The organism is Arthrobacter sp. EpRS71, from assembly GCF_001512285.1.
Taxonomy (GTDB): Bacteria; Actinomycetota; Actinomycetes; order Actinomycetales; family Micrococcaceae; genus Arthrobacter.
In genome coordinates this window covers 32,721-147,085 of sequence record NZ_LNUV01000006.1, presented here as the reverse complement: position 1 = coordinate 147,085, position 114,365 = coordinate 32,721, and the positions used below count along the sequence as shown (strand labels likewise).

105 protein-coding genes, 1 tRNA gene and 1 other RNA gene (1 of these 107 only partly in view) are annotated in these 114,365 nt (G+C 63.1%); 54 read left to right on the top strand and 53 right to left on the bottom strand.

Translation table 11 applies throughout. The annotated features are described in order from the left end of the window. The 7 genes in view from AR689_RS10835 to AR689_RS10805 are tightly spaced (at most 30 nt apart) and all read left to right on the top strand, a layout consistent with a single transcriptional unit that may run on beyond the window. Positions 1–735: the 3' portion of a sugar phosphate isomerase/epimerase family protein gene (locus AR689_RS10835; protein WP_062070047.1), read on the top strand. The gene continues 42 nt to the left of window position 1, outside the view; 735 of the gene's 777 nt are visible here — the last part of the coding sequence; its start codon lies beyond the left edge, outside the window; it ends in the stop codon at positions 733–735. Further along, complete coding sequence (locus tag AR689_RS10830) at positions 732–1,853, top strand: Gfo/Idh/MocA family protein (RefSeq protein WP_062070044.1); 1,122 nt, start codon at positions 732–734, stop codon at positions 1,851–1,853. The genes AR689_RS10835 and AR689_RS10830 overlap by 4 nt, the downstream gene beginning before the upstream one ends. Before the next feature lie 30 nt (positions 1,854–1,883). Beyond that, entirely contained in the window at positions 1,884–3,089 is a 1,206-nt protein-coding gene (locus tag AR689_RS10825; RefSeq protein ID WP_062070043.1) for a Gfo/Idh/MocA family protein, read from the top strand. Position 3,090: 1 nt separating this feature from the next. Then, positions 3,091–4,092, top strand: coding sequence for a sugar phosphate isomerase/epimerase family protein (locus AR689_RS10820; RefSeq protein ID WP_062070041.1), 1,002 nt, complete (start codon positions 3,091–3,093; stop codon positions 4,090–4,092). Between the two features lie 11 nt (positions 4,093–4,103). Continuing rightward, complete coding sequence (locus tag AR689_RS23305; RefSeq protein ID WP_062070039.1) at positions 4,104–4,991, top strand: TolB family protein; 888 nt, start codon at positions 4,104–4,106, stop codon at positions 4,989–4,991. A gap of 4 nt (positions 4,992–4,995) precedes the next feature. Beyond that, positions 4,996–6,018, top strand: coding sequence for a Gfo/Idh/MocA family protein (locus AR689_RS10810; protein WP_062070037.1), 1,023 nt, complete (start codon positions 4,996–4,998; stop codon positions 6,016–6,018). 3 nt (positions 6,019–6,021) lie between these two features. Continuing rightward, positions 6,022–6,498 (top strand): heme-degrading domain-containing protein, encoded by a 477-nt coding sequence (locus AR689_RS10805; protein ID WP_062070035.1) that lies wholly within the window; start codon positions 6,022–6,024, stop codon positions 6,496–6,498. A 7-nt stretch (positions 6,499–6,505) separates the two neighbouring features. On the opposite strand, the gene AR689_RS10800 is transcribed toward AR689_RS10805, so the two are convergent. Beyond that, a complete protein-coding gene (locus AR689_RS10800) occupies positions 6,506–7,813 on the bottom strand; it encodes a type II toxin-antitoxin system HipA family toxin (RefSeq protein WP_062070033.1) in 1,308 nt (435 codons plus the stop codon). After that, on the bottom strand, positions 7,813–8,097 hold the full coding sequence (locus AR689_RS10795; RefSeq protein ID WP_043805776.1) for a helix-turn-helix domain-containing protein: 285 nt from the start codon (positions 8,095–8,097) through the stop codon (positions 7,813–7,815). Before AR689_RS10795 ends, AR689_RS10800 begins: the two co-directional genes overlap by 1 nt. A 162-nt stretch (positions 8,098–8,259) precedes the next feature. Between AR689_RS10795 and AR689_RS10790 the strand changes: the two genes are divergently transcribed. From AR689_RS10790 to AR689_RS10780, 3 genes are all read left to right on the top strand, one after another. After that, complete coding sequence (locus tag AR689_RS10790; protein WP_062070031.1) at positions 8,260–9,291, top strand: LLM class flavin-dependent oxidoreductase; 1,032 nt, start codon at positions 8,260–8,262, stop codon at positions 9,289–9,291. Positions 9,292–9,446: 155 nt separating this feature from the next. Next, on the top strand, positions 9,447–9,971 hold the full coding sequence (locus AR689_RS10785; RefSeq protein WP_062070029.1) for a helix-turn-helix domain-containing protein: 525 nt from the start codon (positions 9,447–9,449) through the stop codon (positions 9,969–9,971). A gap of 13 nt (positions 9,972–9,984) precedes the next feature. Beyond that, the gene (locus tag AR689_RS10780) at positions 9,985–10,563 is read left to right on the top strand and encodes a PIN domain-containing protein (RefSeq protein ID WP_062070027.1); all 579 of its coding nucleotides are present in this window, start codon (positions 9,985–9,987) and stop codon (positions 10,561–10,563) included. 326 nt (positions 10,564–10,889) lie between these two features. On the opposite strand, the gene AR689_RS10775 is transcribed toward AR689_RS10780, so the two are convergent. Next, a complete protein-coding gene (locus AR689_RS10775; protein WP_062070025.1) occupies positions 10,890–11,558 on the bottom strand; it encodes a response regulator in 669 nt (222 codons plus the stop codon). Further along, on the bottom strand, positions 11,555–13,153 hold the full coding sequence (locus AR689_RS10770) for a sensor histidine kinase (RefSeq protein WP_062070023.1): 1,599 nt from the start codon (positions 13,151–13,153) through the stop codon (positions 11,555–11,557). Before AR689_RS10770 ends, AR689_RS10775 begins: the two co-directional genes overlap by 4 nt. A 282-nt stretch (positions 13,154–13,435) precedes the next feature. Here AR689_RS10770 and AR689_RS10765 point away from each other — a divergent pair, with 282 nt between their 5' ends. From AR689_RS10765 to AR689_RS10740, 6 genes are all read left to right on the top strand, one after another. After that, on the top strand, positions 13,436–14,443 hold the full coding sequence (locus AR689_RS10765) for a Bug family tripartite tricarboxylate transporter substrate binding protein (RefSeq protein WP_062070021.1): 1,008 nt from the start codon (positions 13,436–13,438) through the stop codon (positions 14,441–14,443). Then, entirely contained in the window at positions 14,440–14,943 is a 504-nt protein-coding gene (locus AR689_RS10760) for a tripartite tricarboxylate transporter TctB family protein (RefSeq protein ID WP_062070019.1), read from the top strand. The genes AR689_RS10765 and AR689_RS10760 overlap by 4 nt, the downstream gene beginning before the upstream one ends. Next, positions 14,943–16,481, top strand: a complete 1,539-nt coding sequence (locus AR689_RS10755) for a tripartite tricarboxylate transporter permease (protein ID WP_062070017.1) — start codon at positions 14,943–14,945, stop codon at positions 16,479–16,481. The genes AR689_RS10760 and AR689_RS10755 overlap by 1 nt, the downstream gene beginning before the upstream one ends. A 32-nt stretch (positions 16,482–16,513) precedes the next feature. Then, on the top strand, positions 16,514–16,906 hold the full coding sequence (locus tag AR689_RS10750) for a universal stress protein (protein WP_062070015.1): 393 nt from the start codon (positions 16,514–16,516) through the stop codon (positions 16,904–16,906). Between the two features lie 81 nt (positions 16,907–16,987). After that, positions 16,988–17,518, top strand: a complete 531-nt coding sequence (locus tag AR689_RS10745) for a GNAT family N-acetyltransferase (RefSeq protein ID WP_062070013.1) — start codon at positions 16,988–16,990, stop codon at positions 17,516–17,518. 70 nt (positions 17,519–17,588) lie between these two features. After that, the gene (locus AR689_RS10740; protein WP_062070011.1) at positions 17,589–18,287 is read left to right on the top strand and encodes a DsbA family oxidoreductase; all 699 of its coding nucleotides are present in this window, start codon (positions 17,589–17,591) and stop codon (positions 18,285–18,287) included. A gap of 98 nt (positions 18,288–18,385) precedes the next feature. Here AR689_RS10740 and arfA read toward each other — a convergent pair whose 3' ends face one another. The 5 genes from arfA to AR689_RS10715 all read right to left on the bottom strand — a co-directional run bounded on the left by arfA (position 18,386) and on the right by AR689_RS10715 (position 24,378). Further along, the gene (arfA, locus tag AR689_RS10735; protein ID WP_062070008.1) at positions 18,386–19,924 is read right to left on the bottom strand and encodes an arabinosylfuranosidase ArfA; all 1,539 of its coding nucleotides are present in this window, start codon (positions 19,922–19,924) and stop codon (positions 18,386–18,388) included. Positions 19,925–19,972: 48 nt separating this feature from the next. Continuing rightward, on the bottom strand, positions 19,973–20,875 hold the full coding sequence (locus AR689_RS10730; RefSeq protein WP_062070006.1) for a carbohydrate ABC transporter permease: 903 nt from the start codon (positions 20,873–20,875) through the stop codon (positions 19,973–19,975). 2 nt (positions 20,876–20,877) lie between these two features. Next, positions 20,878–21,798 carry a carbohydrate ABC transporter permease gene (locus AR689_RS10725; RefSeq protein WP_062070004.1) on the bottom strand — a complete coding sequence of 307 codons (921 nt, stop codon included), beginning with the start codon at positions 21,796–21,798 and terminating at the stop codon, positions 20,878–20,880. 36 nt (positions 21,799–21,834) lie between these two features. Continuing rightward, on the bottom strand, positions 21,835–23,169 hold the full coding sequence (locus AR689_RS10720; protein WP_062070002.1) for an extracellular solute-binding protein: 1,335 nt from the start codon (positions 23,167–23,169) through the stop codon (positions 21,835–21,837). A 207-nt stretch (positions 23,170–23,376) separates the two neighbouring features. Next, entirely contained in the window at positions 23,377–24,378 is a 1,002-nt protein-coding gene (locus AR689_RS10715) for a LacI family DNA-binding transcriptional regulator (protein ID WP_062070000.1), read from the bottom strand. 161 nt (positions 24,379–24,539) lie between these two features. Here AR689_RS10715 and AR689_RS10710 point away from each other — a divergent pair, with 161 nt between their 5' ends. Continuing rightward, positions 24,540–25,244 (top strand): TetR/AcrR family transcriptional regulator, encoded by a 705-nt coding sequence (locus tag AR689_RS10710; protein WP_062069998.1) that lies wholly within the window; start codon positions 24,540–24,542, stop codon positions 25,242–25,244. Here AR689_RS10710 and AR689_RS10705 read toward each other — a convergent pair whose 3' ends face one another. Next, the gene (locus AR689_RS10705; RefSeq protein ID WP_197412855.1) at positions 25,245–25,922 is read right to left on the bottom strand and encodes a LytR C-terminal domain-containing protein; all 678 of its coding nucleotides are present in this window, start codon (positions 25,920–25,922) and stop codon (positions 25,245–25,247) included. Beyond that, positions 25,915–26,214, bottom strand: a complete 300-nt coding sequence (locus AR689_RS10700) for a type II toxin-antitoxin system VapB family antitoxin (protein WP_062069994.1) — start codon at positions 26,212–26,214, stop codon at positions 25,915–25,917. Before AR689_RS10700 ends, AR689_RS10705 begins: the two co-directional genes overlap by 8 nt. 145 nt (positions 26,215–26,359) lie before the next feature. Here AR689_RS10700 and AR689_RS10695 point away from each other — a divergent pair, with 145 nt between their 5' ends. Further along, positions 26,360–27,280, top strand: coding sequence for a Cof-type HAD-IIB family hydrolase (locus AR689_RS10695; protein ID WP_062069992.1), 921 nt, complete (start codon positions 26,360–26,362; stop codon positions 27,278–27,280). Positions 27,281–27,539: 259 nt separating this feature from the next. After that, positions 27,540–28,955 carry a stealth family protein gene (locus AR689_RS10685; protein WP_062069990.1) on the top strand — a complete coding sequence of 472 codons (1,416 nt, stop codon included), beginning with the start codon at positions 27,540–27,542 and terminating at the stop codon, positions 28,953–28,955. On the opposite strand, the gene AR689_RS10680 is transcribed toward AR689_RS10685, so the two are convergent. The 4 genes from AR689_RS10680 to AR689_RS10665 form a co-directional block, all read right to left on the bottom strand. Beyond that, positions 28,933–29,916 (bottom strand): phosphodiesterase, encoded by a 984-nt coding sequence (locus tag AR689_RS10680; protein WP_062069989.1) that lies wholly within the window; start codon positions 29,914–29,916, stop codon positions 28,933–28,935. The genes AR689_RS10685 and AR689_RS10680 overlap by 23 nt on opposite strands. A gap of 141 nt (positions 29,917–30,057) precedes the next feature. Further along, positions 30,058–30,540, bottom strand: a complete 483-nt coding sequence (locus AR689_RS10675) for a glutathione peroxidase (protein WP_062069987.1) — start codon at positions 30,538–30,540, stop codon at positions 30,058–30,060. A 77-nt stretch (positions 30,541–30,617) separates the two neighbouring features. Beyond that, complete coding sequence (locus AR689_RS10670; protein ID WP_062069985.1) at positions 30,618–32,243, bottom strand: M23 family metallopeptidase; 1,626 nt, start codon at positions 32,241–32,243, stop codon at positions 30,618–30,620. A gap of 155 nt (positions 32,244–32,398) precedes the next feature. Continuing rightward, positions 32,399–32,794, bottom strand: a complete 396-nt coding sequence (locus AR689_RS10665; RefSeq protein ID WP_062069983.1) for a MarR family winged helix-turn-helix transcriptional regulator — start codon at positions 32,792–32,794, stop codon at positions 32,399–32,401. 97 nt (positions 32,795–32,891) lie between these two features. Here AR689_RS10665 and AR689_RS10660 point away from each other — a divergent pair, with 97 nt between their 5' ends. Together AR689_RS10660 and AR689_RS10655 are read left to right on the top strand one after the other, a co-directional pair. Beyond that, positions 32,892–34,334 carry an MFS transporter gene (locus AR689_RS10660; protein WP_082697907.1) on the top strand — a complete coding sequence of 481 codons (1,443 nt, stop codon included), beginning with the start codon at positions 32,892–32,894 and terminating at the stop codon, positions 34,332–34,334. Positions 34,335–34,379: 45 nt separating this feature from the next. After that, complete coding sequence (locus AR689_RS10655; protein ID WP_062069979.1) at positions 34,380–35,300, top strand: oxygenase MpaB family protein; 921 nt, start codon at positions 34,380–34,382, stop codon at positions 35,298–35,300. 47 nt (positions 35,301–35,347) lie between these two features. Here the strand turns inward: AR689_RS10655 and AR689_RS10650 are convergent, their stop codons facing one another. After that, positions 35,348–38,809 carry a bifunctional proline dehydrogenase/L-glutamate gamma-semialdehyde dehydrogenase gene (locus AR689_RS10650; protein ID WP_062069977.1) on the bottom strand — a complete coding sequence of 1,154 codons (3,462 nt, stop codon included), beginning with the start codon at positions 38,807–38,809 and terminating at the stop codon, positions 35,348–35,350. 122 nt (positions 38,810–38,931) lie between these two features. Here AR689_RS10650 and AR689_RS10645 point away from each other — a divergent pair, with 122 nt between their 5' ends. Beyond that, complete coding sequence (locus AR689_RS10645) at positions 38,932–39,858, top strand: LysR substrate-binding domain-containing protein (RefSeq protein ID WP_062069975.1); 927 nt, start codon at positions 38,932–38,934, stop codon at positions 39,856–39,858. On the opposite strand, the gene AR689_RS10640 is transcribed toward AR689_RS10645, so the two are convergent. Together AR689_RS10640 and AR689_RS10635 are read right to left on the bottom strand one after the other, a co-directional pair. Then, the gene (locus AR689_RS10640) at positions 39,855–40,850 is read right to left on the bottom strand and encodes an acyltransferase family protein (RefSeq protein WP_231745489.1); all 996 of its coding nucleotides are present in this window, start codon (positions 40,848–40,850) and stop codon (positions 39,855–39,857) included. The genes AR689_RS10645 and AR689_RS10640 overlap by 4 nt on opposite strands. Positions 40,851–41,041: 191 nt before the next feature. Then, positions 41,042–41,126 (bottom strand) — tRNA-Ser (locus AR689_RS10635). Positions 41,127–41,429: 303 nt separating this feature from the next. Here AR689_RS10635 and AR689_RS10630 point away from each other — a divergent pair. From AR689_RS10630 to AR689_RS10605, 6 genes are all read left to right on the top strand, one after another. After that, positions 41,430–41,753: a YqfO family protein gene (locus AR689_RS10630; RefSeq protein ID WP_062069971.1), complete on the top strand. Its 324-nt coding sequence runs from the start codon at positions 41,430–41,432 to the stop codon at positions 41,751–41,753. 84 nt (positions 41,754–41,837) lie between these two features. Continuing rightward, positions 41,838–42,446, top strand: coding sequence for an Abi family protein (locus AR689_RS23760; RefSeq protein ID WP_082697905.1), 609 nt, complete (start codon positions 41,838–41,840; stop codon positions 42,444–42,446). Positions 42,447–42,573: 127 nt separating this feature from the next. Next, positions 42,574–42,670: signal recognition particle sRNA small type (gene ffs / locus AR689_RS10620), an RNA gene on the top strand. Positions 42,671–42,704: 34 nt separating this feature from the next. Further along, complete coding sequence (locus tag AR689_RS10615; protein WP_082697902.1) at positions 42,705–45,761, top strand: DNA polymerase III subunit gamma and tau; 3,057 nt, start codon at positions 42,705–42,707, stop codon at positions 45,759–45,761. A gap of 34 nt (positions 45,762–45,795) precedes the next feature. Then, positions 45,796–46,395 (top strand): recombination mediator RecR, encoded by a 600-nt coding sequence (recR, locus tag AR689_RS10610; RefSeq protein WP_017198356.1) that lies wholly within the window; start codon positions 45,796–45,798, stop codon positions 46,393–46,395. 36 nt (positions 46,396–46,431) lie between these two features. After that, positions 46,432–47,037: a dihydrofolate reductase family protein gene (locus AR689_RS10605; protein WP_062069965.1), complete on the top strand. Its 606-nt coding sequence runs from the start codon at positions 46,432–46,434 to the stop codon at positions 47,035–47,037. Here AR689_RS10605 and AR689_RS10600 read toward each other — a convergent pair. Beyond that, positions 47,018–48,109 (bottom strand): hypothetical protein, encoded by a 1,092-nt coding sequence (locus AR689_RS10600; RefSeq protein WP_231745487.1) that lies wholly within the window; start codon positions 48,107–48,109, stop codon positions 47,018–47,020. The genes AR689_RS10605 and AR689_RS10600 overlap by 20 nt on opposite strands. 126 nt (positions 48,110–48,235) lie before the next feature. On the opposite strand from AR689_RS10600, the gene AR689_RS10595 reads away from it, so the two are divergent. After that, positions 48,236–48,763 (top strand): DUF427 domain-containing protein, encoded by a 528-nt coding sequence (locus AR689_RS10595; protein WP_062069963.1) that lies wholly within the window; start codon positions 48,236–48,238, stop codon positions 48,761–48,763. Positions 48,764–48,907: 144 nt separating this feature from the next. Further along, positions 48,908–50,254: an aspartate kinase gene (locus tag AR689_RS10590; protein ID WP_062069961.1), complete on the top strand. Its 1,347-nt coding sequence runs from the start codon at positions 48,908–48,910 to the stop codon at positions 50,252–50,254. A 75-nt stretch (positions 50,255–50,329) separates the two neighbouring features. Here the strand turns inward: AR689_RS10590 and AR689_RS10585 are convergent, their stop codons facing one another. Next, positions 50,330–50,923, bottom strand: coding sequence for a TetR/AcrR family transcriptional regulator (locus AR689_RS10585; protein WP_062069959.1), 594 nt, complete (start codon positions 50,921–50,923; stop codon positions 50,330–50,332). Positions 50,924–51,058: 135 nt separating this feature from the next. On the opposite strand from AR689_RS10585, the gene AR689_RS10580 reads away from it, so the two are divergent. The 3 genes from AR689_RS10580 (at position 51,059) to AR689_RS10570 (ending at position 55,290) form a co-directional block, all read left to right on the top strand. Then, positions 51,059–52,339, top strand: a complete 1,281-nt coding sequence (locus AR689_RS10580; protein ID WP_062069957.1) for an MFS transporter — start codon at positions 51,059–51,061, stop codon at positions 52,337–52,339. Continuing rightward, positions 52,340–54,835 (top strand): beta-glucosidase family protein, encoded by a 2,496-nt coding sequence (locus tag AR689_RS10575; RefSeq protein WP_062069955.1) that lies wholly within the window; start codon positions 52,340–52,342, stop codon positions 54,833–54,835. It begins immediately after the preceding gene. Between the two features lie 155 nt (positions 54,836–54,990). Next, positions 54,991–55,290 (top strand): DUF4193 domain-containing protein, encoded by a 300-nt coding sequence (locus AR689_RS10570; RefSeq protein ID WP_011773410.1) that lies wholly within the window; start codon positions 54,991–54,993, stop codon positions 55,288–55,290. A 99-nt stretch (positions 55,291–55,389) separates the two neighbouring features. Here AR689_RS10570 and AR689_RS10565 read toward each other — a convergent pair whose 3' ends face one another. The 3 genes from AR689_RS10565 to AR689_RS10555 form a co-directional block, all read right to left on the bottom strand. Next, complete coding sequence (locus AR689_RS10565; protein WP_062069953.1) at positions 55,390–55,773, bottom strand: LapA family protein; 384 nt, start codon at positions 55,771–55,773, stop codon at positions 55,390–55,392. A gap of 168 nt (positions 55,774–55,941) precedes the next feature. Continuing rightward, complete coding sequence (locus AR689_RS10560; protein ID WP_062073746.1) at positions 55,942–56,172, bottom strand: hypothetical protein; 231 nt, start codon at positions 56,170–56,172, stop codon at positions 55,942–55,944. Between the two features lie 101 nt (positions 56,173–56,273). Continuing rightward, positions 56,274–56,498 carry a hypothetical protein gene (locus AR689_RS10555; protein WP_024819442.1) on the bottom strand — a complete coding sequence of 75 codons (225 nt, stop codon included), beginning with the start codon at positions 56,496–56,498 and terminating at the stop codon, positions 56,274–56,276. Positions 56,499–56,614: 116 nt separating this feature from the next. On the opposite strand from AR689_RS10555, the gene AR689_RS10550 reads away from it, so the two are divergent. From AR689_RS10550 to AR689_RS10535, 4 genes are all read left to right on the top strand, one after another. Beyond that, complete coding sequence (locus tag AR689_RS10550; protein WP_062069951.1) at positions 56,615–57,082, top strand: MarR family winged helix-turn-helix transcriptional regulator; 468 nt, start codon at positions 56,615–56,617, stop codon at positions 57,080–57,082. A gap of 110 nt (positions 57,083–57,192) precedes the next feature. Then, positions 57,193–57,714 (top strand): SSI family serine proteinase inhibitor, encoded by a 522-nt coding sequence (locus AR689_RS10545; protein ID WP_062069949.1) that lies wholly within the window; start codon positions 57,193–57,195, stop codon positions 57,712–57,714. Continuing rightward, positions 57,701–58,639, top strand: a complete 939-nt coding sequence (locus tag AR689_RS10540) for a hypothetical protein (RefSeq protein WP_062069947.1) — start codon at positions 57,701–57,703, stop codon at positions 58,637–58,639. Before AR689_RS10545 ends, AR689_RS10540 begins: the two co-directional genes overlap by 14 nt. Positions 58,640–58,669: 30 nt before the next feature. Further along, positions 58,670–59,089 carry a hypothetical protein gene (locus AR689_RS10535; protein ID WP_062069946.1) on the top strand — a complete coding sequence of 140 codons (420 nt, stop codon included), beginning with the start codon at positions 58,670–58,672 and terminating at the stop codon, positions 59,087–59,089. A 17-nt stretch (positions 59,090–59,106) separates the two neighbouring features. Here AR689_RS10535 and AR689_RS10530 read toward each other — a convergent pair whose 3' ends face one another. Beyond that, positions 59,107–59,829 carry an alpha/beta hydrolase family protein gene (locus AR689_RS10530; RefSeq protein ID WP_082697898.1) on the bottom strand — a complete coding sequence of 241 codons (723 nt, stop codon included), beginning with the start codon at positions 59,827–59,829 and terminating at the stop codon, positions 59,107–59,109. Between the two features lie 88 nt (positions 59,830–59,917). On the opposite strand from AR689_RS10530, the gene AR689_RS10525 reads away from it, so the two are divergent. Continuing rightward, positions 59,918–60,385 (top strand): MarR family winged helix-turn-helix transcriptional regulator, encoded by a 468-nt coding sequence (locus AR689_RS10525; RefSeq protein WP_062069942.1) that lies wholly within the window; start codon positions 59,918–59,920, stop codon positions 60,383–60,385. Positions 60,386–60,414: 29 nt separating this feature from the next. Here AR689_RS10525 and AR689_RS10520 read toward each other — a convergent pair whose 3' ends face one another. Then, positions 60,415–61,575: an FAD-dependent oxidoreductase gene (locus AR689_RS10520; RefSeq protein WP_062069940.1), complete on the bottom strand. Its 1,161-nt coding sequence runs from the start codon at positions 61,573–61,575 to the stop codon at positions 60,415–60,417. A gap of 206 nt (positions 61,576–61,781) precedes the next feature. Between AR689_RS10520 and AR689_RS10515 the strand changes: the two genes are divergently transcribed. Both AR689_RS10515 and AR689_RS10510 read left to right on the top strand, forming a co-directional pair. Next, positions 61,782–62,579, top strand: coding sequence for an alpha/beta hydrolase (locus AR689_RS10515; protein WP_062073745.1), 798 nt, complete (start codon positions 61,782–61,784; stop codon positions 62,577–62,579). Positions 62,580–62,594: 15 nt separating this feature from the next. After that, positions 62,595–63,857, top strand: coding sequence for an MFS transporter (locus AR689_RS10510; protein WP_062069938.1), 1,263 nt, complete (start codon positions 62,595–62,597; stop codon positions 63,855–63,857). Between the two features lie 92 nt (positions 63,858–63,949). Here the strand turns inward: AR689_RS10510 and AR689_RS10505 are convergent, their stop codons facing one another. Together AR689_RS10505 and AR689_RS10500 are read right to left on the bottom strand one after the other, a co-directional pair. Further along, positions 63,950–67,126 (bottom strand): S8 family serine peptidase, encoded by a 3,177-nt coding sequence (locus AR689_RS10505; protein WP_502686014.1) that lies wholly within the window; start codon positions 67,124–67,126, stop codon positions 63,950–63,952. A 191-nt stretch (positions 67,127–67,317) separates the two neighbouring features. Then, the gene (locus tag AR689_RS10500; protein ID WP_156424570.1) at positions 67,318–69,909 is read right to left on the bottom strand and encodes an exo-alpha-sialidase; all 2,592 of its coding nucleotides are present in this window, start codon (positions 69,907–69,909) and stop codon (positions 67,318–67,320) included. Between the two features lie 182 nt (positions 69,910–70,091). Here AR689_RS10500 and AR689_RS10495 point away from each other — a divergent pair, with 182 nt between their 5' ends. Next, positions 70,092–71,030, top strand: coding sequence for a phosphoglycerate dehydrogenase (locus AR689_RS10495; protein ID WP_062069934.1), 939 nt, complete (start codon positions 70,092–70,094; stop codon positions 71,028–71,030). Between the two features lie 144 nt (positions 71,031–71,174). Next, entirely contained in the window at positions 71,175–72,158 is a 984-nt protein-coding gene (locus AR689_RS10490) for a manganese catalase family protein (protein WP_062069932.1), read from the top strand. Between the two features lie 60 nt (positions 72,159–72,218). On the opposite strand, the gene AR689_RS10485 is transcribed toward AR689_RS10490, so the two are convergent. After that, positions 72,219–72,509, bottom strand: coding sequence for a DUF1540 domain-containing protein (locus AR689_RS10485; RefSeq protein WP_062069930.1), 291 nt, complete (start codon positions 72,507–72,509; stop codon positions 72,219–72,221). A 161-nt stretch (positions 72,510–72,670) separates the two neighbouring features. Further along, positions 72,671–72,856, bottom strand: a complete 186-nt coding sequence (locus tag AR689_RS10480; RefSeq protein WP_062069928.1) for a hypothetical protein — start codon at positions 72,854–72,856, stop codon at positions 72,671–72,673. Between the two features lie 306 nt (positions 72,857–73,162). Here AR689_RS10480 and purS point away from each other — a divergent pair, with 306 nt between their 5' ends. The 3 genes from purS to purL are packed head-to-tail and all read left to right on the top strand — an operon-like array spanning position 73,163 to position 76,492. Continuing rightward, on the top strand, positions 73,163–73,414 hold the full coding sequence (purS, locus tag AR689_RS10475; protein ID WP_011773385.1) for a phosphoribosylformylglycinamidine synthase subunit PurS: 252 nt from the start codon (positions 73,163–73,165) through the stop codon (positions 73,412–73,414). Between the two features lies 1 nt (position 73,415). Then, positions 73,416–74,186 carry a phosphoribosylformylglycinamidine synthase subunit PurQ gene (gene purQ, locus AR689_RS10470; RefSeq protein WP_062069926.1) on the top strand — a complete coding sequence of 257 codons (771 nt, stop codon included), beginning with the start codon at positions 73,416–73,418 and terminating at the stop codon, positions 74,184–74,186. Then, entirely contained in the window at positions 74,183–76,492 is a 2,310-nt protein-coding gene (gene purL / locus AR689_RS10465) for a phosphoribosylformylglycinamidine synthase subunit PurL (RefSeq protein WP_062069924.1), read from the top strand. The genes purQ and purL overlap by 4 nt, the downstream gene beginning before the upstream one ends. 85 nt (positions 76,493–76,577) lie before the next feature. On the opposite strand, the gene AR689_RS10460 is transcribed toward purL, so the two are convergent. The 13 genes from AR689_RS10460 to AR689_RS10400 all read right to left on the bottom strand — a co-directional run bounded on the left by AR689_RS10460 (position 76,578) and on the right by AR689_RS10400 (position 91,806). Continuing rightward, on the bottom strand, positions 76,578–78,011 hold the full coding sequence (locus AR689_RS10460) for a putative bifunctional diguanylate cyclase/phosphodiesterase (protein WP_062069922.1): 1,434 nt from the start codon (positions 78,009–78,011) through the stop codon (positions 76,578–76,580). Beyond that, the gene (locus tag AR689_RS10455; RefSeq protein WP_062069920.1) at positions 78,008–78,511 is read right to left on the bottom strand and encodes a hypothetical protein; all 504 of its coding nucleotides are present in this window, start codon (positions 78,509–78,511) and stop codon (positions 78,008–78,010) included. Before AR689_RS10455 ends, AR689_RS10460 begins: the two co-directional genes overlap by 4 nt. After that, positions 78,508–79,686 carry a GGDEF domain-containing protein gene (locus AR689_RS10450; RefSeq protein ID WP_062069919.1) on the bottom strand — a complete coding sequence of 393 codons (1,179 nt, stop codon included), beginning with the start codon at positions 79,684–79,686 and terminating at the stop codon, positions 78,508–78,510. The genes AR689_RS10455 and AR689_RS10450 overlap by 4 nt, the downstream gene beginning before the upstream one ends. A 108-nt stretch (positions 79,687–79,794) precedes the next feature. Further along, complete coding sequence (locus tag AR689_RS10445; RefSeq protein WP_062069917.1) at positions 79,795–81,753, bottom strand: glycosyltransferase; 1,959 nt, start codon at positions 81,751–81,753, stop codon at positions 79,795–79,797. Next, on the bottom strand, positions 81,750–83,444 hold the full coding sequence (locus AR689_RS10440) for an ArnT family glycosyltransferase (RefSeq protein WP_062069915.1): 1,695 nt from the start codon (positions 83,442–83,444) through the stop codon (positions 81,750–81,752). The genes AR689_RS10445 and AR689_RS10440 overlap by 4 nt, the downstream gene beginning before the upstream one ends. Further along, positions 83,434–85,455, bottom strand: a complete 2,022-nt coding sequence (locus tag AR689_RS10435; protein WP_062069913.1) for a cellulose biosynthesis cyclic di-GMP-binding regulatory protein BcsB — start codon at positions 85,453–85,455, stop codon at positions 83,434–83,436. Before AR689_RS10435 ends, AR689_RS10440 begins: the two co-directional genes overlap by 11 nt. A 332-nt stretch (positions 85,456–85,787) precedes the next feature. Next, a complete protein-coding gene (locus AR689_RS10430) occupies positions 85,788–86,108 on the bottom strand; it encodes a putative quinol monooxygenase (protein ID WP_062069912.1) in 321 nt (106 codons plus the stop codon). A gap of 117 nt (positions 86,109–86,225) precedes the next feature. Continuing rightward, positions 86,226–87,119, bottom strand: coding sequence for a carbohydrate ABC transporter permease (locus AR689_RS10425; protein ID WP_062069910.1), 894 nt, complete (start codon positions 87,117–87,119; stop codon positions 86,226–86,228). Beyond that, positions 87,119–88,135: a carbohydrate ABC transporter permease gene (locus AR689_RS10420; RefSeq protein WP_062073743.1), complete on the bottom strand. Its 1,017-nt coding sequence runs from the start codon at positions 88,133–88,135 to the stop codon at positions 87,119–87,121. The genes AR689_RS10425 and AR689_RS10420 overlap by 1 nt, the downstream gene beginning before the upstream one ends. A gap of 5 nt (positions 88,136–88,140) precedes the next feature. After that, positions 88,141–89,550: an N-acetylglucosamine/diacetylchitobiose ABC transporter substrate-binding protein gene (ngcE, locus tag AR689_RS10415; RefSeq protein WP_062069907.1), complete on the bottom strand. Its 1,410-nt coding sequence runs from the start codon at positions 89,548–89,550 to the stop codon at positions 88,141–88,143. Between the two features lie 418 nt (positions 89,551–89,968). After that, positions 89,969–90,379 (bottom strand): MmcQ/YjbR family DNA-binding protein, encoded by a 411-nt coding sequence (locus tag AR689_RS10410; RefSeq protein WP_062069905.1) that lies wholly within the window; start codon positions 90,377–90,379, stop codon positions 89,969–89,971. Between the two features lie 55 nt (positions 90,380–90,434). Next, on the bottom strand, positions 90,435–91,316 hold the full coding sequence (locus AR689_RS10405; RefSeq protein ID WP_062069904.1) for a polysaccharide deacetylase family protein: 882 nt from the start codon (positions 91,314–91,316) through the stop codon (positions 90,435–90,437). 64 nt (positions 91,317–91,380) lie between these two features. Further along, positions 91,381–91,806, bottom strand: a complete 426-nt coding sequence (locus AR689_RS10400; protein ID WP_062069902.1) for a CoA-binding protein — start codon at positions 91,804–91,806, stop codon at positions 91,381–91,383. Positions 91,807–92,023: 217 nt separating this feature from the next. On the opposite strand from AR689_RS10400, the gene acs reads away from it, so the two are divergent. The 4 genes from acs to AR689_RS10380 are packed head-to-tail and all read left to right on the top strand — an operon-like array spanning position 92,024 to position 97,072. Continuing rightward, entirely contained in the window at positions 92,024–94,036 is a 2,013-nt protein-coding gene (gene acs / locus AR689_RS10395) for an acetate--CoA ligase (protein WP_082697896.1), read from the top strand. Continuing rightward, positions 94,033–95,223 (top strand): dimethylsulfone monooxygenase SfnG, encoded by a 1,191-nt coding sequence (gene sfnG / locus AR689_RS10390; RefSeq protein WP_062069900.1) that lies wholly within the window; start codon positions 94,033–94,035, stop codon positions 95,221–95,223. Before acs ends, sfnG begins: the two co-directional genes overlap by 4 nt. Beyond that, positions 95,223–96,581, top strand: coding sequence for an O-acetylhomoserine aminocarboxypropyltransferase/cysteine synthase family protein (locus AR689_RS10385; RefSeq protein ID WP_062069898.1), 1,359 nt, complete (start codon positions 95,223–95,225; stop codon positions 96,579–96,581). The genes sfnG and AR689_RS10385 overlap by 1 nt, the downstream gene beginning before the upstream one ends. Further along, positions 96,578–97,072, top strand: coding sequence for a CoA-binding protein (locus AR689_RS10380; RefSeq protein ID WP_062069896.1), 495 nt, complete (start codon positions 96,578–96,580; stop codon positions 97,070–97,072). Before AR689_RS10385 ends, AR689_RS10380 begins: the two co-directional genes overlap by 4 nt. Positions 97,073–97,091: 19 nt before the next feature. Here the strand turns inward: AR689_RS10380 and AR689_RS10375 are convergent, their stop codons facing one another. The 6 genes from AR689_RS10375 to AR689_RS10350 all read right to left on the bottom strand — a co-directional run bounded on the left by AR689_RS10375 (position 97,092) and on the right by AR689_RS10350 (position 103,152). After that, positions 97,092–97,925: a hypothetical protein gene (locus AR689_RS10375; protein ID WP_062069894.1), complete on the bottom strand. Its 834-nt coding sequence runs from the start codon at positions 97,923–97,925 to the stop codon at positions 97,092–97,094. Further along, a complete protein-coding gene (locus tag AR689_RS10370; protein ID WP_062073741.1) occupies positions 97,922–98,476 on the bottom strand; it encodes an RNA polymerase sigma factor in 555 nt (184 codons plus the stop codon). The genes AR689_RS10375 and AR689_RS10370 overlap by 4 nt, the downstream gene beginning before the upstream one ends. Before the next feature lie 317 nt (positions 98,477–98,793). Next, a complete protein-coding gene (locus AR689_RS10365; protein WP_062069892.1) occupies positions 98,794–100,146 on the bottom strand; it encodes an HNH endonuclease in 1,353 nt (450 codons plus the stop codon). Positions 100,147–100,244: 98 nt separating this feature from the next. Then, positions 100,245–101,498, bottom strand: a complete 1,254-nt coding sequence (locus AR689_RS10360; protein ID WP_231745485.1) for an alpha-L-fucosidase — start codon at positions 101,496–101,498, stop codon at positions 100,245–100,247. Next, positions 101,495–102,109 carry a TetR family transcriptional regulator gene (locus tag AR689_RS10355; RefSeq protein WP_062069888.1) on the bottom strand — a complete coding sequence of 205 codons (615 nt, stop codon included), beginning with the start codon at positions 102,107–102,109 and terminating at the stop codon, positions 101,495–101,497. The genes AR689_RS10360 and AR689_RS10355 overlap by 4 nt, the downstream gene beginning before the upstream one ends. Next, a complete protein-coding gene (locus AR689_RS10350) occupies positions 102,106–103,152 on the bottom strand; it encodes a saccharopine dehydrogenase family protein (RefSeq protein ID WP_062069886.1) in 1,047 nt (348 codons plus the stop codon). The genes AR689_RS10355 and AR689_RS10350 overlap by 4 nt, the downstream gene beginning before the upstream one ends. A 407-nt stretch (positions 103,153–103,559) precedes the next feature. Here AR689_RS10350 and AR689_RS10345 point away from each other — a divergent pair, with 407 nt between their 5' ends. After that, the gene (locus tag AR689_RS10345; RefSeq protein WP_062069884.1) at positions 103,560–104,696 is read left to right on the top strand and encodes an AI-2E family transporter; all 1,137 of its coding nucleotides are present in this window, start codon (positions 103,560–103,562) and stop codon (positions 104,694–104,696) included. 29 nt (positions 104,697–104,725) lie between these two features. Here the strand turns inward: AR689_RS10345 and AR689_RS10340 are convergent, their stop codons facing one another. Next, entirely contained in the window at positions 104,726–105,184 is a 459-nt protein-coding gene (locus AR689_RS10340; RefSeq protein WP_062069882.1) for an iron chaperone, read from the bottom strand. 267 nt (positions 105,185–105,451) lie between these two features. Between AR689_RS10340 and AR689_RS10335 the strand changes: the two genes are divergently transcribed. The 3 genes from AR689_RS10335 to AR689_RS10325 all read left to right on the top strand — a co-directional run bounded on the left by AR689_RS10335 (position 105,452) and on the right by AR689_RS10325 (position 108,467). Then, on the top strand, positions 105,452–106,060 hold the full coding sequence (locus AR689_RS10335; protein WP_062069880.1) for a TasA family protein: 609 nt from the start codon (positions 105,452–105,454) through the stop codon (positions 106,058–106,060). 118 nt (positions 106,061–106,178) lie between these two features. Continuing rightward, positions 106,179–106,613, top strand: coding sequence for a SipW-dependent-type signal peptide-containing protein (locus AR689_RS10330; RefSeq protein WP_062069878.1), 435 nt, complete (start codon positions 106,179–106,181; stop codon positions 106,611–106,613). Between the two features lie 129 nt (positions 106,614–106,742). Then, entirely contained in the window at positions 106,743–108,467 is a 1,725-nt protein-coding gene (locus AR689_RS10325) for a PHP domain-containing protein (protein ID WP_062069876.1), read from the top strand. A 3-nt stretch (positions 108,468–108,470) separates the two neighbouring features. On the opposite strand, the gene AR689_RS10320 is transcribed toward AR689_RS10325, so the two are convergent. The 3 genes from AR689_RS10320 to AR689_RS10310 form a co-directional block, all read right to left on the bottom strand. Continuing rightward, positions 108,471–109,613 carry an App1 family protein phosphatidate phosphatase gene (locus tag AR689_RS10320; protein WP_062069874.1) on the bottom strand — a complete coding sequence of 381 codons (1,143 nt, stop codon included), beginning with the start codon at positions 109,611–109,613 and terminating at the stop codon, positions 108,471–108,473. Between the two features lie 77 nt (positions 109,614–109,690). Beyond that, the gene (locus tag AR689_RS10315) at positions 109,691–110,992 is read right to left on the bottom strand and encodes a cation:proton antiporter (protein WP_062069872.1); all 1,302 of its coding nucleotides are present in this window, start codon (positions 110,990–110,992) and stop codon (positions 109,691–109,693) included. Positions 110,993–111,125: 133 nt separating this feature from the next. Next, positions 111,126–111,701 carry a TetR/AcrR family transcriptional regulator gene (locus AR689_RS10310; protein ID WP_062069869.1) on the bottom strand — a complete coding sequence of 192 codons (576 nt, stop codon included), beginning with the start codon at positions 111,699–111,701 and terminating at the stop codon, positions 111,126–111,128. A 93-nt stretch (positions 111,702–111,794) separates the two neighbouring features. On the opposite strand from AR689_RS10310, the gene AR689_RS10305 reads away from it, so the two are divergent. After that, complete coding sequence (locus AR689_RS10305) at positions 111,795–112,628, top strand: alpha/beta fold hydrolase (RefSeq protein ID WP_062069867.1); 834 nt, start codon at positions 111,795–111,797, stop codon at positions 112,626–112,628. A 134-nt stretch (positions 112,629–112,762) separates the two neighbouring features. Here the strand turns inward: AR689_RS10305 and AR689_RS10300 are convergent, their stop codons facing one another. Then, positions 112,763–114,271, bottom strand: a complete 1,509-nt coding sequence (locus AR689_RS10300; protein ID WP_062069865.1) for an APC family permease — start codon at positions 114,269–114,271, stop codon at positions 112,763–112,765. Between the last annotated feature and the right edge of the window lie 94 nt (positions 114,272–114,365).

The window sequence follows — 114,365 nt, the reverse complement described above, 5'->3', positions numbered from 1 at the left end:
CAGGAGGACCTGCCTGGAACCATCAAGAAGGTGGCCGAGATCGGCTTTACACAGGTTGAGCCGTACAACTTCGTGGCCACCGCTTCCGAGCTGGGCGCGGCGTTAAAGGAAAACGGACTGACCGCGCCTTCCGGCCACGCACCCCTGTTGACGCAGGATCAGGACGAGATCTTCGCGGCCGCCAAGGAACTGGGCATCACCACCGTGATCGATCCCTTCCTCCCGGCCGAGCATTGGCAGGACGCCGAAACCATCCATGCCACGGCAGCCAAGCTCAACGCCGCAGCCAAGAAAGGCGCTGAGTACGGCATCCGCGTGGGTTACCACAACCATGCCTGGGAGCTGGAGTCCACCATCGAGGGCAAGACCGCCCTGGAATACTTCGAAGGACTGCTGGATCCGGAACTCGTCCTCGAAGTGGACACGTACTGGGTGGCCGTTGGCGGCCAGGATCCCGTGGAACTCCTGGCCCGCCTCGGCGACCGCGTGAAACTCATCCACATCAAGGACGGCCCGGGGAACACCGATACCAAGGCCCAGCAGCCCGCCGGCCAAGGCACCATTCCTGTGCTGGATGTCATCGCAGCTGCCAAGTCCTTGGAGGTTGGCGTGGTGGAATTCGACGACTACTCCGGAGACATCTTCCAGGGCATCACCGAAAGCCTGAACTACCTGACCGCCGCGGCCAGCGCCGAAGCAGCAGAAAGCGCCGTTTCCCAGGAGGCCAAGGCATGAGCTTCGCTCCCTCCACCCGCAAAGGTCCCGTCGGTGTAGCCGTCATCGGCGCGGGCAACATCAGCAAGCAGTACCTGGACAACCTCACGGTTTTCCCCGACCTGAAGGTCCTGGTGATCGCGGACCTCTTCGTCGAGGCCGCCGAAGCACGGGCCAAGGAATACGGGATCCCGGAGTTCGGTGCGCCCGAGCTGGCACTGAATCATCCCGACGTCGAAATCATCGTGAACCTGACCATCCCGGCAGCGCACGTCGAGGTGGCCACCGCTGCGGTGAACGCGGGCAAGCACGTGTGGACTGAGAAGCCCTTCTCACTGGACCGCGAGTCCGGACTTGGCCTGCTCAAGGCAGCAGACGCCGCCGGTATCCGCCTGGGCACCGCCCCGGACACGTTCCTGGGTGCGGGCCTTCAGACGGCCCGCCGGATCATCGAACGTGGGGACATCGGCACCCCGTTGACCGGTATGACCACGTTCCAGACGCCCGGCCCCGAGTCCTGGCACCCGAACCCGGCGTTCCTGTTCCAGCACGGCGCCGGTCCGCTGTTCGACATGGGCCCGTACTACCTCACCGCACTGGTCCAGACCTTCGGCTCCATCCGCAAGGTGGCCGCCGTTGGCTCCTCTGCCAAGGCGACCCGCGTGATCGGTTCCGGGCCCAAGGCCGGCGAGGAATTCGCCGTCGAGGTCCCCACGCATGTGTCCGCGATGGCGCAGTTCGAGGGCGGCCAGTCCTCGCACAGCGTGTTCAGCTTCGAGTCGCCGCGCCTGCGGATGGGCTTCGTGGAGATCACGGGCTCGGAGGCTACGCTGTCATTGCCGGACCCGAACTACTTCGACGGCGAGTTGAAGCTGTGGCGTCCGGGCGCGGAAGAACCCGAGATCATCCCTGCCACCGGGCCGGCCAACGGCCGCGGCCTGGGGGTGTTGGACATGGCCCGCGCCTTGCGTGCCGGCACCGCACACCGGGCCACGGGCGATCTCGCCTACCACGTGCTGGACAGCATGGTCTCGATCGCTGAATCCGTGGAATCGGGCACGTTCGTGGATGTCATCAGCAACGCACCTGCTTCGGCGGCCGTCCCTGAGGACTGGGCACCGGAAACAGCAACACTCTAGTAACTGAAGCGAACTGCGAGGAACCACACCATGACCACCCCCGCCCACCCATCCGACCACACGCCTGCCCAGACGCGTCAACCACTCGGCGTGGCCGCCATTGGCTACGCCTTCATGGGTAAGGCCCATTCGAATGCGTGGCGGAACGTGGCCAGTTTCTTCGACGTCCCGGCCTTCGAGCAGAAAGTGCTCGTTGGCCGGGACGCCACCCAAGTGGCAGAGGCCGCAGCCAAGTACGGCTGGGCCGAGTCCGCCACTGACTGGCGTTCGGTGATTGAACGGGACGATATTCACATCGTCGATATCTGCGCGCCGGGCTGGATGCACGCCGAAATCGCCATCGCCGCCCTCGAGGCGGGCAAGCACGTACTCGTGGAGAAGCCGCTGGCCAACACCCTGGGTGAGGCCGAGTTGATGGCGGCCGCGGCCGCCACCGCCCGGGCCAACGGCGTGCAGTCCATGATCGGCTTCAACTATCGCCGCGTCCCCGCCCTGGCACTTGCCCGGGAACTCATCGCCGAAGGGCGGCTCGGCACGGTCCGGCACGTCCGCGCCGCCTACCTCCAGGACTGGCTCTCCGACGCCGAGTCCCCTATGACGTGGCGCCTCCGCAAGGAAACCGCCGGCTCCGGCGCACTCGGCGACATCGCCTCCCACGCCATCGACCAGGTCCTCTTCCTCTTGGACGATGCCGTCACCGAGGTGTCCGGCCGCCTGCACACGTTCGTGGACCGCCGCCCCGGCACTAATGGTTCCGCTAGCGGGCTCGAAGATGTAACGGTCGACGACGCCGCTTGGGCCACGCTGACCCTCGCCTCCGGAGCAATCGCCTCAGTAGAGGTTTCCCGCGTGGCGACGGGCCGGAAGAACTCCCTCAAGCTCGAAATCTACGGCGATAAAGGCACCATCCTCTTTGACCTTGAAGCCCTGAACGAGCTCGGCTTCCTGGACGCCACCGTGCCCGTCCGCGAACAGGGCTTCCGGCGGATCCTGGTCAACGAGCCCGAACACCCCTACCTCGAAGCATGGTGGCCGCAGGGTCACATCATTGGCTGGGAGCACACCTTTACGCACCAAATCCGGGACTTCCTCACCGCGATCGCCGCAGGTGAGGCGCCGTCGCCGTCGTTCGAGGACGGCCTGAACGTCCAGCACATCCTCGCAGCGGTTGAAGAGTCCGCCGCCGCCAAAAACTCACTGATCCAGCTCAACGCAACCACTATTGAAGGAGCCTGACATGCCCCGCCCGTACACCCTGTTCACCGGCCAGTGGGCCGACCTCCCGTTCGAGGAAGTCGCGCGCCTTGCCTCGGGCTGGGGCTACGACGGCCTGGAAATCGCCGTCTCCGGAGACCACCTGGACGCCTGGCGCTGGGACGAACCCGGCTACGTCGAGTCCAAACTCGCAGTGTTGGAAAAGTACAACCTGAAGGTCTGGGCCATCTCCAACCACCTCAAAGGCCAAGCCGTCTGCGATGACCCCATCGACTTCCGCCACGAAGCGATCGTCGGCTCCAAAGTCTGGGGCGACGGCGACCCCGAAGGCGTCCGCCAACGCGCCGCCGAAGAAATGAAACACACCGCACGCCTCGCCAAAGCGCTCGGCGTGGACACCGTGGTGGGGTTCACCGGATCCTCCATCTGGCAATACGTCGCCATGTTCCCGCCCGTCCCCGAGAAAGTCATCGACGCCGGATACCAGGACTTTGCCGACCGCTGGAACCCCATCCTGGACGTCTTCGACGAGTGCGGTGTCCGCTTCGCCCACGAAGTCCACCCCTCCGAAATCGCCTACGACTACTGGACCACCGTCCGCACCCTCGAAGCGATCGGCCACCGCGAGGCCTTCGGACTGAACTGGGACCCCTCCCACTTCATGTGGCAGGGCATCGATCCCGTGTCCTTCATCTGGGATTTCAAGGACCGGATCTACCACGTGGACTGCAAGGACACCAAGGTCCGACAGACCGGCCGCAACACCGTGATGGGCTCCCACCTGCCCTGGGGCGATCCCCGCCGCGGCTGGGACTTCGTCTCCGCCGGGCGCGGCGACGTGCCGTGGGAATCCTCCTTCCGGGCCCTCACCGCCATCGGCTACAACGGACCCATCAGCATCGAATGGGAAGACGCCGGCATGGACCGCCTCCACGGCGCCCCCGAGGCCCTGGCGGCGCTGAAGAAGTTCGACTTCCCCGCCTCGCAGACCTCCTTCGACGCCGCCTTCAGCAGCAAGGACTAGGACCAGCCGACGTGATCCGCACCCTTCAACCAGGTCAGCGCTGCGAGGTGCGGATCGCATCGGTCTCCGGTGAATCCACCTTGGTGTATTCCACCGACGACGTGCTGCTGGAAGCACCGAACTGGACCCTCGACGGGAGCTCACTGATCCTCAACGGGGACGGAAAGTTGTGGAGGCTGGACGTTTCCGGCGGTGAACCCGCGGAAGTTCTCCTCACGGGCGTCCCGGACCTGAACAACGACCACGTCCTGGCACCAGATGGCACCACCGTCTTCCTCTCCGCCAACGACGGCCACATCTACCGTGCCGCGCTTTCCGGTGGCCAAGCCACCAGGATCACGGACGAGGACGGCTCTTTCCACTTCCTCCACGGCGTCAGCCCGGACGGCAAGGAACTGGCCTATGTGGGCATCGAGGCGGGCGACTTTACGCAGCCGGGTCGTCTGATGACCATAGCGTCCGACGGCGGCGCTACCGCCCGCGTTGTTGATGTCGGTTCAGGCCACCGCGACGGGCCGGAGTACTCCCCCGATGGGAAGTGGCTTTACCTGAACACCGAGTCCTTCACGAAGGCTCCCGGCCACGCCCAGCTGGCCCGGGTACAGGTGGATGGCAGCGGGTTCGAGCGGCTCCTCGAGTCCGATACCGTCGACTGGTTCCCGCACCTTTCCCCCGATGGCCGCTACGCCACGTACATCCAGTTCCCCAGCGGTACGGAAGGCCACCCCGCGGACTTGCCTGTGGACGTCGTCCTTGTTTCGACCGAGGACTGGACCACTCCCCTCCATACATGGCCACTTTTCGGCGGCCAAGGTACCCTCAACGTCAACAGCTGGTCGCCGGATTCCGTGCGCTTTGCGTTTGTGGCGTACCCAATTTCTGGCTCAACAAAGGACTAAGCACGTGACGCTCAGTAATGGCACCTCCGATGGAACAATCCGCTGGGGAATCCTCGGCACCGGTTTTATCGCCGGGCTCCAAACGAAAGACCTGAAGGAGAACGGCTTTACGGTGCAGGCCGTGGGGTCCCGTTCGCTGGACTCGAGCAAGGGGTTCGCCGATCAGTACGGCATAGCCACAGCGCACGGCAGCTATGAGGATCTGGTAGCTGACCCGTTGATTGACGTGGTGTACATCGCCACGCCGCACCCCTTCCATCACGCCAACGCAGTGCTGGCGTTGAACGCCGGCAAGCACGTGCTGGTGGAGAAATCGTTCACCATGAACGCCAGCGAAGCGCAGGACATCGTGGATCTGGCCGAGTCCAAGGGCCTCGTCGCGCTGGAAGCGATGTGGACCCGGTTCCTCCCGCACATGATCCGCGTTCGCGACATCATCGCTGCCGGCACCATCGGAGAGGTCCGCAAGGTGGTGGCAAGCCACAACCAGAGCCTCCCCCAGGACCCTGCACACCGGCTTAACGATCCCGCGCTCGGCGGCGGAGCCCTGCTGGACCTCGGCATCTACCCCATCTCCTTCGCGTTCGATGTCCTCGGCACTCCGGCCTCAATCCGGGCCAGCTCCTCCACGTCTGCCACCGGAGTGGACCGGCAGACCGCTGCGATCTTCGAGTACGCCAACGGCGCCCAGGCGATTGTTGATTGTGAGCTTGACGCTGCCAGCGCCAACCGCGCCATGGTGATCGGAACCGAAGGGTGGATCGACATCGAGCACACCTGGTACAACCCGGTTCCTTTCACGGTTCATGCTGTTGATGGCAGTGTTGTTGAACGGTATGACCAGCCCGTAGGCAGCCGTGGAATGCAGTTCCAAGCTGCTGAGCTGGAACGCCTGATCCGCGCAGGAGAGACCGCCGGAACCATCCTGCCGCCGAGTGAGACCGTGGCCATCATGGCGGCGATGGATGAGATCCGACGCCAGATCGGGCTGAGCTACGAGGCTGACGCTGCAGTGGAAGGAAAATGAACCATGACTGAGTCACCGCGGCACGCTGAACTCCGCCAGCAGGAAGAGGAGCTGGTCTTCGCATCGTTCGACAACCACGACGCCTGGCGGCTTGGTTCGCTGATCGCCAACCACGCCATCGCGTCCGGGTTTGGAGTGGCAATCGATATCCGCCGCCACAACATCGTGCTCTTCCGCTGCGTTTTGCCGGGAGCCACCTCAGACCAAGAGGAGTGGATCCGCCGCAAGTCTGCTTCCGTGCTTCGCTTTGAGCACAGCACGGCGTTGTTGTCCGAGCAGTTTTCTGCCCGCGGTCATAGCCCTTTAGGTGGTGGCTGGCTTGCGCATGAGGACTACACCTTGGCTGGAGGATCGTTCCCCATCCGCGTCCGGGGAGCAGGCGTGATCGGCGCGATCACCGTATCCGGGCTGGCGTCCGATGAAGACCACCAGATGGTGGTGGACGGGATCCGGAACTATCTGAAGACGGTAGGGGTTTAGGGAGAGCTCACGGCGAGAGGAATCTGTGGATCGTGGATGATCCGCCCATGTCCAGCACGGCCGGGGCAGGAGCCAACGACGCCACCCGCTTGGCATTCTCACCTTCGAAGGCTTTGGTCATGCAGGCAAGGGAATCAGGTTCAGCTCCCAGGCTGAGGGCCTCGTCCCGCCAGTGAGACACGGCAGTGGCGACCTGCTGCAGCCGAGCAATGGCCGCGTCCCTGGTCAGCCGAAAAGCATCGGAGAAGTCCACCAGATCCCGAACGTCCCTATCGAAGAGCCCGCCCTGTGGGGTGAGCGGCGTATCTGATGTACCTGGCGGCACCGGGTTCACGTCGAACGACGGTGACAGGCGCCAGCCTCTCTTGGTTCGCAGGAGCCCGTGGTTTCTCATGTGGTCATCGGTGTTGTTGACCATAGCGATGAGAGCGGCTCTGCTGAACATCTCGTTGGCATCCTGAACAGGTTCTGCAGAGATATGTGCCACTTCCGAGGCGATTTTTACGTAATCAGGGTGTGAGTACGTGTCGAGTTGGAGAGCCGTGCGCACACTCATGTATGGGATGCGCCGGTCACCGTCGCGATCAAACCGCCGGGTGAGGAAGATATGGGAAAATTCCGAAAGTGGCATGAGCCGTGACTCGGCGACCCTGATGCCTGCCCGCTGCTGCAGCCTGATGGCCACCATTTCCCACAGTTGCACATTGCCGACGTCCGATGTCTTCGGGAACTTTGCCAGCAGCATGGATCCGTCGTCGTCCCGAACCCAGGCTTTTGGCTGAGCACCACCGGGAGAGGAGCCGGCACCCATCAGCAAGGAGTTCTCCTCCCTGACCTCGCCTGTGTCAGCGAAAAGTCTGGCCTCTTCGCTGAGCACCTTCAAGTCGCGGATTCCTGCACCCCGGCCCCACGACGACAGGAATTTTCCGTTCTCCCGAAAGCGAAGTGCCCCCTGCCTGGTCTCATCGTTGACCAACAACAGGTAGCCCGCTTCGCCCGTGGGCGGAATGCGGCCCGCACCCTCAATGAGAGCCTGTTGGCGCAGTTCTTCGTACAACAGCTTTCTGCCCCAGTCATCCGGGGAGGCATCCTGAAAGGACCCGAACAGCTCGCGGCCTTGGGTGGGACGCTGAGGGCCGCGCCGAAGGGGTAGCTCCGGAGAAACCTCGAACGCCTCTGCAGCGGACATCCAGCTGTCGGCGTAGGTGAACGCGACGCGCTCGCGAGGAGAAAGCCCGTCCGTTTCAATGTCCAGCACACCGGCCAAGGACTCGTTGACCAGCACCTCCACGCGCCTGATGATTCGGGCAGCCATTAGTTCCTCCTGGGGGCGCGCTGCCTGCTCAGCAGGTGCGCCCGCGCCCTACCAAGATCTGTATTCAGGGGGTCCAAAGCACTAATAAGGTCTTCAGCAACACCGAGCACAGACGCAACGGTCATCAAGTGTTCGATTTTTCCACCTTCGCCGGTTTCCATGCGCATGAGCGTCGGCCGTGAAAGGTCAGCACGTTCGGCGACAAGTTCCTGCGACAAGCCGAGGATGATTCGTCGGCTTCGCAGATTCTCCCCTAGACGACGCATGGCATCTCTGCTGTTCATGTATCTATCTTGTGCCATTACGTGGTTTAAAGCAATGAACTAGCTACCTTATGAAAGGGCGAAGCTTGCCCGCCCCCATCACAAAAGGTAACCTCCCGCCGTCGCCCCCGGTACCGCCGCCTATTCTGGGCAGTAACTGCCGACCCAACCCGAAGGACGTCCATGCCCCGCCCCGAACAGCCCCTCCACAAGCTCGGCTTTCTCACCATCGGCCTGTTCGACGCCGCTGATCCGGCTGCCGGCCACCGGTCCACGCTGGAGATCATCGAGCTCGGTGAGCAGCTGGGGTTCGATAGTGCCTGGCTCCGGCACCGTCATTTGCAGTTCGGAATCTCCTCCCCTGTAGCAGTCATGGCCGCTGCCAGCCAGCGCACGTCAAGGATTGAGCTCGGAACCGCGGTAACCCCGCTGGGTTGGGAAAACCCGTTGCGGCTGGCCGAAGACCTGGCCACCGTGGATCTGCTCGCAGGCGGACGGATCAATCCGGGGCTGAGCGTGGGAGAACCGATGCACTACGACACCGTGAAGCAGGAGCTGTACCCGGATTCCTCAGAAACAGAGGACTTCTCCTACGCCCGCGTGGAACGCTTTGCCCGTCTGGTCGCTGGCGACAAGGTCCGGGACTTCTCCGGCAAACAGGGCGTGGTGGAGGAATTCTCCAACCGGGTGGAGCCGCACTCCCCCGGACTGCGCGGCCGCCTCTGGTACGGGGCGGGCAGCATGAAATCGGCCGTCTGGGCCGGAGAAAACGGCTTCAACCTGCTCTCCAGCAGCGTGATCTTCCCGGACAAGGACCAGGAGCCGGACTTCGCCAAGGTCCAGCAATCACAGATCCGCGCGTACCGTGAAGCAGCCGCCGCAGCCGGCAACACCGCCCGCGCATCGCAAGGCTTGGTAGTCATCCCCACAGATTCTGCTTCCAGCGGCCAGCGTGCGAAGTACCAGCGCTACGTTGATGAACGCACTCCCCGCACACAGTCCCCGCAGGGACCGAAGGGCATGATGTTTGCCCGGGATCTCATAGGCACCAGCGACGAAATCGCCGAGCACCTATATTCGCACGCAGGATTCCAGGAAGTGGACGAGGTGGCGTTCGCACTGCCCTTCAGCTTCGACCACGAGGACTACGTGCAGATCCTCACTGACATCGCAGGGAAATTGGGGCCGGCCTTGGGGTGGAAGCCAGCCCAATGAGCGCTGGAACCCCGACGTACATCTAGCCAGGGACGCTCAGTCCCGCCGAAGCAGAGCTCGCTGGCCCGACGACTAGCTTCACTCAACCTCAGGGACTACCATGAGTCAAAACGAACAAAACGGTAATTTCGTAGAAAACGGATAGCGAGCAACCCATGGCTACGAGTGCAGCGACCAAGGAAACCTTCCTCGCACCAGAGGCGCCTCAAACTGGCAAGATCTACAGCTTCATGGAGGCCCATGCCGAGAAGAACGGCTCTCGACCTTCTCCACAGTTCTTTCTCTCCGGTGCTGAAGCCGGAGACCAAGTTGAGATCCCCCACGAAATCTATGAAGTACTCGTTAAAACCGTGGAAGCAATGCGTAAGGGCCTGGCCATTACCATCACCCCCAGTTCTATGACTCTGACTACTCAGCAGGCGGCGGAACTGTTGGGCGTCACGCGTCCGACACTTGTTCGCCTCCTCGATGCCGGAAAGATCCCCTTCGAAAAGCCTGGTACTCACCGGCGCATTAAGCTCGAAGACGTCCTGGCCTTCAAGGAAGTCCGAAAGGCGGAGCAATACGAAGCTCTGGATTCCTTGGGAGTAGATGACGATGAAAACCCTGAGGTAGCAACTAGCAGGATGAAGAGGGCTCGTGCTGTAGCGGCGGAGCGCCGCCGACAGCACAAGCAATGACACCATAGGAACCATGTTCACTGCCCTCCTTGACAGCTGTGTTCTCTGGCCCAGCACTCAACGCGACTTTCTGTTATCTCTGGCATTCGAGGGCGCTTACCGCTTCATTTTTAGCGAGGCCATCCTTATGGAGGTCGAGGCAAACGAAGAGATTAAGCGGGTAGAGCGAGGTGACAGTGAGGAAGGCGCGCGGGAAAAGGCCTCGCACTTGGTCGACCGCATGCGCTCCAGCTTCGGAGATTCCGTCGTAACGAATTGGGAAGGGCTCGAGGGGACCTATGGTTTGCCTGATCCCGATGACGAGCATGTGCTGGCTGCAGCAGTTGTGGGCGGCGCTGGCAGTATCGTGACAGAAAATTACCGCGACTTCCCTGAAGAAAAAATCCCTGCTGGCATTCAGGTGGTGAGTGCAAAGGAGTTCGCATTCGATACGGTGTCCATGAGGCCGGATTTGGGACTCCATGCCGTCCTGGCCATGTCTAGCCGGTCAGGGCGTATGGGTACAGAGTCGTCGCCAGAGGACATTCTGGATACCTTGAACAAGCTGTACGGCATGGATGCGGCCACAGCACTAATCCGGGATCTCTTCTAGCGAACTGGCACAAGCCCACGGGCATGACTCGAACTGTCCAAGGCATTTTGGACAATTGACCGCGGCCATTTTCCGTCCATTGACCGCGATCCCGTACCCGTCATGATCCCTAGCTTGCGCATTTCAAGCCAGCGAAGCGAAGGCAAACTGGAAGGTGAGCCTCGGTTGCGTTCTACCGCTCCAGGTCAGGGAATCGCTTTGAGCGGGGTCCGACGGCATCCGTGACTGCACTGTGGTTGGTGGCGTTCCTGATAACCGGGCGGTCCTTCGCAGGAACATGTGCGCCTTTGTGCCGGCCCGGTCTGGGTGGCCGCACGCCTGAGGGCTCACCGCCCCTTCAGCACATATCGCCTTTCAGGACGTCCGACGCCGTACTTGAGTCTGACCTCCAGCGCCCCCTCGTCGTGGAGGTACTCCAGGTAACGGCGGGCGCTGACACGGGACGTGCCGAGTTGCTCGGCCAGTTCCGCTGCGGAGAGATCCCCCGGCGCTGTTTTCAGGGCTGATTCAACCAGTCCGAGGGTTTCCACGCTGCATCCCTTGGGCAGGGTCCGCTCGGAAGCAGACAGCCCAAAGACCTTGTTCACATCGGACTGTTCGGCCTCCACCTTGGAAGCATCCAGCCCTTGGTAGGCGCTGAGGTAGTGCTCCAGGCGTTCCTGCAGATCTGCTTGGGAGAACGGCTTGATCAGGTAGTGCACGATCCCGCCGCGCAAGGCTTTTCGGACTGTCTCCACTTCCCGGGCGGCGCTGATCACCAGTACGTCCAGGTCGGGGGCCACGTCCCGGAGCTGGTGCATGAGGTCCAAGCCGTTGGCGTCCGGAAGGTGGATGTCCAGCAGCACAAGGTCAGGCTGCAGCCTCTCGGTTTCCACCAGGGCCTGCGCCCCTGTGTGTGCAGCGCCCACCACCTCAAAGCCGGGTGTCCTTTGGATGAATCCGGCGTGGACCTTGGCCACCATGAAGTCGTCGTCGACGATCAGTACCTTGATCACGGCTGCGCAGCCCCTTCGCTGGAATGTGAGATGTGTTTGCTGAACCGTGCAGTGAACACAGCCCCCTGGTCATTGGACACCATCAGGTCACCTCCGGACCGGCGGCAGATCACCCGCGACAACGCCAACCCAAATCCCCGGGCATCGCCCGGTCCCGGGTCTTTGGTGGAGAAGCCTTGGCGGAAGATGTCTTCAGTCGAGCCGTAAGGCACGCCTGGACCATTATCCTGGACGGTGACCATGACCCCGTCCGTCGAGTTGACCACCAGCACCCGCACCGATGCCCCGGCGGAGCCGGTAACGGCGTCGAACGCGTTATCCACCAGGTTGCCCACCACGGTGGTGAGGTCCCTGGAGAGTTCTTCGCCCACCCGAGGCAGCGCGGACTCTGGGTCCAGTTTCAGTTCCACGCCGCGCTCAGTGGCCAGGCTGGCTTTCGCGATGAGGAGGGCGGCGAGCGCGGGGTCCTGGATGCGGCTGGTGACGTCGTCGTTGAGCCGGGTGCGGTCCACGGTGGCGCCGTTGACGAACTGCACCACGGAGTCGTATTCGCCAATTTGGATGAGGCCGGAGATGACGTGGAGTTGGTTGGCGAACTCATGGGCTTGGGCCCGCAGGGTGTCGGTGACGGTGCGGGTGGCGCCGAGTTCGCTCTCAAGGGAGGACAGCTCGGTCCGGTCCCTCAGCGTTGTGACGGAACCGATGTCGCGGCCGTGCGAGCGCAGTGCCACACGGTTCATGACCACCAGCCGCTCCCCCACGAGCACCAGCTGGTCGGGGTCGGCTTGGTCGCGGGTGAGGACGATGTTCAGCGCGGGGTCCACGTGGAGGGATCGCAGCTTCTTCCCTACGCAATCCGCTGGCAGACCGAGGAGTTGCCGGGCGCTTTGGTTGGCCACTGTGATGCGTTCGTGGGGGTCCAGGGCGACCACTCCTTCCTTCAGGCCTTGCAGCATCGCTTCACGGTTTTCCACGAGGCCGGTGATTTCCCGCGGTTCCATGCCCAGGGTCTGCCGTTTGACGCGCCGGGACAACAGGAGGGAACCCGCGACGCCCAGGACACTGGCCACGCCCAGGTAGGTGAGCAGATTGGGAACGGCATCACCCAGGCGCTCGATGGTGGACGGATAGTTCCGGCTGATGGAGGCGATGCCGATCATTGTTCCGGAATCATCCAGGACCGGGACGTGTGCGGACAGCACCGCACCACCGCTGCCGGGTAACACCCCGGTCCACGCCCGGCCTTCCATGACCCTGCTGTCACCCCGCGGCAGTTGCTGGCCCAAGAAACTGGGATCGGACGAGGCCACCACTGTGCCGTCAAGCTTGGCGAGGGCCACGTGGGATGATCCGGAAACCGTGCGCACAGATTCGGCCACGGCGGGGAGAGCTGAACCAACGCGAGGCTCGGCGGAAGGGAGCAGGGCACGCACTGTGGGGTTGTTGCCCAGGGCCTCAGCTGCGGACAATGCCCGGCGCCCCTCTGTCCGTTCGAAGGCCGCGGCCGACTGGGCCAGCGAGATGGCAACCACAGCCACCAGGACGGCCAGGACAATGAGCAACTGCAGCACCAGGTACTGCCCTGCCAGGGACATGCCTCTTCTTTGAGACAGACGAGTCAGTGGTGTCACTGCTGGTTTCCTTTGGGTGGAGCCGGAGACGGGCGGGCTACCGGGGCCCGCTGCGTGGCGTATCGGAACTATACCCCAGAGGCACAGAAGACCAGCTCAGAGGGCCACATCCCGTGAACGCAATGAACTTAAAGATCACTGCGAACACAAGAGTGATCCCTGTCACGCACCCGCCTAGCATCAAATCAACGGGGCACAACGCTGATCGCCCTGCACCGATTTTTCAAAGATGAGAAGAGGAACACCATGCGCCAGATCCGCGCATTGCGAGTCGCCGCCGTCGCTGCCGGCATCGCCCTGATGGCCACCGGCTGCGGTGCCACAGGTAAGTCCACCGGTTCTGAAAGCTCCGGCGCAGCCGCAGGGCCCATCACCGGTCTCCAGATCATGGTTCCCAACACTCCCGGCGGCGGCTACGACACCACCGCACGGGCAGCCGCCAAGGTTCTGGACGACGAGAAGATTTCCACCAACACCGAGGTATTCAACCTTGCCGGCGCCGGGGGCACCGTGGGCCTGGCCCGCATCGTGAACGAAAAGGGCAATGGCGACCTCACCATGCTCATGGGCCTGGGCGTCGTTGGGGCGAGCTACACCAACAAGTCCGAGTCGAAGCTGACGGAGACCACTCCGCTGGCGAAGCTGATCGAGGAACCGGGCGCCATCATGGTCAGCAAGGATTCCCCGTACAAAACCATTGATGATCTGGTGAAGGCGTGGAAGGCCAACCCTGGCTCCATCGCGGTAGGCGGCGGTTCCTCGCCCGGCGGCCCGGACCACCTCCTGCCGATGCAGTTGGCTGGCGCTGTTGGCATCGACGCCACCAAGGTCAACTTTGTTTCTTACGACGGCGGTGGCGACCTTCTGCCCGCCATCCTCGGTAACAAGCTGGGCTTCGCCGCTTCCGGCGCCGGCGAGTACCTGCAGCAGATCAAGTCCGGTGAGATCAGGGTCCTGGCCACCAGTGGCGAGAACCGCTTGGACGGCGTGGATGCTCCCACGTTGAAGGAATCCAACATTGACCTGGTCTTCACCAACTGGCGCGGCGTTGTGGCCCCTCCGGGCATCAGCGAGGACGACAAGAAGTCCCTGATCGCAGCCCTTGAGAAAATGCACGCCTCGGCCGGTTGGAAGGAAGCCCTCAAGACCCACAGCTGGTCCGATGCTTTTGTCACCGGTGACGAGTTCAAGACGTTCCTGACTGACCAGGATAAGCGGGTGGCGGACGTCCTCACCAAGCTCGGGTTGGCGTGAGCTCCTTAGCCACAGGCCTTAAAGGCCGCGCCGAGCTGGGGGTAGCCCTCCTGCTCGGCGCGGTGGGCGTCCTGGTCTTCCTGGACGCGAACGGCCTGGTGACCCCGTACTCCCAGTCGGACCCGGTGGGTCCGAAGACTGTTCCGTTCATTGTTTCCGGACTCCTGATTATTTGCGCCATCCTCCTTGCCATCAACGTCCTCCGGGGCGGCAAGGGTGAAGCCGAAGGCGGAGAGGACGTTGACCTGGCACACCCCGCCGATTGGAAGACCGTCCTCCCCTTGGCCGGTGCCTTCATCCTGAACATCCTGCTCATTGACTGGGCCGGCTGGGTGATCTCCGGGACCCTCCTGTTCTGGGGCAGCGTCCTGGCCTTGGGCAGCCGCCGCTACCTTCGGGACGGCCTCATTTCAGTGGCTCTGGCCCTGGCGACCTTCTACGGCTTCTACCTCGGCCTGGGCATCGCACTGCCTGCCGGGCTCCTGGAAGGAATCCTCTAATGGACGTCTGGTCCTCCCTCATGGACGGTTTCGCCACCGCCCTGACTCCCATGAACCTCCTGTTCGCCGTGATCGGCGTCCTCCTGGGTACCGCCGTCGGCGTCCTTCCGGGCCTGGGCCCGGCCATGACAGTGGCTCTGCTGCTTCCGGTGACTGCCGCTTTGGAGCCCACCAGCGCGTTCATCATGTTCGCCGGTATCTACTACGGCGGCATGTTCGGCGGTTCCACCACGTCCATCCTGCTAAATACTCCGGGCGAATCGTCGTCGGTGGTGACGGCGATCGAAGGCAACAAGATGGCCAAGGCGGGCAGGGCCGCGCAGGCACTTGCCACCGCGGCCATCGGCTCCTTCATCGCCGGCACCATCGGCACCGCGCTTCTGGCCGTCTTCGCGCCCATTGTGGTCCAGTTCGCCGTGAGTCTGGGCGCTCCCAGCTACTTCGCCATCATGGTCCTTGCCCTGCTGGCCGTCACTGCCGTCCTCGGCTCGTCCAGGCTCCGCGGCTTCGCTTCACTTGCGCTTGGTTTGGCTATCGGCTTGGTGGGCATCGACTCGGTGACCGGCCAACGCCGCCTGACCTTCGGCCAGCCCCTGCTGGTGGACGGCCTGGACATCGTGGTGGTGGCGGTCGCGATCTTCGCCGTGGGTGAAGCCCTCTGGGTTGCCGCCCACCTGCGCCGCACACCGTTGCACGTCATTCCCGTTGGCCGTCCGTGGATGGGCAAGAAGGACTGGCAACGTTCCTGGAAGCCTTGGCTTCGCGGCACTGCCTTCGGCTTCCCGTTTGGCGCCTTGCCCGCCGGTGGCGCGGAGATTCCTACCTTCCTTTCCTATGTCACGGAGAAGCGGCTCAGCAAGCACCCGGAGGAATTCGGCAAGGGCGCTATTGAAGGTGTCGCCGGACCGGAAGCGGCCAACAACGCCGCCGCTGCCGGAACACTGACCCCTATGCTTGCCCTGGGCCTGCCCACCAACGCAACAGCCGCCGTCATGCTCGCAGCCTTCACGTCCTACGGCATCCAGCCCGGTCCGCAGCTGTTCTCCAGCCAAGGTCCCCTGGTGTGGGCACTGATCGCCAGCCTGTTCATCGGCAACTTCCTGCTCCTGCTCATCAACCTGCCCCTGGCACCGGTGTGGGCCAAACTGCTGCAGCTCCCCCGCCCTTACCTCTACGCAGGCATCCTGTTCTTTGCCACCTTGGGTGCCTACTCGGTCAACCTGCAGGCGTTCGACCTGGTGATCCTGCTGGTTCTCGGCGCACTCGGGTTCATGATGCGGCGCTTCGGGCTTCCGGTCCTGCCGCTGATCCTCGGCGTGATTCTGGGGCCGCGCATCGAAGGCCAGCTCCGCAAGACGCTGCAGTTGAGCGCGGGCGATCCCGCCGGCCTCTTCAGCGAACCCATCGCGATAGTGGTCTACATCATCGTGGCGATCATCCTGGCATGGCCGTTCATCTACAAGCTCATCCGCCGCAACCGACCGGACAAGAAGCCCCTGCTCCCCGCCAACTCGGGCGCTGCAGACTACAGCGACTGAACCATCCACTTCCAGTAAAAACAGGAGAAACCATGACCATCGTGGTGGGATACGTCCCCACACCTGAAGGCGAAGCGGCACTGACGCAAGCCATCGCCGAGGCCAAGAAAAGCAACGACACCCTGCTGGTCATCAACTCGTCCAAGGGCGACGCCCTGGTGGATAACCGGTACGCCCAGGAGCCGGATATTCAGAGCATCGAAGAGCGCCTCGCCGAGCACGGTATCCAGCACATCATCAAGCAACCGGTCCGCGGTCACGACGCAGCAGCCGAGGTCCTGGACGCCGCCGACGACAATGACGCCAGCCTGATTGTCATTGGCCTTCGCCGCCGCAGCCCGGTGGGCAAGCTCATCATGGGCAGCGTCTCCCAACGGATCCTGCTGGAGGCCGACTGCCCGGTGCTGGCGGTCAAAGCGGAGTAAGAGGAGTTTCCGTCCAGCTCATGCCCTTAAGATTCGTTCTTAGGGGCATTAGCTGTGCCAAAAACTCGCAAGGGGGACGTCATGACCGCAACCATCCGCACCGCAACAACGCACGACGCCGGAAAGCTCGCCGAGCTTGCCGCCGTCACCTTCCCGCTGGCCTGCCCGCCGGGCTCCTCGCCGGCCGATATCCAGGCGCACGTGGAGAAGACGTTGAGCGAAGCCAATTTCACGGAATACCTCGCCGACGCGAATATCAGCATCCTTGTCCTCGACGACGACGGGCAGTTGACCGGGTACACCCTCTTGGTTGCCAAGCCGGCCAGCGACCCCGACGTCGCTTCCGTGCTGTCCGCGCTCCCCTCCACGGAGCTGAGCAAGTGCTACGTCCACCCGGACCACCACGGCAAGGGCGCCGCATCCCGGCTGATGCAGGCCTCCGTCGCCCATGCGGCAGACAAGGGAGCGGCCGGCGTCTGGCTGGGCGTGAACAGCGAGAATGCCAAGGCCATCCGCTTCTATGAGAAGAGCGGTTTCCAGCGGGTTGGTACCAAGTCGTTCAAGCTCGGCAACACCGTGGAACACGACTTCGTCATGGAATACGAGCTGTAGCGCAGCGACGGGTGAGGAGAATAACAGCCGTGCAAGGAATGCCCTGCCGGCCCACAGAGTTGTCAACGGCATGAAGATTGAGATCTGGTCAGACGTCGCGTGTCCGTGGTGCTACATCGGCAAGCGCCGTTTTGAGACCGCCCTGGCACAGTTCCCGCACCGCGATTCCGTGGACATCGAGTGGAAGAGCTACCAGCTGGACCCTTCCGTCCCGGAGCACTATGACGGCACGGAGCTGGACTACCTGAGCAACCGCAAGGGCATGGCTCCGGAGCAGGTCAAGCAGATGTTCGTCCACGTCACGGAGACGGCAAAGGGCGAAGGCCTGGACTACCACTTCGACAAGGTGGTGGTGGCCAACAGCTTCACGGCGCACCGGCTGATCCACTTGGCGTCGCAGCACGGCAAGCAGGATGCCGCCAAGGAACAGCTCCTCAGCGATCACTTCGAGCATGGCAAGGACATCGGCAACAAGGAGTACCTCACGGAACTCGGTGCCTCCCTCGAATTGCCGGCGGATGAAGTGTCGGAGCTTTTCACTACGGACAAGTTCACCGATGACGTGAACATGGACATCAACGAGGCCCGCGCCATCGGTGTCACCGGCGTCCCGTTCTTCGTTATCGACCGCAAGTACGGCATCTCCGGCGCCCAGCCCGCAGAACTGTTCAGCGAGGCCCTCAACCAAGCGTGGCAGGAAGCCAACCCGCTGATCCCGGTGGGCGCCTCCGACGCCGAGGCCTGCGGCCCTGACGGCTGCGCCGTCTAAGTAGCCCCCGCCGTCGTGCGTCCACCCAACTGGGTAGCAGTTGAGGTCGTTCTGAGCGCTCAGAACGGCCTGATCTGCTACCCAGTTGGGTACGCGGGCTAGCCTTTCACCACGTCAAGCTCGACGACGGCCCACGACAACGCGGGCAGCGTCAGGCGGAGTTCGGAGCCAGTCGCCTTCACACCTTCCAGAGCAGTCAGGCCCACGCGGCCCGGCTGATCCTGGCTGTTGATGGTCAGGCGATCGCCACCCTCGGGGATCTCCAGGACTTCGGCGCGGAGCACTTGGCGGGCGTCGAAACCGCGCAAGGCAACCTCGACGTCGGCGGCTTCTTCCAGCCCGCGGTTGGCGAAGAACAGAGCCAGCCGGCCCGTTTCCTCGTTCCACGTAGCGCTGACGTCCACCACGTCGGTGTCTCCAAAGCGGCTGTTCGAGTACTTGTCTGAGTCCACCGAGAGTCGCAGGATCTGGCCCTTGGCGAGTTCGGCCATCCGCGCGAACGGGTGGAAAATGGTCTGCTTCCAGGCCGGGCCGTTCTCCTCGCTGAAGATCGGGGCGATCACGTTGACCAGCTGCGCCTGGTTGGCGATCTTGACGCGGTCACCGTGGCGGAGCAGCGAGTTGAGCAGAGTCCCCACCACCACCGCATCGGTCACGTTGTACTTGTCCTCGATCACGCGGGGGTGCTCGCGCCATCCGGCCTTGGCCACGTTGTGCGGCTGGTCCTCAGTATCCAGGCCACGCTGGTACCAAACGTTCCACTCGTCGAAGGACAGGTTGATGTGCTTCTTGTGCTTGCCTTTGGCCCGGACGGCATCCGCGGTGGCGATCACTGACTCAATGAAATAATCGGTGTCGACGGCGGAGGCCAGGAAGCTGCCGACGTCGCCGTCGTGCTCCTGGTAGTAGGCGTGGAGGGACACGTAGTCCACTTCGTCGTAGGTGTGGGTGAGGACGGTCTGCTCCCACGCGCCGAAGGTGGGCATCGAAGAGCTGGAACTGCCGCAGGCCACCAACTCCAGCGTGGGGTCAACAAACCGCATGGCCTTGGCGGCTTCCTGCGCCAGCCGGCCGTATTCGTCGGCGGTCTTGTGTCCGATCTGCCACGGCCCGTCCAGCTCGTTGCCCAGGCACCAGAGCTTGATGTTGAACGGGTCCTTATGGCCGTTCTTGGCGCGGAGATCTGACAGGTAGGTTCCGCCGGGGTGGTTGGCGTACTCCACGATCTCGCGGGCAGCGTCCACTCCCCTGGTGCCCAGGTTGATGGCTTCCATGATTTCCGTGCCGGCCTGCTTGGACCAGTCCACAAACTCGTGCAGGCCAAAGGCGTTGGTCTCCACGGTGTGCCAGGCCCCGTCCAGGCGGCGCGGCCGGTTTTCCACGGGGCCAATCCCGTCTTCCCAGTTGTAGCCGGAAACGAAGTTGCCGCCGGGGTACCGGATCACGGTGGCGCCGAGTTCCTTCACGAGCTTCATGACGTCCTGCCGGAAACCGTTCTGGTCAGCCTCCGGGTGCCCGGGTTCGTAGATACCGGTGTAAACACAGCGGCCCATGTGCTCCACGAAGGAGCCGAAGAGTCGTCGGGGTACCTCGCCAATGGTGAAGTCGCGGTCGAGGGTGATGCGTGCGCGGGACATGTATCTCCTTGGTTGTGTACTGAAACTGTTGTTGAAAATTGGTGCCGGTCAGGTTCCGGCGAGTCCCGTCGTCGCGACGCCCTTGATGATCTGGCGCTGGAAGAACAGGAAAACGACGATCAGCGGCAGTGCCGCGAGCAGGGCGGACGCCATGTTCTGCGCGTACTGGATGCCGTAGGCGCTCTTGATGGTCTGCAATCCGACCGGGAGCGTCAGCAGGTTGCCGTCGTTGGTGGCGATGAAGGGCCACAGGAAGTTGTTCCACGCACCGATGAACACGAAGATCGCGACGGCGGCCAGGATGGGCCGGGACAACGGCAGGATGATTTGGGTGAAGATCCGCAAGCGGCTGGCACCGTCCATCACAGCCGCTTCCTCGAGTTCACGCGGGATCTGGTCGAAGAACTTCTTCAGAACGAACACCATGGCGGGGTGGATGACCTGCGGCAGGATGATGGCCCACGAGGTATCGATCAGGTTCAGCGCCAGCATTTGGTAGAACAGCGGGATGATCAGCACGGGCGGCGGGATGATGATGGACGCGATGATCACCGTCATCAACACCTTCTTGCCCCTGAAGTCGATCCTGGAGAGCGCGTACGCAACCAGCGCCGAAATCACCAGCGTGATCGCCGTGATAGCTGCCGAGGTGTAGAGCGAGTTCCACGTCCAGAGCGGGATGTTACCGTCCTGGAACACCTTGACGAACGCTTCAGGTGTGAAGCCCGACGGCGGCAGCCAAGTGACGTCCGGGGCCGCGGCATCCGTTTCGGTCTTGAAGGCGGTGGCCGTGGCCCACGCGAAGGGAATCAGCCACAGCACGGCGATGAAGGCCGCGACGGCGATGGCGGCGATCCTGCCGACCGTCAGCTTCTTGCGCGGTTGGCGGATCGTGAGGCTATCTGCGGTGGTGGCATGTGATGCGGGACGGGTCAGGGTAGGGGTTGCCATGGTTATGCACTCCTGCGGCGGGTGATGACGAACTGCATGACCGAGATGACCACGATCAGTCCGAAGAAGATGTAGGAGATGGCTGCCGAGTAACCCAGCCGGTAACCGGTGAACCCGGTTTCGAAGATGTACTGCACCACGGGCCGGGTGGATCCACCGGGGCCACCTGCGGTCATCTGATAGACCTGATCGAAGATCTTCAGCGAAGCCAGGATCTGGAGCAGCACGATCATCACCGTTGTAGGCGTGAGCTGCGGCAAGGTGATGGAGAAGAACTGGCGCCAAGCCCCGGCACCATCCAAGGATGCTGCCTCATAATGCTGGGCCGGGATGTTCTGCATGGCTGCCAGGTAGAGCAGGAAGTTAAAGCCTACGGTCCACCAGAGCGTGGCGATCACGATTGCCCACATAGCCACGTTGGGGTCGTTGAGCCAGGCCACTCTTGGCAGGCCGATTCCTGTCAGGAACTCATTGATCAGGCCGAGCTGAGGGTTGTACATCCAGGTGAAGAACAAGGAGACCACCGTGGAGGCCAGCAGGTACGGCGCAAAGTAGGACAGGCGCCACAGCCACTGGGCCGGAAGCCCGATGTTGAGCAACGCGGCCATGACCAGCGCGACGAGGACCAAGGGGACTGTGCTGATCACCGTGAAGTAGAGCGTGTTGCCCAGGGAACGCCACATATCGGCGTCGGCCAGGGCTTCGGCATAGTTCGCGAAGCCGATCAGGCTGTCGTTTGCGCCGGTGAGGGACTTGCCCGTGAGGCTCATGTAGAAGCCGTACAGGATGGGCCACACCAGGAACACGAGGAAGAAGAACAGGAAAGGGGCGGCGAATCCCCAGCCGCTCAGGTTGCTTCGGGTGCGGCTGGCGGGTTTGCGGAGGGTCTCCGGCCTGGGCCGGGACAGCGTAGAGGTACTCATTCAAGAACTCCTTGGGTCGCTCGGTACAAGGGCCGGTTAGACCGGGTTGGGACGGGAGAGGAGGGTGTTGGTGCGTTGTTCGAAGGCATCCCATCCTGCAGCTGCCTTGTCCCTGCCCAGGAGGACGTTCTGGACGTTCTCCGCGAAGTAGGTTTGCCAGTCCGAGCCCGAACCGCTGAACCAGGATTCGGGATCGTAGGCGATGATGTCCGCCGCGTTGGCGTAGTGAATCTGGGGCGTGAGTTCGCGGTAGGCCTGTGACTGGACCACGGGCTGGTATCCGGGGATGTGTCCTGCCTCAGCCCAGGACAGCGATCCTTTGAGGACATCGGTGACGAACTTGTAGACGTCCCTGCGTTTGTCCTCGTTCAGCGTCAGTTGACGCGGGAGGACAAAGGAGTGCGAGTCCGCATAGGAGGCGGGTGTCCCGTAGAGCGTGGGAATGGTGGCCGCATCAACGGGGATTCCGGCTTTCTTCATGGTGGGCAGTTCCCACACCCCGCTGAACAGCATGCCCGATCCGCCGCGGGCGAACTCCGCGATGCCCGTACTGATATCCCCTGCCTGGGCTGCGATGGTGTCATCAAAGAGTGAGGCCATGAACTCCAGCGACTCGATGGCTGCTTCCCGGTCCACCTTCATGGGCTGTCCCGGCGTCAGTTCCATGTCAACACCGTGCTGTTTGTAAAGGGTGTAGAACAGGCGCCACATTTGCGAACCGCTGCCGAGGTACCCGAAGGAGAGTCCGTGGGCCTTGGTGACCTTCTGCATTTCCAAGGCCATGGCTTTGAACTCTTCCGGCGAGCTCACCTCCTGGAGCTGACCGTTGCCGGCCAGTACGCCCGCTTTTCCTGCGATGTCCGTGTTGTAGAACATCACGAACGGGTGGGAGTCCAGTGCGATGGAGAAGACCTTGCCGTCGTGCTGGCTCTTCTCCCAGATCCTGGGGGCAAAATCCGCAGCCGTGACTCCGTTTTCCGCCAGCAAATCCAGATCCCACGGCTCGATGAGTCCTCCCGGCGCGTACCCGGGGACCCGGCTGGCGTGCATGATGGCCACCTCGGGCGGGCGTCCTCCTGCCGATGCCATGGCCAGTTTGGTGTAGTACGGCGGGCCCCAGGCGAGCACTGTGGGGTGCACCTTGAATGCGGGGTTGGCCTGGTTGGCTGCGTTGATCATGGCCTGCATCTTGATGCCATCGCCGCCGGACAGGAGGTGCCAAAAATCAATATCCTGCACGGAGGCGGCCTGCGCCGCTCCTCCGCAGCCGGTGAGGCCTGCGGCCAGGAGTCCTCCGCCAAGGAGGGCTGATCCTGTCATTAACTGTCTCCGGGACAACTGTTTCCCGGTCAAAGATTCAAACTGCTTCACCCGTCACTCCTTTGGATGGGTCCGCTGAAAGGTCACTGCTGTGTTGCTCAAAATCCGGCTCCGGCGCGTCCCCGCGCTCGGGTAAAGGTTGGCCCGGGGGTGACGCAGGTCTCACATTACATCGATGTAATAGCTAGGGCAAGAGAAAATTGTTAGCGCACACAATTTGATCCATGACTCTCGGCTCAAGCTTTCGGCCGCAGCAAGCTAGACCTGCGTGCTGTCCCGTTCCACAACGCTGTAATCCACACTGACAACCTGCTGACCACGCGTCCGGTCCCCCATACGCTCCGTAAGGAGGCGCAAGGCTTCGCTGGCAATCATCCGCTTGTCAAAGGAAACCGTGGTCAGCGAAGGAACGGCATAGCGGCCATCGGCTATGTCATCAAAGCCCGCTACCGCGATGTCCTCCGGAACCCGCAAGCCCCGTTTCCAGAGCACACTGAGGGCACCAATCGCCATGGAGTCCGTGAAGCAGAACAAGGCTTCGGGAACGGGATTCCCTTCCAGATAAGCGCCCAGGGCTTTCGCCGCGGTTTCCGGCGTCCACTTTTCGCACGGGATCAGCAGCGATTCATCGCGTGGAATCCCGAGGCTGTCCAACGCCGCTTCGTAACCTTGGGTACGCTGAATGGCTGCCGCTGATCCGCGCCCCTGGGTGGTGCCCAGTACGGCGATGCGCCGCCGTCCGGAGCTGGCCAGCGCCAGGGTCATGTCCCGCGCAGCAGCGAAGCTGTCCACAAACACCCGGTCCGCCAGCTGCTGCGAGACCTCGCCCAGCAGGACCACCGGAGGCAGCGCCACGCCAACCTTGACGGCACTCTCGTCCAGTACCACGGGGTTGAGGATCAGGCCATCAATGAGGTTGGAGCGCGCCCGGGTCATGAGCTCCTGTTCGCGCTGCGGATCCGATCCCGTTTCCTCGATCTGGACAATCCAGCCCTGCTCGTGGGCTACTTCCACAATATGGTGGGCCACCTCCGCCGAGTACGGGGTCGCGAGATCCGGCAATGCGAGGGCGATAACCCCTGATCGCCCATTCCGCAGTCCGCGCGCCGAGAGGTTGGGAACGTAGTCCAGCTCCGCCATGGCCTGCTCAACCCTGAGCCGCGTAGGCGCTGCTACCGGCACAACGCCGTTCATCACATTGGAAACCGTTTTGGGCGAGACCCCGGCACGGCGCGCTACGTCTTTGACCGTTGCGCGCACGACGCCCCCTAGCTGCTGTGTTGATCGGCCCTGCGGATGACCGGTTTTCCTTGATGCTACGCGAATTTTTGTTCTCCTCATGCCCTCATGGACCCGGCACAGGGTCGTCGGCTGAACAAAAACTCGCGATACTTGGTGACAGATCGCGGTAAAGTGTCTGTATGCCAAGGATCACGGCCGCCACGAATGCTGCCCAACGCGCCGAGACCCAACGTCGGATTCTGACCGCTTTTGGTGAGCTCCTCTTCACTCACGGTCTACCCGGCCTCACCATGACGGACGTGGCGCGCCACGCCGGCGTAGGCCGCACTGCCGTCTACAACTATTACGCGGACATGGAGCAACTGCTCATCGCGTATGCCCTGGATGAGACCGAACGCTTCATTGTGGACCTCCGCGATTCGCTGGCCGCGCTGGAAAACCCGGTTGACCGCCTTGCCCTCTATGTCCGCGCCCAAGTGGAGGATCTCAGCCGACGCCATCTGCCTCCTGGCCCGGCCATGGCTGCCGTCCTCTCCCCGGGCTCCTTCGCCAAGCTCGCCGACCATGTGGGCGACCTCAACGTCCTGTTGCAGGACATCCTCCAGGACGGCGTCCACCAGGGTTACTTGCCGGACGTCGACGTCGAGCAGTTGGCGCGGCTCATTCTCGGAACGCTCTCAGCCAGCGCCGCACGCCGCAACCGAACGCCCGACGGCGGGACTCCCCCGCCGTCGCCGTCCTCCGACGTCGAGCTTCACACTGCCGTTGAACGCCAGACAGCGCAGACCGTGCGCTTCATTCAGCTGGGCGCTGGTGCCAGGTTTGACGACGCCGGCAGGCCTTTGCGCTTGGAAGAGCCGGCCCACGACGCCCTGGCCGGCTAGCTACTGCACTGCAGGAAGCGTCGGAATGATGGGCCATTTGGAGTTATCCGCAATCCGCAGATCCTCCCGCGGGCACAGCAGCGTTCCCGGTGTCTGATCCACCAATTGCGGTTCCACCAGGCCTTCGAAATCCGGCGTCAGGATAACGTCCACTGATTCGTCCTCGCGGTTGTCCTCAAAGTAGTCCGTTCCGGCAAGGTTCCTTTGGATGTTGAACGCCGCGGCCTGGCCTTTGACGCCTGAGACCACCACGCCAATGCCCGAATAGGCGGTATCGCTGTTGCCCACCGAAGCCACCTTGTAGCCACGGGCTGTGAGCTGCTCTGCTACCGTACCGGCCAGCCCTCCACGTGAGGTGGCGTTAAAGACGTTGAGCGTCACGGCCTCGTTCGGTACGTAGTCGAACGTGGTGGTGGGGCACAGGCTTGTAGGAGCTTTGCTGGCGATTGCGCTGGGAACCTTGACCACGCCGTTCATGATCGCCCAGGCTCCCACGGCCCCGGCAGCTATGACGCCCACCAGCAGGACAAGGACGATCCCATGGAACAGCCTCCGCCGGAAGCGGCCTTCGTGCGCTTGCTCGTCCTCGGCGAAAGTTGCCCGAAGTTCGGGGCCGGTGACCACCCGGTGTCCGTGGAGCTGCGTCACATCTTTGGGACGCCTGCTCTTGCTAGCCATCGATCACCAATACGCGTGCGTGAATGGCTGTCCTCTGGTGGAGTGCCGTTCGGACGGCCCGGTGAAGTCCGTCCTCGAGGTACAGGACCCCTTGATACTGGACCACATGCGGGAACAAATCACCGAAGAAGGTTGAATCCTCAGCCAATAGTGCCTCCAAATCCAGGGTCCGTTTGGTGGTAACGAGTTCATCGAGGCGGACAGGGCGCGGGGGCAGGGCAGCCCAGTCCCGCGGCGCAGAGTATCCATGGTCAGGGTACGGGCGTCCCTCGCCCACAGCTTTGAAGATCACCCTGCAAGCCTAGGGAAGATGCCGCGCTAACGGAACTTGTGACCCGCGGCACAAGCATGTTGTAGCCAAAAGGTGACTAACCTTTGCACGGCGTCACAGTCGTCATAGCTGTGTTGGGAGGCTCCGGGGCTGACAGAATGGGGTCATGACTCAACCGCTCCAAGGGACTCACCGGACCGCTGCCCGCGCCACGCCCGCGCTGGCACTGCTGTTGGACGTCGATGGTCCCATCGCCAGCCCTGTGACGCGCGACGTCAAGCCGGACATCATTGCGGACCTGGTGGCCTTGGCATCGGCCGGCATCCCGGTCATCTTCAATACGGGCCGCTCGGATGCGTTCATCAGCGAGCAGGTCATGGAGCCCATGATTGCGGCAAGCATGCCCGCAGACACCGTTATTCACGCCATTTGCGAGAAGGGCGCTGTCTGGTTCAGCTACACGGCCGAAGGCCCTGGTCCCATCCATGTGGACCACGAGCTCGCCGTGCCAAAAGCCTACGGGGACGATATCCGAAGGCTTGTTGCCGAGGATTACTCCGCACACATGTTCTTCGATGAGACCAAGCGCGCCATGGTTTCGGTGGAGCAGCATCTGGACGTGGCCAGCGAGGATTACCTGGGTGAGCAGAAGCTCTTCGACGCCGATGCCCTGGCGATCATGGGACGCCACGGCCTCAACGCCGCTATCCTGGACCACCACGCACCGGGGTCCGACGACACCGCTGATTACCGCCTGGACCCCACCATCATTTCCACGGACATCGAATCCGTCCGCCTGGGCAAGGACCTTGGCGCCAGCCGGGCCGTTGAACTCCTGGCGGCCCAAGGCATCACCCCGCTCTCTTGGCGGACTGTGGGTGATTCCCGTACGGACTACGCCATGGCAGACTGGCTTCACCACAACGATCACCAGGTGAAGCACGTGGACGTCCGGCCGGCCGATGGCGTACCAGTGAAGCCCTACATCATCTTGACGGCAGCCGACCTTGAATTGGCCGACGACGTGATCCACGACGACGCCGGCGGCGCATTCCTCCGCAGCTGGCGCGACGCCCTCTCCATCTAGGTTCCAGCGCAACAGAGTTTTTTGAGTTATTAAAGTCTTAGAGTTTTAGAGCAACCCGCACCCCAACGAGCCCGGAGATACAGCCATCACGCAAGCACAGGTCGATCCGATTTACCACGGCAGCCCATCCGTCGAAGAGGACACGATTGCTGAGGCGATCTCGCCTGCCGTCGTTGCGCATCTTAGGCATAGGTCCGACGTCGTCCGTCACCGCGGGCGGTACGCCCTGGTCAACGATGACCTGACCCCGCAACAGGCCATGGTGTCCGATCTCCTGGCTGTCCGGGCGGCTTTGGACGCTGCGGGCATCGATTTCATCCTGGTGCGCGGAAATGATGAGCGGCCCGTTATTGCCGTTGATTGGGAGTCGCGCAAGGATGTCCGCGAGGCCCTGGTATCGGCATTCCGGAACGAGCCCTTCTACTCCATGACGGTGGACGCCAAGAAGAAGACGTCGGTGTTGGTGGCGGACGGCGAGCTGTCAGCAAACCGGAAGGCCCGGATCTTCCGCCTGTACCGGCCGCGCGTCGAGATCGGCGGCGGCCTCTGGTACGGGCCGGCTTTGGGTGTGCAGCTGGAGCTGTGGAGGTTCGAGGGCGATCACTTGGAACTCCCGGTGGAGAATTCCTTGACCCGCCGCACCATGTTGCGTCAGGACGCGGTGCGCGGCACGGTTCAGAGGCACGGCCTGTCCTGGCCCACCATCGAAAACATGTTCGCCGATCATGCCAGCGACATCGATTTCGATATCGACATCGTTTTCTCGTGGGTGGACGGCAGCGACCCCGAGTACATCGCCAGGCGCCGCGCCCAGCAGGCAGAAACCGTCCTGGGCGAAGGCGATGACCACGAGGCCCGCTTCCGGCAGATCAACGAGCTGAAGTACGCGTTGCGATCGGTGCACATGTTTGCGCCGTGGATCCGGCGGATCTTCATCGCCACCGACTCCCCCGCACCGGAGTGGTTGGCCGACCACCCATCGGTAACCATCGTCCGCAGCGAAGAGTTCTTCGCCGATCCCACCGTGCTCCCCACCCACAACTCGCAGGCCGTTGAGTGCCAGCTGCACCACATCAAGGACCTCTCGGAGCACTTCCTGTACTCCAACGACGACATGTTCTTTGGGCGCCCCGTGGGGCCGGACATGTTCTTCACTCCGGGCGGCATCACCAAGTTCATTGAAGCCGACACCCGGATCGGCCTGGGCGAGAATGATGCCGAACGCAGCGGTTTTGAAAACGCGGCCCGCGTGAACCGCAAGCTGCTGTGGGAGCGCTTCGGGCGGATCACCACCCGGCACCTTGAGCACACCGCTGCGCCCCTGCGCCGCAGCGTGGTGGCGCAGATGGAGAAGGAATTCCCGGCAGAATTCGCCAAGACCGCCGGCAGTCGCTTCCGCGCCGCGGACAACATCTCCGTGACCAACTCGTTCTACCACTACTACGCACTGCTCACCGGCCGCGCGGTCACGCAGACCAGCGCCAAAGTCAGGTATGTGGACTCAACCATGTGGGCCGGGCTGCATTACCTGCCCAAGCTCCTGGCAAAGCGCCACATGGATTTCTTCTGCCTCAATGACGGCAGCTTCCCCGAGGTGGAGGCAAACGAGCGCGCAGACTTGGTGACCGATTTCCTGGAGAAGTACTTCCCTGTCAAGGCGCCTTGGGAGAAGTAAAGGATCCGGGCGAAACAAGCGGGAGCGACGAGGTGTGGGTGCCGGGCGAGGTGTGGGCTCCCACCCTGGACTCGTGCGGAATGCGGATGCCGGCTTCGGCCAGCCGCCGCTGAACCTCGGCTGCATCCACGGGTTCACCCACGGTGACGCCACCGGACATCGGCACCACCGAATGCACCATGGTGTGTTCGTAAACATGGATCATGTTGTACGACTGCGCTCCGTCACGCCCGCGCTGTCCGCCGGCGCGCACCGCCAGGTCCTGGGTGTAACACGTAGCTGAGGCGACCGATACGGGGATGCCGGCGAAGCTCGCCGTCGTCGAGTAATGCAGGTGACCGCCCAGGATGGCGCGGACGTCAGTATTGCGCACGACGGCGGCCAGTGCGGCTTGACCGCGCAGCTCCACCAGGACGGCGAGGTCCTGCACGCACGGAACGGGTGGGTGGTGGAGGGCCAGGATGGTGCCGTCCGGGGCCGGGGTGGCCAGTTCATCGGCCAGCCATTCCAGTTGCGATTCCGACAATTCGCCGTAGTGGTGTCCGGGGACCGTGGTGTCCAGGGTGATGATGCGAAGGCCGTTGACGAAGTAGCTGCGGTCCACGGGGTCCTGTGGCTTGCTGGCCGCAGAGGCGTCGGCGAACGCTGAACGGAAGTTTGCGCGGTTGTCATGGTTACCCATGGCCCAAATGGCCTTGGCCCCCAGCGATTCACACAGGGGTTCAATCACCTCGCGGAGACGCTCATAGGCTTCCAACTCGCCCTTGTCAGCGAGATCTCCGGTGAAGATGATGGCCTCTGGCTTGATCCTCGAGGCAACGATTTGCTCGCAGATTTCCTGGAGCCTGGCAGAGCTGTCCACCGAGCCGTAGAGCGTGCCCGGACCACCCACCAGGTGAAGATCGCTCAGGTGCAAAAGCACATGACCTGGTTTGGGGTATTCGGCCTCGATGAGCTCCATAGCTTCGCCTTAGCGTTTGGTGGGAGACGGCTTCTCCCATGTCATTCCAGTAGTGCCAATCCAACCAGACAACAAGCCAACAACAGGCCAACATCCGGCGGAATGTTGGAAAATTACTTTTTCCCTTTCTGTTCCAGTGGCTTACGCCAGTGCTTCTTCCACTGCTTCTATCAGGTCTTCGGAGTCAGGCTCCACCGCGGATGGGAACCGGGCAACAAGTTCTCCCTCACGGTTGATGACGAACTTCTCGAAGTTCCACTTCACCTTGGCCGGCTGCCCATCAGCGTCCTGGGTCAGCTCCGCGAAGAGTGGGTGCTGCTCTTTGCCCAGGACGTTGGCTTTGCTGGTCAGCGGGAAGGTCACGCCGAAGTTCCGCTCACAGAATTCTGCAATCTCGTGATCCGCGCCGGGCTCCTGCCCGCCGAACTGGTTGCAGGGCACTCCCAAAATTTCCAGGCCTTGGCCACGGTACTTGCCGTACAGCTCCTCCAAGCCTGCGTACTGGCGCGTGAAGCCACATTTGGAAGCGACGTTTACCACCAGGACCGCTTTGCCCTCGAACCGGCCGAAGTCCGCTTCAGTGCCATCGTTGAAAGTGAGGGGAATGCTGTACAGGCTGGTCATGGGGTTCGCTTCCTGACGACGTCGTCTGGCGGGATTGCCGCAGTCGAGCTTACGGGAGCTGGCTTGGGTAGTGAAACCTAGGACGCCGGAAGGATGAGCGAGGAAAGCGGCACCATCACACCATCAGGCCGCTGGACCAGGTCCGGGGCGATCAGGATGTATCCGGGCGGAAGGATTACTGCCGGCAGCGACGTCGGGAGGACTGCAGCGGGTGAGGGTGCCGGAGCCACGGGAGGAGCGGGAGCTACTGGAACAACGGCCTGGGTAACTACCGGCGCCGGTGCCACAGGGACTGGCGCTACAACCGCAGGTGCAACTGGAGCGGGCTCCACAACTACCGGTGCCACAACCGCAGGCGCAACTGGAGCGGGTTCCACAACCGCAGGTGCCACAGGAGCCTGCACAGCGGGGGCTGCCGGCGGAGCGAGAGCCGATTGCAGCGACGGCGCCAGCGGGGGCGTAGTCAACGCTGGCGGGACGGTGGTGGTTTCCGGGGCCTTGGCAGACGGCGTTGGCGTTGGTGTTGCTGTGGTGGTCGGGGTCGGCGTCGCAGTGGCCGTTGGAGTCGGCGTGGCAGTAGTTGTCGGCGTTGGAGTCGGCGTGGCAGTACTTGACGGCGTCGGAGTGACCGTCACGGATGGTGACGGCGTCGGCGTCGTGGTCTGAACCGGCGTCGTGGTGGCAGGCGGGGTGGTCTGCGTGCCAGCGGGGCTGCCCGGCGGGTTGGTCCCGGAGGGAGTGGAACCGGACGGCGTAGTGGTGGACGGAGCGGCGGGCGGCACGGGGAGCGGCTCGTCGTGTTCGTCCTCGCCACCAATGACGGCCCGGGTGGTGCCGTCGGCCACCGGCACAGCCCACTGCGGTGTTCCCGACGAGCCGTTGCCGGCTCCGGGCTGGTAGTTCACCATGGCGATGCTCTGCAGCGCGTCGATCTGCCGGATGGGCAGCAGCGTCCAGTTGGCGGGGTCCGTGTGGAGACCGTTGACGATTGTCTCGAAGTGGAGGTGGCAGCCCGTGGACCAGCCGGTGGTCCCAACCTCAGCAATGACTTCGCCCACCCGCACCGATTGGCCTTGGGTGACTCCGATTGCCTGGAGGTGGTTGTAGGTGGTGACCAGGCCGTTGCCGTGCTCGATTTCAACCCGGTTGCCGCCGCCCCACACGTGCCATCCCACAGCCCGCACCACACCGGCGTCGGCGGCGTACACGCGCGTGCCGCAGGCGGCCGCGTAGTCCTGACCCCAGTGGAATTCTCCGGCCAGGCCCGTCAAGGGGCTGTAGCGGTAGCCATAGGAGGAGCTCTTGTTGAGGACCTCAAGTGGTGAGTAGAGGCTTCCCGCGGGTGGCCGTGACAGCCCTGCGGAGGCAACGGTCAGTCCTGTGGAGCCGTCTTTGCTGACAGTGCGGACCATGGCGCGGTCGAAGTACACCATGGGCGTGCCGGCGACTTGCTGGGGTGGTTCCAGAGTGGGGTCGATGACCAGGGTCTCGGCTTCCGGCGGCACCAGGGCGCCCAGGGCGGTGGGTTCCACGACGCCCTGTGCAAGTGCTCCGCCCACGGAACTGCTGGAGACGGCATTGAAGGGTTGGAAGCCAAAAGCGAAGAAAGCCAGGACGGCGAGGCTTCCGGCGATCAGGACGCGATGGAAACCTACGGTGCGGATCAGTTGTACTGCCCGGTCTGATTCATGATGCTTGCCCACAAAACACTCCCCAAAGCCAGCGGCACCAAACCCCAGCCTGGCGTGCAAGCACCATTGTTGCGGGTATCAGGGGAGAAATAAAGGCTTCCGGGGTGCCTTCTCCCGAAAGGTTGGCTCAGTTTTGGCTCAAGAATCTTGAGCTGTGTTTTAGGGGGCTAGGAGCCGAGGTTTTCCTTGAGCAGCGCACGGTGTTCGACGGCGGCATTGGCGTGGAGCGCGCGGCCGGCCTCAGTGAGTTCCAGGAAGAGGGAGCGGCGATCGTCAGCGCACGTTTCGCGGGTCACAAGGCCTGCCTTTTCGAGCCGGTCCACCACCTTGGAGACGGCGCTCTGGGTCATGGGGGTGCGCTCCCCCAAGGCCTTCATCCGGCACGCAGACTCTTCGCTGTCTGCCACGAGGTCCAGGATTTCGAATTCGTTGAGCCCAATGTCGAATTTGGCTTCGAGGGCGCGGTCGATCGCTCCGGCGGTGCGGAAGTAGGAGTTCTGGATGCTGCGCCACTGCTCCACCAATTGGCGGTCGTGCAGTTGACGGTCACGCGTCGTTGCCATGACCTGATTCTAGTTCATGGCGGCGTTAGAATCCACGTCATAAGATGACGCATCATATTCCTTGTCATTGAATGACGCGTCATGTACATTCGAATCCATGACATCACCCACCACCCTCAAAACCTCAACTGAGCCGCCTTTGGTATCAGCCGTCCGCTGGACGCGGGCCCAGTGGCTGCTGCTCATGGTTGTGTGCACCGTCCTGGCTTTGGACGGACTGGACGTCTCCATGGTCGGTGTTGCCTTGCCGTCCATCGGACAGGAACTCAACCTCGGAACCGACTCCCTGCAGTGGATCGTCTCCGCCTATGTCCTTGGCTACGGGAGCCTCCTGCTCCTTGGTGGCCGCCTTGCGGACCTCTTGGGCCGCCGTCGAATCTTCCTTATCGCCTTGACCGTATTTGCCGCGGCGTCCTTGCTCGGCGGGCTGGTTGACGACCCCGCCATCCTGATCGCCACGCGGTTCATCAAGGGCCTGGCCGCCGCGTTCACCGCGCCCACCGGCTTCTCCATCATCACCACCAACTTCGCCGAAGGCCGCGAGCGCAACAAGGCGTTGTCCATCTTCACCACGTTCGGTGCCAGCGGCTTCTCGCTGGGCCTGGTGGTGGGCGGCCTGATGACCAGCCTGAGCTGGCGTTGGACGTTCCTCGTCTCGGTGCCCATCGCCGTCGTGGTTGTCCTCCTGGGCCTGAAGTTCATCCCCAAGGACAAGCCGTCGGCGGAGAACAGCGGGCACGATCTTTGGGGAGCCGTGACGCTCGCGCTGGGCATGCTTGGCCTCGTGTACACCTTGGTTTCAGCACCGGAACAGGGCTGGGGATCTGTGGCAACAATCGCCGGATTCGCAGTGTCCATCGCCGTGCTGGCTGCCTTCGCGGTGATCGAAAACAAGGTCAAGCATCCCCTGATCCGTTTCAGCATCCTCAAGGAAGGCTGGGTGGCCAGGGCGAACCTCAGCGCGGTGGGGCTGTTCGGCTCCTACCTCAGTTTCCAGTTCATCGTCACCATGTACCTGCAGTCGGTGCTGGGCTGGACGCCCCTGGGAATGGCGTTGGCGCTGCTGCCGGCAGGTCTGTTGGTGGCTACCAGCGCACCGTTTGCGGACCGCCTCATTGAGAAGTTCGGCGCCACGCAGCTGATCCTGACCGGGCTCACGGCACTTGGCCTGGGGTACGTCCTGTTCCTCCGGGTGGGCACCACACCCAATTACGTCCTGGACATCCTGCCGTCGGTGGTCCTGCTGGGTATCGGGTTTGCGCTGGCCTTCCCGTCCATCAACGTCCAGGCGACTGCCGGGATCAAGGACTCGGAACAAGGGTTGGCTGCCGGTTTGATCCAGACCAGCACCCAGGTGGGAGCAGCCCTGGTCCTGGCGGTCACTACCGCCTTGGTCAGCGGTCACGGTCAGGCCGCCGGAACCGTCAGCGCCCAAGCCATGCTGGAACAGTACCGTCCGGGCCTGATCCTGAGTGCCGCCGTCGCCATCGCCGCGCTACTGGTGGCCGCCGCACCGAAACGGCGCCGCGTCCGCAGCTAGCCCCAGCTTTGGCTCCCCTGTACAGGGGAGCCAAAGCGAGGTCTCATGGGATCTATGAGGAATTACCTCACGGAGTACAGGCACGAGCTGCAGCGCACGTTCACGGGAACGTCGGGCACGCCTCCGGAGTGGGTGCCGCGCCTCGCTGAGGGGAACGACGCCGGATATCACCTTCCGGGCTCGGCGGTCTGGGCGGTGCACGGCCATGTGGCCACCATCGTGGCCGGGATCAGGGTGCTGCTGATGCAGGCCCTGCACCCCGGCGCGCTGGCCGGCGTGTACGAGCACTCCGGGTTCCAGAAGGACCCGCTGGGGCGTCTGGCGAACACGGTCCGCTGGATCTTCACGGTGACATATGGTTCCACGGAAGCCGCCGAAGCTGCGACGGCCCGTGTCCGCAAAATCCACGAGCGCGTCCGCGGGTCCTACGTGGACGGCAACGGAGCGGCGCGGGCGTACGCCGCCAACAATCCCGACCTCCTCCGCTGGGTCCACGTCACCTACGCGGATTCCTTCATTACAGCCAACCGCATGTGGGGCAGACCCATCCCCGGCGGTCCCGATGCCTACGTTCGCGAGTGGGCGGCGGCCGGACGACTCATGGGAGTTGTGGACCCGCCGCTCACCGAAGCCCAGGTCCGTGAGGAACTCGAGCAGTGGTACGCCTCCGGAATTCTCCGGGCCGATGAGCGGCTTGCCGAGACGGTGTCCTTCATCCGATACCCGCCCCTGAGCCCGCTCCTGAAGCCCGGTTACAGCATCCTGTTCGCGGCCGCCGTCGCAAGCCTTGAACCCAAGTACCGCCAGATGCTCGGCCTCCGCCGCGCACGGGTCGGTCCGGTTCCCCTGCCCGTCATCACCGCCGCCCGGGCCGTGCTGGGCATGGTCCGGTTTGCCCTGGGCTCCCACGGGCCCAGTGAGCAAGCCGCCCGGCAACGGTTGCAGCGGCTCGGCTACGCCGCGTGAGCACGCGCTTCGCCGAGGGGTGAGCTCTCACCCCTCGGAGGGAAGTGCTAGATCAAGTGATCCGACAGGTGGTTCGGGGTGCCGAAGCGGTGGGCCGTGATGGACACGGCCTGCTCGCGGAGGAACGGCAGCATCTCGATCCGGCCGGCCTGGGTCACAGCACCGTGGTAGACCGCCACGTCCGGGCGGCCACCCATCGCTGCGCTCAGCGCGGCGAAGTCGCCACCGATCAAGCGGATCCGGCCGGCGTCGAACTTCGCAGCGCGGGCCAGCCACGCGGCGTCGTCCTCGATCCGGACGCTGACGCCCAGGTTCGCGAACACGCTCACCACTGCGTCAGGGAGTACGACGGCGGAGCTTACGGTGAGCTTGGAGCCCGCCACTGCACCGGCTGCTACGACGCGGAGCAGCTCAGCGAGTCGCTCCCCTTCGGAGAGACGGATGGTGACGGGGAGGGAGCGGTAGCGGAAGACGTTACGCTCAGCGGACAGGGCGGAAACATCCTTCGCGGTGCCGAACTCGGATTCCCATGCTGCTGCGTCGCTGAAGAGTGACTGCTGAAGGGTCTGAAGTTCTTCAGCCGTCACGTCAGCGGACTTGGCAGCCGCGAGGAGCTGCGCAGCCGGACCCTGAAGCATGGTGCCGCGCTTGGCCTTGGCCTCGGCGGGAAGCCAGCTGCCCAGGCCCACCAGGTAGTTCGGTCCGCCGGCCTTGGTGCCGGCGCCGACGGCCGACTTCTTCCAGCCACCGAACGGCTGGCGCTGAACGATGGCGCCGGTGATGCCGCGGTTGACGTAGAGGTTTCCGGCCTGGATGCTGTCCAGCCAGACGCCCATTTCAGCGGAGTCCAGGGAGTGCAGCCCTGCGGTGAGGCCGTACTCGATCTCGTTCTGGATGGCGATGGCTTCTTCGAGGGTTTCGGCGGTCATGACACCCAGCACCGGGCCGAAGAACTCGGTGAGGTGGAAGTAGGAGCCACGCTTGACCCCGGAGCGGATGCCCGGGGACCACAAGCGGCCGGTCTCGTCGAGGCGCTCGGGCTTAACCGCCCAGCTTTCGCCATCGCCCAGGGTGGTGAGGGCGTTGAGGAGCTTGCCGTTGGCCGCTTCGATGATCGGCCCCATCTGCGTGGTGGCGTTCTCCGGGTAGCCGACGGTCAGCGAACGTGCGGCGTCGATCAGCTGGTTGTGGAAACGGGCGCTCTTGGCCACCGAACCCACCAGGATCACCAGAGATGCAGCCGAGCACTTCTGGCCTGCGTGCCCGAATGCCGAGTACACGACGTCCTTGGCGGCGAGGTCCAGGTCAGCACTCGGGGTGACGATGATGGCGTTCTTGCCGGACGTCTCCGCGAGCAGCGGCAGGTCCTGGCGGAAGGAACGGAACAGCTCAGCGGTTTCGTAGCCACCGGTGAGGATGACCCGGTCAACGCTCGGGTGCGAGACCAGCTGGGTGCCCAGCTCACGCTCTTCAAGCTGTACAAGTGCCAGCACTTCGCGCGGCACACCGGCTTCCCACAGCGCGTCCACCATCACGGAACCGGAACGACGGGCCTGCTTTGCAGGCTTGATCACGACGGCGGAACCTGAGGCGAGCGCTGCGAGCGTCGAGCCTGCGGGGATCGCCACCGGGAAGTTCCACGGAGGGGTCACCACGGTGAGGTTGGCTGGGACGAACGTGGCGCCGTCGACCGTTTCCAGGTCCTTGGCGCGCTCGGCGTAGTAGTGAGCGAAATCGATTGCTTCGCTGACTTCGGGGTCACCTTGATCGATGGTCTTGCCGGTCTCGGAAGCCATGACCTCCAGGAGTTCGGCGCGGCGGGCCTCGAGGACTTCACCGGCGCGGTGCAGGATGGCTGCGCGCTCGGCTGCGGGGCGGGCGCCCCAGGCCTTGCCGTGGTCCACGGCGGTGGCGATGATCTGGTCCAGCTGCGCGGCGTCGGAGACCTTGGTGGACTCCACGATCCTGTTGCCGGCGGTGGAACCGGGGATGCGCTTGAGGATGTCGCGGCCCCATGCACGGTTGGCCGGGAGCGCCGGGTCCGTGTCCGGGGTGTTGCTGAAGCCCTCCAGCGGAGCGGGCTCGGCGGGGAGGCGGCGGTCCTGCTTGCGGTTGGGGCCCGGAACCTCGGCTGTCATGCCGGCCAGGGAGTCCAGGAAGCGCTGCTGCTCGCGCTTGAACAAAGCTTCGTTTTCGCTGAGTTCGAACACTGCGGACATGAAGTTTTCCTGGCTGGCGCCCTCTTCGAGGCGGCGGATCAGGTAAGCGATGGCGACGTCGAACTCGCCCGGGTGGACCACGGGTGTGTAGAGCAGGAGGCTGCCAACGTCCTTGCGGACCGCGGTGGCCTGGCCGGTTGCCATGCCCAGGAGCATTTCGAACTCAATGCCCTTCGTGACACCGCGCTGTTTGGCGAGAAGCCAGGCGAAGGCGACGTCGAACAGGTTGTGGCCGGCGACGCCAATGCGGACGGCGTCCACGTGGTCCGGGGTGAGGGCGTAGTTGATGACGTTCTTGTAGCTGGTGTCCGAGTCCTGCTTGGTGCCCCAGGTCGCCAGCGGCCAATCGTGCAGGGATGCTTCCACCTGCTCCATGGGAAGGTTGGCACCCTTGACCACGCGGACCTTGATGGGAGCGCCACCCTGGGCGCGGCGTTCGGTGGCCCACTCCTGCAGTTCCTGCATGGCGCCGAGGGCGTCCGGAAGGTAGGCCTGAAGGACGATGCCGGCTTCGAGGTTCTTGAACTCGGGCATGTCCAGGATGCGCTTGAACACCGCGATGGTCATGCTGAGGTCCTTGTATTCCTCCATGTCCAGGTTGATGAACTTGGGCTTGGGGAAGGACGCTGCGAGGCGGTACAGCGGGGTGAGCTTCTCCACCACGTGGTCCACGGCTTCGTCGAAGGCCCACGGGGAGTGCGGTGCAACAGTGGAGGATTCCTTGATGGAAACGTAGTCCACATCTTCGCGGGCAAGGAGCTTCAGAGTTCCATCGAGGCGGCGCTGGGCTTCGTGCTCGCCCAGAACGGCTTCGCCGAGGAGGTTCACATTGAGGTGCACGCCGTCTTGGCGGATCTTGGCAATGGCCGGGCCGAGCTTGGCGTCCGTGGCGTCCACGATCAGGTGGCCCACCATCTCGCGGAGGACGCGGCGGGCGATCGGGATGACAACCTGCGGGACGATCGGGGCCATGACGCCGCCCACGCGGACAGCGCTGCGCATGTACCAGGGGAGGAACTTGGGCACCTTGGGAGCGAGCTCTGCGAGCTTGCGGCCGGCGACCGACAGATCCTCGGGGCGGATGACGCCGTCGACGAATCCAACAGTGAAGTCCAGGCCGTTCGGGTCCTTCAGGACGCCGGCGAGGCGCTGAGCGGATACATCCACTGGGATTTTGCTGGCTTCAGTGAGCCAATGGCGGACCAAGGCGATGGCCTCCTGGGCCAAAGCATCGAACTGCCCCGAGTCCTGGATGCGCGGGGCGGTGGCATCCGGGAGTGTGCTGGTCATGGGAGCTCCTTATGGGACGGAGAGTTTGTTTGTTTCCATCAGTATGGATCTACAATCACGTTAGGAAAAGCGATCTTTTCTGACGAATATTCATTACTCATTCCGAATCTTTGGAGGCCGCCTTGCTGGACGTCCGCAGGCTGCGTTTGCTGCACGAATTGAAGATCCGTGGAACCCTCGCCGAGGTGGCCGATGCGATGCAGTACAGCCCTTCATCGGTGTCCCAGCAACTCACCCTGCTGGAGAAGGAAGCGGGGGTGGAACTGCTGCGCAAAGCCGGGCGACGGGTACAGCTAACCCCGCAGGCGGAAATTCTGGTGGCCCATACCGCCGCACTCCTGGAGACCCTGGAACGCGCGGAAACTGAGCTCGCAGCATCACTGTCCACGGTGACCGGAACGGTGCGGCTCGCCGTCTTCCAATCCGCAGCGTTGGCCCTGTTGCCCGACTTCCTCAGCATCATGCGGCAGGAGTACCCCGAGGTGCGGGTGGAGATGACCCAGCGCGAACCCGAGACCGCCCTCTACGAAACGTGGGCCCGGGACTTCGACCTCGTGGTGGCAGAGCAGTACCCCGGCCACGCGGCTCCGCACTACAGCGGCCTGGACCGCGTCACCCTCACCAGCGACGCCATCCGCCTGGCCACTCCCCCAGTGGGACTCGGCGGCGAAGCCGTGTCTTCACTCGCGGACACCGCCTCGATGCCGTGGGTCATGGAACCCCGGGGCGCCGCTTCCCGGCACTGGGCCGAGCAGGCATGCCGCTCGGCAGGCTTCGAACCCGATGTACGTTACGAAACCGCCGATCTTCAGGCCCAGATCCGGCTCATTGAATCCGGGAACGCCGTGGCCCTGATGCCGGACCTCGTATGGACCGGGCGGATCCGCACGGTCCAACTCCTGGACCTTCCCGGCCTTCCGGAGCGCACCGTATTCACTGCCACCAGGACGGCCGGCCGGATTCACCCCGCCATCATGGCCTGCCGGGAAGTGTTGGAACGGGTGGCGGCCGCCCACGGTCGGGGTGGGGTGCTGCCTGCTGCCGACTAACCCACCAGCCACCGCCGGAGCGGGGACCGGGTCACCAGCAGCGCGATGGCAAAGGGCACCACCAAAGCCACAACAGCGTCAAGAACCGCTCCCGAGGCAGGCGTGTTGAGCAGGTAGAGGAAAAACGCGTGGGTCAGGACCACCACCAGCCCAGTGGACGCCCATTGGACCGTGAGGCGGTTCACTGCCGGACTGACCACACGGTACAGCGCTGCCAGGACGAGGATCAGCCCGAGACTTATCGCAGACGCGTTGACCACGCTCAACACCACAGTGCCAAAGTCGCCGTCCTTCATGTTCAGCGGCTGCACCACGCCGCCCACCGTCAGTGCAACGCCGGCGAGCACAAGCCCCAGCCCAACAACTGCCTTGTAGCGGATGCGGCGGACCATCGCAGGCAAGGCCCGTCCCACCAGAACGAACACCAGGCACGGCACTGCCAAAGCAATTCCCAAGGGCGTCTTAGCCATCATCGAGCCCGCCACGACGCTTGCTGCCAGGCCAACTGCAGCGGTGGTCCACGCCACCCATGCGGGAAAACGCTCCAGCAGGCGGCACAGCACAGCGGTGAAAAAGAGGACCGGCACAAACCAGAACGCAGAGTATGGGCGTACCGCGAACGCTCCTCCATAGACAGCGTTTCGGAGCGCCTCAACCGGCAGGGATCCGCCACGCAGATATTCCACGGAAGCGAACGCGATACTGAGGACAGCCAGCCACGCAACGTACGGGACCAGGAGTGTCTTGGAGCGTCGGGCGACCTCATCCCGCAGCGTACGGCCCGGCTTCCACAGGTAGCCCGTCAGGATGAAGAACACAGGGACATGCCACGCGAACAGGGCGTCAGTGAACGGCCCGGACGTCCACACATGCCCAACCACGACGGCGGCGATTCCGATCAGCCTGATGGCGTCCAGGTCCGCCGCGCGAGCCCTGGTTGGCGGGACTGCAAGGTGCCTGCCCCGGACAGTTCCTGCAATGAAGTCCGGCACCGGATTCCCCTCTGATGACGAGCACGTCCAAGACATCCTATGAGGGCGCTTTGGGCCGGCCAAGAACGTCATAGGACAAGTGGGTGTACGCAGGGAGAGGGGCCCGGGGCGGGAGAAGCTCACTATCCGGCCTCTGGTTTCAGGCAAAGAGAAAGGCCCCCGGATCCGTTGGATCCAGGGGCCTTTATCGGCGGAGAATGGGGGATTTGAACCCCCGAGGGCGTTAACCCAACACGCGTTCCAGGCGTGCGCCATAGGCCGCTAGGCGAATTCTCCTTGCTTCCGATTCGAAAGCAGATACTACTGTACCTGAGAATTTCAGCATCGTGTAATCGGGCTGATTTGCCCCTCCCAGGCAGCCCCGGAGAATCGTGCTTAACGGAAAAATGGACGCCCCCAACGCGCCCATTCTTGCGGTACAACGTTGAGCTGCCGGGTCCGGCCCCTCGCTCCCAGGCCCCGCAGCTCACAATCTTGAGATTGCCCCAATCGGTGTACATATCCATGGTCCGCTGAGGGGGGATGTTTTGCAATGGTTGAGACCTGTTTGTAGCCGAAGTTTATTGACAGGATGTGCGCATGACACAGCTGCACGCCTTGGTGGTTTACGTTCCTGACACGCACATCGAAGAGGTCCTGCTCGCCATGGGCGATGCTGGCGCCGGGAGAATAGGCGACTACTCCCACTGCGCCTTTACTGCACCGGGCACCGGTCGCTTCACGCCGCTGTCCGGAGCGCGACCCCTTGTTGGCGAGGTGGGGATTGAGGAGCAGGTGTCCGAAATACGCGTTGAGTGCGTGGTCGAGGAGGACAGGCTCGACGGCGTTGTGCAGGCTCTGCGGGTCGCTCACCCTTACGAGGAGCCGGCTTTCATGACGTGGGCCGTGAATGGGTGGCGGTGACCCGGATCAGGACGCGGCTTGCCCCAGACGGCCAAGAAGCTTCCCGCTTTTCATTGAGCTGCAGGCGGATCACGCACGCGGGCGCTGCAGCTTTATGAGTGGAATGCACGCCTAAGTGCGGCCTTCCTCAGGGATATCAGCCATTTGGAGGTCGGGCTAAGAAACGCATGTGATCGTCACCTGCAGGTCGCCATCGTCGGCTCTGGCTCCCATTGGACGGAACAAGCCACTTTGACGCGGCTATTTCCGGTCGCATCACGGTTTGACAAAGCCAAAGGCAGGCGCATTGATGTCAATAAGAACCCTGGAGACAAGGTTGAACGTGCCAGAGAGGCCGTAACGCCAGCGCCGAGCGTCGCTTTCCCGTCTCCGACGCCACTTCCAGGCAAGACCGTTGCTGAACTCATGTTCGGATTCTGGACCTTCCTGTTTGCCGACGGCCACGAAAAGACTCTGTGGGTCCCCTACCTTCACAAAGCGTTCCCTCCCGGTACGGATCGCAGCAAGCTGAGCCAAACTCTGACCGCTATCAGAGAGTTTCGGAACCGTATCGCTCATCACGAAAACATCCTCAGGGGCTCGGAGATTGAACGCCGGCGAATCGTCAGCGCGACACAGATGCTCTCACCGGAAGCCGCAGCACACTGCCAAGGCACAAGCGAAGTATCAGCCATCCTGGCCACCCGGCCATAGGCGTTCAAGAGAAACCGCCCCGCGTGACGAGTCCCACCAAAACGGGGCGCCAACCACCCGGCGTCGAGCCTTATCCACAGCCCTTTGAGCCGATTCGAACCCCAACCCAAGTTCGGGTAAGCTTGTCGACGGCCCCTCATGTGGCGTCATCCTGTTGAACTCCCCCAGGACCGGAAGGTAGCAAGGGTAGATGGGCTCTGGCGGGTGCATGAGGGGTCACTTACTTTAACTGTCAGTCCCTATAGGTAGGTTTCACTTGTGACTGTTACAACTGCCCTGTATCGAAGGTACCGCCCGGACTCTTTCGCGGACGTTATCGGGCAGGAACACGTCACGGAGCCGCTGATGACGGCGCTCCGCAAGAACCGCGTGAACCACGCCTACCTCTTCTCCGGCCCCCGCGGTTGTGGCAAGACCACCTCGGCGCGCATCTTGGCTCGCTGCCTGAATTGCGCGGAGGGTCCCACCGACACCCCCTGCGGCAAGTGCCCCAGTTGCATTGAACTGGCGCGCGGCGGCTCCGGTTCGCTGGACGTCATCGAAATCGACGCCGCCAGCCACGGTGGCGTTGACGACGCCCGTGATCTCCGTGAACGCGCAACCTTCGCCCCGGTCCGGGACCGCTACAAAATCTTCATCATTGACGAGGCCCACATGGTCACGTCGGCTGGCTTCAACGCGCTTCTGAAGATCGTCGAAGAGCCGCCGGAACACATCAAGTTCATCTTCGCCACCACGGAGCCGGACAAGGTCATCGGAACCATCCGCTCCCGCACGCACCACTACCCCTTCCGGTTGGTGCCGCCGGAACCGCTGATGCAGTACCTCGAGCTCCTTTGCCAGCAGGAGAATGTTCCGGTAGCTCCTGGCGTGCTTTCACTCGTCATCCGCGCGGGTGGCGGTTCCGTGAGGGACACCCTGTCCGTCCTTGACCAGCTGATGGCTGGGGCCGGCCCCAACGGCTTGGATTACGAGCTCGCCGTTGCGCTGCTTGGCTATACGCACGCTTCCTTGCTGGACGACATCGTGGATGCTGTGGCCGCTGCCGACGCTGCCACCGTGTTCCGCGCAGTGGACCGCGTCATCCAGACCGGACACGATCCTCGTCGTTTCGTCGAGGACCTCTTGGAACGCTTCCGCGATCTCATCATCGTCCAGGCGATGCCGGAGAGCGCGCAGGCCATCCTCCGCGGCATGCCCGCAGACCAGATCGCCCGCATGCGGAACCAGGCCACCAACCTGGGCGCAGCCGAGCTGTCCCGGGCAGCGGATGTCACCAACACCGCCCTCACGGAGATGACTGGCGCCACGTCGCCGCGCCTTCACCTTGAGCTTCTGTGTGCCCGCATCCTCCTGCCCAGCGCTGAGCAGACCGAGCGGGGCATCGCTGCCCGCATTGACCGCGTGGAACGTCGCCTGAATTACACGGGCGACGGCGGCGCAACGGCTGTCGCTGCTGGCGCGCCCGCCGCTGCGGCTGGTACACCCACCACGCCTGCGGCTCCGGCACCGGCTCAGACTCCCGCTGTAACGGCTGCCCCGGCGGCACCCCCGGTTTCGCAACAAGCACCCGCCTCAGTGCCAGCCGCGCCTGTGCAGCCTAGTCCGGAACAATCTCCCGCTGAGCCGTCCACGCCCGCGTCGGCCGCTCAGCCGACCGCTGACGCCGGTACCCGGGAAGCCATCACAGCACCACGGGTATCCACCAACGACTGGCCTGTTGAAGACCGCCCAGTTACCGGCAAGGCACAGCCAGCTGCCGCACCGCATCAGCCCCAGCCCGTTCAGGCACCGACGCCTTCGCCTCAGGCGCAGCCGGCCATGTCATCGGCTGATGCGGCCCCGCAACCTGCCACCCAGGTTCCGGCTCACGTTCCAGTCTCCGGTGGCAGCGGTGACGTGGAGGCCCTGCGCCGTGCGTGGCCGGATGTCCTCCAGACCTTGACCAAGATCAAGCGCAGCACGTGGGCGCTGGTGGAACCGAATGCCCAAGTGGCCCAGTTCGACGGCCAGGTGCTGACGTTGGCATTCACCACGGGCGGCCTCGCCGGTGCGTTCGGGCGTGCGGATCATTCCGAGAACCTTCGCCAAGCGATTCACAAGACCATCGGTATCGACTGCCAGATCGTCGCGGTCGCTGGCGGCAACAGCTCAGCGAGCTCTGAGCCAAACCCAAAAGCACCTACTAGCCGGGAAACTCCGGCTGCTGCAGCAAGTGTCGCATCAGCCCCTGCTCAAACAGCCTCGACGCCCGCTCCGGTGTCAGCTGTCGACTCCGCTTGGGGTCTAGCACCCGCTTCCGCGCCAGTAGAAGCATCCGCACCTCCAGCGCCCGCCGCCGCGGCATCAGCTTCGGTGGAAGCTTCCGTGCCAGCATCAGCAGCCCCGGCAGCAGCACCCCCGGCCCCGTCGCCATCTACACCCCAGGCCCCCGCGCCATCTACTCCCCCGGCTTCCGAGCCCTCCGGCGACTACTCGTACCCAGACGACGATTGGGGTCCGCCCCTCGACGAGGATGCGCCTCCTCTGGATGAAGAGCCTCCCGCGGACTGGGAACCACCGTCTGGCTACGGCTCTGGCAACGCACAACCGGCCGCCCAACCACCAGCACCCCAGGCCCAGTCTGCAAGCCGGGCGTCAACACCGCCCCACAGCTCACCCACCACGGCCACACCGCCACGTACCAAGAGCGGCAACTCGGCCGAGGATCCGTGGTCCCGTGCTGTGGAGCAAGCGCCGGGTACGTGGGTAGTGGGCGCGGAGTCCAACGTGGGCAAGAACCCTGCTCCAGCTGCCGAGGAAGCCGCCCCGGTAACGGACGCGCCTGACTACGAGCCGGCCGCAGCCCAGGTTCCGGAGGCGCCCACCGGCGCCTACGGCCACCCCACCAATGCGGAGCAGAACCCGAGCTCCAGCTGGGACGTCGCACCGGCGTCGAGCTGGCCCGCAGCGGAGTCCATGCCTGCACCGGCAACCAGCAACGCACCTGCCCCCTGGCCCTCCTTGGCGACGCAGCCCGAGGAAGCGCACGGTTCGGTGGCGACGCTTGAGGAGGGCGCGCCGTCGGGCAGTCCGAACGGACGCCAAAGCCTGTACCAGAGGCTGACCAACAGTCCCGAAGCCCAGGCGGGGCGTGTTCAGGCACCTGCGCGGACCCAGGCAGCGCCCGCCACCGTGACGGAGGACATTCCCAGCCCGGAGGACGAAACCATCGAAGAATCCCGGGTCTTTGGGAGGGCTGCCGTGGAGCGTATTCTGGGCGGGAAGCTGATTGAAGAGCGCGCCTTGGATGGTTCACCCCTGCAACCCCGCTGATTTCCAGCATTGATTTCAAACTAACGAGGACATTGTGTACGAAGGTGCAGTTCAAGAGCTGATTGATGAGCTCGGCCGGCTTCCCGGTGTGGGCCCCAAGTCAGCGCAGCGCCTGGCCTTCCACATTCTCGAGGCAGATCCTGAGGATATGAAGCGCCTCGTCACGGCCATCACCACGGTGAAGGAACGCGTGAAGTTCTGTAGTGTGTGCTTCAACGTGACCGAGCAGGAAACGTGCAACATTTGCCGAGACCAGCGCCGTGACCCGTCGGTTATCTGCGTCGTCGAGGAGTCCAAGGACGTCTTGGCTGTGGAGCGTACGCGGTCCTTCCGCGGCCGGTATCACGTGCTGGGCGGCGCCATTAATCCGATTGCGGGCATCGGCCCGGAGCAGTTGCGCATCCGTGAGCTCCTCACGCGGCTCAATGACGGCGCCATCCAGGAAATCATCATTGCCACGGACCCCAACCTTGAGGGCGAGGCGACGGCCACCTATCTTGCCCGCATGCTCAAGTCGATCGGCATCACGGTGACGCGTCTTGCCTCTGGCCTGCCCGTGGGCGGAGACCTGGAGTACGCCGACGAAGTCACGCTCGGCCGGGCCTTTGAAGGCCGGCGCAACGCGCTGTTGTAGTCTCGCAATCACAACGTCAACCGTGATGGGGGTCCCGTGCGAGAACTTGTGTATTACGTTGCCGTGAGCCTGGATGGCTACATTGCCGGTCCAGGGGGTGAGTTCGATGCGTTTCCGGTGGAGGGTGACCATATGGCCGCCCAAATCCAGCGCTTCCCGGAAGCCATTCCCACAGCGGTTGCCGATGCCATGGGAATTGAACGTGCCGGGACCACCTTTGGCACTGTGGTGATGGGCTGGAACACCTACGCCGTCGGCCTGCCGGCGGGTATGACCAGCCCGTACCAGCACCTCGAACAAGTAGTGTTCTCCCGGACGCGCACCGAGAAGGACATCCCCGGCGAGCACCCGAATTTGACCATTACCGATGAAGACCCGGTAGATGTGGTGCGCCGGCTAAAGTCCCAGCCCGGGAAGTCGATTTGGCTCTGTGGGGGTGGGCAACTCGCAACCCAGCTCGCGGGTGAAATCGACCGGCTCGTGCTCAAACGCAGCCCGCTGCTCTTTGGGGACGGCATCCCGCTGTTTGCGCCCGGCGCCTACCGGCCCAGCGCCTTCGAGGAGGTCTCGACGACGGCGTTCGGCTCGGGCGTCGTGATCTCTGAGTACGCTCGGCGGCCGCTCAGCCAGAACCCGAACTAGTACGCAGCCTCCGCCCGGCCAGCCAGCGTCCCGACGCCATCACCAGAGCGGCCACCACTGTCTGCAGCACCAAGCCCGTCAGCGCTACAGGCATGGACGGAGCGAGCCCGGCGCTTGATTCCCCGCCAAGGCACGGGACCTCGCGTGACGGGCCGTCGGCGGCCCATTGCAGTCCGGACAACATCCATCCAATCGGGTTGTCCGTGGGCGCCAGTTCCCCGCCCACGCTACCCAGGAGCAGAGCAGGGTTGGTGGTGGCCAGCCAGGCTATCCGGTCCGTGTGCGCCACCTCAACGGGTCGAAGGTCGCCAACGCATTCGTAGGCAGTGATTCTTCCGGAGTCGTCCCGCTCAACGTTCACCGGCACCGAAGCCTGGCCCATGTCCGTGGTGGAGGGCAGCAACAGGACTGTGACCGCCACATTTGCCAGGCAAAGGAAAGCCATCAGCACCACTGCCACAGCAGCACCCGACGTGGCCTTGGCGAAGCATTTCCGCGAACCAGCACCGATCAGCCCGAAGAGGGCTACTTCAAGGACAATGACGACGACGGCGGCACCGGCCAACGCGGTCGGCCCGCCGACGCTGAAGCCCACCACGAGCAAAACTGCGCAAGCCGGCACGGCCAATCCCAGCCCGCGCATGGCTCCTGCAAGCAGCAGTGAAGGGATGCTTCCGTTCGAATGCCGGAAGCCCCACGCGACTCCCAAAACGGCCGCTGAGAGTGCCAGGAATGCCGCCATCAGTAAGTGGACGGCATGTGCGACGTCGGCGTCGAACCACCCGTTGGATTCTGCCCAAACCACCAACGCGGCCGCTATCCCCCAGGCGAGAGCAATCCCCAGTGCGCAGGCAATCCAGAACCACCACGACCTGAAGGACTTCCGGGTGTTCCGCCACGCCTCGCCGGCAGTCACGGTGAAATTTCCAGGGGCGTGCGGCGGTCCCGTGCCTGATTTCAGGTCGCTCACCTCGGATGGCTGGTCATCGATCATCCCGCCGCCGATGACTTCGTATTCGGGCTCGTTCCATCCCGGACCCGAACCGCCCGTATGGTCAGGCAAGCCGGCCATCGCCGCTCACAAACGTCATGAGTTGGATGGTACGCCCGGCCTGCCCCAACCGATATGCCGGGGCTGCAAGGTTTTGAGGCACCGGCTTTCACGGGGAGATCCCAGCCAAGCGTGCCACCATGGAACATGGTCTCCAACCGCGGTTTTTCCGGCCTCTTCCGGCGTCCCCAGCCCATCAAGCCTGCCCCGGGTCAGGAGTCGGTGTGGGACTACCCGCGCCCGCCCAGGGTGGAGCCACGATCTGAACGGGTTGTGGTGCGGCTTGGAGGTCAGGTGATTGTGGACACCACCAATGCTGTGCGTGTTCTGGAGACGAGCCATCCGCCCGTCTACTACGTGCCGTTGGATGCCTTCCCTGATGGTGTGCTTGTCCCTGTTGGTGGCGCCACTTTTTGCGAGTTCAAGGGCGAGGCAAGCTATTTCACCATCAAGGCCGGAGGGATGGTTGTTGAGCGTGGCGGGTGGACGTACCCGCAACCCACCCGGGGGTTCGAGGCCCTCAGCAGCCGGGTGGCCCTGTACCCGGAACGTATGGATTCCTGCGAGATCGACGGCGAGCAGGTGACGTTTCAGGAAGGTGGCTTTTACGGCGGCTGGATCACCCGCCAGATTGTGGGCCCGTTCAAGGGTGGTCCGGGCACTGCCGGATGGTAATGCCAAGACGTGGCCGCTATGTGGTCACAATTCCTATCAGCCGTGCGCACGGCGATAAACTGGGCAAATAAGCTACGCGGGCGTGCTCAAATTTGGATTTGGCATGCCGCGTTCGAACCCTATTGATGCAGTGAGGGTGCGCGCATGACTATGCCCACTACCGAAGTGAAGATCGAAGAGCTCTCCAACGAGGCTGCCATTACCAAGCAGCTGATCGTTCAAAAGTTCGGCGGTTCCTCGGTTGCAGATGCTGATGGCATCAAGCGGGTCGCTCAGCGCGTCGTGGATGCGCAGAAGGCCGGCAACGAGGTTGTGGTTGTTGTTTCCGCGATGGGCGACACCACCGACGAACTCCTGGACCTCGCAAGCCAGGTCACCGACTCGGCTCCCGCCCGTGAAATGGACATGCTGTTGTCCGCCGGTGAGCGAATTTCCATGGCCTTGCTCGCCATGGCCATCAACAAGTTCGGCGCCTCCGCGCAGTCCTTCACGGGCTCCCAGGCCGGCATGATTACCGACGGCATCCACGGCAAGGCGCGAATTATCGACGTCGACCCCCACCGCATCCGCACGGCCCTGGACAAGGGTCATATTGCGATCGTGGCAGGCTTCCAAGGCATGAGCCGCATCACCAATGAGATCACCACGTTGGGCCGCGGCGGTTCGGACACCACAGCCGTTGCCTTGGCAGCAGCGCTTGAAGCCGACGTCTGCGAGATTTACACGGACGTGGACGGCATCTACACCGCCGACCCCCGCGTCGTCAGCAGCGCCCAGAAGATCGACCGTATCTCCAGCGAAGAAATGCTGGAGCTGGCCGCTTCCGGGGCCAAGATCCTGCACCTGCGGTGCGTGGAGTATGCCCGCCGTTTCGGTGTGCCGCTGCACGTCCGCTCGTCATTCAGCCAGAACGAAGGCACCTGGGTCATCCCCGGAGCCGACGAGAAGTTCACTATTCAAGAGGGAGTTGCCTTGGAGCAGCCAATCATTTCCGGCGTTGCACACGACCGGTCCGAAGCCAAGGTCACCGTGGTTGGTGTGCCGGACATCCCCGGCAAGGCAGCTGCAATCTTCCAGGTGATTGCCGATGCGCACTCGAACATCGACATGATCGTCCAGAACGTGTCCACGCACGGCACCGGCCGCACGGACATTTCGTTCACGCTTCCCATCGTGGAAGGTGCCGATGCCCTTGCGGCCCTGCGCGCTGCCGAGGGTCAGATCGGTTTCGAGAGCATTGAATACAACGAGCATGTTGGCAAGCTCTCCCTCATTGGCGCAGGCATGCGTTCACACCCCGGCGTTTCGGCCACGTTCTTCAAGGCCCTGTCCGACGCTGGTATCAACATTGACATGATCTCCACCTCGGAAATCCGCATTTCCGTGGTCACCAGCGCTGACGCCTTGGATGACGCCGTGCGCGCCATCCACAATGCGTTTGAGCTCGACGGCGACGCTGAAGCCACCGTTTACGGCGGCACCGGCCGCTAGGGTCACCACGGGCAACGCCCCAAGTAGGTAGCAGATCAGGCCGTTCTGAGCGCTCAGAACGGCCTGATCTGCTACCTAGTTGGGTGAGGGGGGCGCCAGGAGGACATCCACCAACTGCGTCAGCCCGTCAGCCATGTCCACGTTCTTGTCATAGAGCCACTGCAGTTGCAGGCCATCGAAGGCGGCTACAGTCAGCCTGGCCAGCATCACGGCGTCGACGTCGGTGCGTACCTCGCCGGCCTTTTGTCGCCGCTCAATGTCGACGGCGATGTCCCGCACCACGGTCTCGTAGCGGTCCTTGAAGTAGGCGTGGGAGGCGTGTCCGGGGTGGTTGGCCGTTGAGGATGCCACCGCGTACAGCGTAGTCAGCCCTGGTTCGTTGCGGTTCCGCTCAGCAATGCCCGGCATGAGGCTCAACCCCACCTCCGTTTCACCACCGACGGCCAGCGAGCGACGATCCCGTTCCGCCAGGACCGCAGTCAACAGTTCCTGCTTGCCCTTGAAGTAGTGAAACAGGGTGGCTTCCTTGACGCCCACCAACTCGGCGACGCGCTTGAGCGCGGTTCCCTCAAACCCTTCGGTGGCGAAGACGTCGGTTGCCGTCTGGATGATTTGTTCGCGGCGTTCTGCCCCCTTGGCGTACTGGCCCCGGGCCCTCGACGTAGACATCCGTTCAGTCTATTTCACCGTTCGAAAATCGAGGATCACTCGACTTTTTTCCTAAAAACCTAGTCACACTAGATTTTTGTCGCTAGAGTCTTTCTTCAAGACCCAACGGTGGGTCACCGTTCATCAGGAGGCAATGTGGCCCTCAATCTCAGTCAGCAGGTGGCAGGCGCGGAAACCGTCAGCCCGGGGCTTGGAAGCACCCCGCCCAAAGCCGCTTCCCGCGCCTACGTCATAGGCATGCCCATTGCGAGTGCCGGCCTCTGGATGGCTGTTCTTGCCCCCGCGTTGGTAGTCCTCGCCATCAAGGTCTCGGAGATCACCACACCGGATACACGCGCCGGAGCGCTCAGCCTCGTGGCGGGCGTGGGAGCGGCTGTCGCCTTGCTCGCCAACCCGTTCTTTGGCCGTCTCAGCGACCGAACCACGTCCCGCTTCGGGATGCGCAAACCATGGATCGTGGGCGGCTCCCTCATCGGCCTTGCAGCTCTCTTCATGCTGGGTTCGGCCACGGATGTCGGCACCGTCCTCGCAGCCTGGGTTGTAGCACAGCTGGGCTTCAACGCAGCCCTGGCCGCCCTCGTCGCCACCCTCCCGGACCAAGCGGGTCCAACGGAGCGCGGGCGCCTTTCCGGACTCATCGGCATGACGTTGCCCATTGGCCTCGTGGCAGCGGCTTTCTTCGCGCAAATGTTCCAGACCGCTTTGCAGATGGCCGTTGTGCCGGGGATTGTAGGCACCACCATAGCCATAGCGTTCGCCTTCACGTTCAAGGACCGCGTCCTCACGGAGAAACCGGCACCGCTGAACATCAAGGAAGTCCTCGGTTCCTTCTACTTCAACCCCAAGGATTACCCCGGCCTGGGGTGGGCTTGGGTCACCAAGTTCCTGGTCTATGTGGGCTACTGCGCCGGCCTCCTGTACCTGCCGTACTTCTTCACGGACCACCTCCGCGTCGCCGAAACGCAGGTCACCAGCCTGGTGTTCCAAGCAACCCTGGTGAGCTCTGCCGGCACCGTCATCACCAGCCTTGCCGGGGGCTGGATCAGTGACCGTCTTGGCAAGCGCAAGAGCATGGTCATCATCTCTGCCCTCATCATGATGGGCGGCCTGGTGGTCATCGCCACCAGCACCAACACCGGCCAGGTGCTGGTGGGCCAAGGAATCCTGGGCTTGGGCCTGGGCGTCTTCAGCGCCGTGGATGTAGCGCTCATTACCGACCTGCTGCCCAGCGATCAGTCAGAGAATGCCAAGACCTTCGGTGTCTTCAACATCGCCCAGGCCCTCCCCCAATCCCTGGTGCCTGCTATCGCGTTCCCCGTCATCGCCTTCGGCGGCTACCCCGCCTTGTTCCTCGGAGGTGCGGTAGTCGGCATCATCGGCGCCCTCCTCGTCACACGTATCAAAGGAGTCAAGTAAATGAATCCCACGCTCGCAACCGCCGTCACGGCGCCGCAGGCCGGATCCCCGGACGCCGAAGCGAAGATCCGTGAACTCGCCCGGAGCCTGACCCTCGAGCAGCAAGTCCAGCTGCTGACCGGCGCTGATGTCTGGTCCACGCATGCCATCCCGGAGATCGGCCTGTCCCGCGTGGTCATGTCCGACGGTCCGGCGGGCGTTCGCGGCGAAGACTTCGATGAGCGCCACGACTCCGTCTCCTTGCCGTCGTCGTCGGCTTTGTCCGCGACGTGGAGCGTGGAAACGGCCCGCCGCTACGGCCAGGTCCTGGGCCAGGAAGCCCGCCGCAAAGGCGTCCACGCCGTCCTGGGCCCCACCATCAACCTGCACCGCTCACCGCTGGGTGGCCGCCACTTCGAGTGCATGAGCGAGGATCCACGGCTCACCGCCACCATGGCCGCCGGGTACGTTGCCGGCGTTCAGTCCATGGGCGTGGGTGCTACTCCCAAGCACTACCTCGCCAACGAGGCCGAGACCGAACGCTTCACCGCGGACTCTGTGGTGGACGAACGCCCTCTCCGCGAGCTCTACCTCGCAGCCTTCGAGGACGCCATCACCGAGGCCCGCGCCTGGCTGGTGATGAGCTCCTACAACTCCATCAACGGCACCACCGCAAGCGAAAACAAGCTGCTGGAAACGCCGCTGTCCACCGAGTGGGGCTTCGACGGCGTTGTAGTGTCCGACTGGACCGGTGTTCGCTCCATCGACGCCGCCAACGCCCACCAAGACCTGGAAATGCCCGGCCCGGTGGGCCACTGGGGTCCCAAGCTCCTTGCTGCCGTCAGCGATGGCCGTGTCAGCCGCGAGGCGATCCTGGAAAAGGTCACCCGCATCCTGCGCCTGGCAGCCCGCGTCGGTTCACTCGAAGGCTTCGAACCTGCTGTGACCCGCCTCCCCGCGCAGCTTGACGGTGCCGCCGTCGCGCGTGAAGTAGCCGTCCGCGGCGCCGTACTGGTCCGCAACAAGGGCCTCCTGCCGCTGGACGCCAAGGCGCTCAGCAGCATTGCTGTGATCGGCCACAACGCTGATGAGGCCCGCACGCAGGGCGGCGGAAGCGCCACCGTGATGCCCAAGTACACGGTCTCGCCGTTGGAGGGCCTGAGGAACGCACTGCCCGACGACGTCAAGGTCACCTACGCGCGCGGCGCCAAGGTTGCCGAGGGCATCCAGCCGTTCCCCCGCACCTCGCTGCACAACCCGGTCTCCAACGTCCCCGGAATCCGCGTGACGTTCCTGGCGGAAGACGGCACGGAGATCTCCGGTGAAGACCGCTTGGCATCGCACCTGATTTGGTTCGGTATTGGAATTCCCGACGGCGCGGCCTCCATCCGTATGGAAGCGGACTGGACAGCCGAAACAGCAGGCGTTCACCACCTGGGCGTCGGCACCGTGGGCCGGATCCGCTTTGTCCTGGACGGCACTGAAGTGTTCAACAGCGAGCTTGAGGACGATACAGAAGTTTTGGGCGCCGCCCTGTTCGATCCGCCCAAGACTGTCCACGCCATCGAAACCACCGCTGGTCAGACCGTCCGGATCGAGGCCGAGTACCAGCTTCCGAAGGAACAAATCATCCCGTTCACGGCCATTCTCTTGGGTGAGGAGACCGTGGTGGAGGATCCGCAGGCCGAGATCGATGCCGCCGTGGAAGCTGCCCGTACCTCCGACGTCGCCGTGGTGGTGGTGGGCACCAGCGCGGCCATCGAATCCGAGGGCTTCGATCGCAGGGACCTGGACCTTCCCGGCCACCAAAACCAGTTGGTGGAAGCCGTGGCCGCGGCCAACCCGCGCACTGTTGTGGTGGTGAACTCCGGATCGCCGGTCCTCATGCCGTGGCTGGACACCGTGGACGCGGTCCTGTTGGGCTGGTTCGGCGGCCAGGAATTTGGCAACGCCATTGCCGGCATCCTGCTGGGCACTGACGAACCCGGCGGGCGCCTCCCCACCACCTGGCCCGCCGCGCTGGAGGACGTCCCCGTCCTGAGCACCACACCCGTGGACGGCAAGGTGGTCTACTCGGAGGGAATCCACGTTGGATACCGGGCATGGCTGAAGCAGGAAGCCGAAGGCGGCGCGGCTCCGGCCCTCCCCTTCGGTTTCGGCCTCGGATACACCACGTTCGAGCTCAGCGCGGCGCACGCACCGCAGGTGGTGACCGCCGGGAACGATGTTGTGGTCCACGTCCCCGTCAAGAACACCGGTACCCGTACGGGACGGGAAGTAGTCCAGGTTTATCTGGAACGCCCTGAATCCACCGTGGAGAGGCCTGTGCGCTGGCTCGCCGGCTACGCCGGAACACACCTCGCCCCCAATGGAACGGAGAGTGTGGAAATAACCATCCCGGCCAAGGCGTTTGCACATTACGACGCCGGCTGGCAGTTTGAGCAGAGCATGTTCCGGTTGTTGGTTGGTCGCCACGCGGCCGACGACTTCCAAGAGCTGGACATTGAACTTCGGTAATACAGAGGCAAAATGACGCTGGGTGGCGGGTTTTTTTGCCCGTCACCCACGTGGTTTTCGCCACAAGCTGTTGAACTGGGGTATGGTATGGAATTTTCGTGGCATGCTGTACGTTGCATACCCGGTAACCCCCTAACACGAAGAGGCATTAAAAAGTGGCAGCCGATTACGACGAACTCCGTACCGATGTAAAAGAGAACCAGGAGCAGTCCCTCCAGGCTCTCCAGTCCGCCAGCGCTCCCACGGCCAAGAGTGTCGTGCTTGAACTGGACGAAACCGATGGCCTCGACGCCAACGGCCCCGGCGGCGAAATCGTCGCTGAAGAACTGGTCATCCAGGTCATCCCGCAGGCAAACGACGAGTTCACTTGTCACTCCTGCTTCCTGGTCCGCCACCGTTCGCAGATTGCCCGCGAAAAAGATGGCGTGGCCTACTGCACTGACTGCGAAGGCTAAGACGACCCACCACCCCGGCGGAATGAACATCGTCAGGGAGTGCCGCCGTCGGGATTAAATTGCGGAAGGACCGGAGCACGCGCTCCGGTCCTTCCGCAATTAAGGCTGGTAGCCGCCTCCCGGCCCGCCAACGGCCTTCTTGCGGCGATGGTCCGAGAGCCTGAGCTGAAGGATTCTTGCCCCACCTGCGAGGGCGACCAGCACTCCTCCGCCCACTGCCGCGATGAAGAGTGTGGTGCCCAGCGCGAGGGTCCCTTCCAGCCCAAAGAACCGGACCGTGATCATGTCCTGGTTTTGGACGAAGAAAGCGATCAACACCACCAGGACCACCAAACCAACGGCTACGGCCACCCACAAAGCGGCGGTACGGGTTGGCCTGTGGCGTCCAGGCTCCGGGGGAATCGCATTCTGCTGCGCGGAAGTACCCGGCTCCGGGCGGGCGGCACTCCCCGGGACCTTTGCTGCGTCGTCGTGGAAACTCATGGATGGCCCCTTTATACGCCAGCACTTCTATGCCACTCACATAATAAGCATGCTGACTAGTTGCTCAACAGTTGCACGGTGAACTGACCAGGGTCAAGGTGGCGAGCCGGTGAGCACGCAAGGAAGGGCCGGAGTTCGCGGTCCGGCCCTTCGGCATGTCAAGCCTTCTCAGAGGCTGTAGTCGGTTGAGGTCGGTCCGGGATCATTGTTCCGGACTGCGTAGTGATGGCCCTGAGAGTCGGTCTCGACGTCGAAGTTCTTCAGGTCCGCCTCGGAAGCGGTCTCGAAATCATCATGCCTGTGCACCACCGGGCTGTCCGTATCGCCGTGGGTTGCCGGTCCAAAAACAGACTGCAGCCGCTCGGTCACATGGACGAAGCCTTCCATTCTGCGTCCCATGTTTTCCACCTCCTTCCTTACCGGAGAGAGAAAAGCGGCAGGGCTGGTGCGCGCCGTTCAGTGAGGTAATTTTACGCCCGCAAGGAGGGAAAAAGGGCTACCTACCGAAGGGACTTGTCATCCGGATTCCGGGGCACCACATAGGTGCTGCCATCGGGACGGCGGAGGGTTTCCCATTGCTGCGTTTCAGCCTGGCGCTGGGCGAGTAGCTTCCGGTTTGCCTCGGTCATCTCATGGTCGAGGGAGCTGCTGTGCGCGGGGCCGAAAATGACCCTGAACTTCCCAGTGGCGCGCATGAATTTCCGTGTGTAGGACTCCTTGGCCACGCGGATCGACTCCTCTTTTAGGCGGTTCAATGAGTCCATAGTACGCTAATCATTAGTGCACTAACTAATTGATGAGTGTGCGCTAATAGATCTGGCAGCAAGCACAGGAGGCAGCCATGACAGCCATTGATGAATCCCCCCAGGAGACCGACGACCTCCTCTTGGAACGCCAACTGTGCTTCGCCCTGACCGTGGCCTCGCGCAGCGTTGTGGGCGTGTACAAGCCAGTGCTGGAGCGGCTCGGGCTCACCCACCCCCAATATTTGGTGATGCTGGCCCTCTGGGAACGAAGCCCCCGGACGTTGAAGGACATCAGCGACAGCCTTCTCCACGAGCCGGCCACCCTCTCTCCGCTGCTGCGTCGCCTCGAGGAAGCCGAGCTCGTTACCCGCGAGCGCGTCCCCGGCAACGAACGGGCATTGGCGGTCAAGCTGACGGAGAAAGGTGCTGCCCTCCGCGAACAGGCAACAGCTGTTCCAGGCGAGATCCGTGACCACCTGCAGCTCAGCCGCGAGGAAGTGGCTGAACTCCACCAAGCCATGACCGGGCTGATCGCCGCCACCCAGCGGCACACCTCCCTCTAGCAAACCCGCGTGGCCCTAGCCAAACACTCCGCCCCGGTGGTGTTCTTGAAGCGAACAGGGAAACAGGCACCACACGTGCCACGTAAAATGAACGCAACCTAGGAGATTCCATGCACTTGCGATTTGTTCGGCCCTTACTGGCAGTACTGGCCGTCGCCGGCCTCGCCGCATGCTCAGGCTCCCCCACCCCAGGTTCCACGGACAGCGCATCCCAGGCGCCGTCGTCGTCCGCCCCATCAAGCAGCAGCCCCGGCACATCAGCGGCGCCCGGCACGTCCGCAGCCACCGGCGCGGGCAATGCCGAGCTTTCCATCACGCTCCTTGAGACTGCCGAAGCCTCACCCCAGACCTTCACCCTCGTCTGCGCAGGCGGCACGCCCGCGGCCGAAAGCAAGCACCCGTCCGCTGCGGAAGCGTGCAGCGCCCTCAAGAACAGCCCCACCCTCCTGAGCCCGGCCCCCACCCGGACGGACCAGGCCTGCACCATGCAGTACGGCGGCCCGGCCACGGCCAAGGTGACCGGTTCGGTGGACGGCGAGGAAGTCAGCGCGTCCTTCAACCGCACGGACGGCTGCCAGATCGCCTTGTGGGACGCCGCGAAGAGCGTCCTCGGATCAGATGGCGGCCTCTAAGCTGCGGCACCTCCCCCAGGAGCAATGGCTCGGGCTGGAGGCAGCCCACCACGCGCGCGTCGCGCAGTATGCAGATCCGTATCTGGCCCGGCGCTCGGCCGGTAAGAAGCACCCCGTGGAGGACTTCCTCTTCACGTATTACACGCAGAAGCCCGGCCAGTTGCAGCGTTGGCATCCCGGACACGGTGTGGTCCTCAGCGGCGAACGGGCTTTGGAACGCGTCGGGTGGAAGTTCTACCGAACGCTCGACGACGGCGAACTCGCCTTTGTGGGGCTGCCTCCTGGAACGCCCGCGGTCACCTTTGACCGGGTCGGCTTTCTGGCCGACCGCGCCGAGGCCGTGCGCTTTGCCGGAATCATCCTCGCCGGCACCGCCAAGCGGCCTGCCCAATTCGGGTGCTTTGGGCTGCACGAGTGGGCCATGGTGTACCGGCAGGAAAAATTTGAGCTGCGCCATGAATACCTGAAACTGAGGCTCGGCGGTGACGGCACGGACACCGTGGTTGACGAGAACCGCATCCGGTGCTCGCACTTTGATGCTTTCCGCTTCTACACACCGGACGCTACCCCGCTGAATGAGCTCACGCCCACCCGCGAGAATCAGCGCACCATGGAACAACCGGGGTGCCTGCACGCCAACATGGACCTCTATAAATGGGCCTACAAACTCACACCGGCACTGCCGAGCGAGTTGGTGATGGACGCCTTCGAGCTGTCGTGGCGGATCCGGGCCATGGACATGCAAGCATCACCCTACGATCTTAAAGAATGGGGCTACCCGCCCATCAGGATTGAGACACCGCAGGGCAAGTCCGAGTACGTTGAATACCAGCGGGCTTTCGCGGCCGAATCCCAAGAGCTGCGGGCCCGTGTGCTCCAGGCAGTAGGGCCGCTCTTGGACGAGTTGAGCGGCTTGGCTGCCTGAGCACCCCAACGCCACCAGCGAAAGGTCACCATGGTTTCCGCAGAGAACAGCGACGCAGGCAACAGCGACACAGCCAAGAGCGAGTACGACATCGACCTGACGGTCACGCTGACGGAGGAACCTGGCGCTGAAAGCCGGGTGTTCCATCTCCGTTCGTCCGCGGGCATCCTGTCGCCTGACCCTGACACGGTGGATTCAAACTTGCCGGACGCGCAGTCGGCGATGGCCGCCGTCGAGCAGTTCGGCGAGGAAGTCTTCTTCCCGGAGCCCCGCCCGGACCGGATCTGCACGCAGCAGTATGGCGGCCCGCAGGTAGCTGTGGTCAAGGGATGGTTCAGGGGGCGGAAAGTTCACAGCCAGTTCAGCAGGACTGATGGCTGCGAGATCGCACGCTGGAAGGCGATGGCCTCGCTGCTGGGCAATATTGGGGGCGCATCCGGGGCCGTGTAGGGACCCGCCCCCTAGCGTCATCCCAGGCGGGCTTGCATCCATTCGATCACTGGCGGCCAATGTGCGCCCTCGGGGTTGATGGCCTGCAGATGGTCCAGATGAGGCAGGTGCCAGAAGTCCACTTCGTCTCCGAGACTTCCGGCTTTGGTGCAATATTCCACAGAGTGGTCAACAGGCACCCGCTGGTCGTCTGAGCCGTGGACAAGGAGCAGGGGCTTCTTAAAAGGCAGCTGGTGGAGAGGCGAGTACCTTTCCAACAGGGTGGGCAGGTCTTCGGTGTGGTCACCAATGAACCCCTTCACCGCACCTTCCCCGAGGTTTTCCCTGTGAGTCCGGGGCAGATCGGTGACCGGCGCCAGTGCCACGAACGCATCCAGAAGGCCCACGCTGAGCATCCCGAGTTGCGCGCCCACCGAGTGGCCAACTCCTATCACTTTCCCCGGCCGCCCTGATTCGGCACTCCACTCAAGAGCAGATTGCACCGCGGTTGTAACGTCGCTGACCATGGCCGAGGGTGTTGGGGCTTGGCCCACCCGCCGGTACTCCACATTGGCAACCGCCCAGCCGCGCATCATCAGGTCTGTCGCAAGCGGCAGCATAAGATCGGCAGTGAAGGCCTCCCGCCAATACCCGCCATGCACCAGCACCGCCGTCCCCTGGATTGCCTCACCTTCGCGGGGGTGAAGAAAACTGACCACTTGGTGCTCGGATGGACCGTACTGATGACGTGAAGAATGCATGCTAATTCAGCCTCTCTATTGATTTGTTGGAGGAGGGGGACGCGGCTAGTCTGGGTTTCAGAAATCAATTCTCAGAGGACCTCACATTATGAGCAGCCACGATGTCCCTCCCGAACTGCTTGATGACTGGATCCGCGCCTGCAATGACGTGTACCGGGTGCTGCGTCGGGGACGCAGCCGGGTAGGTTTGTTGGGTGAAGGCGAGACGCTCACTGAGTCCCAGGTAGCTGTCCTGGATTCCGTCGCCCAGCGTGGCGCCCTTCCTGTGGGCGAGATCGCGAGGCAAGCCGGAATCGCGCAGCCAACCGTGACTCGAATGCTGAATTCCCTCGAAGAGCGCGGCATAGTTTCCCGCAGACCTTCGGACCATGATGACCGGGTAACACTGGTGGAACTCACAACCCGTGGCGCTGAATTGTGGGAGGGGAAAAGGCGTATTCTTCGGGACTTCCAGAAAGATTCGCTTCTTCAGTTCCCGCCGGAAACGCGCCGCCAGGTTGTTGCCGTCCTGCAGGACTTCGTCCAGATTGTCGATGCGCAGATCTCGACTAAATAGCGGGACGTGGACGGCCAGCCTTTGAACCGTTAGCCCACTTCCACCGGCAGCTTCAGACCTGTGGGAACCGTCGACGCCGCACGGGCCCGGGACCGGCCGATCCGCGGCAAGGCTGCGGAAACTTTGAGGATCTCCCGACGCGCCTCGTCAGGGACGCTATTCAGCTCGCTCACCCGCACCGAGAACCTCTGGGTGTGCTCGATCACCGGCCGCTCCGTGGCTTCCCACAGCGCAAGCGCCCCTTCAAGGGAACCTCCGGGTTGGGACACCGCATGCGCCAAGCCAAGTGCCGACATCATGGCGCAGCCGCCGCCTTGGCCCAGATAGGGTGGCTGCGCATGGGCCGCATCTCCGATGACGGCAACCCGCCCGGCGGACCACTTTGACAGCTCTACCCACTCAAAGTCATCCCAACGGGGAACTGGTCCCAATCTACGGATGAGTGATTCCAAGGCAGGGAAGGACCGGACCCATTCGTCCTTCGGAAGGTGACCACCCATCGCCCTCAGATCTGACGCTGCGCAGACGAGGGCCACATAGAGATCCCCTGAGCTGCTGGGCGTGTAAAGAAGGAACCGTTGGCCTGACATGTACTCGACGTAACTGTCTTCGATCTCGGTGGGAACATCGCCCACAGCACGTGGCATGAGGAGCCGTGCGCACCGTTGGCCCAAGGCCTGACGACGACGCAAAAGTCCCAGGCTCTCACGCACTTGCGAACCCACACCATCGGCGGCAATGACGAGATCAGCCGTTTGTGAACTGCCGTCGGCGAATCTGAGAGAGCCCTCCGGTTCCGCCGCCACTGCCACCGAACCCGTGACAATTTCGACGCCCGACTCAACGGCTGCATGATGCAGGGCTCCGATCAGTCTTTCCCGCAACACAGTAAGAACCCGAACGGATCCGTCGGTATTGACGGGCATCTCCCCTATCAAGGCTCCGTAACCATCCCGGCTCTGAATGCTCGGTCCGTAATGGGCGCCTTCGGTGGCCATATCCTCTACTCCAAGCGCGCGGAGTGCAGCCAGGCCGTTGTCCCACAGGTATATCCCCGCGCCCAAAGCCCGGATCGATTGATTGGCTTCGTGGAGGCGGACCTTCCAGCCGCGCCGCGCCAAGGCAGCCGCCGCCGTCAAACCCCCGATGCCGCCACCGGCAATCTCAACATGACCCTGGGAAACGCTCATTGGAACTCCTCGATCGGTGCTTCAGTGGATGTGAGCTCGCTCACGCCGAGAAGTATTACATAGCTAGGTATGTAATTGATAGACCCCAGATTATTTACATAGCAGGCTATTGACTTGACGGAGCACCCAACCATAAGCTTCCGGTGACGCTCGTCACATTGAATCAATATCCCCCCATCTTTCCGGCGCTCCAGAGTGAGGTCATCGTGCAGCTCAAATCCACGTCCATCAACAACACCACCCTCGAATACGTCGAGTCGGGCGATCCTTCGGCTCCCCCGCTCCTCCTGATCCACGGCTGGGCACAGGACCACCGGTTGTTCCGGCTTCTGGAACCTCACCTGAGTGACCACTTCCGTGTGCTGCGTTTGAACTTCCGTGGCCACGACGGCAGTGCAGGGTCTCCTGACGATTTCACGGCGGAGGACCTCATCCAGGACACCGTGGAATTCATCGGCCAACTTGGTCTTGAAGACGTCAGGATCGCGTCCACTTCCCACGGTTGTTGGGTCAACATCGGAGTGCAGGAGCGACTGGGCGCCCGGGGTTACGGCCAAGCCGTGGTCATCGACTGGTTGCTCCAGCCGTTCGAAGGTTTTCACCAACAGATCGAGCAGGGAGCCTCTCCCGATACTGTCACCCAAGCCCGGCAGAGCATGTTCGATGAGTGGACCGAAGGCACGGATTCCGTTGACGTGATCGACCACGTTCAGCGGGAGATGACCTGGTTCGGCGAAAATATGTGGATGCGGGCCTGCCGGGAGATCCGCAAGAGCTATGCACAATGGGAAAACCCACTGGAACGGATGAAAGCGGTCCCCGGAAACCTCGAGGTGGCTCACATCTATTCCCAACCGCTGGACCCCGGCTACCGAAGGTTCCAAGAGGACTTCGCGGCCGGGAACCCTTGGTTCACGCCCATCCACATCCCGGGAAAGACCCACTTCCCCACGCTGGAGAACCCGGAATCAGTCGCCGCCGCCATCAAGACGTTCTTCAGTTAAGCGCCGGTTCCCGACATGAACAGTGAACTCCAGCAGAACACTTCCACACGATGGGTCATGCTGGGCGTCATAGCCACAGGGTTCGTGGCCATGACCTTCAACTGGTTCGTCATGCCAACCACGTTCGCCGGCATTTCCGCTGACTACGATGCCGACCTGCCCCAGCTTGCCTTGCTGATTTCCGGCTTCGTCATAGGCTACGGAATCATGCACCTCCCCGCCGGCTTCATAGCTGCGAAGTATGGCATCCGCGCGGCCCTGGTGGGAGGCCTGCTCTTGGAGGGCCTCTTCACAACCTTGGCCGGGATCGTTGACGGTTACCCCATGCTGCTCTCCTTGCGGATATTGGCCGGGCTTGCCGCATCCGTGTATGCCGGCATTGGGATTGCGGCCGTCAGCGTTTGGTTCCGCGGTCGCGAACACGCTGCAGCTTTGGGTGTTGTCTCTGCCGCCTTCAGCGCCGGTGTCGCCGTCGGCTTGTACGCCTGGGGGCCGGTTGAGCAGTCAATGGGTTGGAGAGGATCCCTCATTATGGCCGGGCTGGTTGCCATGGCATGCGCGATTCTGGTGCTGGTGGTGTACCGGATACCCCAGGGAGTTCCGGCGTTGCAAGGCACCACGCTTAGCGGGCGCAGCATTGCGGCCGTACTCCGCAACCGGAGGCTGTGGCGTCAGAGCATGGCGTTCTTTGGCGGCTACGGTGCATATTTTGTCGCCTCCCAGTTGATCGGAGTCTACGCTGCAGAAGAACGCGGATTCTCCGTGGGCGTGGTGGCCTTGGCCGGACTCCTGGTTGGCCTCGCCGGCATTCCCGGCAGCATCATTGCCGGATTACTCGCCGACCGGCTGCTGAGCTCACGGATCACGTTCCTTCTCTTCCTGGCGATTCAGGGGATAGGGATCCTGATGCTGCCAGCTGTGAACCCGGAAATGCTGTGGTTGTCGGCGGCGCTCATAGGGTTTGGCTTCAACGGGTGCTTTGCAGTGTGGCAAACCGCTCCGGGTGACGATCCGGAGGTGCCTCCCGAGCTCATCGGGACAGCTGTAGGTCTTCTGCTGACCGTGACGGCAGTCAGCGGGTTCATTCTGCCCTGGGTTTTCGGGGAAATGGCGGCTTCGGTAGGTTACACGGCGGCGTGGTTGATGATCGGTCTCGCGACTCTGATCTTCGGGCTCTTTGTCCTTGGGCCCAGCAAGGCCCGGCCGCCTGTGGCAGCCGGCGTGAATGCTCCGCCGGGTTCTGAACCGTCCAGCACCATCTCTTCCCATAACAACTAGAACAACTACGCAGAGAAGCAACTGGGCACAACAAACAGCAGTGGCCGGCGGGAATCCCCACCGGCCACTGCCGTCACTACATCAAGAAAGCCTTAGCCGGCGTTGTTGCTCTGTGTCGGCTCGTCGCCACGGATCTTGCCGTGGTTCTTCTTGTCCTTCTTGTCCTTCTTGGGGTCTTCCTCATCCGGAACCACAACGGCTCCGCCCGGGTTCACCAGGACGGTGACGAAGCTCGGTTCACTGGTTCCGGCGAAGGTGAGCCGGCCAATGTAGGAGCCCGGCTCCAGGTTCTTCCAGTTCAGCGTGATCTGCCCCGTCTTGCCGTTGGCCAGACGGATGGGATTCGGTGTCACTGTTGCGTTGCCCTGGTTGGCACCCAAGACGGCTGCATCAACGGTTGCCTTGGTGGGCTGGTTGTTGGGGCTGGCGTAGAGGTTGGCGTAAATGTAGTAATCGCCTGCTGCCGGGTTGGGCACGGACAGTGTTTCGCTGGCCGATGCCGTGGCGGCCGGCAACTGCTGACCGGACGGGGTGAGGACCAGCATGTCAAAGTCCGCAGCCTCGTTGGACGAGATGACCGAGAACTTGGCCAGCGCGCTGCCCTGCCCCACAGTGACCTTCTTGACGAAGTTGGACGCATTGGTTTCACCGGCGAAGGGACCCGGGACCAACTCCACTGCCGAGGAATCAGCCTTGGAGAGCCCATCAACTGTGACGCCTACCGGCAGGTTGGTGCCGGAGGTGATGCTGATGGTGCCGGAGCCGTTGGGTCCCGTTCCCGTGAATGCCAGGGCCTTGTCCGCAATGACGGACTGCGGCCGGACGGCGATGGGCGAGGTGACTGTCTTGTTGGCACCCTGCCAGCTCAGCGAACCCATGGCGAACTTGCCCAGGGCTGCGTTGTTGTTCTCGAACTGCACCTTGAACGTCTTCTTCTCACCGGCTGCCCCGAAGTTCAGGACGGACGGGGTGACCTTGACGTTCACGCCCGGGACGTTGACCGAGGCACGGTAGAGGCCCGGGGTCAGTGCGGTGACCGTGCGCGTGACCTCGATCTTGCCGGCCAGGTTGCCCAGCGCGAAGGAGGGAACGTTCATGTCGCGCGGCGCTGTGGTGCCCAGGCCTTCAATGCCAAGGTCCATGCCGGTGCCTTGGACGAACTTCAGGTAGTCCTCGGTGCTGTTGTCGTACACCAGGCCGGGTGAAAGAACCTTGCCGGGATCAACCTGGCCTGCGCCGGTTGCGAAGACGTCCTTGTTCACTGCGCCGTTGGCCAGCTTGACCGGGCCCGCGGTGGTCATCATGGCTGACTTCACGGTAGCCGGGGACCACTGCGGGTTCTTGCCCAGGATCAGCGCGCCGAAGCCGGCCACGTGCGGTGAGGCCATGGACGTTCCGGAGAGGAAACCGAAGTTGTCTCCGCCTGTTCCGATCGGCGAAACACCTGCGAGGATGGCGACACCGGGAGCGGATACGTCGGGCTTCAACAGATCCGAGTCGGTAGCGAGCAGCGGTCCGCGGGAGGAGAATCCAGCGATCTGCGGCTGCGCTTCAGCGGGCAAGCCCGTGGTGTCGCGGTTCAGCAGGGACACAGTGATGGCCGGGTTGGCCGTGACTTTGTCCTTGATGGTCTGCGTTGCGGGCGGGTTCACGTGGACAGTGGGAATGACGTGCTTGTCCGTGTCCAGCGAAGAGTCCGTCAGGTTCACCAGGATCATGCCCACGCCACCGCCACGCAGGACTTCGGCGCTCTTGGCGGTACGGTCAACAACGCCGCGGTCACAGACCACAACCTTGCCGGCAACCTTGGCCGGATCCAGGGACCCGGGGGCACAGAGTGCCGCGTTGCCTTCACCGCTTGCAGCGTTGGTGGAGAGCACGACGCCGGCCCCGCGAACCTCGCGGTTCATGATGGACGCTCCGCGGAATTTGCTGCCATCGGAGAACTCAACAGTGCCTTGGAGTTCCTGCGAGAACGAGGTAGCGGCAACCGTGGTCAGCCACGGAGCTCCGTGGTTCACGGTGCTGGCGGTCGGTCCGGAGTTTCCGGCTGAGGTTGCCACGAAGATGCCTGCGGAAGCTGCCGAGAGGAACGCCAGGGATACGGGATCCGTGGTGGACGTGGTGGAGCCTGAGATGGAGTAGTTCAGGACGTCAACGCCGTCCAAGATGGCCTGCTCAACGGCGTCCACGGAAGCTGAGCCGTAGCAGCCACCCGTGGCGGGATCGGTGTCTTCCCAGCAGACCTTGTACACGGAGAGCTTGGCGGCGGGTGCAATGCCGCTGGTGGTTCCGAAGCTGCGGCCGTCCACTACGGCGTCAACGTTGGCGTTGCCCGCCGCTGTGCTGGCCGTGTGGGTTCCGTGGCTGTCCACGTCAACGGGAGAGATGACTTCTTCCGAGGCACGGTTTTCCGGTGGGACTGTTTCCAGGAAGGCGTCGGCAAAGTAGTGGGTGCTGAGGACTTTGGAGTTACAGGCACTGCCGTCGTAGTCAGCGCCCGTATCAGTACCGGCCTGGCATTCTCCGATGAACGTATCGCCATCGGCCTTCAGCATGGCGATCTTGCCGTCAGCGGTTCGGTAGGGAACGCCTACTTGGGGGTTGCCCACCAGCGGACCGACGGGCTCGCCGGCAAAGAACGGGTTGGAGGGGGTGTAGCCGGTGTCGATCACGCCAACAACGGTGCCCTTGCCGGCGTTGTCCTGCCCACCGTACTGCGTGGCCCAGGTACCGTTGGGGCCGCTGAGCTTGAGGAAATCGGTGGTTGAGTAGTCCGGGGCGTACTGGGTGTCCGGCGCCACCATGAGGACCTTGGGGTCCTTGGCCAGGTTAATGGCTTGGTCTGCTGTCAGGTTGGCACTGAAGCCGTTGACTGCAGTGGTGAAATCACGTTTGATCGTGACGTTTTCCTGCTTGGCGACTTCCTGCTGCTTCTGCTGGAGGTGCTGCTGGTATTCCTTCACCTCGGTGCTGTCGCCGTCGAGCTTTTTGCCCTCCTCCGGCTTGGTGGGCGCGAGTCCCGCCGTCCCGCCGTCGTAAGTAGCCGCAGGCTTCTCGGCAAGGACCACCATGTAGCGGCCGTCCTTGTATGCGCTGGGGTCAAGGTTCTTCTTGGCCACGCCTGCAACATTCCCGGGCGTCTCCGGGGCGGGAGCGGCCTGGGCCGGCATCGCCATCGAAGAGAGCAGCAACGGCAGTCCGACGGCGAGCGCCGCAGCCTTCCGAAGCCCCCCGCTTCTGACGAAGCTCTTTCCTTGTGATTTCACGAGTGGTTGCACCTTTCACTGAGGGAGGACCGGGCGCTATGGCCCGGTCCTGTCAACTTTTAGTTGGTTGAACCTTTGACAGTTCTTGTCAAAGCCGCGCAACCAGCCGAGTCACAGAGTACCTAGTGAGAGACGAATATGACATAGAGCACATTTCAGGAAATTTGTCTTGTCACAGCACCGGTCATTCTTCACCCCTTGGGCGTCACCTGAAGCCGATCGAAGGACACTTGGGCACCGGCCTGATCCAGCACCACCACGTCGTCACGGCCGTTCTTCACCTCCGCCGGAAGGACGAACTTCACCGTGTTATCCATGCCTGGAAAGTTCCAGCCGAAGCGGTACCCCGTTTTGTTCAGGTACACGTAGTACCACTGACCGTGGCCGAGGCCTTTCAGGACCACTTCCTGGCCCGCGCGGTACTTGTCCTCGGTGCCTAAGTCAAAGGGCGGTGTCCCCAGATTTTGGCGCATCACGGCCGGTTCTGAGGACGGCTTGGCCCTCAGCTCCACCGGGTCGCCATTCACGGTGATGGTTTTGGTGGTTTGGCCCGCTGCACTGACTTCCCAGGTGCTGGTTGGAACGAAGAAACCCTGCGCAACTTCTTCCGCGGTCACAGTGTGCCGGGGCGTGGTGCACTGGTAGCTCTGGCCGGACGGGAGCACGCTGTAGCGGCAGTTGCCCGGTCCTTCCGGAAGGAAGGGGCTGAAGTTGCCGGCAGTCGGGACAATCTTTTCTACCAGGGGGCTCGTGTTCTTCACGGTGAAGGTATACGGGACCAGGTCACCGGCGGCGTATGGCTGGGTGGCCAGATCACGCCCGACGTCGGCACGCGCCCCGCTGATCTCCGCCGCCGGCAGTCCGTCACGCAGCGCCACCGCAGCGCCGGTGAACGGGACCGTTGTGGTGAGTGACGGCGTCGTGCTGGCCGTGATGCTGAAGCTTGCCTCTGGCACAAAGTAGCCGCGCTCAATGTCTGCCGCCGTGATCACGTGCTTGGCCGTGGTGCAGGTGTAATTCGCACCTGCGGCCAGGTTGTTGTACCGGCAGTTGGGGGCCGACGGCGGAAGGAACCCGGAGTCAAAGCTGCCGGAAACCGGAACCGCGTTGGCCGTGACGTTGGCGGTGCTCTTGACGTTGAGCGAGTAGCTGAGCACCTCGCCTGCTTGGTAGGGGCTGGCCACGACGTCGCGGGCCGGGGCCGTTCCCGTGATGGTCAGGCCCACCTGCGGAGCCACGGGCACGGTGGCGGTGAAGGTGAACTGCGAAACCCGGCCATCCGCGGTGGTGAACGCCGCATTCAGGTTTTGCGGTCCGCTGGCGTTGGCCGGTGCCGTCAACGCCACGTTGACGGTGGCCGAGGCGCCGGGTGCGACGTCGGGAACCGGCACCGTGGTGGCCGACCAACCGGAGGGCGTGTAGACGGTGGCAGTTGCGCCGGACAGGGTGCCGGCTTCCTGGTTGGTGACGGTGACGGGCACCTGCTGCGTGGCACCGGGCGCAGTGGTGACGGCCGGGACGGACAGCGGGGCGCAGGCGTAGTTCAGCCAGGCGTCATCGAACTTTGCGAACGGCATGTTGTCCATGTAGTTGCCCTCGTAGAGGACGCCGAATTTTCCCTCTTCCAGGCGGGTCACCGTGGAGTACGCGGAGAAGCCGGAACGGATGGTGCGGACGCCGGGCCAGGTGGCGCCGTCGTCGCAGGAGACGCGGGCCGAGACGTTTTCGCGGCCGGTCTTGGAGTTGGCGTTGGTGAAAATCAGTTTCTTGGCATCAGCTGAGCCTTGCGCCGCGTTGGGGAACATGCGTGCGACGGCACCGTTGTTGGCCGGATCCGGGAGCTCGGTGTCCTGGGTGACCGGGCCGTACGTAGCGCCGCCGTCCGTGGAAATCGCAACCTTGCGGTAGCCCTGGTTGGCGTTGTCCCGGGAGTTCAGGAGCACGCGTCCATCGGAGAGTTCAACAGTCTTGTTCTCGTCCATGCGGTCCCCAACGTTGGCTCCCTTGTGCCAGGTGGCGCCGTGGTCGTCGGAGTAGACGCTGTAGGCCTGGATCTTGTTGGTGCCGCCCGCCTGCCGGATGTCCCCGGCGTACTGCTGGATCAGGCGGCCTTTGTACTGCCCGTACTTGAGCTGGATGCCTTCTCCGGAGGACGCGAAGTTGGACCGGACATCGCCGGCTACGGGGCTGGTCTTGCTGGTTCCGGGCTTGGTGACATTGGTGATGAGACGCGGCTGGCTCCAGGTGGCGCCTCCATCCGAGGACTCGATGACGGCGGAGGAAATCACTGTGCGGTCGGCGTCGTTGTTGCCGAACTGGCTGCCGCCGAAGCCCTGGTCCTTGGAATAGACGAAGAAGGCGAAAACCTTGCCGGCCTCGGCATCGTAAATGTAGGAGGGGTCGCTGTACCCATACTTGGGGCCGCTGGCATCGCCAACGTGTCCGGCTGCAATGACCGTGACGGGCCCCCACGTCCGGCCGCCATCGGTGCTGCGACGCTGCACGATCGAGTTGGGGTTGGGAGCATCCGCCGCTGAACCCGGACGTCCGTCCCAAGCGGCGAGGACCACATTGTTGCCCACGTAGGTCAGGGCGGGAATCCGGTAGAAGAAGCTGGCTGCCGTGCGATCCGCGGCGAGGTTGGCTTCGGTGAACGTGCCTGGGGCTGCGGTGGGGTTGTTGGGCGGAATCGGGGCGGCCGTGGCCGGAAGACCGAGCCCGGCCAAGAGGGCCGCGCTGAGGGCGCCGGCGGCTGCTGTTCGCGCCAAGGATGAAGATCTCAAATCGAGGGTCCTTTCGAGTGGGTGCTACGTGCTACGTCGAACGTCCTACAACCTAGGGACGTTCTCATACCCTAAGGTGTTCAGCGTCACATTGCCAGAGATGAAGCTGGAGAGGGCCTGGTGGATGGGCGAAGCGGTAGCCTCAAACTCGAAACCACACACCCTTGAGCACTGGAGTTGCCGTGAAAATCCTCGTCCCGGACACCATCGAACTGGACCTCCCCACCCTTGAGGACCAGGCCTTCGTCTATAAGGTGGACCGGCCGATCCCCGCAGAACACCGCGACGCCGAGGTCCTGGTTGTCTGGCGGAACACGTCCGACAACCTGACCGACGCCGCCCGCTCCATGCCGAATCTCAAGCTGGTGCAGACGCTGGCGGCGGGCCCCGACTCAGTACTCTCTGCCGGCTTTGCGAATGGCGTGGCCATCACCTCCGGCCGTTCGCTCCACGACGGTCCCGTGGCCGAACACGCACTGGCATTGGTTTTGGCGGCCGTGCGCCGCCTGGATGTTCTGCAGGAGTCCCAGAGGGCTGCCACGTGGAACCAGCCCTACAACGCCGAACAGTCCAGCCCCACCACCGAACAGCTCTACACGCTCGACGGCGCCAAGGTCACCATTTGGGGCTTCGGCTCCATCGCGGGGCGGCTCGCTCCGCTGCTGGCAGCGCTGGGCGCGACGGTCACCGGCGTCGCCAATTCTTCAGGTGAGCGTTACGGCTTCCCGGTGGTCTCAACCAACGAGCTGCCTGACGTCCTTGGAACCACGGACGTTCTGATCTCCATACTGCCCGCCACCCCGGAAACCACCGACTCGCTGAACGAGGACGTCCTCCGCAGCCTCCCGGCGTCGGCCATCTTCGTCAACGTGGGCCGCGGCGCCACGGTTGACGAAGACGCCCTGCTTACCGCCCTGCAGGAGGGACGCCTGCGCGCGGCAGCGTTGGACGTCACCAAAGTTGAACCCCTGCCGGCCGACTCGAAGCTGTGGGCCGCCCCCAACCTGATCATCACACCCCACGTTGCCGGCAACCGCCCCAAAGGCTCTGCGCGCCTGGTCACGGAGAACGTCACCGCACTCAAGGACGGCAAGCCGCTCACCAACCAGGTGGCCGGCTAGATCCACCCCCTTTCCGCACGGGATCCAGTTCCTCACAGAATTTCATTGCCCCCGAATAGTAAGCATGCTTATGGTAGGTGGGTCCGGGGTGGCCAGCAGAGGGTTTCCATCCCACGCAGAGCATGAGACAACGTGAGGAAACGTATGTACCTGCACACCCAGCTTCTCATCAATGAAATCGCCGCCGACGAGCCGGACCCAGCAGCCGCCAATGCCCTCCAGGAAGGCCTGGGCGGCCAGTTCGGCGAGATGCGCACCATGATGCAATACCTTTTCCAGAGCATGAATTTCCGGGGTGACGCTGCCTCGAAACCGTACAAGGACCTGCTGCAAGGCATCGGCACTGAAGAGATCAGCCATGTGGAGCTCATCGGAACCACCATTTCCCAGCTCCTTGACGGTTCACCCCGCTATCAAGGCAAGAAGTCCGATCCTGTGGACCAGCCGGGAGCAGGGGGAGCTACTCCCCTGAAAATCGCACTGGACACCAGCAACATCCACCATTACCTGGTGGGCGCCCAAGGCGCCTTGCCTGTGGATGCCGCCGGTAACCCCTGGAGTGGTTCGTACGTCTACAACAGCGGCAACCTGGTCCTGGACCTGCTCTACAACCTGATGTTGGAATCAACGGGCAGGCTGCAAAAGTGCCGCATCTACGAAATGACGGACAACAAGACCGCGCGTTCCACCATCGCGTACCTCATTGTCCGTGATCAGGCGCACGAGAATGCTTATGCCAAGGCCTTGGAGAGTCTGGGGGTGAACTGGGGCAAAGTCCTCCCCATTCCCAAAACCAACGCCGAGCAGTTCCCCGAGGTGAAGAAGCTCCTGGACAAGGGCCTGCAGAGCATCCAGTACACCTTCAGCGCAGACAACCTGAGTGAAGCAGGCAAGCTTTACCGCGGGGCCTCGCCCTCCAATGATGGGACGGAACTCAGCACCCAGCAGATGCCCGACGGTTTTCCCATCACCATCTCTCCGGAACGCAAGGAAGAATTCGCGCCCGGGTTGGATCCGGAGTTACTGGCATTGATCCAAGCCACCGCCGAGCAGGAACTCAAGGACGCGGACAGCCCCAAGGAAGCCAAGTCCACGCCGCCCAAGAACACCTCGGCCAAGAAAAAGTAACCCCACGCGAAAAAGCGGGCCCGTCCTCCAAGGAGGGCAGGCCCGCTTCTCGCGAATCCGTCAGGAGTGCTCGTACGTCAGGCAGTCTGCAGCTTCGCGGCCGGGACCCACCTTGACGTCATGTGCCTCGCACATGAGGTTGTTGTTGTGGACGCACTCGGAGCGCTGGCAGGCACCAACGTGGGCGAGGACCTTGGGAAGGCCACCCATGGCATTGGTGTCAATGAACGTGGCGCAGGAAGCGTGGTCCTGGCTGCCACCGATGGTGATTCCGAATGCGGTGCAACCGTTGTGGTTAAATCCGCACGTGCCAACGCTGCAGGCGGATACTTCGGCAACGTGTTCGGTCATTGTTCCTCCTGGTGTGGATCCTGAAGAGTACTGGGGCTGAGCCCCTCGTGTACTTCCCAAACTACGCCCGAATCACCACATTTAACCGCTCTTAATAGCGCATTTGTATGTGCCTTAATCCGCGAAATTCCGCCGGAAAACGGCTACCTAAAGGTTAGGCCCTACTTACTTGGCGTGCGCAGCGCGTCACTGATTTTGGCACGCGTTTCAGCGTCCAACGGAGCGGTCACCCGGCTGTTCCGAGCGGCCCGGTCCGCCACGATCTTCTGGATGACCATTCGGCCCAATCCAGCAAAAACGGCTGCAGCCACAACGCCCAGCACCATCGATTTCGGTTTCTCAGCCATGCCGCAATCCTAGTGACGCGAACCACCCGGCGAAAGTGCCGCCGTCGGGCCTTGATCTGGTCCGCTTTCCCCCGCCGCGGCGGGGTGTCCTCGCACAATCCGGCTGAATAGGGTATGTGCGCCGCTCCCGGTAGAATAGGTGTGCAAGCTCGCGGAGCGCCCCCCATGCCGTTCAAACATTGCAGTTCACCACCGTGTTTAACCCTGTGTTCTAGACGCTGTTTGAAGGCGGCTGAACGGCGTGAGACGGCACCTCCGCGGCAGCCTTATTTAAGGTTCACCCAACTCACGCACAGGAGTTACCGGATGCCCCGGATCGTCGTTGACGTCATGCCCAAGCCCGAGATTCTGGACCCCCAGGGGAAGGCCATCGTGGGTGCACTGCCCCGCCTCGGCTTCAACAGCTTCAGCGCAGTCCGCCAGGGCAAGCGTTTCGAACTGACCGTCGACGGCGAGGTGACCGACGCTATCCTGGCCCAGGCCCGCGAAGCTGCTGAGACCCTCCTGTCCAACCCGGTGATCGAGGATGTTGTCAACGTCGAGGTCGTCGAGGCCTGATATGACGTCGATCCCCCTGATTGGCGAGGCTGTAGCCGTCGCCGCAGAACCCCGCTTGGCAGGCGCCAAGATCGGCGTCGTCACCTTCCCCGGCACCTTGGACGACCGCGACGCCGCCCGTGCAGTGCGGCTTGCAGGCGCCACGGCGGTGCCGCTATGGCATGCTGACTCCGAGCTCGGCGATGTTGACGCCGTCATCATCCCCGGCGGTTTCTCCTACGGTGACTACCTCCGCGCCGGTGCCATCTCGCGCTTCGCTCCGTTGATGTCCAAGATCATTGATGCCGCGAACTCCGACGCAAAGCTCCCCGTGCTGGGTATCTGCAACGGTTTCCAGATCCTGACCGAATCGCACCTGCTGCCCGGTTCCATGATCAAGAACGACCACCTGAAGTTCATTTGCCGGGACCAGACGCTGCGCGTGGAAAACGCCAACACTGCGTGGACCGTGGACTACACCGACGGCCAGGAAATCATTGTGCCGTTGAAGAACCAGGACGGCCAGTACATCGCGGACGAGAAGACCCTGGACGCCCTTGAGGCTGAGGGCCGCGTGGTGTTCCGCTACGTGGGCTTCAACCCGAACGGCTCCCGCCGCGACATCGCGGGCATCTCCAACGCCGCGGGCAACGTGGTGGGCCTCATGCCGCACCCCGAGCACGCAGTTGAGGCCGGTTTCGGCCCGGAGTCCCTTGATGGCGCTCCCCGCGACACCGACGGCCTCGGTTTCTTCACCTCCGTTTTGACCAAGATTGTGGGAGGCGACAAGTGACCACGGAAACCACCAAGAAGTTCAACATCGACACCGTTGAGCACGCTGCCAAGACCCCGGACACGGAACTCCCGTGGGCTGAGCTGGGCCTGAAGCAGAACGAATTCGACGAGATCGTCAAGGTCCTTGGCCGCCGCCCCACCGGCGCCGAGCTGGCCATGTACTCCGTCATGTGGAGCGAGCACTGCTCCTACAAGTCCTCCAAGAACCACCTCCGCCAGTTCGGCGAGAAGGTCACCGAGGAAATGAAGAAGGACATGCTGGTTGGCATTGGCGAGAACGCCGGCGTCACCAACCTGGGCGACGGCTGGGCCGTGACGTTCAAGATCGAGTCCCACAACTCGCCGTCGTTCGTTGAGCCGTACCAGGGTGCCGCTACCGGGATCGGCGGCATTGTCCGCGACATCATCTCCATGGGTGCCCGCCCGGTTGCCGTGATGGACCCGTTGCGCTTCGGTGCCATCGACCACCCGGACACCGCCCGCGTCATGCACGGTGCTGTTGCCGGCATCGGTGGCTACGGCAACTGCCTGGGCCTGCCGAACATCGGCGGCGAAATGGTGTTCGACTCCGTCTACCAGGGCAACCCGCTGGTGAACGCACTGGCCGTGGGCGTCATGCGCCACGAGGACATCCGCCTGGCCAACGCCTCCGGCAAGGGCAACAAGGTTGTCCTGTTCGGTGCACGCACCGGCGGCGACGGAATCGGCGGCGCTTCAGTGCTCGCGTCCGAGTCCTTCGATGACACCAAGCCCTCCAAGCGTCCGGCCGTCCAGGTGGGCGACCCCTTCGCTGAGAAGGTCCTCATCGAGTGCTGCCTGGAGCTCTTCAAGGGCTCACTGGTTGAAGGCATCCAGGACCTCGGCGCCGCAGGCATTTCCTGCGCCACCTCCGAGCTCGCGTCCAACGGTGACGGCGGCATGGAAGTGGAGCTGACCTCGGTCCTGCTCCGCGACCCCACGCTGACCCCGGGCGAGATCCTCATGTCCGAGTCGCAGGAACGCATGATGGCCGTGGTCACCCCGGAGAACATTGCAGCGTTCGAAGCTGTGATGGACAAGTGGGCCGTGGAGTACTCCTGGTTGGGTGAAGTTACCGACACCGGTCGCCTCATCATCACCTGGGAAGGCGAAATAATCGTCGACGTCGATCCCCGCACCGTTGCGCACGACGGCCCGGTCTACGACCGTCCGTTCGCCCGCCCGGAGTGGCAGGACTCGGTGCAGGCCAATTCCTTCACCGGTTCCGTGGAGGACGCAGGCCGTCCGTCGGCTCCCACCGAGCTGGCTGCAGCCGTCACCGAACTCGTTGCATCGCCCAACATGTGCAGCAAGGCCTGGATCACCAAGCAGTACGACCGCTACGTAGGCGGCAACACTGCCATGGCGTTCCCGGACGATGCCGGCGTGGTCCGCGTTGACGAGGAAACCGGCTTGGGCGTTGCCCTGGCCACGGACGCCAACGGCCGCTACACCTACCTGGAGCCCTACCAGGGTGCACAGCTCGCACTGGCTGAGGCCTACCGCAACGTGGCCACCTCCGGCGCCGTTCCGATGGCCGTCAGCGACTGCCTGAACTTCGGTTCCCCCGAGGATCCGGATGTCATGTGGCAGCTGGCCGAAGCCATCCGTGGCCTGTCCGACGCCTGCATGGAACTCGGCATCCCCGTGACCGGCGGCAACGTCTCGCTCTACAACCAGACCGGCACCACGCCGATCCACCCCTCCCCTGTAGTGGCAGTTCTGGGCAAGCTCGACGACGTCGCCCGCCGCACGCCGTCCGGCTGGCGCGAGGATGGCCAGGCCATCTACCTGCTGGGCACCACCGCAGCAGAGCTGGACGGTTCGGAATGGTCCAACCTCCGCGGACACCTCGGTGGCTTGCCGCCGAAGGTTGACCTCGCAGCAGAGCGCGCTTTGGGCGAAATCCTGATCAACGCTTCCCGCGACGGCATGGTTGACGCAGCACACGACCTCTCCGAAGGTGGCCTCGCGGCTGCTTTGGTGGAGTCCTCGCTGCGCTACGGCGTGGGCGCCCGCATCGCCCTTGAGGAACTCATGGAGCGCGACGGCGTGGACCTGTTCACGGCCCTCTTCTCCGAGACGCAGGCCCGGGCCATCGTTTCCGTGCCGCGCTCCGAGGAAGTCCGTTTCAAGGACATGTGCACGGCCCGCGGCTTCGCCCACCTCCGGATCGGCGTTGTTGACGCTGCCGGTGGAAAGTTGGAGATCAACGGCGTGGACGAGCTCTCCCTGGAAGCCCTCCGCGAGGCACACGAAGGAACGCTGCCGAAGTACTTCGGCTGATCTTCCCCCGCTTACAGCAACGCGGGGTCACTTATGGCCCGATAATCCCCTCGGGGAGGGCCATAAGTGACCCCGCGTTGCTTGTTTAAGCCGGCCAGGTCCGCAGCCGCGCCAACTGTTCAGTGAACTCCGGTGCCGGCAGCGGCCTGCCGAAGTAGTACCCCTGGCCGCTCGCGCAGCCGATGCTCCGAAGTGCTTCTGCTTGTTCTGCGGTCTCGATCCCTTCCCACACACCCTCCAGGCCGCAGGAGCGGATGACTTGCTGGATCGCGGCCAGGAAGTCCAGTTGGGAAGGATCCTCGTCCAGGTCCTTCACGAATTGCCGGTCCACTTTTACCCGGTCCACGGGCAGTTTCCGCAGGTACCCCATGGACGAATAGCCGGCACCGAAGTCGTCGATCTCAAGCCCCACGCCAAGCCTGTGCAGGCTCGCCAAGGTGTAACGGTCCAGCTCGTTGTTGTGGATGATGGCGCTCTCAGTGAGCTCCAGCACCAGTGATTCGGGGGCCAGGCCTTCTTCCGCCAGAGCTTCGCTGACGTCATCCACGAATTCCAGGCTTTGCAGATCGGCAGCCGAGACGTTGATCCGCATGGAAAAGTCATGGCCCGCTGTTGCGGGGTGGTGCCGCCATTCGTGCAACTGCCGGACGGCGGTCCGGAGGACCCACCTGCCCAATTCCGCGATCAGGCCGGTAGCCTCGGCAACTGGGATGAATTGGTCCGGCATGATCAGGCCATGCACCGGGTGTTTCCACCTGACCAAAGCCTCGCAGCCTTCGATCCTTCCGGTGGCGAGCTCCACGATCGGCTGGTAGTAGAGCACCAACTGGTCAGAACGGATGGCTTCGCGGAGTTCCCCCACGATCTGCCGCTGCAGCAGGCGCGCGTGCAGCGTTGCGGGGTCGAACACCTTGAGTTTGTTCCGGCCCTCGTTCTTGGACTCTTCCATGGCAAGATCGGCCTCTTGGAGAAGGTCCTCAATGCTGTGGTGCGGCTCCGCAGTGCGCAGGCCAATGCTTGCACCGCAGCGGATGCTGTTGTTCCCAAGGTCGATGTTTGGTTCCAGAGCAGCCAGGATGCGGTTTCCGACGGCGGCGGCCCGGTTTTGCGGGGTGGCGGGCAACAGCACAGCGAATTCGTCGCCTCCCAGGCGCGTGACGACGTCGTTCTCCCGGACGGCCGACCGGATGCGCATGGCAACGGTGATCAGGATCTGGTCCGCCGTGGCATGGCCGGCGGAGTTCTTCAGTGCCCTGAAATCGTCCAGGTTCAGGAGGAGAAGCGCCGGAGGGACGGCGCCCTTGACCGTGGCTTCCTGGGCGTCGATAAAAGCGTCCACCAGTGCCAGGCGGTTGCCGAGTCCGGTGAGGGCGTCCGTGAGGGCCTCACGGCGCTGTTCATAGCGTGCTTGGTGGAGTTCCTGCATGAGTGCCTGAACGTGCTGCTCCAGTTTTTCGACCCGTGATTTTTCGATCCGTGAATCAGCGGGAATCAGTCGGTGGGGCCTAGAGGCGCTCACGACTCTTCCAGGCGTCGCAGCGTTGCGTCGGCAACAGCCTGGGGCTTGGAGACGGGGTTGCGGCGTTCGTCCAAGAAGAGCCGGTACGAGGCAATGTCCAACCTTCCATCCGGTTCCACCTTGTTGCCCGCGCGGTACACGTGGGTGATCCATGCCCCTCCGAGGATCGCTTCAATCCAAGCATCGCATTCCGCGAGGGGGAGGTGGATCCGCGTCCCGGTGTTCCTGCGGTGACCGGCAATGGACACCGTGATGCAGCTACCCAGGAGACCTTTGTCCGCTGTGAACCAGGCGAGGCCTTCGACGTCGGCCACTATTGTCAGGTTCGCGTTGCTGTCCTCCACCGATTGCACGGGCCCCATTCTGACCGAGCGGCGATCAGCGTTCAGTGTGGTGGCTGTTCCTGCTTTGTAGGGTGGGCTGGTAATGTCCTGGCGGAACGCGGACAGTTCCTGGGTGTGCTGGATCTGGATCCGGGTGGTGAGTTCGTTGAACGTCATGATCTTGCCTCATCCGCTATGGTGGCCGCCTCCGGGCGGTCGGCTCCTACAATCCTGTTTCTGCCCTGCGCCTTTGCGCTGTAGAGGGCTGCGTCAGCTACCTCGATCATGAAATTGAGGTCGGCGGCCGCGGGAATACTTGATGTCACTCCGTAGCTGACGGTGGGGAACAGCACGCCGTCGGGGGCCGGCATGGCCGCCATCCGGTGGCTGATTTCAGTGGCGATGTCCTCGGCCCGCTCCTGCGTTGCCCCCGGCAGGAAGAGGATGAACTCTTCCCCTCCATAGCGTCCAATGAGGTCCGTGGACCGGACGGAGGAGACGCAGGCTTCGGCAAAAGCCCGCAAGGCCACATCCCCTGCTCCGTGGCCGTGTTCATCGTTGACGGCCTTAAAGTGGTCCAAATCCGCCAGGATCACAGCTGCGCCGCATCCTGTGGCGTGCAGGCGGTCAAGCTCGGTGGTGGCAAGGTCCAGGAAGGCTCCGCGATTGAGGAGTCCCGTGAGGTGATCGCGGGTGGCACGTTCGCGGAGGCCTTTGATGAGTTGGTCGCTGGTCAGGGCAGTCATGCTGAAGGAGACCGTGACCAGGAGCACCATGGATATCAGGGCGGAAGGTCCGGGCCCAAAGTATGTCCGGAACGTGTGGCTTGCCGGCCCTTCGAAGGCGTAAACCATCCATCGGCTCAGGTAGTAGGCGGCCAGAAGGCCTGCAGCCAAGGACAATGCTTTGTGGACCTGGGAATGCGAGGCCTTGATAAACCAGAGATCGTAGGCGGCCAATGCTATGCCCAGGGTCATCATGGCCAGATAGACGAAGCCACCGGACCAGACGTTGTTTCCCGGGCTTTCCAGAAAGGATGCGATGGCTGTAACGACCGGGCCAACGGCCAGCTGCCACGGCGCGGCTTTCCGGTCCCGGAGGGTCTTGGCTCCGGCCCAAACGCTGAAAGCTCCTGCCACCACAAGGACGTTGCCTACCGGATTGGCCCACGCCTGGTGGGGGGTCCCATTGAGGAGGAAGGCGGCGTTGCCCACCATGAACTCGAGTAAAGCCAGGCTCCACCAGCCAGCGTACGGCGAGCGTGTGCGGTGGAAGGATGTACAGAACAGCATCAGGAGCGTCACGGTGACCACGCCCAGGGCAACTCTCACTGAGAATGCATCGAGCTCCATGCCAACCCCCTCAGCTGGTCATCCTTCGCTTTGAGTTCAGTGTCCCGGCGCTTCCTCAACCTCAATGCTGGGTTTGCTCAAGATTGGCTCAAGATACGGTGTGGTTCCTCACCCAACCCAGTGGCCGTCGTCGTGATATTCCGCTTCCAGTCCGTGAGGTGTCTTCTCCCACTTGTGCGGGCTCGTCAGCATCTGCCATGCTGCCCGCCACGCGGCCACCGAGTGCAATACCCAGTAAAACGGGTTGAGCAGAGCGAAGATCGCAATCCGCCATCCGTGACGGCGCAAGGTGGCAAGGCCGGAGACGATGATCATCATGGCGTTACCGAACAGCATGGACACCACACCGCCCACCAGCAGCCATGACGGGAGGACCAAACCCACAATGTCGTAGCCGATGTAGGTCACTATGGTGAATCCCACCACCAGCGGGTACGCCAGGAAGGCCAATGGCGTTCCCAGAATCAGGCCAAGGAACCCGACGGTGCCGGCGATTCCGGTGCTTTTCATATAGCGCACGGAGTTCCGGGTGTTCACCGCGGACGTGATCATATAACCCTTGATCCACCGGGTGCGCTGCTTGATCCACGCCGGCACCTGCGAGCACGCTTCTTCCCACGTGGTGGAGTTGATGACTCCCACACGGTACCCGTCCACCGCTGCCCTGAGTCCCAGGTCCGCGTCCTCGGTGACATTCCAGGGATCCCATGCGCCTACTTCCTTCAGCAGGGACGTGACAAAGTGGTTGGACGTACCTCCCAACGGCAACGGGATGCCGGAGTTGTCCAGACCGGGCAACATGGAATCGAACCAGTGCGTGTATTCGATGGTGAACAGCCGGGTGAGAACGTTTTGGTCTGCATTGAAGTAGTTCAGGGCCGCCTGGACGCAGATGAGTGGCTTGCGCCCGGGATTGAGATGCTCCCGCTCGAATTCATCCTGAGTGAAGGCGGCGATGGAAGCCCTGAGCTGGCCCGGTTCGGGTCGGTCCTCGGCGTCGTAAATCACCACGTAATCGCCGCGGGCAAAGGTCAAGCCGTAGTTGCAGGCCCGCGGTTTTGTTTGGGGGTCACCCTTGGGGACTACCAGGATGCGGACGTACTCTGGAGGCCGTGAGGCCTTTGCGGCAGCGATCGTTTCTGCGTCGTCCTCTTCGAGGAGGACCAGCACGTCCAGCTTGGACCGGGGGTAATCCAGTTGGCCCAGGTTGGTCAGCAATTTATCGATGATGTTCGCCTCCCGGAACACCGGCACCAGGATGGTGTACATAGGCAGCTCAGAGTCTGGAACCCGTTCCTCTTCCACTGGCGGAAGGCCACGACGCGCACGCTCCCGGTTCCTGGCCTTCGCCACGGCGGAATCGTGCAGTTGGTCGAAGGGATACCGGAGACTGGCCAAGGACTTAAAGCCGATGCTCACCAGGAAGACGATGTTGGCCACCGCCAACAACACAATGATGGCTGTCAGCGGCGAGATGACGAATGCCAGGATGGTTCCTGCCACGAGGACCACCGGAAGGAAACGCTGCCACCGCGTCAGGGCAATGCGCGCAGACTCCCCCGGCCGTTCCTCCGCGAGGCGCTCAGCTGACTCGTAGAGGAGGTGGCGGCGGAACGAGCGCTGGATGGACTGGTTGATGTCCCAGTCCGTGGTGGTGCGGAACTCCACGTCCGCCGCGCCGAAACGCAGCGTCGCCTCCTCCGCTATTTCGGAAGACGGAGCCACCGCAGTCGCTACAACCAGCACGTCTCCGTCCATCCGCCATGGCAGCCACTGAGGCTCCCCCAGCCCGCTGTAACCGAGCTTCTCCATGAGGGCGTCGGCTGGAGGTTCCGCCATGAGGTCAACCAGCGGGGCATCCCACTGCCGGGCAAGCACCTCATAAATACGACGGCGGTCCAGGCCGGCTTCCAGGATGAGGTGCCTGCCCAGCAACCCGCCTTCGCTCGCGGCACGGTCCAGCGCACGCCCCAGCTGTTCGGGAGTCACCAGCCCTGCCGCGAGCAGCGTCTGTCCGATCGACTGCCGATTGAGCTGACGGGCTCCGGACCGGGATGTGGGTGTCATGAGGCGGAGGACCTTTCATAAATCCGGTGGGTTGGCGTGGAGAACGCCACTGAGTAGCGGACGTTGAAGGACGGGCTCTTCACCATGGCTTGGTAGACCAGGTCTGCAGGCCCGGAGTCACGCGCACCTGTTCCCGCTTCCACGTTGACGAAAACCCATTGTGCATACTTCGCCGGGTCCTCCAGGGCTGGTCCAAAGTAGTCGCCGGAGGCCCGGTTATAGATCTCCTTGAGCGGGATGCCCATGACCGGGAGCACCGCATTGCCGCGGGCACTTTCGTCCATGAGAATTCCACCGGACTGGTAGTGCTCCTTGAGCCAGCGCGCGGCAGCAGTTGAGTTTGTGGTGGATTCAGCAGACATCCGCCCCTCCGCCAGCACGGCCAGCCTCCCTGTGGGATCCTCGTTCCACCACGCGTTTTGCACCACCAGCCCGGCCAGCAGGGCGCCAATCAGCCAGGTCCTCAGCCGCCTGGGCCGTGCCAGCTCCTGGACGAACACGGCCGCCAGGATTGCCACCAACGGCAACGCCGTCAGCGCAAAACGGTTGTTCCACCACGTGGCTGGCAGCGAATGATCATTGTTGATGGCGGTTTGGCCCAGGAACAAGCTCAGCAGCGCGAACGCATAGGCGCTGCCGGTCACCGCCACCAGCAAGGTGCTGTTGGCAAAGCCTCGCCTGAAGACCAGCACGACGGCGCCGCACGCCGCCAGTGCGAGGACCACCACGCCCACTGTCTCCAGCAGCGACCAATGAAAAGTAGTCAGCGTCAGGCCGGCGTTGCCCTTGGTCGGCAACAACCCGCCGTCGGTGATGTTCTTCTGCTGCGCGTAAGCCGAGTATTGCCCGAACATGAACTCCAGCGGGTCTCCGTAGATCGCCCAGTTATAGGAGATCCACCAAAGCACCGCCGCGGCAGGAATCATCACGTAACCCCCGGCCATGATGAGGGCCTCGCGCCAATTGCCGGTTCGACGCTTGGAAACGATCACCACGAACAGCGTTCCGGTCATCACCAGGGCCCAGCCTTCGTACCGCGAGAGAACTGCCGCTGCTGAGGGAATACCGGCGAAGACGGCAAGTTCTCCGGCACTCATTCGACGCCGGCTGGTAGCCCAGTGTGCCAGGCCCGCCATGCCGCCCACTATGCACATGATGAGCACGGGCTCGGTCAGTGCCGTGGTGTAGACGTACAGGATTGCCGGGTTCGCGAGGACCACCAAGGTGGTGGCAAGACGCCCGGCACGGCCCAAACCGAGGCGGGCAGCAATGAGATACAACCCTGTAGCCGTGGCAGACAGCGCCAGGATGCCCAACAGCCCGGCGGCCCAGCCCGTGCTGAACAACCACATGTTCAGCACGAACGGAGCCAGCAGCAGGTGCGGCATGGGCAGCCATACGGTACCCAGTTGTTCGAACCCAGGGGCCTTGCTGTCAAAGATACGGCGCGCAATGGTCAGGTGGCTTTGGGCGTCGGAGTAGTCAAGGTTGGTGCCGTGTCCCACCGTGTAGAGGCAGGCCAGGTATCCCACCATCGCAGCCAGCACGGCGACGATCCTGGTGCCGGGAACCTTGCGACCAACTACCGGGGCGCCGAGCCGTTCCCAGCCCCGCATCACCACGGCAAACACGGCGGGGACCGCCGGCCCCCGGTGGGCAGCGCGGTGTGGCGTTGCGACGCTATTTGCCATGACCCGTTTCAGGCGATCCTGCAACGTCTGACGGTTGGCCGGCCTGTTGCTCCGCATCCACGTACGCCTGCGCTTCCGCGGCCCGGCGCCTCATCAGCAAAGTGCGCACAGCAAACGCCAGACCCAACACCAGCACAGCACCTCCGATCCACCAGGCATAGGGGCGGTAGTCGTCCGTAACGGCCTTCTGAGGAACAAGTGAATTGCTTTCCAACAGCACAGGAGTTCCGGAGGGCTGCGTGACCAGGAGGTTCCGGGACAGCGACGCCCAGCCTCCTTCAACGCCACTGACATGGGAGGCCAGCGATGCCTGAAGCGCCGCCGCGGCAGTCATGTCCCCTTCCGGCGCCCACGCGCCCAGAAGCAACAGATCGCGGCCGTCCTGCTCAAAAGCCTCCAACACGCCGAACGGGGCGGAGGCACCCACGCCATATTCGACGTCGTCCGGCGATATGGTGCGGAACTCAGCCAAACGCAGTGGCGCCGAAAGCTTGTTGGCAACCTCGGCGGTGGCACCCACCACCACCCCGGACTCACTGGAAGCAGCCAAGCTGTCCAAACCCACCACACGAGGGTCCAACAACGTGGCGTTGTCCCGCTGCAGGGAAGCTACAAGTGCCGCAGCGTTGACGGTGTTCGCCTGGGCGTTGCCGTCCCCGAAGGCCACGGGAACGCTCTGGCCGAAGGCCTGCGGGAACCGTGCAAAACCGGCTTTCGTGGAGCCACCCCGGGTTGCAGTAAGCGTGCTGCCCGCCGTGTCCACGGTGACCTCCATGGGCATGATCCCAGCGGGCCCGCTGCAATCGCCGCCGGCAGGAAGGGCGGCGAGCCGAATCCGCAAGCCGTTCTTCGCCTGAAGCTGCCCCGCTGGAACGTCGGCATCCACCGTGAAGGCATCGCCGCCGTCGAGGTTCTTTGAACTCAGCAAGTAGTCATTCCAAAAGACGGAAAGCTGCGCCTGGGCGTTGTCCGGGACCGCCGTGTGCGTGCCCTTGAGCTGGACTTTCACGGAAGAAACGGGGCCGCCGAACTGTGATTGGGTGACGCCCACATACGATTCCGGAGTGCCGTAGCCGGAGAGCTTGAGCGTAGTGCTGCCGAGGTCTTGCAGGCTCTGGGTCAGGCCGGGCGAAGCGGGCAATGCCGAGGTCAGCCCGGTCACCGAGGACGTCACGGCGAGCGCGGTCTTGTCGCTGGCGAGCGCACGGGCGGCACTGCGGAGTTGTTCGTCGTGGCCGCTGAGGATGAGTTGCGGGAGCCCGGCTGCGGTGGCGAGCCGGGTGCCGGTTTCGCCGTGGTCCGCGACGACGCTGAGGATGCGGCTGCCCGCCGGGAGGGTTGCGGCGCGCGCCTGAAGTTCGGCGTCCGGAACCACGCTGACGGCAGCGGCCGGGTAGCGGTGGGACATGGCGGCGGAAGCGGTCATGATCGCAGCGGAAACGTCTGCACCGGGCTCCGCGGGGACGGGAAGCACGACGGCGGGCACGGATGCCGGGAAGAACTCGCCTACCGTGGTGGGCGCCTTGGCTGTTCCGCTGAAATCCACCACCACGTTGTTGAGGGTGGCCGTGGCGTTGGAGACCACGCACATGGTTGGTGTTGCAGGGAAGAATTGCAGCCCCACGGTCAATTGCTGGCCGGCGTTATCAGCGATGGTGACGTCGGCGTTGGTTACTGCGGCGTCGAGGGAAATGCCGGGCGCCGCAGGGGTTTCGAGGACTACACGGCCGTTCACCGTCGCCCGCACTGTGCCTTCCGGCTTATCTGTGACCCGGATGCTTCCCTTGATCCGAGTGGGTTCCAGGCCCGCGGTCACCGGCACTACCAACGTCTGCTCAGCTTGGCCGGCCAGGGCCGAGACACCGGACGACGATTGGAGGGCTGCTCCTTCAGTGGGCGCCGCGGTGGCGGCCGGAGAAGCGAGCGCGCTGAGTGCCAGGGTTGCTGCGCACGCGAGGATGATGCCCGCAGCATGGGCTCTGGTGCGGGTTCTGGCAGGGTTTTGGGTCACGTTGGCAGTCCTGAGTAACTAGCAGCGGAAGTGTCCGTCGGCCTTTGAGGCCAACCTCATAGACACTGCCGAACGAAACTCAAGACGGCTTGTTGAGTTGGCTCAAGATTCCATCAAGTCCATAGTGGTCCACCGCCCTGACCTGCGACGATAATGAGTCCTGTGGATCGGTTGGATTGAGTTCGACGTCCTTTTGGGCGATGTCCATAGCCTCAAGGAGATACCAAGCGGTACCTCCACCACCTACTTAGGCGCACGAACGCCCCCGACTCGCCGCGGCTTTGGGCGTGTCGGGGGCGTCTGCAGTTCAAACTGGGTGGTGACCGTACACCCTAAGCGATGGTCAGCTCACCCATGCGGTCCCAGCCGCTGCCTTCGAACTGGCGGCTGATGATGTGCGGAGTCTCCACCAGAGCCTGAGGCATGTCAGTCATGGCCTTCTTGAAGTGCTCGCTGTTGACGTGCGCCTCAGCGGCATCGTCCTGGAAAGCTTCCACCAGCACGAACTCGTGGGGGTTCTCCACACTGCGGGACCAGTCGAACCACAGGTTGCCGGGCTCTTCGCGGGTGGCCTTGGTGAAGTCTGCCACCAGATCCAGCCAACGCTCGGACCAGTCGGGCTTGACGTTGAACTTGACCACAATAAAGATCACGGGACTGCCTTTCGTTGCACTACAGAATCCGTTCCAGTCTTTCAGACTTAAAACCCGACGGCGGCCCGCACCAAAAGGTGCGGACCGCCGTCGAACGCTGTTTGCTGCGTGGAGCTACTACTTTGAGGTGCCCTGTGACACGGAGCCCTGCAGCTGGCGCTGGAAGATGATGTACACAATGAGTACCGGAATGACGGTGACGCTGACGGCTGCGAACAGTGCGCCATAGTCCACGGCGTAGCCCATCTGGCCGGCGAAGGCCGCGAGTTCCTGGGAAAGGACGCGGGGACCGGCGGCGTTGATGGACACCGGAATCAGGAACTGGTTCCAGAGGCCCAGGAAGTTGAAAATGGCAACCGAGGCGAGGCCCGGCTTGGCCATCGGCAGCATGACCTGGAAGAAGGTCCGCCACTCCCCTGCACCGTCGAGCGCCGCTGCTTCAGTGATTTCGTGTGGCAGCGATTTGAAGAAGGAGAACAGGAAGAACACCGTGAACGGAAGCGCGAAGCCCACGTACACCAGGATGAGTCCTGGCAGGGTGTTCAAGAGCCCCATGTTCTTCAGGACGAAGAACAACGGCACCATGGCGAGGAAGATCGGGAACGTCAGGCCGGCCAGCATGAGGTAGTAGATGGCCCGGCTGCCCGGGAACGTGTACCGGGCCAAGACGTAGGCACACATGGCACCGAGGACCATCACGATCACCAGTGCCACAGCCACCACCAGCACCGAGTTCAGGAAGGCGCTGCCGATGCCGGCTTCGCTCCAGGCCTTGACGTAGTTGTCCAGCTTCCATTCGCCCGGCAAGGCGAACGGCGAAGCAAAGATTTCGCTGGACGTCTTGAAGGAGGACATGAAGGTCCACACGAGTGGAAGGATGACGATGAGCGTCCAGATGGTCAGCGCGGTGTGGGACACCGCTCCCACCACTTTGTCGCCCGGCGTGGTTGCCGGCGTCCGCGGTTGGAAGTGCAGTGACTTCCTTTCCGGGGTTGAGACTTTGGTTGTCATTACAGACTCACATCCTTATCGCCGCCGGTGAGCCGGTTGACCACGAACACCAAGCCGGAGAAGATCAGCGTTGCGATGGCCAGCACCACGCCCATGGCGCTTGCGAGTCCAAACTGGCCCTTGCTGAATGCCGTGAAGAACAACTGCTGCGCCATGACCAGCGTCGAGTTGTCAGGGCCGCCACCCGAGTTCAATGCCGCCATATAAACGAAAGCGTCCAGGGCCAGAATGCCCATGTAGATGTACGCGGTCTGGATGTTGTCGCGGATCAGGGGGATGGTGATGGACACGGCGGTACGGAAGCGACCTGCGCCGTCAATCCTTGCGGCCTCGAAAAGTTCGGCTGGAATGCCCTTGATGCCGGCAACGAAGAGAACCATGTAGAAGCCAACGAAGCCCCACACAATGACGAACATGGTGGCGATCATGGCGGTGTTTTTGTCACCCAACCAGGCAAAGTCTTTGAACTGGTCCATGCCCAGCCCGGTCAGGATGCCATTGAGCAGGCCACCGGAGGGATCGTAGATCTGGCCCCACATGATGCCGATGGCTACAGCGGGAATGGTGTACGGGAAGAACGAAACCACGCGGTAGAAGCTGGAGTTGCGCAAACCCTTGATCTGGCCTTTGCTGCTCCCGCCCACGGTCACCAGCGAGGCAAGCACAAGGCTCAGGATGATGGTGATGATGGGGAGGAAAATGACCAGGAGAATGTTGTTCCCCATGGCCTTCATGAAGATGTCGTCAGTAAAGATCTTCACGTAGTTTTCAAGGCCGATGAAGTTCTGGTTGGGAGAGAAACCGGACCAGTCAGTCAGCGAGTATCCGAAGGCCTGGATAAACGGCCAAATCACGAACAACAGGTAGATCGCCAACGGCAGCCCGAGGAACACCGCAAAGAAACTGACCTTGTCCCACGTCAATGGCTTACGCCGCCGCCTTATCACTTGCGGTGGGGCTTTCGCCGGAACGACGGCGGCCAGGCCGTCGTCGTTCCGGCTCTGCTGAGTTTTCACTGAGGTCACTTCACTTCGATCTTCTTGACCGAGCTGTCGTTACGAACCTTGTCGGTGATGTTCTGCAGTGCTGAGGTGAGGGTTGCAACGTCCGACTTACCATCCAGGAAGGTGTTCCAGACAACCAGTTGGTCCTTGTTGGTGCCGTACAGGTCGATGAAGTTCCAGGAGTAGACGTTGTCGCCGGCATCGCTGAGCATCTTGGTCTGCGACACCAATGCCGTGGAACCGAAACCGTCTGCCGGGACGGTGTCCTTGACGATGGTCGGCGCCAGTTTGGTCTTGGCGAAGTTGGTTGCAGCTTCCTTGGACAGCATGATGCGGAGCAGTTCCTTGCCGCCGGCTGCGTTCTTGCCCTGCGACGGGACAATGAACGGCTCACCTGCGGCACTGTGAAGCGCCGTCTGGGGCATCTTGGGGCTGGAGGTGACGGACGGGGCCGGGGTACCCATCATGTTGAAGCCGGCCTTGGTCTGGTCCTTCATTTCGTTTTCGATCCAGGAACCCGAGGGGTAGAACACAGCTTCCTGGGCGTTGCTCCACTGCGCCTGTGCTGCCGTGAACTGGGTGCCTGAGCCGCCCGGCTTGAAGAAGCCGGCCTTGACGATCTTGTCCAAGGCCGCGAAGACGGACTGAATGGCCGGGTGCGACCAGCAATCGGCCTTGAGGTTTTCCAAGCCCAGGCGGACGTCGTCGCCGCCTTCCTTGATGGCAGATGCAATGGCCAGTTCCTGGTAGTACGTGGCCGCTTCCTTGCCCCAGACGAAGAGGTATTTGCCCTTGGCTTTGGCTTGCTCGCCCAAGGCGTACATTTCATCCCAGGTCTTGGGAACGGTCCAGCCGTTTTCCTTGAGCAGGGAGTCGGAGTACCACACAGCGAAGACGGTCAACACGTAGTTCAAGGCGGCAAGCTTGCCGTCGAAAGTACCCGGAGCCAGTACGCCTGTGTACAGGGTGTCCTTGATGACCTTGCCCTCAAGGTTCTTGGCCTCCACAACGCTGTTGAGGTCCTCAAGCTGGGCAAGGATGGTGCTGAAGCCGATGGCCTTCGCGCCGGAGTTATCGATCAGGTCCGGCGGGTTGCCGCCGACGAAGCGCGGCTGAAGTTCCTGCGCGATGTCCGTGGACGGAGAAATCTTGGCGGTGGAGCCCTCATGCGTCTTTTCGAAGATCTTGCCGGCGAATTCGACGTAATCGATGCCGTAGCCACCCTTGAAGATCACGGCGTCGAGAGCGGCCTTGTCGGCCATCCCGAACGGGTTGGTGTCCGAAACGGTGCCGGTGGGGCCGGTTGTAGTGGTGCCTCCGCCTGCGGCACAGGAAGCAATGGTTCCCCCCATGGGCACGAGCACGGCTGCTGCGAGTGCTCCGCGCAGGAATCCACGGCGGCCGACGGACTGGTGCTGAACGTTCATTTCTAAACCCTCCAGTGACTCGTAGTGTCAGGACTGTTGCGGCGGGATAGCCGTTCAGTCAGACAGTCTGGGTTGGCGCTCTGGCAGCACCAACCTTCTGTGACATAATTCACCAGGAATGATCGAAAATCAATCTTTCTTGGTACTTTCGATCAACATTTGTCAAAGCGTGATCTTTCTACGGGCCTCCAGCGAGGACCTTTCCGCACTCTGTGATCACATGCCGGGCCACCACCCTTTGCCGCCCGGTTCCCAGTGGTACCGCGCATTGTTGAGCCAAGAGGAACTGCGCCAAGGCCTTGGTGAGCCGCCTTTTACCCCGCGGAAACGAGCCGACGCCTTCGCGCAAAGCAATCATCCAGCCATGCAGTATCAATCTAGTCCCATGTCACCGCCGTGGGGAGGGTCTGCGGGCGTGTCAGGCACCCTCCGGTTTCGCGAGCCTGGCCCACCCGAGCTGTTCCTGTTGTTTGCGGCTTAGGGTTGCCACTACCAGGTCATAGGAGTCCTCCACCATGTCCCGGATCACCTCATCAGAGAGGTTCCCGTCCAGGCGGACCCCGTTCCAATGGGTCTTGTTCATGTGCCAGGCACCGGTGATTTCCGGATTTGCCGCCCGCAGTTGCTCAGCCAACGCCGGCTCGCATTTGAGGCTCACGGACCAGTGGTCCGGATCCATGGAGGACAGCGCGAACATCTTGGCCTCGTGCCGTGCCCCGCCCGCGACGGCGGACCGCACCTTGAACACGGAGGTTTCGGGGCCGAAGGGGAAGTCTTCGAACGCGCCGGGGAAGCCGAGGCAAATTTCGCGAAGGGTGGGAACGTCCATGAGGAGAGCCTACTGGCGGTCCGGGCCGCCAACCACGCCCCGCACCGGGCCGCGCCTACGCCACGCCCAGGAAGTCCTCCAGCAGCACCACTTCAAGTCCCGCGGCCAAGTGGGCAGCGCGGAAGGCGGCCAGGTCAGCTGCAAACTCAGCCCGGAAGTGCATGAGCACAATATCGCCCGGACGCAGTGAGTTGCCCACCTGGTAGTCCATCTTCCCTGCGTTCGCCTTGGCCTCCCACGTCACGATGGCCTTCATCCCTGCATCAGCCACAGCTTGGCGCATCACGTTGGAGTACGCGCCTCCCGGGGGCCGGAAAAGGGTGGGGCGGCGGCCGTAGTGTTGGAACGAGTACTCCTGCATTCCCACCATGTCGTTCAACTGCTGCTGGTAGCCCCACTGCCGGACCATGTTGATGTTGTGCGTGACCGTGTGGTTTTCCACCAAGCTGCCCTGCGCTTTGAACGCGGTGAAGAACGCCGGGTTGTCCGCCACTGTGTCCTTGGTGAGGAACAGCGAGGCGGGATAGTCGTACTCCGCCATGAGTTTGATCGATTCAGGCGTTTTGATGTTGCCGTCATCGATGGTCAGGAACACCACCGGATGCTTGGTTTCAATCTTGGTGATCACCGGCGCCAACCCGCCCACCATCGGCGGCAGTTGGTAGTCCGGGATGAACGTGCGTCGGATGCGCTTGGTCGCCGTGGCGGTGGGAGTCGGAGAAGCGGACGACGTCGGAACCTCGCCTCCCACGGCCAGCGCACCGTTGGGACCCGGAACGTCAGGCGACGCGCCGGCGCCAGTGGGCGTCTGCACCGGCGTCGAGGTTTCAGAGGAGCTGCACGCCGTCAGGCCGGCCACCACGGACGCGCCCACAACACTGAAGACGGCCCGTCTGGAGGGAGCAGAAGAGAGCACCGCAGAATGGTCGCCGAGCATGGTTGTCCCCCAAAGACTGAAAAATGATTCAGCTGAAATCTAGCAGAGGAAACCGCCCGGCGAATTACAAGCCGTAATGCCAGCCTTCGCGTGCCGGGCAGGAGTTCACCACAACGTCGAGTCCCGCGTCCTTGGCACGCTGCGTGGCTTCGTCATCGAACACGCCCAGCTGCAGCCACACGGCCTTGGCACCAACGGCAATCGCCTGGTCAATAACGGCCCCAACCCGCTGGGAGTTGACGAAGCACTCCACCACATCAATCGGGTGCTTCGCGGCGGGGATGTCAGCCAGGGTTTTGTACCCTTTTTCTCCGTGCACATCCTCGCCCTTGAGATTGACCGGGATGATCTCCATGCCCATCTTGTCCCGGACGTAGAGCGAGACGTCATAGGCGGAGCGCCACTGGTTGGTGCTGAGGCCGACGATCGCCCAGGTGCCTTTTGTTCGCATCAACCGGTCCACGACGGCCGGATCGTTGACATGCATCATGACCCAAGCTTACTCCCGGCCCTGTCCGAGCAATTTTGCCGAATATTCTGCATCTTTGACCGGCTCAGCGGCCGTAACGGTGAATATTACGCCTGGCGAAGGCCCGATTATGAGCGGAATGAACGATCAGCTTTAGTGGAGAATGATCATCCCGGCGATACAAAGGACGACCCTCCCGTTGTTCGCACTGCGCCGACTCCAGGCATGGAGATTTCCCATGACGTCTGCCGTACCCAAAATTTCACACACCACTTCGGATGCGACGGCCTCTGAAGCAGGGCTGCTTGACGCGCCCAGCGGTTTTGACGAGAGCGGATCAGCAGTCGCTTTCTGGGAAGAGCAGGCACACCGCCTGCACTGGGATCAGCCGTGGCACACCGCCCACAGTTGGAAGCCCACGGATGTTGCAGCGGGCCAGGGTCCTGACATCAAGTGGTTCGACGGCGGCAAACTCAACGTTGCGTACAACTGCGTGGACCGGCACGTGCTTGCCGGCAGGGGTGACAAGGTGGCCCTGCACTTCGAAGGCGAACCCGGTGACCGCCGCGCCATCACCTACGAGGAGCTGCAACGCGAGGTATCCAAGGCAGCGAACGCGCTCCTGGAGCTTGGCATCACCCAGGGCGACCGCGTGGTCATTTACCTTCCCGTGATTCCCGAGACGGTGATCATCACTCTGGCGGTAGCCCGTATCGGAGCCATCCACTCGCTGGTTTTCGGCGGTTTCTCTGCCGAGGCGCTGCGTTTCCGCGTGGAGGACACACAAGCGAAGTTGCTGGTGACCACGGATGGGCAGTACCGCCGCGGGGTGGCTGTGCCGGTCAAGGCTAACGCCGATGCCGCCGTAGCCGGTGACAACGCCATTGAGCATGTGCTGGTCATCAACCGGACCACGTCTGCCGAGGACCTTCCCACCGTCGCGATGCGGGAAGGCCGCGACGTGTGGTGGCACGACGTCGTTGACACTGCCTCCGACGTCCACGAGCCTGACGCCTTCGACGCCGAGACTCCCCTGTTCATCATGTACACCTCCGGGACCACGGGAAAGCCAAAAGGCCTGGTCCATACTTCCGGCGGCTACCTCACGCAGGCGTCGTGGAGTTTCGAGTACCTGTTCAGTAACCCGGACCCATCGTTGCGGGAAAGCGACGTGCATTGGTGTACCGCTGACCTCGCATGGGTCACCGCCCACACCTACGAGATCTACGGACCCCTCTCCAACGGCGTGACCCAGGTGATCTTCGAGGGCACGCCCAACACCCCGCATCCCGGCCGGCATTTCGAGATCATCGAACGCTACAAGGTCACCCAGTACTACACGGCGCCCACGCTGGTCCGTTCCCTCATGGGCTGGTTCCCGGACGGTGTGCCGGAAAGCTACGATTTCTCCTCCATCCGTGTTTTGGGAACCGTGGGAGAAGCGGTGAACCCCGAGGCCTGGCGCTGGCTCCGCGACAACATCGGCGGGGGCACCGCTCCCATGGTGGACACGTGGTGGCAGTCCGAAACAGGCGCCACCATCATGTCGCCCTCGCCCACGGACACCGCGTTCAAACCGGGCTGCGCCGCACGGCCGCTTCCCGGGGTGAGCACGCGGGTAGTGGATGAGACCGGAGCCCTTTCACAACCCGGTGTCCAGGGCTTCATCGTGGTGGACCGCCCAGGCCCAGCCATCGCCCGGACCGTGTGGGGCAACCCGCGCCGGTACTTCGACTCCTATTGGAGCCAGTACGCGGAGCAAGGTTGGTTCCTTGCCGGGGACGGCGCCAAATACGATTCCGACGGCGACATTTGGATCCTCGGGCGGGTGGACGACACCCTCAACGTCTCCGGGCACTTGCTGTCCACCATCGAGATCGAGTCCGCCCTGGTGTCACATCCGGACGTGGTGGAGGCCGGGGTCTGCCCGGTGCCGGATCCCACCACCGGGCACGCCGTCGTCGCGTTCGTCGTGCTCCGCAGCGACGCCTCAGGCGACGCTGCCGCTCAAGTCGCCGCGAACCTGCGCAACCACGTGGCCAAGGAGATCGGCCCCATCGCCAAGCCGCGCGACGTCGTCGTGGTGGCTGATGTACCCAAGACCCGCAGCGGCAAGATCATGCGCCGGCTGTTGACCCAACTCTTTGAGGGAACCGCTTTGGGCGATACCACTTCACTCCAGAACGAACCGGCACTTGCCGGAATCCAGGACGTCCTGCGCGAGCGGGCCCTAGTAAAGGAAAATTCATGACTGAGATCAGCAACGTCGCACGGCTCTCCGAACCGCTCAAGTTTGCCTACTGGGTTCCCAACGTGTCCGGCGGTTTGGTGGTGTCCACCATCGAGCAGCGCACCGGCTGGGACTTCGACTACAACAAGAAACTGGCGCAGATCGCGGAGAACTCCGGCTTCGAATACGCCCTCACACAGACCCGTTACGCCGCTTCCTATGGCGCGGACAAGCAGCACGAGGCCACGTCCTTCAGCCTGGCCCTGCTGGCTGCGACCGAGCGACTCAAGGTCATCGCCGCCGTCCACCCGGGCATGTGGCACCCCGGCGTCCTGGCGAAATACATCATCACCGCGGACCACATCTCCAACGGCCGCGCCGCCGTCAATATCGTCTCCGGCTGGCTCAAGAGCGAGTTCACCAACTTCGGCCTCGAATGGCTGGAACACGATGAGCGCTACGTCCGCACCGAGGAATTCATCAAGGTGCTCCGCGGCCTGTGGACCGAGCAGGGCTTCAGCCAGGGCGGCAAGTACTACAACATCACCGACTTCACGCTGAACCCGGCGCCCGTCGACGTTCCCGGCCGCCCCCATCCGGAAGTCTTCTTCGGTGGAAACTCGACGGCGGCACAGGCCACCGCCGGCCGCGTCGCCGACTGGTACTTCTCCAACGGCAAGGACCTTGAGGGCTTCAAGGACAACATCGCTGGCGTTGTGGCAGCATCCGGGGAGACGAAGCGCGGCACTGAGGGCGCCCTGTCCTTGCCGAAGTTCGGCCTCAACGGCTTCGTGATTGCCCGCGATTCGGAGAAGGAAGCCCGCGACACTCTTCGCGAGATCGTGGAGAAGGCACACAAGCCCGCAGTTCAGGGATTCCGGGACGCCGTGCAGGAAGCCGGACCGTCCACCAAGGATGGCAAGGGCATGTGGGCAGACTCCACGTTCGAGGACTTGGTCCAGTACAACGACGGTTTCAAAACCCAGCTGATCGGCACACCGGAGCAGATCGCCGAGAGGATCGTGGAGTACAAGAAGATCGGAGTGAACCTGTTCCTCACCGGTTACCTGCACTTCCAGGAAGAAGTGGCTGCCTTCGGCCAGGACATCCTGCCGATCGTCCGCGAACTCGAGGCCGACCTCGCCCGCAAGAACGGCACCGAACTGGATCTCTCCAACACGCCCGTCGCCGAGTCGGTGGCCGTCTAATGGCTGACCGCACCTTCGGTTTCCGCACCCGCGCCCTGCATGCCGGCGGCACTCCCGACGCCGAGCACGGCGCCCGCGCGGTACCGATCTACCAGACCACGTCCTTCGTCTTCAAAGACACCAATGATGCCGCCAACCTCTTCGCGCTGCAGAAGTACGGCAACATCTATTCGCGCATCGGCAACCCCACTGTCGCGGCTTTCGAAGAGCGCATCGCCTCCCTTGAAGGCGGGATCGGGGCGGTGGCAACGTCGTCGGGCATGGCGGCTGAGTTCATCACTTTCGCCGCGCTGACCCAGTCCGGCGACCACATCGTGGCGGCTTCCCAGCTCTACGGCGGCACGGTCACGCAGCTGGACGTGTCCCTTCGCCGCTTCGGCGTGGACACCACGTTCGTGCCCGGCACGGATCCGGCGGACTACGCGGCCGCCATTCAGGAGAACACCAAAGCGCTGTTCGTCGAGGTGGTGGCCAACCCGTCGTCGGAAGTCCAGGACCTGGCGGGGCTGGCCAAGGTAGCGCACGACGCCGGTATCCCCCTGGTGGTTGACGCCACCTTGAGCACGCCTTACCTCGTGCGACCGTTCGAGCACGGCGCCGACATCGTGATCCATTCAGCCACGAAGTTCCTGGGCGGACACGGCACCACCCTGGGCGGCGTGATCGTGGAGAGCGGACGCTTCAACTGGGGCAACGGCAAGTTCCCCATGATGACCGAGCCCGTGCCCTCCTACGGAAACGTGTCATGGTGGGGCAACTTCGGCGAGTACGGCTTCCTCACCAAACTGCGCTGCGAACACTTGCGCGACATTGGCCCGGCCCTCTCACCGCTGTCCGCTTTCCAGCTGTTGCAAGGCGTCGAAACACTCCCCCAGCGTCTGGACGAGCACCTGAAGAACGCCCAGGCCGTGGCCGAATGGCTCGACGCCGATCCTCGTGTGGCCTACGTGAACTACTCAGGTTTGCCCTCCCACCCGCACTTCGAACGAGCACAAAAGTACCTGCCCAAGGGCCCGGGTTCGGTGTTCTCGTTCGGCGTTGCCGGTGGACGCGCGGCCGGCCAGAAATTCATCGAATCCTTGCAGCTGGCCTCACACCTGGCCAACGTGGGCGATTCGCGCACGCTGGTGATCCATCCCGGCTCCACCACGCACCAGCAGCTCAGCGCCGAACAGCTCGAGTCCGCAGGCGTCCCCGAGGACCTGGTCCGTATTTCGGTGGGCCTGGAGGACTTGGAGGACATCCTTTGGGACCTGGACCAGGCCCTGACCGAGGCACAGTCGGCTGTTTCCTTGGTTGATGAAGAACCCGCGGATGCCTGCACTGTTGGCACCGAAACCGTAGGAGCGAAGGCATGAGCACTGCAGAACGCACCTGGGACGGCCCATCTGCTCCGGAACGCCTGGCGCTCCTGCGCGAGGCCAAGTCCATCGCCATTGTTGGGGCCTCGGACAAACCGTCCCGGGCCAGCTACTTCGTGGCCACCTACCTGCAGTCGTCAACGCGCTACAAGGTGTACTTCGTGAACCCCGTGGTGAAGGAAATCCTGGGCCAGCGGACGTACGCTTCACTGGCCGATCTGCCCGAGTCCCCGGACATCGTGGACGTGTTCCGCAAGCACGACGACCTCCCCGGAGTGCTGGACGAAGCCGTCGCCGCGGGGGCCAAGACCTTGTGGATGCAGCTTGGTTCGTGGCATGAGGACGTTGCACGCGATGCCGAGACGGCGGGCCTGAACGTGGTGATGGACCGCTGCGTGAAGATCGAGCACGCCCGCTTCCATGGCGGGCTCCACCTGGCCGGCTTCGACACCGGCGTGATCTCTTCCAAGCGCCAGGTGCTCGCCTAGCTTTTAGGCGCCCTGGCGTTTAGTGGTCGCCGCGTTTAAGCCACTGCTTCCACTTATTCGCGGCGTCCTTTAACTGCTCTTCTGCTCGCTCGTTGACGGGTCCGGGAGGCAGGTGACCGGGTTTGGCTTCATCCGCCCCGGGCACAGTCTTTGCTGGCTTAGCCGTACCCTGCAGCGAAGCATCAGGCCGGGCCGCTTGCTGCTTCTCGTCCTTGCCCGAGCCGGGCTTTGGCTGCAGGTTCGGGGCTGGATTCGGCGAAGTGTTGGGCCGTAGCTGTGGGGTGCTGCCGGAGGAAGGCTGCTCCGGGGCAGCGGCAGGCGCTTGAGCCACAACAGGTGCCTGTGCCTGTGCCTGTGCCTGTGCGGGAGTTTCGGCAGGTGCAACACTGCCGGGCACCGGGAGGGAACCAGCGGGCGGAAGCGCCGGAATCGCGGCTGGATCCACTGCGGGGGCGGGTTCCGTGATGATGCGCGGGGCGTCGGGAAGTGGCAGTACGGGTGCGGCGGCTGCCGGCTGTGGCTGGACGTTGCCCAGAAGCTCATTTATGAAGGACGGGTTCCGGGTGAACCCGGAGCTTGAGGCAGCAACTCCACTAATCCCCAGGCCCATGGCTGCCACCACGGCCACGCCGACTACGGCGGTGCGGTGCTTGTGCCTCCAACGGCGTTTGCTGACTTCGTCGTGCGGGCCAGCCAGCATGGCGGAAAGCTCCGCGCCCGGTGTCGGGGCCGCAAGGTTGGCAAAGGACCCCATGGAGAGGAGAGCAAGCCGGAGGTCAGACGAGTCGGCGGCATCGGCGTCGAGCAGTAGCTCGTCCACCATCGCTTCGCGTTCGCTATCTCTGGATGTCATGGCGACACGTATTCCTTTACTGCCGAATGCTCACGGAGCGTAATGAGTGCCCGCCGCTGCAGTTGTTTCACTGCCCCGGCGGATTTCCCCATGATGTCGGCAACCTGTTCAACAGTCAGGCCTGCCACGATGCGAAGGCTCAAGACCTCCCGCTGCTCGTCGCCGAGGTAGTCCAGGAGTCTCATGACCTCCTTGGGTGCCAAGAGTCCCATGGCCTCCGCCTCTGCGGAGCTCACTTCCCGGGTATCCCGGTCCGGCTCAAACTCGTGCTGTTCCGGCGACCTGCTTTGCTTCCGATGCTCATCCACCATGCGGGCATGAGCCACGGAGAAAATGAAAGTCCGGAGGCCATGAACCCCGCCGCTGATGTCATCCAGCCGGGGCAGGACGGCAAGGAACACGTCCTGCGTGACTGCTTCCGGATCTGACACACCCTTGGCCGTCAGATAACCGAGAACCTGGCCGGCGTACGCCTGGTAAACGGCGCCGAACAGTTCCGCGTTATTGCCCTTGAGTGCATGTAGCGCTTCATCGGTCAATGCGTCGGTCACAGGAAGGAGGCTTTCGATCGGCGGCAGGTCCTTTGCGTGGACCTGGACATCCGCCATGTCACCGACGGACGACCCCACCTAGGGTAACTGCTCTGCCCGACCTTCCAAAGGGAAGACCCGCTGGCCCTGTTGAAAACTCCTCGAGACAAGGAAGAGCCGAGCTGGAACATGATGGGGGACAAATTCCAGCTCGGCCCTTTCAAAGACGTAATCGTCACGGCACCCCAAAGGGTTACGCGGGGTACGAACTTTTTTGAAAAACTTTTCACCAGAGGGTGCCAGCGGGGCATCTGCTGTGCCGGGCACGTGGCATGTGTCTACGTTCTGGAGGGGTGGTGCCCTGGCAGGGATGGGGCTTTGGATTGGTAGGTGTGGCCTGTGGGTGTAGTGATTTCCAGGGTGTGCACGCCGTGCGTGCCCCCGTGAGTGCTCCCGTGAGTCTCTCCGTGGAGTGTTCTGGTGGTCCAGCCGGGGTGTTCTTTGGTGTGGTTGCACGCTTCCCACAGTCCCGCCCCGTTCGCGAGGCTGGTTTGCCCTCCCGAACGCCACGGAACCACGTGATCAATGTGCCGGATGGGCGCGTCGCAGTACGGCGTGCGGCAAGTGTCGTCACGAGATTCAATGAACCGCCGCAGCCGGCCGGTAAAGAGCCGGGCCTTGGAGTCCGTGGCGAGGAGTTCACCCGTCCCCGGCGCTGTATAGAGCCGGCGCAGCCAGACATCAAACTCCGGATCCGGGGCCACTGGCCTTGAGCCTGCGGCTTGCCCCAACCCCAGGAGTTCCCTTCCCCACTCGGCCGGGACGATTCCGTACCCCTTCAACCGGGCCGGTTCGCTGTCTCCCTGAAACAGGGTCCGGTCCGTCATCACAAGGTCCAGGTTGATCCCCGAAAACCCGCCCGGGGTCCCCGTAACCCGTTCGACCAAAGTGTCGGCCATGACCTGACCCCGGGTCGGGACAGTACTGCCTGAGCCGGAAGTACCACCCGAACCGGTGCCGCCGATGGAACGGGCCGAGTCAGCGGCCCGGGTCAACGCCGCGTAAACAGCCACACCCTGAGCCACCGGCAGCAGCGCAGTCAGGTACGTCATGGTGTCCGGCGCCGGTCGCAGGCTCACGGTCCGCTCAGAAGCCGCGCGGGCCGCACGACCGGCCACCGAGCGCGGATCACGACGATACGCAGCAGCCTTCACCGCCGCAACAATCGCCCTATCGCCCTTCCCATCAAACGTCCCGGCATCAGCAGCGAGTTCCTCGTCCACCGCAGCTCGATCCTCCACGGACAAGCAGGCGGTTTCCTTCACCAGCAGGGTGGCGCGCCATTCATTCAGTTGCCCGGACTGCAGGGCAGCCAACGTGTGGGGCATCTCCACAACAAGCGCCTTCGCCAAACCCAACAACCGCGACCCACGATTCGGGGACTCCCGACGAGCCAACGCCACCTGAGCACCCACCCCCTGACCACGCTCGGACACAGGAACACCAGCCTCAGCCTGCTCAGCACGCTGCGCAAGATCAAAAGCCACAGCAACCCGCGCCTGCAAAGCCGTGATAGCCGACTTCATCTCCTCCAACACCCGCAACTGCTCCATCAAATCACCACTAACAGTGCTGGACGGAGCCGCGAGCAAAACGTTCGCAGGAGAGACAGGAACAAGGACACGAGACATCCCCGCCCCCACGCGACCCTCCCCAACCTGCTCCATGAACTCACCATGTCAGCAGGCACCGACATTATTAGCTCGCGCCAAGGACGGGGCAGAAAGAGCTACTCCGGAGCGTCCGTAGGGGCTTCATATCCTGCAGGAATCACAGGAACGTCAGCGTCCAGAGCACCGGCGTAAGCCCGTGCCGACACCAGACGACCGTCGCCTGCCAACGTCACGTGCAACTCTGTTGCCGTGGTGACCGGAAGTTGGTGGATACGCCGGCTGCCCACCGTCATCCCCTCTACAAGGTTCACGCCTTGGTGAGACACCGCGTGGCGGGTAATTCGCTGCCCCGAGCTGAGGTCCTCCACCAACTCCAGATGGTTGAACGTGACCGCGGCCGGAAAACTCAGGGTCGCACCGCCGTCGTAGTGTTCCACCGAGGCCTCAACTGCGCCGGACAGGCGACGATCCAGCTCCGCTTTCCAGTCGCGCAGCCGTTGATGGTCCTCGTCAGGAATCAACCCGCGGGTGTCTGGCGGCAGATTCAGGAGGAGGTTCGCGCCCATTCCCACCGATTGGTAGTAGATAGCGAGGAGGTGCTCCACGGATTTCGGTTCGTCGTCCGGATGCCAGAACCAGCCGCGCCGGATGGAGACGTCGCACTCCGGCGGTAAGTAGTGTTCGGCGTGCAGCCCGGAGCTGGAATCGGTGTACTGGGTGTCGGGTGTGCGGTCCACAACGTAGTTGACGGGGTCTGATGCCAGTCCATTTTCGTTTCCCACCCATCGGATGGTGGGCTGGCCCATGTTGAAAATCATGGCGTCGGGCTGGTGTTCCTTAACCACGGCGATGATCTTGTCCCAGTTGTACTCACGGCCCACCGAGCCTGCGCCGTCGAACCACAGCTCCATCAGGGGTCCGTATCCTGTGCAGAGCTCGGTGAGTTGCCGGACGTAGAAGTCGTCGTAGGCCGCAGGATCGCTGTAGCAGTCAGCGTTGCGGTCCCACGGGGACAGGTAGAGACCCAGCCCCATCCCGTTGTCCGCGCAGGCTTCGGCAACGTCCCTGACAACGTCTCCCTTCCCTCCCCGCCACGGCGAGGACGCGACGGAGTAGTCCGTGGTGCCCGTCGGCCAGAGACAAAACCCGTCGTGGTGCTTGGCCGTCAGGATCACGTACCGGGCGCCGGCGGCCTTCGCCGCGCGGACCCAGCTGCCGGCGTCGAGTTCTGTAGGGTTAAAACTCGACGCCGGGATGGTGCCATCGCTCCACTCCTTGCCGGCAAAGGTGTTGATGCCAAAGTGGATAAACACACCGAATTCGAGCTGTTGCCAGCGGAACTGGGCTGGAGTTGGAACAAGCTGGGTCACTGAGATGGTTCCTTTCCATGGATCAACCACTGGGCCGTGTGGATGATGGCTTGGTCTCCGGGTTCTGTTCGCAGGCCGGCGATGCTTGAGCGTGTCACAGCAGCGCCCTCGAAGAGACTCACGATCGCGGCCGCGATGCCAGCTGCAGCCGAGTGGTGGAGGTCAGTCCTCCCCCGCCGAACCACACCTTGTACATGGCCTGCGTACTGTGCGTAGAAGGACCGTAGGGCGGAGGCCGCCTGCTCGTCCGAGGATGCCAGCGCCCAGATCTCCAGGTGCATTTTTACGTCTTCGAGGTCCGAGTGCTCCTGGAGCAGCGCGGTGAGAAGCCGGTGGGAATCGTCCCGGGTCAGCTCGCCCGCCGCGTCGGGTTCGAGGTCGAGTCCTGCCACCTCCGCGAGCCGTTGCAGTGAGCGCTCGAGCGTCCTTTCCAGGACGGCCCGGATCAGGTCCGCCCGCGTAGGAAAGTAGTGCTGCAGGTGCCCGATACGTACGCCGGCGGCCGCGGCAAAATCCCGCATCGCGGCGTTTGCGTTGCCCTTGGTAACCAGTACATCAACAGCTGCGTCAAGGAGCGCCGCCTTCCGCAGGGCGCCCTTGCTTTCGGTCATGACCTCAATATTGTCACACCGTGTGATTCGAGTTTCGCTACAGCTGAGCCCAACGCCGGAGTGGTTTCGGGAAAGGAAACGCCGGGCTCAGCTGCTGTTCCAAGGACGGTGTGCAGCCCCAGCAAACCGCCCAGCGCGGTGAGGTGCGCCTGCCCTTGCGGATCAGAAATGACAGCCGTTTTGGACCCGAGCGGCCCCTTCACATCAACACGAAGGTGCGCGATTCCTCCCGATCCGGGCGAGTACAACAGCGAACGCCGCAGCGGCGCCCACCGTTCCCCGCTACCCCAGCGGAACAGTCCTGCCGCCCGCGCGGCGAGCAACGCCGTCGTGGACGTCTTGGAACTGAACCCGATCCGTGTGGCTACCGAGCCGGCTCCCAGAGTCAGCGGCAATGTGAACTGTTCAGGAGTATCGAGCCGCGCCACTTTGGTGCGGTGCCCGGCAATGTCCACCAGGCGCGTGTCGGTGAGGGGGCGTACGACGGCGGCCTTACCGCCTTTGCGTACTTCGAAGTCCACTCCCAGCCTGTCGATGAAATCGACGGAATCTGCGCCGGCTTGGTCGCTGGTGTCATAGCGGATGGCGATGTCCACCTGTTCGGCCCCGCCCAGTTCTTGGGCCAGGAAGGCTGCGACGATGTTGGTGACGCCACCCATCCATCCGGAGCTCAGTAGCACGGGAGCTGTTGGCTTGAGAAGGGTGGCCAAGGTCAGTGCCCTGGTGACGCGGCTGGTCCAGCGAGTGACGTCAACGTACGGAATGCCGGAGCCGACGGCGGCGCGAAGCACCCTGTCGTCGGGATCGTTGACGGTGCTGATGACTGCCCTGACCTTGGCGACGAAGGGTTCGGCCTGGTTGAGGTCCCATTTCCGGACCTCCACCCTGCCGTTGGTCAGGTGGCTGCCGCGCTCGGGGTTCCGGCCCGTCAGGAGCAGGGGCCATTCAGTGGCGGCCAATCGGGTGAGTGCTGTGCCGACGGTGCCGTAGCCGCCGACGATCAGCACAGGACCGGCGGTATCGAGTTCGAGGAGATCGTTCATGTAACAACTCTAGGTCAAATGACCTAAAAATACCCGATTGCTGCCCTGTGGCCGTGGGGCAACCGGGGGTAGGCTGCAGTTATCTGCCGGAGCAATACCCTTCAGTACGCAAAGGAGAGATACCGTGACACTGCCGCCAACCCGCGAGCCCGAGCCATTTCCCCCCGATCCCGGACCCGTGCCGCCACCCCCGGATCCCACTACGCCGTTTCCGCCGAGCCCTATTCCGGATCCGAATCCAAGCCCTGGCCCATCGCCGGTTCCCGATCCAGGGCCTGTTCCACCGCATCCCGATCCGACTCACTAACTGGCCCACTCCTTGAAGGGCGTCACCACGCGAGGGAAATAATCAGTAGGCTTACGTTTGGTCTCATCGGTTGACCGATGCGAAGGAACAGGAGCTCACCATGACGGCATCCGAGGAAACAGCCAGCGTTTCCGTACGCAAGCCACCCAAGCCCGACCTCTGGAAGGACTCACTGGGCCGGACGGCTGTCCGGGCAAGTCAGATACTGCTCATCCTGGCCCTGACCGTGGTGGCTGTTTTCGGGCTGCTCCAGATCCGGCTGCTTGTCATCCCGGTCCTCATCGCCTTGATTCTGGCCGCGGCCATCGGCCCCTTTGTGAATATGCTGCGACGCCGCGGATGGCGCGGCGGCTTAGCCACCGGCGTCGCATTCCTGGGCTTACTGATAGTGCTCGGCGGAGTGATCACTACCATCGTGTTGTCGGTGCGTAGCCAGTGGGACGAACTGATCAGTCAGGCAGCAAGCGGGCTGGACGAACTTGAGAACTTCCTGCTGACCGGACCGCTCCCCCTTGAACGAGAGCAACTGAACCAGGCGCGCGAAGCCGTGGTTGAATTCGCGCAGAGCAGCCAAGTACGTTCCGGCGCAGTGACAGGGTTGTCCGTGGTCACTGAGTTCCTGGCCGGCGCCAGCCTGGTGGTCATCATCCTGTTCTTCTTCCTCAAGGACGGCGCCAAAATCTGGGAATTCTTCCTGCGCCCCTTCAAAGGCGTGAGGGAAGCGAAGCTCCGCCGTGTTGGCAAGCGGACCATGGAGGTCCTTGGTGGCTACGTCAGGGGAACGGCGATCGTCGCATTAGTGGATACGGTGGCCATCGGCGCGGCCCTGCTCATCATGCAGGTTCCGTTGGCCATCCCTCTGGCGATCATCGTGTTCATTGGCGCGTTCATCCCCCTGGTGGGTGCCACGGTGGCAGGAATCCTGGCCGCCTTGGTGGCACTCGTTGCCAACGGACCCATCGTGGCGTTGATCGTGGTGATCGTAGTGATCGCCGTCAACCAACTCGAAGGTGACCTCCTCCAGCCAATCGTCATGGGCAAGTCCCTGGAACTCCACGCGCTGGTGATCCTGATGGCTTTGACGGCAGGCACCATCCTCGCCGGAATCATCGGCGCCGTCCTGGCCGTACCCATCGCGGCTGTCACCTGGGCCATCGTTCAAGTCTGGACGGCCGAGGATCCGAACTTGGAACCCATGAATCCGGACTTGCCGCCTGCCAACAGCCAGCCGACCTAGGCCTACTCACTCACCTACGAGCGGCGCCCCTACGCCAGCGCCTTCTTGATGAGCCCGACGATCCGGGCTTCCACTTCAGGGGTCATTTCCGTAACGGCGAAGGACGTGGGCCACATGGCTCCCTCGTCCAGCTTCGCGTTCTCTTCAAAGCCGAGCGTGGCATAGCGCGCCTTGAACTTATGGGAACTCTGGAAGAACACGATGTTCTTCCCGTCCCTGGCATAGGCCGGCATGCCGTACCAGGTTTTGGCGGTGAGTTCCGGTGCATGCTCCTTGACGATCGCGTGGAGTCGCTCGGCTATGAGCTTGTCCGACTCGGGCATCTCAGCGATCTTGGCCATGACATCAGCCTCGCCGTCCGCTGTGGACGTCTTCTTGCGGGGTGCCTTTTTGAGTTCCTGCGCGCGCTCTTTCATTGCGGCGCGCTCCTCCTCCGTGAAGCCCTCGTAGGACTTTTCCTTGGTGCCCGCTTTGCCTGAATCCGTCATGGTGTTCGCTCCCCTTCGTTCTTTGAACTGATACCCCTAACGGTAGGCTGCCCTGGGATCTATGGCTTCTCCGAAACTGCTCGATAGGGCTGCTCGGAAACTGCTTGAGTGGCCTGCGGGAGTCTTGAGGTTTTCCTGAGGAAGTGTTGACGGTACACAGGATTCGTTCTTGATCCAGGCCCGGCACAGTAGTTCTTGTCAGCCACACAGGCTGAAAGAAACGGCCGGCCGGTCTCACGGTGGCCTCCCGAAAGGACACCGATCCCCATGGCCATCAGCCTCAAAACCACCACCGGCAAGATCCTCGCTTCGGTCGCACTGGTCGGCACCGCAGCCGCCGTCGCCGGCATGGGAACCTACGGCGCCTTCACCTCCTCCACCTCCGCCTCCCAGGCAGTCACCGCAGGCACCGTCACCATCGCCCTGGGCGCACCCGGACCGGCCAACACCCTCAACGTCCCCGTCGCAGGCCTGCTGCCCGGCGACAAAGTCGAAAAACTCGTCACCCTGGCCAACACCGGCAACTCGGACCTGAACAACATCACCCTCACCACCTCCGCCGGAGCCACCAGCTCCCTGCTCACCACCGACGTCACCAACGGCCTGCAACTGACCATCGAAAACTGCAGTGCTGCCTGGACCGGCGCCGCCGCACCCTACAACTGCACCGGCACCCGCAGCACCGTCCTGGCCTCCGGACCCGTGATCGCAGCGAACAAAGCCCTGGCCAACCTCACCTCCTTGACCTCGGCCAAAACCGACAACCTCAAAGTCACCACCACGTTCCCCACCACCGCGAACAACGACTTCCAAGGCGCCACCTCCACCATCGCCTTCGCCTTCACCGGCACCCAACGCACCGAAACCACCAAGTAAGCGCAGCAACACCCCCTAGCCCCGCCGGGTCTGATCGGTTCCTTTCCCCCCAGCCCGATCAGGCCCGGCGAGTATCACGTCAAGCACTGCCACTTCACCAGAACGGAGAACCATCACCATGACACCGCGGAACAGTTTCCTCCGTGCGTTGGTGATCGTCGCCGTCGTCGTTCTTGGCCTCATCGCCGGGCCTACCGCCGCTGTGGCTGCCTTCTCGGACAGCGAGCGCGCTACCCCGCAGTTCTCGGCCGCAGTCATTCCCGCTCCGGCTGCCGCAAACGTGACCATGCGATGCACCTTCGGCCTGCAGACCGTGGTCACCGTGAATTCTTACGGAGCGGTGGCGAACGCCAACTACTACGAGGTGAAGGTCTATGACCGCTCAGGCAACCTCGAGTTCACCGGTGACCTCAGCCAGGCCGCGGGAAGAACGTACAGTTCGGGCATCGAAATCATTGGCACGTGGAGCTACGAAGTGCGCGGCTATTACAAGGTTCCCGGCTCCAACAATTCCTGGACGGGTAAGCCCTTCAAAGGCACCATGACCTGCTGAACGCCCGCATCCGCCGGACAGCGGCTACCGCCCCACCCCCAACCGTTCCCGCCCGGTTAACCTTCCTGCCATCCCGCTTCCCTACTGTGATCCCGCTGGGGGACCGGAATCAACAGAGGGAAGACGTTAATGTGCACCGCAGAAGAAGACACCACCACCCACAGCCGGAGTGTAAAGCTGGCCGATGCTGAGCTGAAGGCCATGGGGCTGAGCCGCCGGCGCATCCTTCAATCAGCCGGCGTCCTGGCCGCCGGCACTGCCGCTTCGGCAGCGATGGCGCGGCCCGCGGTGGCGAACCCTGGCGGGAACGACCCCCAACTGACGTGGCTGGTGGGCGACCACCACGTACACACCCAGTACAGCCATGACGCGAAGTACATGATCAAACAGCAACTGGACACCGCACAGGCCTACGGCGTGGACTGGGTGGCCCTGACCGAGCACAGCAATTTCGGCCACGCCAACAACGGCGGTGCCGTCAACGCCAACAAGGAGATCAAGGCCCAGCGGGCTGCCCGCCCTGACCTGCTGATCTTCCAAGGCCTCGAGTGGTACATCCCCGGCGCAGAGCACGCCTCGGTCCTTGTTGCTCCGGGCCCCAACGAAGTGAACCTTTTGCGCACCTTCGAGTTGGTGTGGGACGGGAAGCTGAACCAGTGGGAGAAGCCAACCCCCGGAACGGCCCAAGTTGAAACGTTCGAGCGCAAGGCCGTGGAAGCCATCGCTTGGTTGGCCAAGCAGCGACGCTCCGGTTACATCGACGACGTCGTGGCCCTGGCAAACCACCCCATGCGGCTGGGCATCGATTCCCCGCACGAGCTGCGCGCATGGCGTGACGCCGCCCGCGAGGTGATGATCGGCATGGAAGGTGCGCCCGGCGCACAAGGATCCGGCGTCAGCCAATTCTCCAGAGCCGGCGACCAACGCGGCGAATACACCAATAACCCCACCCAATACAGTTTCCCGGGCTACCCGGCGGATGCCTTCCGCCCCTACGGCGGCTTCGACTGGGCCACCGCAACCGTGGGCGGTGTGTGGGACTCCATGCTCGCAGAAGGCCTGCCGTTCTGGATCACATCCAATTCGGACAACCACCTCACGGTCAAAGACACCTGGAAAACCGGCCCCTACCCGGCAGGAGAGCCTTACCTCAGCCTGCCTAACGAATTCGACCGCTGGTCAGTCACCGGCAAGCGTCCCGACCCGTTCGACACCGGCGAAAAGCAAGGTGGCAGCGACTACTGGCCAGGTCAGTTCAGCCGCCTCCACACCGGCGTCACCCAGCGCTCCTACGCCGGCGTTCTGGAGGCTATGCGCAATGGCCGCATGTGGGTGGACCACGGCCACCTGCTCCAGCGCCTCGATGTGCGGGTCCGTGAGGTGCGCGGCAACGGCGCTGGTAACGGCAACGGACGCAACGGCGTCACCTTGGGTTCCCGCCTGCAGGTGAGGCGAGGTGCCGACGTCGAAATTTCCATCACCATTACGACGACGGACTACCGCAACTTCGCGGGCATCATGCCAAAGCTCGCGCACGTGGACGTGATTGGCGGCGCAGTGACGGGCGCCGCGGCAGACCGCGACACCTTAAGGGCTCCAGGAACAGCCGTCTGGAAGCAGCTCGATGTGTCCGGGCGCACCGGAACGTTCACCATCAAGCACGTCATCAAGGACGTGCAAAAGTCCTGCTACTTCCGCCTTCGTGGAAGCGATGGAAACCGCCACGGCGCAGGCTACCACGGGGCCTCCGTGGATCCTGCCGGCCCCATCCGGCACGGTAACAACCTCGGCGACGCTGACCCATGGACGGACACTTGGTTCTACGCCAACCCGGTATTTATCGACGTCGCGTAGTGATTACTCCGAGGCCGCGGCCAGGTCGCCTTCCTCAGGATCGTCGGCGGACCGGACCTCGTTCCGGATGACGCCCAGCTCTTCGAGCCGTGCCGACATTCCAGCCCCGTCCGGCGCATAAACCCACGGGACGCCGGGCGTGGGCTGGCCGCCGGACTTTGACCGTCCACCGGCCAGCACCGCTTCACCCGCCGAGAGCTGGCGGATCGCGATTGCCCTGACATTGGCGGGATGGCGATGGGCGAACTCAGAGTAGATCGCTTCATCGTGCTGGCCGTCGTCGCCCACCAGCAGCCACTTGATATTGGGGAATTCCTCCGCGAGGCGTTCCAATGAGGTCCTCTTGTGCTCCTGACCGCTACGGAACCAGCGATCAGGCGTGGGACCCCAGTCGGTCAACAGCTTGGGCCCGGCAGGATAAAGATTGCGGGACAGGAACCGCGACAGCGTGGGTGCCACGTTCCACGCCCCGGTGGACAGATACAGCACTGGAGCGGACGGAGCCGTCCGGGCAATCCGCTCGTACAGCACCGCCATGCCCGGCGTGGGGGTTCTCGCGTGCTCGTTGAGGACAAAAGTATTCCACGCGGCCAGGAACGGACGCGGCAGTGCAGTGACCATCACGGTGTCGTCAATGTCAGAGACGACACCGAAATCTGCGTCGTCCGCGACGATCTCCAAGGGAGCCTCCACGGTTTGGGACTCTCCGGACTGAAGGGAAATGGTGTGCCAGCCAGCGTCCAGAGCTACCGGAATACGCGCATCCACCACGCCGCCACGGTCCGCCTTCACATCAAAAACCGTGCCGGCAATAGTCACATTCACACGAGCGTGGGCCACGGGCGCACTGGTGAAGTTGCGCCAGCCCCGCATGCTTTCCTGCAAAGGATTGGAGTGACCTGCAGCGTCCCGGGGGTCACTGCGCACCACACGCGCCAGGACCCGTACCCAGGATGTGCTCCCATACCCGGTGTAAGGGATGACGGTTTCCACCCGGCCACGCCGGATCGCGAGACGCGTCTGAAAACCGAGCCACGCGTCGTCGAGCCTCATGGCGAGGTGACGGCGCCCCTTACTCAGAGGCGTTGGGCCTCCTGTGTCGACGGCGTCGGACTGGGGGCGCGGTTTCTTGGGACGGGAAGACATGCATCCAGTCTTCCACGGCCCGGGCCTCCCACCGCGGAGAGCCCCACTGTTAACTGGCTACCGTCCGCGCAAGGGGCCTACACGGCGGTCGTCGGCGCCCGGCCTTCGTCTCCATGCTGATTGCGTGCCGCCGCGAGCCGAAGCCGGTCCAGCCGGTTCATCAGCGGCGCGGTGGTGGCCCCGTGCACCACAATGGACAGTGTCACCACCAAGGCGATCAAGGCCCAAAGCCCGCGCGCCTCGGCGTCGAAATTTCCGTGCGTCAGCGCGTAGCCCACGTAATAGAGTGAGCCGATCCCGCGGATGCCGAAGTAGGAGATGGCCAGGCGCTCCCGCGGGCCGGTCTTCCCGCCCATCAACCCGAGCCATCCAGTCAAGGGCCGGACCAGCAGGATGAAAACCAAAGCCACCAGCAGCTCCGTCCACCCGATCCCTTCCAGGAGTCCGCGGGCTATTGCCCCGCCAAGGAGCACCAGGATCACCACAGTCATGAGGCGCTCGAGCTGCTCTACATAGCCGTGAAGAACCTGATGATACGAGTGGTGGCGCTCAGCGGAACGGATTGTCACCGCGCAGATGAAGACTGCAACGAACCCGTACCCTTCCACCATCTCGGCTATTCCATACGCCAGGAAGGTGGCAGCCAGCGCCACGAAACCCTCGGAGTGATCCGATAACCGGAAACTTTTACGCTTGGCGGCAAAGAAGATGAGGCTGAGGAGTTTTCCGGTACCGAAACCGAGCAGAACGCCAACAGCTATTCGCCACACAACATCCAAACCAACCCATTCCCCCAACCAGGCACTCGGAGACGCCCCCACGAGGCTGATGAGAATGGCCAGGTACACAAACGGGAAGGCAAGGCCGTCATTCAAGCCTGCCTCGGAGGTTAAGGCGAAGCGGACCTCGTCCTCATCCGGGTCCTCTTCAGCGTCTGCAGGTTTTCCCACTTGGACTTCGGAGGCCAGCACCGGATCCGTGGGGGCAATCGCAGCGGCCACCAGGATGGCAGCAGCAAGGCCCAGTCCCAGCACCCACAGTCCCAGCAGTGTCATCACCAGAATGCATAGGGGCATGACGATTCCGAGCAGGCGCCAGGTGGTGGACCAACCACGCCAACGGAACGGCCTGTCCAGGGCCAGCCCTGCTCCCATGAGGGAAATGATGACGCACACTTCGGTCAGGTGCATCGTAAAATCCGGGTGCAGGACGGGGTCCGGGTCCGGCAAGTCAGGGAGCAGGGTGAAGGCCAGAATTCCGCTGCCCAGGAAGACCATGGGCATGGAGAGCGGCATGTGGCGCAACAACTTCGGCAGGACGGCGGCGGCCAGTACCGCGAAACCTGCCGAGAGGAACAAGATGCTGGGGGCTTCAAACACGAATAGTCTTCTTCCTGACGAGCCGAACGGCGCGTGCTTGACGTAGTCCGCCGCACACTACAGGATAAAAGCTAAGACTACTTATCACCCTACGGTGATGCGCGTCGGCCCACAACACGGGCAACCCGGCAGCCTAGCCCATCGGAGACACTGCACTCATTGCCGCGTCAATCAAAACTTCGGCCGCTTGACGCGCTTGCACGGCCGCATCGGATGTTCCGGCAATGGCCGCAGTGGCTTGGGCGCCCTCGGCAAGGATGGCGAGTTGCGGTGCCAGGTAGGCCGGAGCGCCGGCTTCGGCCGCCAGGCGGGCCACGTAATCTTGGAACGACTCCTTGTGCTTCCGCGCATACTCGGCGACGTCCGGGCTAATGGCGCCGAGTTCAGCGAAGCTGTTGATGAAGCCGCACCCACGGAATGAGTCCTGGCAGAACCATCCCGCAAGGTAGTCAAAAATGGCGAGGAGCCGCTCCTTGGGTGTCCCAGCCTGCTGCACCGTGGCGTCCAGCCCTTGGGTCCAGGACTGATGCCGATGCTCCAGCACAGCCATGACGATGCTGCTCTTTGAGGGAAATTCCCCATAGAGCTTCTTCAGCGAGACCCCAGCCGCCGAGCGGAGTTCATCCATCCCGACAGCCTGGATTCCCTTGGCGTTGTAGAGCTCGTCAGCGGTGACAACGATGCGTTCGCGAACCTCGGAAATATCCATGCACCTATTCTACTTGCATTGAGAACGAACGTTCTCTACAGTAGACATCACAGGCGGAGAACGGTCGTTCTCACTGAGAGAAAAGGGATCATCATGGGCTTCATCAAGGTCGGCACAGAGAACACCACGGACATCGAGCTCTACTACGAGGATCACGGCGCAGGCCAGCCCGTGGTCCTGATCCACGGCTACCCCTTGGACGGCGGCTCCTGGGAGAAGCAAACAGCCGCTCTCCTGAACGCCGGATACCGGGTCATCACCTATGATCGCCGCGGATTCGGCAAGTCCAGCAAGCCCACCACCGGCTACGACTACGACACGTTCGCAGCAGACCTCAACACCGTCCTTGAAACCTTGGACCTGCAGAACGCAGTACTGGTGGGCTTCTCCATGGGAACCGGCGAGGTAGGACGCTACATCGGCACATACGGCGAAGCCCGCGTCGCAAAGGCAGCATTCCTGGCTTCCCTCGAACCCTTCCTCCTTCAGACGGACGACAACCCCACCGGCGTCCCCTCCTCAGTCTTCGACGGCATCCGCAGCGCCGCCATCGAGGACCGCTACGCCTGGTTCACCAATTTCTACAACGACTTCTTCAACACCGATAACTTCCTGGGCAACCGCCTCAGCGAAGAAGCCCTGCGGAATTCCTGGAACGTGGCCGCAGGCTCATCCTGGTACGCATCCTTCGCCGTGGTGGATTCCTGGCTCACCGACTTCCGTTCAGACATCGGGAAGGTCACCGTCCCTTCGCTGATCGTCCACGGCACCGACGACCGCATCCTGCCCATCGATGCCACCGGCCGTGAGTTTACGAAGCGACTGCCGTCGGCCGAATACGTGGAAATCGAAGACGCACCCCACGGCATGCTCTGGACGCACGGCGCTGAGATCAACGAGATCCTGCTGCGCTTCCTGGCCAAATAGCCCCGCACAACCCTCCTGTCCTCATACACCGTGCCAGTACACCGAAATCGCCGGAAAAGCTGCCAGATCAATGGCAACCTTCCGGCGATTTCGCATGGGTCCCGCGATCTCGCGCGGCCCGGGTGATCTCGAAGTTAGTCGTTGACCAGCTCGACCCTCTCACTGACCGGCGCCACCGCATCCCGCACCTTTTTGCCGCGGGCATATCCCACGAACCCCAGGGCCAGGATGCAGCCAAGGGTGCCGAGCGCGAAGGCTTCGAATATGAACTGCGAGACGCCCCACGTCGCCTCGAAGTTGTACGGCAAGCCGAAAAGCACATCCAGTGTCCCCGGGAAAATGGCTACCCAGGAACCGACGAGGATCCACGCGAAGCAGATGTACCCGAGGATGCGGAAACCTGCATCGGAGACCGGCACCTTGAAGGGGCGCTCAACCTGGGGATACTTGCTCCGGAGCTTCACCGCTGCCGGGATTGCCATCAGGTAACTGAGCAGGAACGTGGAGATCGCAATGGAGAGGACCACTCCGAACAGTGCGCTGCTGGTGCCACTGAGCTGCATGGCCGCGAGCATAAACAGGGTGGCCACCACGCCGGAAAGCGTATTGACGCGAATAGGCGTACCCAGCTTGGGGTGGAAGCGGCCGAAGAACCCTCCGAAGAAGGAACCGTCCGCCGCAGCCATCGCCTGCATGCGGTCGCTGATGATCATCCATGCAGCACCTTGCGAAACCAGGATGAAGCAAAAGACTACAGCGGACACCGACAACATGATCTCAGCAGCAGGACCAAAGACCGTGTAGACGGTGGCGATTGCCCCGAACAGCCCGCCGATCCCGGTGATCTTGTCCAGCGGTACCACCAGGAGGATGGCAAGGATAGGAAGCAGGTAGCTCGCCGCGGCGATCATGGAGGACCGGGCTACCGAAATGGGGACGTCCTTGGCCGGGTTCTTCATTTCGCCGGCGGCGCTGTTTCCGGACTCGAAACCAAGGAAGGAGAACAGCAGAAGCGGCGTGACGCCCAGGAAACCGGCAAGCGTTGGCGAGAAGAAGCCCAGGTCCAGGCCGTTGAATCCGTGCTGCAGCCCGTAGATCATGGTGACAATGATGAAGAAGGTCAGGAACGCCACCTTGAGGATGGCACCCAGCGAGGGCAGCCATTTGCCGTGCTTCAAGCTGATGATTGCGGACGTCACCGTGATCCAGATGAAGAGCACCTTGAACAGATAATCAACCGGGCTGCCCGCGTCCACGTGGCCCACATACTCGGACCATGTCTCCACGGCGACGAAGGCCATGGCGCCACCCACCCACACAGGCTGCGTCCCCCAAGTGAAAAGGGACGTGATGGCTGCAACAACCCTGCCGAACGCCATCTTCGTCCACACGTAGACGCCGCCTTCCTCGGTGAAAGCCCCGCCGGTCTCGGCAAAAATGAGCCCATAGGGAACCATGAACGTGACGGCCAGGATAAGCGTCCAGGTAAAGGTCTCCCCGCCGAAACCGGAGACCTGGCCCAGGACCTCCACTGAGATGACGGCTGCAACGACCAACAACAGAATGTCGAAGCGGCCCAGGGATTTTTGCAGATGTTTGCTTTGCTCTTGTGCGAGCCGCGTTGAGGCTACTGGCTGATCCATGATCGATCCTTTGCTACTGCTTAAGTTTGCTACTCAGCAGGAAGGGTGGGAAGGGAAGGTGTCTTGACGACTGGTGCGAAAGGGAGGGACGGGC

What these genes read in the sequence shown, in the direction of transcription:
- AR689_RS10830 (WP_062070044.1), top strand. Translation starts at nt 732, where the DNA reads ATGAGCTTCGCTCCCTCCACCCGCAAAGGTCCCGTCGGTGTAGCCGTC.
- AR689_RS10825 (WP_062070043.1), top strand. Translation starts at nt 1,884, where the DNA reads ATGACCACCCCCGCCCACCCATCCGACCACACGCCTGCCCAGACGCGT.
- AR689_RS10820 (WP_062070041.1), top strand. Translation starts at nt 3,091, where the DNA reads ATGCCCCGCCCGTACACCCTGTTCACCGGCCAGTGGGCCGACCTCCCG.
- AR689_RS10805 (WP_062070035.1), top strand. Translation starts at nt 6,022, where the DNA reads ATGACTGAGTCACCGCGGCACGCTGAACTCCGCCAGCAGGAAGAGGAG.
- AR689_RS10800 (WP_062070033.1), bottom strand. Translation starts at nt 7,813, where the DNA reads ATGGCTGCCCGAATCATCAGGCGCGTGGAGGTGCTGGTCAACGAGTCC.
- AR689_RS10795 (WP_043805776.1), bottom strand. Translation starts at nt 8,097, where the DNA reads ATGAACAGCAGAGATGCCATGCGTCGTCTAGGGGAGAATCTGCGAAGC.
- AR689_RS10790 (WP_062070031.1), top strand. Translation starts at nt 8,260, where the DNA reads ATGCCCCGCCCCGAACAGCCCCTCCACAAGCTCGGCTTTCTCACCATC.
- AR689_RS10785 (WP_062070029.1), top strand. Translation starts at nt 9,447, where the DNA reads ATGGCTACGAGTGCAGCGACCAAGGAAACCTTCCTCGCACCAGAGGCG.
- AR689_RS10780 (WP_062070027.1), top strand. Translation starts at nt 9,985, where the DNA reads ATGTTCACTGCCCTCCTTGACAGCTGTGTTCTCTGGCCCAGCACTCAA.
- AR689_RS10770 (WP_062070023.1), bottom strand. Translation starts at nt 13,153, where the DNA reads ATGTCCCTGGCAGGGCAGTACCTGGTGCTGCAGTTGCTCATTGTCCTG.
- AR689_RS10765 (WP_062070021.1), top strand. Translation starts at nt 13,436, where the DNA reads ATGCGCCAGATCCGCGCATTGCGAGTCGCCGCCGTCGCTGCCGGCATC.
- AR689_RS10755 (WP_062070017.1), top strand. Translation starts at nt 14,943, where the DNA reads ATGGACGTCTGGTCCTCCCTCATGGACGGTTTCGCCACCGCCCTGACT.
- AR689_RS10750 (WP_062070015.1), top strand. Translation starts at nt 16,514, where the DNA reads ATGACCATCGTGGTGGGATACGTCCCCACACCTGAAGGCGAAGCGGCA.
- AR689_RS10745 (WP_062070013.1), top strand. Translation starts at nt 16,988, where the DNA reads ATGACCGCAACCATCCGCACCGCAACAACGCACGACGCCGGAAAGCTC.
- AR689_RS10740 (WP_062070011.1), top strand. Translation starts at nt 17,589, where the DNA reads ATGAAGATTGAGATCTGGTCAGACGTCGCGTGTCCGTGGTGCTACATC.
- arfA (WP_062070008.1), bottom strand. Translation starts at nt 19,924, where the DNA reads ATGTCCCGCGCACGCATCACCCTCGACCGCGACTTCACCATTGGCGAG.
- AR689_RS10730 (WP_062070006.1), bottom strand. Translation starts at nt 20,875, where the DNA reads ATGGCAACCCCTACCCTGACCCGTCCCGCATCACATGCCACCACCGCA.
- AR689_RS10725 (WP_062070004.1), bottom strand. Translation starts at nt 21,798, where the DNA reads ATGAGTACCTCTACGCTGTCCCGGCCCAGGCCGGAGACCCTCCGCAAA.
- AR689_RS10710 (WP_062069998.1), top strand. Translation starts at nt 24,540, where the DNA reads ATGCCAAGGATCACGGCCGCCACGAATGCTGCCCAACGCGCCGAGACC.
- AR689_RS10705 (WP_197412855.1), bottom strand. Translation starts at nt 25,922, where the DNA reads ATGGCTAGCAAGAGCAGGCGTCCCAAAGATGTGACGCAGCTCCACGGA.
- AR689_RS10695 (WP_062069992.1), top strand. Translation starts at nt 26,360, where the DNA reads ATGACTCAACCGCTCCAAGGGACTCACCGGACCGCTGCCCGCGCCACG.
- AR689_RS10685 (WP_062069990.1), top strand. Translation starts at nt 27,540, where the DNA reads ATGGTGTCCGATCTCCTGGCTGTCCGGGCGGCTTTGGACGCTGCGGGC.
- AR689_RS10680 (WP_062069989.1), bottom strand. Translation starts at nt 29,916, where the DNA reads ATGGAGCTCATCGAGGCCGAATACCCCAAACCAGGTCATGTGCTTTTG.
- AR689_RS10675 (WP_062069987.1), bottom strand. Translation starts at nt 30,540, where the DNA reads ATGACCAGCCTGTACAGCATTCCCCTCACTTTCAACGATGGCACTGAA.
- AR689_RS10665 (WP_062069983.1), bottom strand. Translation starts at nt 32,794, where the DNA reads ATGGCAACGACGCGTGACCGTCAACTGCACGACCGCCAATTGGTGGAG.
- AR689_RS10660 (WP_082697907.1), top strand. Translation starts at nt 32,892, where the DNA reads ATGACATCACCCACCACCCTCAAAACCTCAACTGAGCCGCCTTTGGTA.
- AR689_RS10655 (WP_062069979.1), top strand. Translation starts at nt 34,380, where the DNA reads ATGGGATCTATGAGGAATTACCTCACGGAGTACAGGCACGAGCTGCAG.
- AR689_RS10650 (WP_062069977.1), bottom strand. Translation starts at nt 38,809, where the DNA reads ATGACCAGCACACTCCCGGATGCCACCGCCCCGCGCATCCAGGACTCG.
- AR689_RS10630 (WP_062069971.1), top strand. Translation starts at nt 41,430, where the DNA reads ATGACACAGCTGCACGCCTTGGTGGTTTACGTTCCTGACACGCACATC.
- AR689_RS10600 (WP_231745487.1), bottom strand. Translation starts at nt 48,109, where the DNA reads ATGGCCGGCTTGCCTGACCATACGGGCGGTTCGGGTCCGGGATGGAAC.
- AR689_RS10595 (WP_062069963.1), top strand. Translation starts at nt 48,236, where the DNA reads ATGGTCTCCAACCGCGGTTTTTCCGGCCTCTTCCGGCGTCCCCAGCCC.
- AR689_RS10590 (WP_062069961.1), top strand. Translation starts at nt 48,908, where the DNA reads ATGACTATGCCCACTACCGAAGTGAAGATCGAAGAGCTCTCCAACGAG.
- AR689_RS10585 (WP_062069959.1), bottom strand. Translation starts at nt 50,923, where the DNA reads ATGTCTACGTCGAGGGCCCGGGGCCAGTACGCCAAGGGGGCAGAACGC.
- AR689_RS10575 (WP_062069955.1), top strand. Translation starts at nt 52,340, where the DNA reads ATGAATCCCACGCTCGCAACCGCCGTCACGGCGCCGCAGGCCGGATCC.
- AR689_RS10565 (WP_062069953.1), bottom strand. Translation starts at nt 55,773, where the DNA reads ATGAGTTTCCACGACGACGCAGCAAAGGTCCCGGGGAGTGCCGCCCGC.
- AR689_RS10560 (WP_062073746.1), bottom strand. Translation starts at nt 56,172, where the DNA reads ATGGGACGCAGAATGGAAGGCTTCGTCCATGTGACCGAGCGGCTGCAG.
- AR689_RS10550 (WP_062069951.1), top strand. Translation starts at nt 56,615, where the DNA reads ATGACAGCCATTGATGAATCCCCCCAGGAGACCGACGACCTCCTCTTG.
- AR689_RS10545 (WP_062069949.1), top strand. Translation starts at nt 57,193, where the DNA reads ATGCACTTGCGATTTGTTCGGCCCTTACTGGCAGTACTGGCCGTCGCC.
- AR689_RS10540 (WP_062069947.1), top strand. Translation starts at nt 57,701, where the DNA reads ATGGCGGCCTCTAAGCTGCGGCACCTCCCCCAGGAGCAATGGCTCGGG.
- AR689_RS10535 (WP_062069946.1), top strand. Translation starts at nt 58,670, where the DNA reads ATGGTTTCCGCAGAGAACAGCGACGCAGGCAACAGCGACACAGCCAAG.
- AR689_RS10530 (WP_082697898.1), bottom strand. Translation starts at nt 59,829, where the DNA reads ATGCATTCTTCACGTCATCAGTACGGTCCATCCGAGCACCAAGTGGTC.
- AR689_RS10525 (WP_062069942.1), top strand. Translation starts at nt 59,918, where the DNA reads ATGAGCAGCCACGATGTCCCTCCCGAACTGCTTGATGACTGGATCCGC.
- AR689_RS10520 (WP_062069940.1), bottom strand. Translation starts at nt 61,575, where the DNA reads ATGAGCGTTTCCCAGGGTCATGTTGAGATTGCCGGTGGCGGCATCGGG.
- AR689_RS10510 (WP_062069938.1), top strand. Translation starts at nt 62,595, where the DNA reads ATGAACAGTGAACTCCAGCAGAACACTTCCACACGATGGGTCATGCTG.
- AR689_RS10490 (WP_062069932.1), top strand. Translation starts at nt 71,175, where the DNA reads ATGTACCTGCACACCCAGCTTCTCATCAATGAAATCGCCGCCGACGAG.
- AR689_RS10485 (WP_062069930.1), bottom strand. Translation starts at nt 72,509, where the DNA reads ATGACCGAACACGTTGCCGAAGTATCCGCCTGCAGCGTTGGCACGTGC.
- AR689_RS10480 (WP_062069928.1), bottom strand. Translation starts at nt 72,856, where the DNA reads ATGGCTGAGAAACCGAAATCGATGGTGCTGGGCGTTGTGGCTGCAGCC.
- purS (WP_011773385.1), top strand. Translation starts at nt 73,163, where the DNA reads ATGCCCCGGATCGTCGTTGACGTCATGCCCAAGCCCGAGATTCTGGAC.
- purQ (WP_062069926.1), top strand. Translation starts at nt 73,416, where the DNA reads ATGACGTCGATCCCCCTGATTGGCGAGGCTGTAGCCGTCGCCGCAGAA.
- AR689_RS10455 (WP_062069920.1), bottom strand. Translation starts at nt 78,511, where the DNA reads ATGACGTTCAACGAACTCACCACCCGGATCCAGATCCAGCACACCCAG.
- AR689_RS10450 (WP_062069919.1), bottom strand. Translation starts at nt 79,686, where the DNA reads ATGGAGCTCGATGCATTCTCAGTGAGAGTTGCCCTGGGCGTGGTCACC.
- AR689_RS10445 (WP_062069917.1), bottom strand. Translation starts at nt 81,753, where the DNA reads ATGACACCCACATCCCGGTCCGGAGCCCGTCAGCTCAATCGGCAGTCG.
- AR689_RS10440 (WP_062069915.1), bottom strand. Translation starts at nt 83,444, where the DNA reads ATGGCAAATAGCGTCGCAACGCCACACCGCGCTGCCCACCGGGGGCCG.
- AR689_RS10425 (WP_062069910.1), bottom strand. Translation starts at nt 87,119, where the DNA reads ATGACAACCAAAGTCTCAACCCCGGAAAGGAAGTCACTGCACTTCCAA.
- ngcE (WP_062069907.1), bottom strand. Translation starts at nt 89,550, where the DNA reads ATGAACGTTCAGCACCAGTCCGTCGGCCGCCGTGGATTCCTGCGCGGA.
- AR689_RS10410 (WP_062069905.1), bottom strand. Translation starts at nt 90,379, where the DNA reads ATGGACGTTCCCACCCTTCGCGAAATTTGCCTCGGCTTCCCCGGCGCG.
- AR689_RS10405 (WP_062069904.1), bottom strand. Translation starts at nt 91,316, where the DNA reads ATGCTCGGCGACCATTCTGCGGTGCTCTCTTCTGCTCCCTCCAGACGG.
- AR689_RS10400 (WP_062069902.1), bottom strand. Translation starts at nt 91,806, where the DNA reads ATGATGCATGTCAACGATCCGGCCGTCGTGGACCGGTTGATGCGAACA.
- acs (WP_082697896.1), top strand. Translation starts at nt 92,024, where the DNA reads ATGACGTCTGCCGTACCCAAAATTTCACACACCACTTCGGATGCGACG.
- sfnG (WP_062069900.1), top strand. Translation starts at nt 94,033, where the DNA reads ATGACTGAGATCAGCAACGTCGCACGGCTCTCCGAACCGCTCAAGTTT.
- AR689_RS10385 (WP_062069898.1), top strand. Translation starts at nt 95,223, where the DNA reads ATGGCTGACCGCACCTTCGGTTTCCGCACCCGCGCCCTGCATGCCGGC.
- AR689_RS10380 (WP_062069896.1), top strand. Translation starts at nt 96,578, where the DNA reads ATGAGCACTGCAGAACGCACCTGGGACGGCCCATCTGCTCCGGAACGC.
- AR689_RS10375 (WP_062069894.1), bottom strand. Translation starts at nt 97,925, where the DNA reads ATGACATCCAGAGATAGCGAACGCGAAGCGATGGTGGACGAGCTACTG.
- AR689_RS10365 (WP_062069892.1), bottom strand. Translation starts at nt 100,146, where the DNA reads ATGTCTCGTGTCCTTGTTCCTGTCTCTCCTGCGAACGTTTTGCTCGCG.
- AR689_RS10355 (WP_062069888.1), bottom strand. Translation starts at nt 102,109, where the DNA reads ATGACCGAAAGCAAGGGCGCCCTGCGGAAGGCGGCGCTCCTTGACGCA.
- AR689_RS10350 (WP_062069886.1), bottom strand. Translation starts at nt 103,152, where the DNA reads ATGAACGATCTCCTCGAACTCGATACCGCCGGTCCTGTGCTGATCGTC.
- AR689_RS10345 (WP_062069884.1), top strand. Translation starts at nt 103,560, where the DNA reads ATGACGGCATCCGAGGAAACAGCCAGCGTTTCCGTACGCAAGCCACCC.
- AR689_RS10340 (WP_062069882.1), bottom strand. Translation starts at nt 105,184, where the DNA reads ATGACGGATTCAGGCAAAGCGGGCACCAAGGAAAAGTCCTACGAGGGC.
- AR689_RS10335 (WP_062069880.1), top strand. Translation starts at nt 105,452, where the DNA reads ATGGCCATCAGCCTCAAAACCACCACCGGCAAGATCCTCGCTTCGGTC.
- AR689_RS10330 (WP_062069878.1), top strand. Translation starts at nt 106,179, where the DNA reads ATGACACCGCGGAACAGTTTCCTCCGTGCGTTGGTGATCGTCGCCGTC.
- AR689_RS10325 (WP_062069876.1), top strand. Translation starts at nt 106,743, where the DNA reads ATGTGCACCGCAGAAGAAGACACCACCACCCACAGCCGGAGTGTAAAG.
- AR689_RS10320 (WP_062069874.1), bottom strand. Translation starts at nt 109,613, where the DNA reads ATGTCTTCCCGTCCCAAGAAACCGCGCCCCCAGTCCGACGCCGTCGAC.
- AR689_RS10310 (WP_062069869.1), bottom strand. Translation starts at nt 111,701, where the DNA reads ATGGATATTTCCGAGGTTCGCGAACGCATCGTTGTCACCGCTGACGAG.
- AR689_RS10305 (WP_062069867.1), top strand. Translation starts at nt 111,795, where the DNA reads ATGGGCTTCATCAAGGTCGGCACAGAGAACACCACGGACATCGAGCTC.
- AR689_RS10300 (WP_062069865.1), bottom strand. Translation starts at nt 114,271, where the DNA reads ATGGATCAGCCAGTAGCCTCAACGCGGCTCGCACAAGAGCAAAGCAAA.